This is a genomic window from Halomonas shengliensis (assembly GCF_900104135.1).
Lineage (GTDB): Bacteria > Pseudomonadota > Gammaproteobacteria > Pseudomonadales > Halomonadaceae > Halomonas > Halomonas shengliensis.
The window spans coordinates 340014-451101 of record NZ_FNIV01000002.1; the positions used below are offsets into that span (position 1 = coordinate 340014).

The 111088-nt window shown below is 69.8% G+C and carries 107 protein-coding genes, 1 pseudogene and 1 riboswitch (2 of these 109 only partly in view); of the genes and pseudogenes, 48 read left to right on the forward strand and 60 right to left on the reverse strand.

The annotated features are described in order from the left end of the window. The 3 genes from BLP95_RS04145 to BLP95_RS04150 all read left to right on the forward strand — a co-directional run. A protein-coding gene (locus BLP95_RS04145; RefSeq protein ID WP_089677159.1) for a DUF501 domain-containing protein crosses the window boundary here: on the forward strand, positions 1–224 show its 3' end. Its footprint begins 298 nt before the window's first position; the window shows 224 of its 522 coding nt (coding positions 299–522); its start codon lies off the left edge, out of view; the stop codon is at positions 222–224. Positions 225–269: 45 nt separating this feature from the next. After that, positions 270–392: a hypothetical protein gene (locus BLP95_RS17175; RefSeq protein WP_023005121.1), complete on the forward strand. Its 123-nt coding sequence runs from the start codon at positions 270–272 to the stop codon at positions 390–392. 130 nt (positions 393–522) lie between these two features. Then, the gene (locus tag BLP95_RS04150; RefSeq protein WP_089677160.1) at positions 523–1074 is read left to right on the forward strand and encodes an LOG family protein; all 552 of its coding nucleotides are present in this window, start codon (positions 523–525) and stop codon (positions 1072–1074) included. 19 nt (positions 1075–1093) lie between these two features. Here the strand turns inward: BLP95_RS04150 and BLP95_RS04155 are convergent, their stop codons facing one another. After that, complete coding sequence (locus BLP95_RS04155) at positions 1094–1591, reverse strand: 3'-5' exonuclease (protein ID WP_089677161.1); 498 nt, start codon at positions 1589–1591, stop codon at positions 1094–1096. A gap of 65 nt (positions 1592–1656) precedes the next feature. Next, positions 1657–2172: a tetratricopeptide repeat protein gene (locus BLP95_RS04160; RefSeq protein ID WP_023005118.1), complete on the reverse strand. Its 516-nt coding sequence runs from the start codon at positions 2170–2172 to the stop codon at positions 1657–1659. Positions 2173–2381: 209 nt separating this feature from the next. Between BLP95_RS04160 and BLP95_RS04165 the strand changes: the two genes are divergently transcribed. Together BLP95_RS04165 and yaaA are read left to right on the forward strand one after the other, a co-directional pair. Further along, positions 2382–3413 (forward strand): NADP(H)-dependent aldo-keto reductase, encoded by a 1032-nt coding sequence (locus BLP95_RS04165; RefSeq protein WP_089677162.1) that lies wholly within the window; start codon positions 2382–2384, stop codon positions 3411–3413. A gap of 98 nt (positions 3414–3511) precedes the next feature. Beyond that, positions 3512–4291, forward strand: a complete 780-nt coding sequence (yaaA, locus tag BLP95_RS04170; protein ID WP_089677163.1) for a peroxide stress protein YaaA — start codon at positions 3512–3514, stop codon at positions 4289–4291. A 198-nt stretch (positions 4292–4489) separates the two neighbouring features. Here yaaA and BLP95_RS04175 read toward each other — a convergent pair whose 3' ends face one another. Then, positions 4490–5065, reverse strand: coding sequence for an isochorismatase family protein (locus BLP95_RS04175; protein ID WP_089677164.1), 576 nt, complete (start codon positions 5063–5065; stop codon positions 4490–4492). A 106-nt stretch (positions 5066–5171) separates the two neighbouring features. Here BLP95_RS04175 and BLP95_RS04180 point away from each other — a divergent pair, with 106 nt between their 5' ends. Beyond that, positions 5172–6014 (forward strand): Tim44 domain-containing protein, encoded by an 843-nt coding sequence (locus tag BLP95_RS04180; protein WP_089677165.1) that lies wholly within the window; start codon positions 5172–5174, stop codon positions 6012–6014. On the opposite strand, the gene BLP95_RS04185 is transcribed toward BLP95_RS04180, so the two are convergent. Further along, positions 6015–6914 (reverse strand): LysR family transcriptional regulator, encoded by a 900-nt coding sequence (locus BLP95_RS04185; protein WP_089677166.1) that lies wholly within the window; start codon positions 6912–6914, stop codon positions 6015–6017. Between the two features lie 127 nt (positions 6915–7041). On the opposite strand from BLP95_RS04185, the gene BLP95_RS04190 reads away from it, so the two are divergent. Next, positions 7042–8652 (forward strand): NADH-quinone oxidoreductase subunit L, encoded by a 1611-nt coding sequence (locus BLP95_RS04190; protein ID WP_089677167.1) that lies wholly within the window; start codon positions 7042–7044, stop codon positions 8650–8652. Next, positions 8649–11015, forward strand: coding sequence for a putative inorganic carbon transporter subunit DabA (locus BLP95_RS04195; RefSeq protein WP_089677168.1), 2367 nt, complete (start codon positions 8649–8651; stop codon positions 11013–11015). The genes BLP95_RS04190 and BLP95_RS04195 overlap by 4 nt, the downstream gene beginning before the upstream one ends. A gap of 164 nt (positions 11016–11179) precedes the next feature. Here the strand turns inward: BLP95_RS04195 and BLP95_RS04200 are convergent, their stop codons facing one another. After that, a complete protein-coding gene (locus tag BLP95_RS04200) occupies positions 11180–11650 on the reverse strand; it encodes a TspO/MBR family protein (RefSeq protein ID WP_089677169.1) in 471 nt (156 codons plus the stop codon). Between the two features lie 114 nt (positions 11651–11764). Here BLP95_RS04200 and BLP95_RS04205 point away from each other — a divergent pair, with 114 nt between their 5' ends. Further along, positions 11765–12943, forward strand: a complete 1179-nt coding sequence (locus BLP95_RS04205) for an FAD-dependent monooxygenase (RefSeq protein WP_089677170.1) — start codon at positions 11765–11767, stop codon at positions 12941–12943. A gap of 7 nt (positions 12944–12950) precedes the next feature. Here the strand turns inward: BLP95_RS04205 and BLP95_RS04210 are convergent, their stop codons facing one another. Beyond that, positions 12951–13799 (reverse strand): alpha/beta hydrolase, encoded by an 849-nt coding sequence (locus BLP95_RS04210; RefSeq protein ID WP_218118518.1) that lies wholly within the window; start codon positions 13797–13799, stop codon positions 12951–12953. Between the two features lie 198 nt (positions 13800–13997). Here BLP95_RS04210 and BLP95_RS16815 point away from each other — a divergent pair, with 198 nt between their 5' ends. The 8 genes from BLP95_RS16815 (at position 13998) to BLP95_RS04245 (ending at position 22080) form a co-directional block, all read left to right on the forward strand. Further along, positions 13998–14147: a hypothetical protein gene (locus tag BLP95_RS16815; protein ID WP_176760223.1), complete on the forward strand. Its 150-nt coding sequence runs from the start codon at positions 13998–14000 to the stop codon at positions 14145–14147. Continuing rightward, positions 14147–14881, forward strand: coding sequence for a metal ABC transporter ATP-binding protein (locus BLP95_RS04215; RefSeq protein ID WP_089677172.1), 735 nt, complete (start codon positions 14147–14149; stop codon positions 14879–14881). The genes BLP95_RS16815 and BLP95_RS04215 overlap by 1 nt, the downstream gene beginning before the upstream one ends. Further along, positions 14865–15755: a metal ABC transporter permease gene (locus tag BLP95_RS04220; RefSeq protein ID WP_089677173.1), complete on the forward strand. Its 891-nt coding sequence runs from the start codon at positions 14865–14867 to the stop codon at positions 15753–15755. Before BLP95_RS04215 ends, BLP95_RS04220 begins: the two co-directional genes overlap by 17 nt. An 18-nt stretch (positions 15756–15773) precedes the next feature. Next, the gene (locus tag BLP95_RS04225) at positions 15774–16775 is read left to right on the forward strand and encodes a metal ABC transporter solute-binding protein, Zn/Mn family (RefSeq protein WP_089677174.1); all 1002 of its coding nucleotides are present in this window, start codon (positions 15774–15776) and stop codon (positions 16773–16775) included. Between the two features lie 80 nt (positions 16776–16855). Further along, on the forward strand, positions 16856–17536 hold the full coding sequence (locus BLP95_RS04230; protein ID WP_089677175.1) for an ABC transporter ATP-binding protein: 681 nt from the start codon (positions 16856–16858) through the stop codon (positions 17534–17536). Then, entirely contained in the window at positions 17533–20016 is a 2484-nt protein-coding gene (locus BLP95_RS04235; protein WP_089677176.1) for an FtsX-like permease family protein, read from the forward strand. The genes BLP95_RS04230 and BLP95_RS04235 overlap by 4 nt, the downstream gene beginning before the upstream one ends. Continuing rightward, positions 20016–21206 carry a lipocalin-like domain-containing protein gene (locus BLP95_RS04240; protein ID WP_089677177.1) on the forward strand — a complete coding sequence of 397 codons (1191 nt, stop codon included), beginning with the start codon at positions 20016–20018 and terminating at the stop codon, positions 21204–21206. The genes BLP95_RS04235 and BLP95_RS04240 overlap by 1 nt, the downstream gene beginning before the upstream one ends. Positions 21207–21342: 136 nt before the next feature. Beyond that, positions 21343–22080, forward strand: a complete 738-nt coding sequence (locus BLP95_RS04245) for a DODA-type extradiol aromatic ring-opening family dioxygenase (RefSeq protein WP_089677178.1) — start codon at positions 21343–21345, stop codon at positions 22078–22080. 81 nt (positions 22081–22161) lie between these two features. On the opposite strand, the gene BLP95_RS04250 is transcribed toward BLP95_RS04245, so the two are convergent. Continuing rightward, positions 22162–23130 (reverse strand): ABC transporter substrate-binding protein, encoded by a 969-nt coding sequence (locus tag BLP95_RS04250; RefSeq protein WP_089677179.1) that lies wholly within the window; start codon positions 23128–23130, stop codon positions 22162–22164. Positions 23131–23241: 111 nt separating this feature from the next. Then, positions 23242–23775 carry a lactoylglutathione lyase gene (gloA, locus tag BLP95_RS04255; RefSeq protein WP_089677180.1) on the reverse strand — a complete coding sequence of 178 codons (534 nt, stop codon included), beginning with the start codon at positions 23773–23775 and terminating at the stop codon, positions 23242–23244. Between the two features lie 214 nt (positions 23776–23989). Here gloA and BLP95_RS04260 point away from each other — a divergent pair, with 214 nt between their 5' ends. The 11 genes from BLP95_RS04260 to BLP95_RS04310 all read left to right on the forward strand — a co-directional run bounded on the left by BLP95_RS04260 (position 23990) and on the right by BLP95_RS04310 (position 33853). Continuing rightward, on the forward strand, positions 23990–24334 hold the full coding sequence (locus BLP95_RS04260; protein WP_089677181.1) for a hypothetical protein: 345 nt from the start codon (positions 23990–23992) through the stop codon (positions 24332–24334). A gap of 52 nt (positions 24335–24386) precedes the next feature. Continuing rightward, positions 24387–24890 carry a C40 family peptidase gene (locus tag BLP95_RS04265; RefSeq protein ID WP_425402537.1) on the forward strand — a complete coding sequence of 168 codons (504 nt, stop codon included), beginning with the start codon at positions 24387–24389 and terminating at the stop codon, positions 24888–24890. A gap of 85 nt (positions 24891–24975) precedes the next feature. Continuing rightward, positions 24976–25635 carry a thermostable hemolysin gene (locus BLP95_RS04270; RefSeq protein ID WP_089677182.1) on the forward strand — a complete coding sequence of 220 codons (660 nt, stop codon included), beginning with the start codon at positions 24976–24978 and terminating at the stop codon, positions 25633–25635. Further along, a complete protein-coding gene (locus BLP95_RS04275) occupies positions 25619–27088 on the forward strand; it encodes an AMP-binding protein (protein WP_089677183.1) in 1470 nt (489 codons plus the stop codon). The genes BLP95_RS04270 and BLP95_RS04275 overlap by 17 nt, the downstream gene beginning before the upstream one ends. Before the next feature lie 4 nt (positions 27089–27092). Continuing rightward, complete coding sequence (locus tag BLP95_RS04280; protein WP_089677184.1) at positions 27093–27785, forward strand: iron-containing redox enzyme family protein; 693 nt, start codon at positions 27093–27095, stop codon at positions 27783–27785. Continuing rightward, the gene (locus BLP95_RS04285; RefSeq protein ID WP_089677185.1) at positions 27772–28614 is read left to right on the forward strand and encodes an SDR family oxidoreductase; all 843 of its coding nucleotides are present in this window, start codon (positions 27772–27774) and stop codon (positions 28612–28614) included. The genes BLP95_RS04280 and BLP95_RS04285 overlap by 14 nt, the downstream gene beginning before the upstream one ends. After that, positions 28611–29285, forward strand: coding sequence for a tetratricopeptide repeat protein (locus BLP95_RS04290; protein WP_218118519.1), 675 nt, complete (start codon positions 28611–28613; stop codon positions 29283–29285). The genes BLP95_RS04285 and BLP95_RS04290 overlap by 4 nt, the downstream gene beginning before the upstream one ends. Before the next feature lie 6 nt (positions 29286–29291). Beyond that, positions 29292–29972, forward strand: coding sequence for a response regulator (locus BLP95_RS04295; RefSeq protein WP_089677186.1), 681 nt, complete (start codon positions 29292–29294; stop codon positions 29970–29972). Continuing rightward, positions 29969–31375, forward strand: a complete 1407-nt coding sequence (locus BLP95_RS04300; RefSeq protein ID WP_089677187.1) for an ATP-binding protein — start codon at positions 29969–29971, stop codon at positions 31373–31375. Before BLP95_RS04295 ends, BLP95_RS04300 begins: the two co-directional genes overlap by 4 nt. Positions 31376–31434: 59 nt before the next feature. Further along, the gene (locus BLP95_RS04305) at positions 31435–32199 is read left to right on the forward strand and encodes a phosphatase PAP2 family protein (protein WP_089677188.1); all 765 of its coding nucleotides are present in this window, start codon (positions 31435–31437) and stop codon (positions 32197–32199) included. Then, on the forward strand, positions 32192–33853 hold the full coding sequence (locus BLP95_RS04310) for a phosphoethanolamine transferase (protein WP_089677189.1): 1662 nt from the start codon (positions 32192–32194) through the stop codon (positions 33851–33853). Before BLP95_RS04305 ends, BLP95_RS04310 begins: the two co-directional genes overlap by 8 nt. A 48-nt stretch (positions 33854–33901) precedes the next feature. Here the strand turns inward: BLP95_RS04310 and BLP95_RS04315 are convergent, their stop codons facing one another. Continuing rightward, positions 33902–34510: a CBS domain-containing protein gene (locus BLP95_RS04315; protein WP_089677190.1), complete on the reverse strand. Its 609-nt coding sequence runs from the start codon at positions 34508–34510 to the stop codon at positions 33902–33904. A gap of 137 nt (positions 34511–34647) precedes the next feature. Here BLP95_RS04315 and nhaD point away from each other — a divergent pair. After that, positions 34648–36114: pseudogene (nhaD, locus tag BLP95_RS04320) on the forward strand (sodium:proton antiporter NhaD). Between the two features lie 57 nt (positions 36115–36171). On the opposite strand, the gene BLP95_RS04325 reads toward nhaD, so the two are convergent. Beyond that, on the reverse strand, positions 36172–36690 hold the full coding sequence (locus tag BLP95_RS04325; RefSeq protein ID WP_089677191.1) for a cytochrome b: 519 nt from the start codon (positions 36688–36690) through the stop codon (positions 36172–36174). A 103-nt stretch (positions 36691–36793) separates the two neighbouring features. Beyond that, positions 36794–38635 (reverse strand): DUF3413 domain-containing protein, encoded by a 1842-nt coding sequence (locus BLP95_RS04330; RefSeq protein ID WP_089677192.1) that lies wholly within the window; start codon positions 38633–38635, stop codon positions 36794–36796. A 175-nt stretch (positions 38636–38810) separates the two neighbouring features. Between BLP95_RS04330 and BLP95_RS04335 the strand changes: the two genes are divergently transcribed. The 3 genes from BLP95_RS04335 (at position 38811) to thiE (ending at position 40690) form a co-directional block, all read left to right on the forward strand. After that, the gene (locus BLP95_RS04335; protein ID WP_089677193.1) at positions 38811–39089 is read left to right on the forward strand and encodes a hypothetical protein; all 279 of its coding nucleotides are present in this window, start codon (positions 38811–38813) and stop codon (positions 39087–39089) included. 40 nt (positions 39090–39129) lie between these two features. Next, positions 39130–39228: riboswitch (TPP riboswitch) on the forward strand. A 33-nt stretch (positions 39229–39261) separates the two neighbouring features. Further along, the gene (gene thiM / locus BLP95_RS04340; protein WP_089677194.1) at positions 39262–40083 is read left to right on the forward strand and encodes a hydroxyethylthiazole kinase; all 822 of its coding nucleotides are present in this window, start codon (positions 39262–39264) and stop codon (positions 40081–40083) included. Continuing rightward, a complete protein-coding gene (thiE, locus tag BLP95_RS04345; protein WP_089677195.1) occupies positions 40073–40690 on the forward strand; it encodes a thiamine phosphate synthase in 618 nt (205 codons plus the stop codon). Before thiM ends, thiE begins: the two co-directional genes overlap by 11 nt. Before the next feature lie 7 nt (positions 40691–40697). Here the strand turns inward: thiE and BLP95_RS04350 are convergent, their stop codons facing one another. The 11 genes from BLP95_RS04350 to BLP95_RS04400 form a co-directional block, all read right to left on the reverse strand. Then, a complete protein-coding gene (locus tag BLP95_RS04350; RefSeq protein WP_089677196.1) occupies positions 40698–41573 on the reverse strand; it encodes a DMT family transporter in 876 nt (291 codons plus the stop codon). Between the two features lie 107 nt (positions 41574–41680). Beyond that, positions 41681–43087, reverse strand: coding sequence for a D-alanyl-D-alanine carboxypeptidase (locus tag BLP95_RS04355; protein WP_089677197.1), 1407 nt, complete (start codon positions 43085–43087; stop codon positions 41681–41683). Positions 43088–43221: 134 nt separating this feature from the next. Then, positions 43222–43983, reverse strand: coding sequence for a sulfite exporter TauE/SafE family protein (locus BLP95_RS04360; protein WP_089677198.1), 762 nt, complete (start codon positions 43981–43983; stop codon positions 43222–43224). 175 nt (positions 43984–44158) lie between these two features. Next, on the reverse strand, positions 44159–45538 hold the full coding sequence (locus BLP95_RS04365; RefSeq protein ID WP_089677199.1) for an L-serine ammonia-lyase: 1380 nt from the start codon (positions 45536–45538) through the stop codon (positions 44159–44161). A gap of 99 nt (positions 45539–45637) precedes the next feature. Then, positions 45638–46504 (reverse strand): formyltetrahydrofolate deformylase, encoded by an 867-nt coding sequence (gene purU, locus BLP95_RS04370; RefSeq protein ID WP_089677200.1) that lies wholly within the window; start codon positions 46502–46504, stop codon positions 45638–45640. A 63-nt stretch (positions 46505–46567) separates the two neighbouring features. After that, entirely contained in the window at positions 46568–47218 is a 651-nt protein-coding gene (locus tag BLP95_RS04375) for a sarcosine oxidase subunit gamma (protein ID WP_089677201.1), read from the reverse strand. Further along, positions 47211–50261 carry a sarcosine oxidase subunit alpha family protein gene (locus BLP95_RS04380; RefSeq protein WP_089677202.1) on the reverse strand — a complete coding sequence of 1017 codons (3051 nt, stop codon included), beginning with the start codon at positions 50259–50261 and terminating at the stop codon, positions 47211–47213. Before BLP95_RS04380 ends, BLP95_RS04375 begins: the two co-directional genes overlap by 8 nt. Then, positions 50258–50617 (reverse strand): sarcosine oxidase subunit delta, encoded by a 360-nt coding sequence (locus BLP95_RS04385; protein WP_089677203.1) that lies wholly within the window; start codon positions 50615–50617, stop codon positions 50258–50260. Before BLP95_RS04385 ends, BLP95_RS04380 begins: the two co-directional genes overlap by 4 nt. 12 nt (positions 50618–50629) lie before the next feature. Continuing rightward, on the reverse strand, positions 50630–51880 hold the full coding sequence (locus BLP95_RS04390; RefSeq protein ID WP_089677204.1) for a sarcosine oxidase subunit beta family protein: 1251 nt from the start codon (positions 51878–51880) through the stop codon (positions 50630–50632). A 50-nt stretch (positions 51881–51930) separates the two neighbouring features. Continuing rightward, entirely contained in the window at positions 51931–53232 is a 1302-nt protein-coding gene (gene glyA / locus BLP95_RS04395) for a serine hydroxymethyltransferase (protein WP_089677205.1), read from the reverse strand. 194 nt (positions 53233–53426) lie between these two features. Beyond that, positions 53427–54881: a sodium:solute symporter family protein gene (locus BLP95_RS04400; protein WP_089677336.1), complete on the reverse strand. Its 1455-nt coding sequence runs from the start codon at positions 54879–54881 to the stop codon at positions 53427–53429. A 268-nt stretch (positions 54882–55149) separates the two neighbouring features. On the opposite strand from BLP95_RS04400, the gene BLP95_RS04405 reads away from it, so the two are divergent. Then, the gene (locus tag BLP95_RS04405) at positions 55150–56013 is read left to right on the forward strand and encodes a LysR family transcriptional regulator (protein ID WP_089677206.1); all 864 of its coding nucleotides are present in this window, start codon (positions 55150–55152) and stop codon (positions 56011–56013) included. Between the two features lie 127 nt (positions 56014–56140). On the opposite strand, the gene BLP95_RS04410 is transcribed toward BLP95_RS04405, so the two are convergent. The 3 genes from BLP95_RS04410 to BLP95_RS04420 form a co-directional block, all read right to left on the reverse strand. Continuing rightward, positions 56141–57829, reverse strand: a complete 1689-nt coding sequence (locus BLP95_RS04410) for a BCCT family transporter (RefSeq protein ID WP_089677207.1) — start codon at positions 57827–57829, stop codon at positions 56141–56143. Between the two features lie 83 nt (positions 57830–57912). Next, entirely contained in the window at positions 57913–58671 is a 759-nt protein-coding gene (locus tag BLP95_RS04415; protein ID WP_245678678.1) for a creatininase, read from the reverse strand. A 68-nt stretch (positions 58672–58739) separates the two neighbouring features. Continuing rightward, positions 58740–59948: a M24 family metallopeptidase gene (locus BLP95_RS04420; protein ID WP_089677208.1), complete on the reverse strand. Its 1209-nt coding sequence runs from the start codon at positions 59946–59948 to the stop codon at positions 58740–58742. 349 nt (positions 59949–60297) lie between these two features. On the opposite strand from BLP95_RS04420, the gene BLP95_RS04425 reads away from it, so the two are divergent. The 4 genes from BLP95_RS04425 to BLP95_RS04440 are packed head-to-tail and all read left to right on the forward strand — an operon-like array spanning position 60298 to position 63483. Next, positions 60298–61230: a beta-keto acid cleavage family enzyme gene (locus BLP95_RS04425; protein WP_089677209.1), complete on the forward strand. Its 933-nt coding sequence runs from the start codon at positions 60298–60300 to the stop codon at positions 61228–61230. Next, positions 61227–62183, forward strand: coding sequence for an L-carnitine dehydrogenase (locus BLP95_RS04430; protein WP_089677210.1), 957 nt, complete (start codon positions 61227–61229; stop codon positions 62181–62183). The genes BLP95_RS04425 and BLP95_RS04430 overlap by 4 nt, the downstream gene beginning before the upstream one ends. Then, complete coding sequence (locus tag BLP95_RS04435) at positions 62183–62647, forward strand: thioesterase family protein (protein WP_089677211.1); 465 nt, start codon at positions 62183–62185, stop codon at positions 62645–62647. The genes BLP95_RS04430 and BLP95_RS04435 overlap by 1 nt, the downstream gene beginning before the upstream one ends. A gap of 2 nt (positions 62648–62649) precedes the next feature. Beyond that, positions 62650–63483, forward strand: a complete 834-nt coding sequence (locus BLP95_RS04440) for an alpha/beta hydrolase (RefSeq protein WP_089677212.1) — start codon at positions 62650–62652, stop codon at positions 63481–63483. Here the strand turns inward: BLP95_RS04440 and BLP95_RS04445 are convergent. The 11 genes from BLP95_RS04445 to BLP95_RS04495 all read right to left on the reverse strand — a co-directional run bounded on the left by BLP95_RS04445 (position 63474) and on the right by BLP95_RS04495 (position 77570). Continuing rightward, positions 63474–64406, reverse strand: coding sequence for an ABC transporter substrate-binding protein (locus BLP95_RS04445; protein ID WP_089677213.1), 933 nt, complete (start codon positions 64404–64406; stop codon positions 63474–63476). The genes BLP95_RS04440 and BLP95_RS04445 overlap by 10 nt on opposite strands. A 196-nt stretch (positions 64407–64602) precedes the next feature. Further along, entirely contained in the window at positions 64603–65565 is a 963-nt protein-coding gene (locus BLP95_RS04450; protein ID WP_089677214.1) for a GlxA family transcriptional regulator, read from the reverse strand. A gap of 64 nt (positions 65566–65629) precedes the next feature. Then, positions 65630–66373, reverse strand: a complete 744-nt coding sequence (locus BLP95_RS04455) for a Crp/Fnr family transcriptional regulator (protein WP_089677215.1) — start codon at positions 66371–66373, stop codon at positions 65630–65632. Beyond that, positions 66333–67583: a molybdopterin molybdotransferase MoeA gene (locus BLP95_RS04460; protein ID WP_089677216.1), complete on the reverse strand. Its 1251-nt coding sequence runs from the start codon at positions 67581–67583 to the stop codon at positions 66333–66335. Before BLP95_RS04460 ends, BLP95_RS04455 begins: the two co-directional genes overlap by 41 nt. Continuing rightward, positions 67580–68173, reverse strand: coding sequence for a molybdenum cofactor biosynthesis protein B (gene moaB, locus BLP95_RS04465; RefSeq protein WP_089677217.1), 594 nt, complete (start codon positions 68171–68173; stop codon positions 67580–67582). The genes BLP95_RS04460 and moaB overlap by 4 nt, the downstream gene beginning before the upstream one ends. Before the next feature lie 113 nt (positions 68174–68286). Beyond that, positions 68287–69105 carry a peptidylprolyl isomerase gene (locus tag BLP95_RS04470; RefSeq protein WP_089677218.1) on the reverse strand — a complete coding sequence of 273 codons (819 nt, stop codon included), beginning with the start codon at positions 69103–69105 and terminating at the stop codon, positions 68287–68289. Positions 69106–69283: 178 nt separating this feature from the next. Continuing rightward, complete coding sequence (gene narI, locus BLP95_RS04475) at positions 69284–69967, reverse strand: respiratory nitrate reductase subunit gamma (protein WP_023007072.1); 684 nt, start codon at positions 69965–69967, stop codon at positions 69284–69286. A gap of 12 nt (positions 69968–69979) precedes the next feature. Next, a complete protein-coding gene (gene narJ, locus BLP95_RS04480; RefSeq protein ID WP_089677219.1) occupies positions 69980–70762 on the reverse strand; it encodes a nitrate reductase molybdenum cofactor assembly chaperone in 783 nt (260 codons plus the stop codon). After that, complete coding sequence (gene narH, locus BLP95_RS04485) at positions 70755–72317, reverse strand: nitrate reductase subunit beta (protein WP_089677220.1); 1563 nt, start codon at positions 72315–72317, stop codon at positions 70755–70757. Before narH ends, narJ begins: the two co-directional genes overlap by 8 nt. Then, complete coding sequence (locus tag BLP95_RS04490) at positions 72314–76081, reverse strand: nitrate reductase subunit alpha (RefSeq protein ID WP_089677221.1); 3768 nt, start codon at positions 76079–76081, stop codon at positions 72314–72316. Before BLP95_RS04490 ends, narH begins: the two co-directional genes overlap by 4 nt. 217 nt (positions 76082–76298) lie before the next feature. Next, entirely contained in the window at positions 76299–77570 is a 1272-nt protein-coding gene (locus BLP95_RS04495) for an MFS transporter (RefSeq protein ID WP_089677222.1), read from the reverse strand. Positions 77571–77739: 169 nt separating this feature from the next. Here BLP95_RS04495 and BLP95_RS04500 point away from each other — a divergent pair, with 169 nt between their 5' ends. The 7 genes from BLP95_RS04500 (at position 77740) to BLP95_RS04530 (ending at position 85083) form a co-directional block, all read left to right on the forward strand. After that, positions 77740–79671: a type IV pili methyl-accepting chemotaxis transducer N-terminal domain-containing protein gene (locus BLP95_RS04500; RefSeq protein ID WP_089677223.1), complete on the forward strand. Its 1932-nt coding sequence runs from the start codon at positions 77740–77742 to the stop codon at positions 79669–79671. After that, entirely contained in the window at positions 79668–80333 is a 666-nt protein-coding gene (gene narL, locus BLP95_RS04505; RefSeq protein ID WP_089677224.1) for a two-component system response regulator NarL, read from the forward strand. Before BLP95_RS04500 ends, narL begins: the two co-directional genes overlap by 4 nt. A 280-nt stretch (positions 80334–80613) precedes the next feature. After that, positions 80614–82206: an MFS transporter gene (locus BLP95_RS04510; RefSeq protein ID WP_089677225.1), complete on the forward strand. Its 1593-nt coding sequence runs from the start codon at positions 80614–80616 to the stop codon at positions 82204–82206. A gap of 133 nt (positions 82207–82339) precedes the next feature. Then, positions 82340–83638, forward strand: a complete 1299-nt coding sequence (locus tag BLP95_RS04515; protein WP_089677226.1) for an MFS transporter — start codon at positions 82340–82342, stop codon at positions 83636–83638. A 103-nt stretch (positions 83639–83741) separates the two neighbouring features. Further along, complete coding sequence (locus tag BLP95_RS04520; protein WP_089677227.1) at positions 83742–84194, forward strand: DUF4870 family protein; 453 nt, start codon at positions 83742–83744, stop codon at positions 84192–84194. Further along, entirely contained in the window at positions 84191–84760 is a 570-nt protein-coding gene (locus tag BLP95_RS04525) for a cytochrome c oxidase subunit 3 (RefSeq protein WP_089677228.1), read from the forward strand. The genes BLP95_RS04520 and BLP95_RS04525 overlap by 4 nt, the downstream gene beginning before the upstream one ends. A gap of 32 nt (positions 84761–84792) precedes the next feature. Continuing rightward, positions 84793–85083, forward strand: a complete 291-nt coding sequence (locus BLP95_RS04530) for a hypothetical protein (protein WP_089677229.1) — start codon at positions 84793–84795, stop codon at positions 85081–85083. A 98-nt stretch (positions 85084–85181) separates the two neighbouring features. On the opposite strand, the gene BLP95_RS04535 is transcribed toward BLP95_RS04530, so the two are convergent. From BLP95_RS04535 to BLP95_RS04630, 20 genes are all read right to left on the reverse strand, one after another. Further along, positions 85182–85400 (reverse strand): hypothetical protein, encoded by a 219-nt coding sequence (locus BLP95_RS04535; RefSeq protein ID WP_089677230.1) that lies wholly within the window; start codon positions 85398–85400, stop codon positions 85182–85184. A 30-nt stretch (positions 85401–85430) separates the two neighbouring features. Beyond that, entirely contained in the window at positions 85431–87377 is a 1947-nt protein-coding gene (locus BLP95_RS04540) for a nitric oxide reductase activation protein NorD (RefSeq protein ID WP_089677231.1), read from the reverse strand. 9 nt (positions 87378–87386) lie between these two features. Continuing rightward, positions 87387–88199, reverse strand: coding sequence for a CbbQ/NirQ/NorQ/GpvN family protein (locus BLP95_RS04545; protein WP_089677232.1), 813 nt, complete (start codon positions 88197–88199; stop codon positions 87387–87389). Between the two features lie 56 nt (positions 88200–88255). Beyond that, a complete protein-coding gene (locus BLP95_RS04550) occupies positions 88256–89611 on the reverse strand; it encodes a cbb3-type cytochrome c oxidase subunit I (RefSeq protein WP_089677233.1) in 1356 nt (451 codons plus the stop codon). Between the two features lie 69 nt (positions 89612–89680). Then, entirely contained in the window at positions 89681–90133 is a 453-nt protein-coding gene (locus tag BLP95_RS04555) for a c-type cytochrome (RefSeq protein ID WP_089677234.1), read from the reverse strand. Positions 90134–90362: 229 nt separating this feature from the next. Continuing rightward, positions 90363–91091: an amino acid ABC transporter ATP-binding protein gene (locus BLP95_RS04560; RefSeq protein WP_089677338.1), complete on the reverse strand. Its 729-nt coding sequence runs from the start codon at positions 91089–91091 to the stop codon at positions 90363–90365. A 58-nt stretch (positions 91092–91149) separates the two neighbouring features. Next, positions 91150–92253, reverse strand: coding sequence for an amino acid ABC transporter permease (locus tag BLP95_RS04565; RefSeq protein ID WP_089677235.1), 1104 nt, complete (start codon positions 92251–92253; stop codon positions 91150–91152). 1 nt (position 92254) lies between these two features. Beyond that, the gene (locus BLP95_RS04570; protein WP_089677236.1) at positions 92255–93433 is read right to left on the reverse strand and encodes an amino acid ABC transporter permease; all 1179 of its coding nucleotides are present in this window, start codon (positions 93431–93433) and stop codon (positions 92255–92257) included. Between the two features lie 83 nt (positions 93434–93516). After that, entirely contained in the window at positions 93517–94545 is a 1029-nt protein-coding gene (locus tag BLP95_RS04575) for an amino acid ABC transporter substrate-binding protein (protein ID WP_089677237.1), read from the reverse strand. Positions 94546–94675: 130 nt separating this feature from the next. Beyond that, positions 94676–94993 carry a carboxymuconolactone decarboxylase family protein gene (locus tag BLP95_RS04580; RefSeq protein WP_023007093.1) on the reverse strand — a complete coding sequence of 106 codons (318 nt, stop codon included), beginning with the start codon at positions 94991–94993 and terminating at the stop codon, positions 94676–94678. A gap of 59 nt (positions 94994–95052) precedes the next feature. Continuing rightward, the gene (locus tag BLP95_RS04585; RefSeq protein ID WP_089677238.1) at positions 95053–95439 is read right to left on the reverse strand and encodes a SirB2 family protein; all 387 of its coding nucleotides are present in this window, start codon (positions 95437–95439) and stop codon (positions 95053–95055) included. 22 nt (positions 95440–95461) lie between these two features. After that, positions 95462–96673, reverse strand: a complete 1212-nt coding sequence (locus BLP95_RS04590; RefSeq protein ID WP_089677239.1) for an NnrS family protein — start codon at positions 96671–96673, stop codon at positions 95462–95464. A 254-nt stretch (positions 96674–96927) separates the two neighbouring features. Next, positions 96928–98508, reverse strand: coding sequence for a nitrite reductase (locus BLP95_RS04595; RefSeq protein WP_089677240.1), 1581 nt, complete (start codon positions 98506–98508; stop codon positions 96928–96930). Then, positions 98508–99344: a uroporphyrinogen-III C-methyltransferase gene (cobA, locus tag BLP95_RS04600; RefSeq protein WP_089677241.1), complete on the reverse strand. Its 837-nt coding sequence runs from the start codon at positions 99342–99344 to the stop codon at positions 98508–98510. The genes BLP95_RS04595 and cobA overlap by 1 nt, the downstream gene beginning before the upstream one ends. Positions 99345–99364: 20 nt before the next feature. After that, positions 99365–100597 carry a heme d1 biosynthesis radical SAM protein NirJ gene (nirJ, locus tag BLP95_RS04605; RefSeq protein ID WP_089677242.1) on the reverse strand — a complete coding sequence of 411 codons (1233 nt, stop codon included), beginning with the start codon at positions 100595–100597 and terminating at the stop codon, positions 99365–99367. A gap of 18 nt (positions 100598–100615) precedes the next feature. Beyond that, positions 100616–101185, reverse strand: a complete 570-nt coding sequence (gene ahbB, locus BLP95_RS04610) for a siroheme decarboxylase subunit beta (protein WP_176760225.1) — start codon at positions 101183–101185, stop codon at positions 100616–100618. Beyond that, complete coding sequence (locus BLP95_RS04615) at positions 101160–101618, reverse strand: Lrp/AsnC family transcriptional regulator (protein ID WP_089677243.1); 459 nt, start codon at positions 101616–101618, stop codon at positions 101160–101162. The genes ahbB (BLP95_RS04610) and BLP95_RS04615 overlap by 26 nt, the downstream gene beginning before the upstream one ends. After that, positions 101615–102154, reverse strand: a complete 540-nt coding sequence (gene ahbB, locus BLP95_RS04620) for a siroheme decarboxylase subunit beta (protein ID WP_176760226.1) — start codon at positions 102152–102154, stop codon at positions 101615–101617. The genes BLP95_RS04615 and ahbB (BLP95_RS04620) overlap by 4 nt, the downstream gene beginning before the upstream one ends. Then, complete coding sequence (locus BLP95_RS04625) at positions 102151–102645, reverse strand: Lrp/AsnC family transcriptional regulator (RefSeq protein ID WP_089677244.1); 495 nt, start codon at positions 102643–102645, stop codon at positions 102151–102153. The genes ahbB (BLP95_RS04620) and BLP95_RS04625 overlap by 4 nt, the downstream gene beginning before the upstream one ends. A gap of 58 nt (positions 102646–102703) precedes the next feature. Then, positions 102704–104434 carry a nitrite reductase gene (locus BLP95_RS04630; protein ID WP_281187369.1) on the reverse strand — a complete coding sequence of 577 codons (1731 nt, stop codon included), beginning with the start codon at positions 104432–104434 and terminating at the stop codon, positions 102704–102706. Between the two features lie 341 nt (positions 104435–104775). On the opposite strand from BLP95_RS04630, the gene BLP95_RS04635 reads away from it, so the two are divergent. Together BLP95_RS04635 and BLP95_RS04640 are read left to right on the forward strand one after the other, a co-directional pair. Further along, positions 104776–105117 carry a c-type cytochrome gene (locus BLP95_RS04635; protein ID WP_089677245.1) on the forward strand — a complete coding sequence of 114 codons (342 nt, stop codon included), beginning with the start codon at positions 104776–104778 and terminating at the stop codon, positions 105115–105117. Between the two features lie 27 nt (positions 105118–105144). Further along, positions 105145–106347: a cytochrome D1 domain-containing protein gene (locus BLP95_RS04640; protein WP_089677246.1), complete on the forward strand. Its 1203-nt coding sequence runs from the start codon at positions 105145–105147 to the stop codon at positions 106345–106347. 65 nt (positions 106348–106412) lie between these two features. Here the strand turns inward: BLP95_RS04640 and BLP95_RS04645 are convergent, their stop codons facing one another. Together BLP95_RS04645 and BLP95_RS04650 are read right to left on the reverse strand one after the other, a co-directional pair. Further along, complete coding sequence (locus BLP95_RS04645) at positions 106413–107570, reverse strand: cytochrome P450 (protein ID WP_089677247.1); 1158 nt, start codon at positions 107568–107570, stop codon at positions 106413–106415. A 93-nt stretch (positions 107571–107663) separates the two neighbouring features. After that, positions 107664–108077 (reverse strand): MarR family transcriptional regulator, encoded by a 414-nt coding sequence (locus BLP95_RS04650; RefSeq protein WP_089677248.1) that lies wholly within the window; start codon positions 108075–108077, stop codon positions 107664–107666. Positions 108078–108216: 139 nt separating this feature from the next. Here BLP95_RS04650 and BLP95_RS04655 point away from each other — a divergent pair, with 139 nt between their 5' ends. Both BLP95_RS04655 and hmpA read left to right on the forward strand, forming a co-directional pair. Continuing rightward, a complete protein-coding gene (locus BLP95_RS04655) occupies positions 108217–108783 on the forward strand; it encodes a YIP1 family protein (protein WP_089677249.1) in 567 nt (188 codons plus the stop codon). A 104-nt stretch (positions 108784–108887) separates the two neighbouring features. Further along, on the forward strand, positions 108888–110057 hold the full coding sequence (gene hmpA / locus BLP95_RS04660; RefSeq protein WP_089677250.1) for an NO-inducible flavohemoprotein: 1170 nt from the start codon (positions 108888–108890) through the stop codon (positions 110055–110057). 79 nt (positions 110058–110136) lie between these two features. On the opposite strand, the gene BLP95_RS04665 is transcribed toward hmpA, so the two are convergent. Then, positions 110137–110841, reverse strand: a complete 705-nt coding sequence (locus BLP95_RS04665; RefSeq protein ID WP_089677251.1) for a succinate dehydrogenase iron-sulfur subunit — start codon at positions 110839–110841, stop codon at positions 110137–110139. 78 nt (positions 110842–110919) lie between these two features. Beyond that, positions 110920–111088 carry the end of an efflux RND transporter permease subunit gene (locus BLP95_RS04670; protein WP_089677252.1) on the reverse strand. Its footprint extends 2963 nt past the window's final position, so only the last 169 of its 3132 coding nucleotides appear in the window; the start codon falls outside the window, past its right edge; it ends in the stop codon at positions 110920–110922.

Below are 111088 nucleotides of genomic sequence, written 5' to 3' on the forward strand. Positions count from 1 at the left end.
GCGACTACGTGGCGGCGCGCTGGCGCTACATGAGCGCGGCACAAAAGGCGGAGGTAATCCGGCTGGGCTATGATGGCGTGCTCACGGAGCGCGGCGTCGGCGGCATCGCCAACTGGGACCAGGTGCGCTGCCTGCATACCCAGTATGCCCACCACCTGTGCGGCGACAACGCCATCGGCCGCTGGATGGACGCCGAGTACGGCGTGGCCGACTGCCTGCCGTGAGGCGCACCGACACCCTGACCCGAAACGTCCCACGAGGAGCCCCCGATGTACGTCGATACCCATGTCCTTGCCAGCCTTGCCCTGATCGCCAGCCTGATCGGCATCTCCGTGGTCGGCGTCAAGCTGCTGCGCGAAGCCATGAAGCGCGACGCCGACGCCGCCCGCTGAGGCAGGCGACGGCACGCCGCGGGGGCGCCTTCGGGCGCCCCCGGTCGTTGTGGGGGGTGAGAAGGCGCGGAGCCCTTGCGGTGCCCGCCGCCGCGGGCCAGGATGTGGGCCTGTTCACGAGGAGACGAGCATGGCGAGATTCTGCGTCTTTCTGGGTTCCCGGGAGGGGCGCGACCCGCGCTTCCTGGCCGATGCCCGTGCCCTGGGCGAGGCGCTGGCGCGCCGTGGCCACAGCCTGGTCTACGGCGGTGCCCGCATCGGCATGATGGGGGCCCTGGCCGACGCCGCCCTGGCCGCCGGCGGCGAGGTGGTCGGGGTAATGCCGGACCACCTGGTGGAGCGCGAGCAGGCCCACCACGGCCTCACCCGGCTGATCCGGGTGCGCAACATGCACGAGCGCAAGGCCAGCATGGCCGCCCATGCCGACGCCTTCCTGATGCTGCCCGGGGGCATCGGCACCCTGGAGGAGTTCTTCGAGGCGTGGACCTGGCACTACCTGGGGCTGCACGACAAGCCCATCGGCGTGCTCGACAGCGAGGGCTTCTACGCACCGCTGCTGGCCTTCCTGGACAGCACCGTCGAGCAGGGCTTCCTCAACGCCCGCACCCGCGCCGAGCTGCTCGACGCCGCCGAGCCGCTGGAACTGATCGAACGGGTGGAGGCGCGGCTGGCCGAGGGCTGAGCCGATCAGGGCTGCCGGGTCAGGCCTCGCCGGCCAGCTCCCGGGTGCGCCGGTAGGTGAGCTGCAGCAGCCGGGCGTCCTCGCCGGCGCGATGGCGGTGGATGCCCAGCTCCTCGATCAGCGTCTCCTTGGTGCGCGTCCACAGCGCCACCTGCCGCTCGCTGAGCAGCCGGCGCAGCGCCTCCAGGCGGAAGGCCGGCAGCATGCCGGCGTGATGGAAGAGCAGCGACAGCCAGGTGTTGTCGTAGCCCCAGCTGTCGCTGTAGCAGATCCCCGCCTCGCTCAACTCGTCGTTGAGCCACTGCGCCACCTGGCGCACCGGATACCCCTCGCGGCGCAGTCGCGCCCGACTGATGCCGTGGAGCAGCTCGGCCTTGGGGTCCCAGTGGGTCCACTCGGGGAGGGGCTGGATCAGGAAGGCACAGCTGCTGCCGTCCGGGCGGGCCAGGCCCACCTCGATGGGGTAGCTGCCACGCCCGAAGCCGGACGCCTCGATATCGAGCAGGGTCGGTAACATCACGGCGGGCGGGGTCCTCGAGGCAGCCACGGAAGGAGGAGCGCCGACGGGGCGACGCCTCGGGACTAGTGTCGCGTCTGGTCTTCGACGCTGTCCAGCGCCTCGTCGAAGCCGGCGGCGCGATCGGCCAGCGCCTGCCACTGGGCGGCGCGCTCGGCGTCCACCGGCAGCCCCAGCTGCCCCTCGCGGTAGGCGCGCGCCAGGCGCTGGGCGGCCAGGGGGTGGCCCGCCTCGCCGGCCCGGGCGTACCAGGTCACGGCGTGGTCATCGCGGCGCGGGTAGAGCAGACAGCCGTGCTCATGGATCTGCGCGGCCTGGTACTGGGCCCGAGGGTCACCGGCATGGGCCGCCTCGAGCACGTAGCGGGCGCCGCGCGCCTTGTCCTGGGGCGTCAGCCCGCGATGGAACAGCATGTGCCCATAGGTGGAGAGCGCGGCCGGGTGGCCGGCGTCGGCGCAGCGCTGGAAGAGGCGCATCGTCAATCGCTGGGTGCGCGGCGAGCGGGGCAGCCAGCGGGTATGGAAGAGCTGCTCCGCCAGGCGGTACTCGAGCCGGGTAAACAGAGAGGATGCCTGTGTCATGGCCTTCTGCCGGATCCTGTAACGCAAAGAGAGACACCCGGCACCATCCTGTGCGCGGCGTCCGTGATCGGTGTCGCCCCGGATCCCCCGGGGCGCAACGGGCGGCCAGCATACGCCCGCCCCCGCGGGGACTCAACCCCCGGCATTTGCCGCCCTGGCGGCGCCTGGCTACCATGCCGACTCCATTCCCGAACCGCGAGGACGCCAGGATGCAGACGCGACCGCTGGGCGATACCGGCATCGAGGTCAGCCGCCTCTGCCTGGGCACCATGACCTTCGGCGAGCAGAACAGCGAGGCCGAGGCCCACGAACAGCTCGACCGTGCGGTGGCCTTCGGCATCAACTTCATCGACACCGCCGAGATGTACCCGGTGCCGCCGAAGGCCGAGACCCAGGGGCGCACCGAGGCCTATATCGGCAGCTGGCTCGAGCGCCGCGGCAGCCGCGACGACGTGATCATCGCCACCAAGGCCACCGGCCCCGGCCTCGGGCATATCCGTGGCGGCCCGCGGCTGACCCGCGAGCACCTCCACCGGGCCATCGACGCGAGCCTTGAGCGCCTCAGGACCGACTACGTCGACCTCTACCAGCTGCACTGGCCGGAGCGGAAGGCCAACTTCTTCGGCAAGCTCGGCTATGTGCACGACGAGGAGGAGGACGCCACCCCGCTGGAGGAGACCCTGGCCGCCCTCAAGGAGCTTGTGGACGCCGGCAAGGTGCGCGCCATCGGGCTCTCCAACGACACCCCCTGGGGGGTGATGCGCGCGTTGCAGCTGGCCGATGCCCAGGGCCTGCCGCGGGTCGCCTCGGTGCAGAACCCCTACAACCTGCTCAACCGCAGCTTCGAGGTGGGCCTGGCCGAGATCGCCCATCGCGAGCGGGTGGGGCTGCTGGCCTACTCGCCGCTGGCCTTCGGCATGCTCTCCGGCAAGTACCTGGACGGCGCCCGCCCCGAGGGGGCGCGGCTGACCCTGTTCGAGCGCTTCCAGCGCTACACCAACCCCCAGGCCCAGGCCGCCACCGCCGAGTACGTGCGGATCGCCCGGGAGGCCGACCTGGACCCCGCGCAGATGGCACTCGCCTTCGTCAACTCGCGCCCCTTCCTGACCAGCAACATCATCGGCGCCACCAGCATGGCGCAGCTGGAGAGCAACCTGGCCAGCGAGTCCCTGCGCCTGGACGGCGAGGTGCTCGAGGCCATCGAGGAGGTCCACCGCCGCTACCCCAACCCGGCCCCCTGAGGCCGCCCGCCCCGCCCGGCGGCTATCACCGCGATAGCCCCTCGGGCGGGGTGCCCTTGGTATACTCGCCGCGACCCCACCGGATTCAGGAGCGCCCCATGCTGAGCGTGATCTCGCCCGCCAAGACGCTGGACTTCGAGACCCCGGCGACCACGGCCCGCCATACCCAGCCGGACTTCCTCGAGCAGAGCCGCGAGCTGATCGAGATCCTGCGCGACTATTCGCCCCAGCAACTCGGCGAGCTGATGGGCATCAGCGACAAGCTCGCCGCCCTCAACACCGCGCGCTTCGGCGACTGGCACACGCCCTTCACGCCGGAGAACGCCAAGCCCGCCGCCCAGGCCTTCCAGGGCGACGTCTACGTGGGGCTCGAGGCCGATACCTTCGACGACGACGACAACGCCTTCGCCCAGGAGCACCTGCGCATCCTCTCCGGCCTCTACGGCCTGCTGCGCCCGCTGGACCTGATCCAGCCCTACCGCCTGGAGATGGGCACCCGGCTGCAGAACCCGGCGGGCAAGGACCTCTACGCCTTCTGGAAGGCGACCCTCACCGCCGAACTCGATCGCGCCGTGGCACAGAGCGGCAGCCCGGTGCTGGTCAACCTGGCCTCCAACGAGTACTTCAAGGCGATCGATACCAGGACGCTCGAGGCGCGGGTGATCACCCCGGTGTTCAAGGACGAGAAGAACGGCAAGCTCAAGATCATCAGCTTCTACGCCAAGAAGGCCCGCGGCCTGATGGCCGCCTGGATGATCCGCCAGCGCCTCGATGACCCGGAGGGTCTCAAGGACTTCGACGTGGCCGGCTACGCCTATAACGCCGCCATGAGCGAGGGCGACACCCTGGTCTTCACCCGCCCCGAAGGCGCCGCCTAAGCCTATATGGGAGACATCATCCGGGGAGGCCTCCGGCCTCCAATCGCCCGGGGGACCCGGCCTCCTGCAGGGTGGTGAAACCGCCTTTGAGTGCCAAACCTTGCAGGAAGGAGGCTCCGCCTCGCGACTGGCGCCGCCAGACGCGCCGGGGGTATTGCCGGACCTCGCCACCTCTGCCGGGAGGCCATTTCGTGCTCCCTACACAAACACCAGCGGCCGCGAGGCACGAGCCTTGAGGAAGCGGCGATGGGCCTGCTTGAAGCGCTCGTCGTCGCAGCGGTGCAGCCACTCATAGGCCACCATGTCGGCGCTCACCGCCACCGCACCCGCCTGCACCATGCGCTCCCGGGCCAGGCGTGCCTCCGCCGCGCGGCGGCTGGCGCAGGCCTCGGTAAGCCAGTAGACCTCGTAACCCGCCTCGAGCAGGCCGAGCCCGGTCTGCATCACGCAGATATGCGCCTCGGTCCCGCACAGCACCACCTGCCGCCGGCCGCTCTCCGCCAGGGCCGCGCTGAACTCCGGGTTGGCGCAGGCGTCGAAGGTGAGCTTCTGCCAGCGACGATGCCCCGGCAGCGCCTCGAGCAGCCGCGGCTCGCTGCCGCCGAGCCCCTCGGGGTACTGCTCGGTGAGCCATACCGGCACCTCGAGTGACTCGGCCAGGCCGCCCAGCCAGGCGGCCTCGTTGACCGCCTGGTCGCCGTGCTCAATGACCGGCAGCAGCCCCGCCTGCAGGTCGACGATCAGCAGCAGGCTCTCTTCTCGCGTCAGGCGCATGGTGTTCGCTCCCCTGTGGTGCCTTTGTCGTGGAAGCTCCCAGAATAGCCGCTAGAATGGCCTGACTCGACTCTTCCTCCCTCCCCTCACCGAAGACGACACCCCCATGACCACACGATTCGCCCACACCTCGCTCTTCCGTCACCTGCTGATCATGCTGGTGGCGGGCCTCTTCACCCTGGGCCCGGCCCTGCAGGACGCCGAGGCGCGCCGCCTGGGCGGCGGCAAGAGCTTCGGCACCCAGTCGCGCAGCGTGCAGCAGCAGCCGGCCGCCACCCAGAACCAGGCCGCCGGCACCCGCGCCACCCAGGGGCGCGCCGGTTCGCGCATGCCGGGTATGCTCGGCGGACTGCTCGCCGGCGGCCTGCTCGCCGCGCTGTTCTTCGGCGGCGCCTTCGACGAGCTGCGGCTGATGGATATCCTGGTGGTGGCCGGCATCGCCTTCCTGCTCTTCCGGCTGCTGGCCCGGCGCCGGCCGGCGGTGGCGGGCGGCCCCGCGCCGAGCGCCGAGGAGGCTCGTGGCGGCGCCACCGCCCAGCCCTTCCAGGCCAGCGGCGCCCCGCTCGGCGGCGCCTTCGCCGGCGAGCCCACGTGGTTCGACCGCGAGCGCTTCCTGGGTGGCGCCAAGGAGCACTTCATGACTCTGCAACGCGCCTGGGACAACAACGACCTCGCCGGCATCCAGGAGTACGTCACCCCGGAGCTCTACAACCTGCTGCGCGAGGAGCGCGCCAACCAGCCGGCCAACAACCGCACCGAGGTGGTGCGCCTGTTCGCCGAGCTCGGCATGGTGCAGGAGGTGGGCAGCCAAGCCGAGGCCACGGTGATCTTCCACGGCATCCTCGACGAGAACGGCGAGCACAACGAGTTCAACGAGACCTGGCACCTGGTGCGTGAGCTGCGCGACGGCGCCCCCTGGTACGTGCAGGGCATCGAGCAGAACGCCTGATCACTCCCGCCTGCCGGGCAGCAGCGCCTCGCTGGACTGGTTCAGCAGGCGCTTGAGCAGCGGCGACTCGAAGCGCCGGCGGATGGTGATGGCGTAGAACTCCTCGAACACCCCGGGCAGGGCGCCGAAGTCGCTCAGGCTCCCGACACGCAGCTCGTCGCGCACCACCACCGGCGGCATCACCGCCAGGTGGCCGGTGTCGCGGGCCAGCAGGCGCATCAGGGCCATGTCGTCCACCTCGGCGATGATCGTCGGCGACAGCCGGTGCAGCTCGCAGAGTCCGTCGAAGGCCTGGCGCACGCTGCTCTCCGGCCCGGGCACGATCAGGCCGCGGCCGGCGAGCCCCTCGGGGAAGGGCGCCAGCGGGCCCAGGCGCGTCGCCCCGATGATGCTCACCGGCTGGCGCGCCAGGCGCTGGGAGCGCCAGGGGTGCTGGTCGTCGCCGCGCACCGACTGGTTGGCCAGCACCACGTCCAGGCGGTGGGCCGAGAGACGCCGCAGCAGGTCGTCGAGCCCGCCGCTCTGCAGGCTCAGCTCCAGGTCCTCGCGGTCGAGCAGCGGGCGCAGGAACTCCTCCTGGAAGTTGCGCGACAGCGTCGCCACCGCCCCCACCCGGATCACCTCGCGATGGGCATGGCCGCCCTCGGCGAACAGCGCGGTGAGCTCCTCCCCCTGGCGGAAGATGGCCTCGGCATAGTCGAAGGCCAGCCGCCCCGCCTCGGTGAGGCGCAGCGTGCGCCCCTCGCGCAGGAACAGCTTCTGACCCAGGCGCTCCTCCAGCTGGCGGATCTGGTGGGAGAGCGCCGACTGCGAGACGTGCAACGCCTCGGCGGTGCGGGTCAGGTGCCCCGACCGGGCGACCTGCCAGAAGTAGTAGAGATGGTGGTAGTTGAGCTTCATGGCCGCGCTCCGGGCGATGGCGTGATTCGTTCTTTTTAAACGAACGATACCTTCTCGATAAACCATTTTTTGCAACATGGTGCAGGCGGCATAGTACGGGCAACCCGTTCTCCACAGGAGCCCTACCATGACGACCCTGCTCGATGCGGCGATCCATGCGTCGCTGGCGGTATGGCTGGCGCTGCCGGTCGCGCTGCTGCTGCTCGCCGGCTGGTCCGGCCGCGCCACCACCCCCGCCCGCCAGCGGCGCGCCTGGCGCCTGGGCCAGGCGCTGATGGCCGGCAGCTTCCTGGCCAGCGCGGCGATCGGCGCCCTGCTGGTCGCCGATGCCGCCGGCCTTGCCACCGGCCTGCCGGCGGTCGCCGCCCCCCTGGGCCTCTACCCCGATGGCCTGGCGGTATGGATGGCGCTGCTGATCAGCTTCCTCGGCGTGGTGCTGCTGCGCTTCGCCGACGGCTACCTCGAGGGTGACCGCGGGCGCGCGCGCTTCCTGCCCTGGTGCCTGGTGGTGCTGGCCAGCGTGCTGCTGCTGGTGTTCACCCACCACCTGCTGGTGATGCTGGTGGCCTGGGTCGGCGTCAGCCTGGCCCTCCACCACCTGCTGACCCTCTACCCGGAGCGCCGCGAGGCGCGCCGCGCCGCCTGGCAGAAGTTCGCCGTCAGCCGCCTGGGGGACCTCGCCCTGCTCGCCGCGGTGGGCCTGCTCTTCCACCACTACGGCAGCTTCGAGCTGCCGGTGCTGCTGGCCGCCGCCGAGGCCACCACCGGCGAGGGCTGGGCACTGCCGGCGGCCTCCGTGGCGCTGGCCCTGGCCGCACTCTGCAAGTGCGCCCAGCTGCCGCTGCACGGCTGGCTGATGAAGGTGATGGAGGCCCCCACCCCGGTCTCGGCGCTGCTCCACGCCGGGGTGATCAACCTCGGCGGCTACGTCTGGCTGCGCCTCTATCCGCTGTTCGACGGCCTCACCCCGGGCCACCTGCTGCTGGTCGCCATCGGCGGCACCACCGCCATCGTCGCGGTGCTGACCATGCTCACCCAGGCCTCGGTCAAGCACGCCCTGGCCTGGTCCACCTGCGCCCAGATGGGCTTCATGCTGCTGGAGATCGGCCTGGGTGCCTACACCCTGGCGCTGGTCCACCTGCTCGCCCACTCCCTCTACAAGGCCCACTCCTTCCTGGCCAGCGGCCGCACGGTGCGCGCGGCGCGCTGCTCGCGGCTGCCGCTGGCCCCGCTGCAGGAACGCCTGGCGACGGCGGGCCTCGCCGCCGCGGCGGCGGGGGCCGTGCTGCTGGCCTGGCCCGCCCTGGTCAGCCACAACCCGCTGCTCGGCGCACTGCTGACCCTGGCGGTGGGTGGGGCGCTGCTGGGCCTGCCCGCCGGGCTGGATCGCCCGCGCCGCCTGCTCCTCGCGGCCATGGCGCTGGCCCTGGTGCCGCTCTATGCGCTGCTCCACGCCCTGGTGGCGCCGGCCCTGCCGCGGGCCGCCGACCCGCTGACCCTGGCCGCCGGCCTGCTTGGTGCCGCGCTGCTGATGACGCTGGTCGGCCTGGCCCTGGCGGTCACGCTGCGGCCCCGGCATCCCGCGGTGGCACGCTGGCGCACCCATTTCCGCCAGGGCCTCTACGCCCACCTGCCGCTGGAGCGCGCCACCGATCGCCTGATGCGCCACCGCCTGCCCGAACCCACCCGGCTTAGCCGCCCGTCCCGGACCGTCACCGCCAGAGGAGAGGTGTCATGACCGCCGTCGCCGCCACCGCCGTCCCGAGCGTCACCGCCGAGCATCAACTGGCCCTCTCGCGTGCCGCCGAGCGCATCGCCCCCACCTGGCCGCTCGACCGCTGGATCGCCGTCAACCCCTGGTGGGGGCTGCGCGACCTGCCCATCGATCGGGCCGAGGCGCTGCTCGCCCGGCGCGGCGGGGGCCGCCTGACCCTCGCCCCCGAGGCCTATCGCCAGGCTTGGGAGCGCGGACGCATCCGCCCCGAGGAGCTGCGCGCGGCGATCGCCCTGAGCAACGCCTCGCTGGACGAGGCCGCCCTGCTGGCGAGCCTGGAACGCCATCAGGCGGCCCCCCGAGTATTGGCGAGCGCCTGGGAACTGGCCGGCGAGGACACCGCCCCGACGACCGACGACGCCTTCGAGGCGGTGGCGGAGTGCTGCGCCGGCTACTTCGACCACCACCAGCAGCGCTGGGAGCGCGACACCACGACCCCGCTCTACGCCTGGTGGCAAGACCAGAGCCGTCACGACCGGCGCCTGAGCACCACCCAGCGCCGGCGGGTGGCCATGCTGCCTGACGACGCCTCGGCCGCCCGCGAGCTATTGCTTGCCGAGCTCGCGCTGCCACCCGAGGCACTGGAGGCGCTGGCCCACATCCTGCTGCTGCGGGTCAATGGCTGGGCCTCCTGGTGCCAGGGGCTGGCCTGGCACACCCCCCATGCCGCCACCCACGCCGGCATCGATCAGCTGCTGGTGATCCTGCTGGCCTGGGAGTGGCTGGGGCTGGCCGAGCTGGAGGCGGCGCGGCGTGCCCGCTGGGCGGCGCAGTGGGAGGCGACGCCGGCGCCCGCCGACCGCGACCACGAGGCCCTGTGGTGCTGGCAGGCCGCCCTGGAGCTGGGCTACCAGCGACGCCTGGCGGCGACCCTGGCCACGCCCACCGCACCGCACCCGGCACCCAGCGTGCAGGCGGCCTTCTGCATCGACGTGCGCTCCGAGCCGCTGCGGCGCCACCTGGAGGCCGCCTGGGAGGAGGTCACCACCCAGGGCGTGGCGGGCTTCTTCGGCATGCCCATCACCCACTCGAGCGCGGGGCCGGAACGCGACCTGCCGCGGCTCCCCGGCCTTCTCGCCCCGCGCTACCGCACCGCCGAGGCGCCGCCGCTGGCCCCCCTGCACCGCCGCCGTCACCGCCGGGAAGCCAGCCGCCAGGGGGTCCGCCACGCCAAGTACCATGCGCTCTCCACCTTCACCCTGGTGGAGACCACCGGCCTCGCCTGGGCCTGGAAGCTGATCCGGGACAGCCGCCGGCGCCCGGCAACCACCCCCTCGCCGACGCCCCTGGAGGGCCCCTTCCACGCCGTCGGCGGCGAGCCGCTGACCACGGCGGAAAGGGTCGAGCTCGCCCGGGGTCTGCTCGACGCCCTGGCGCCGGGCGGCGACGCCGCCCCGCTGCTGGTGCTGGTGGGTCACGACTCGGCAAGCGACAACAACCCGCACCACGCCGGGCTGACCTGCGGCGCCTGCGGCGGCCAGGGCGGCGGGCTCAACGCCCGCCTGGCCGCGCGGCTGCTCAACGACCCCGAGGTGCGCCATGGCCTGGCCGCGCGCGGTGCCGGCCTGCCGGAGGGCACCCATGTGCTCGCCGCCACCCACTGCACCCTCACCGACCGCGTCACCCTGCACGACACCGACGCGGTGCCGGCGGCGCTCACCCCCCTGCTCGCGCGCTTCGCACAGGCGCTGGAAGAGGCTGGGCAGGCTAACCGCGAGGCCCGCGCGGCGGCGCTGGACGTCGCGGCCGAGGACGACGAGACACGTCTGGCCGCCCTGGCCCGGCGCGGTGGCGACTGGTCCCAGCCGCGCCCGGAGTGGGGGCTGGCCAACAACGCCGCCCTGCTGCTGGCCCCGCGGGCGGCGAGCCGCGGCCGCGACCTGGAGGGACGGGTCTTCCTCCACGAGTACCACCCCGAACGCGACCCCGACGGCCACACCCTGGAGGCGCTGATGAGCGCCCCCATGCTGGTGGCCAACTGGATCAACCTGCAGTACTACGCCTCCACCGCCGATCACCAGCGCCACGGGGCGGGCAACAAGCTGCTGCACTCGGTGGTGGGGGGCCATCTGGGGGTGATCGAGGGCAACTCGCCCCAGTTGCGCATCGGCCTGCCGATGCAGTCGCTGCACGACGGCAACGACTGGCGCCACGAGCCGCTGCGCCTGACGGTGGTGGTGGACGCGCCACGCGAACGCATCGAGGGGGTGCTGGCCCGCCAGCCCGACGTGGCCCGACTGGTCGACCACCGCTGGCTGTGGCTCTGCCGCCTCACCGAGGCGGGGCTTGAGCGCTACACGGCGGGCGGCTGGCGCCCCCTCGACTGAGCAGGGGCGCCCCGGTTCACTCAGCCGTTGAGCCACCAGATGGCCGCGTTGAGGCATTGCGGGGCGTAGCCGACGACGCTGACTCTGGCTCTTCAGCCGTTCAGCCACCAGGTGGCGGCGTTGAGGCATTGCGGGGCGTAGCCGACGACGCGGATTCTGGCTCTTCAGCCGTTCAGCCACCAGGTGGCGGCGTTGAGATAGGCGGCGTAGCTGACCCAGGCCAGGTAGGGCACCAGCAGCCAGGCGGCCGGTCGCGATACCGCGGCGAAGCGGCGCAGGGTGAGCAGGATCAGCGCCCACAGCAGCAACAGGACCGCCAGCGCCGCGCCCATCCAGTGCAGCCCGAAGAACAGCGGCGACCACAGGGCGTTGGCGGCGAGCTGGGCGACGAAGGGCCACAGGGTGTGCCAGCGCATCGCCGGCGACGCCGCCAGGGTCGCCCGCCAGGCCGCCAGCGCCATCAGCAGGTAGAGCAGCGTCCAGGCGATGGGGAAGGCCAGGTTCGGCGGGGTGAAGGGGGGCTTGGAAAGCCCCGCGTACCATGCACCGGGCGGGGTAGCGATGCCGGTCAGAGCGGCCAGCATCACCAGCGCCAGCCAGCCCAGCAGGATCGGCGCGGATCGTGTCGGGGTCATGGTGCCTCCTTGCGTCTCGGTTCCGGTATCCTAGGCGGTAGCGACCGCGGCCCGAAAGGGGTTTCCCGCGGCGCTCGACAATCGGCAGCGGGAGGTGGCCACGTGGAGGACGGCATGGACGAGACCCTGGACGCGATCATCGTCGGCGGCGGCATGGTGGGGGCGGCGGTCGCCGCGGCGCTGGGCCAGGCCGGCCTGCGCGTGGCCGTGGTGGAGGGCGGCCCGCCCCCCGCGGCGATCCCCATCGAGGCTCCCTTCGACCTGCGGGTGTCGTCGCTAAACCTGGCCTCGCAGCGGCTGCTGGAGGAGGTCGGCGCCTGGGACCATATCCCCGAGGCGAGGCGCTGCCCCTTCCGCCATATCGAGGCCAGCGACGCCGCCGACAAGCGCCACATCCGCTTCAGCGCCGAGGCCCTGGAGCTGCCGGACTTCGGCCACTTCGTCGAGAACCGGGTGATCCGTCAGGCGTTATGGCGGCGCCTCGAGGAGATTCCCGAGGTGACCACGCTCTGCCACGCCCGGCCGGTGGCCTGGCTGCCCGGCGGGCACCACAGCCTGATGGAGCTCGACGACGGCCGGATGCTGGCGGCGCGGCTGGTGGTGGGCGCCGACGGCGCCGGCTCCCAGACCCGGGAGCTGGCCGGCATCGCCACCCGCGACGAGGAGTACGGCCAGCGCGCGCTGATCATCAACGTGCGCACCCGGCTGCCACAGCAGGACGTCAGCTGGCAGCGCTTCACCCCCGCCGGCCCCCAGGCGATGCTGCCGCTGCCCGGTCACCACGCCTCGCTGGTGTGGTACGACGGAGCCGAGGCCACCCTGGCCCGCGAGGCGCTGGACGACGAGGCGCTGCGCCTCGCCATCGAGCATGACTTCCCCGCCCGGCTGGGCGGCGTGGAGGCCGTGCTCGGGCGCGCCAGCTTCCCGATCCGCCGTCGCCACGCCGAGCGCTACGTGCGCTCACGCCTGGCGCTGGTGGGGGATGCCGCACATGTGATCCATCCGCTAGCCGGCCAGGGGCTCAACCTGGGGCTGCAGGATGCCGAGGCGTTGAGCCGGCGGGTGATCGCCGCCTTCCACGCCGGCCGCGACCCGGGCGGCTACCCGGTCCTCGCCGGCTATGCCCGCGAGCGGCGCCCCCAGACCCTGGCGATGATCGCCGCCATGGAGACCTTCCACCGCGTCTTCACCGGGGCCGCGCCGCTGCGCCACGCCGGCGCCGCCGGGTTGGCGCTCGCCGAGCGCCTGGAGGGTGCCAAGCGAGTGGTGATGCGCCACGCCCTGGGGGTGTGACCCCGCCTCAGGCCGGCTCGCCGGCCCTCTCGGCCAGGGCCGCCTCAAGGAACGCCAGCAGCTCGGGCAGCTCGGCCTCGATATGCCGGCTGAGGTCGTGGTCGCCGGGCAGCAGGTGCAGCCGCGCCGGCGTCTCGCCGCGGCTGGCGAAGAGCCGCTCGGCATCCTCCGGCAGGATCACCCGGTCGTCGCGGCCGTGCACCAGCAACACCGGACAGCGCACCCGCGGCAGGGTAGTCACCGGGGCGATGGCGTCGAAGCGGTGGCCGATCACCCGCTCCACGTAGCGCAGCACGTACCAGCCCAGGGGGAAGAAGGGCAGCCCCTTGCCGGCCAGCCAGCGACGCATCATGCCGTCGGGGTGGGCGAAGGCGGAAAGGCTGACCACCGCGCCGATATCGTCGCGCCGCGAGGCGGCCAGCAGCACCGCGGCGGCCCCCACCGAATGGCCGAGCAGCACCGCCGGTGCCTCCGCCATGCCGGGGCGGGCACGCAGCCAGGCCAGCGCCGCCTCGGTGTCCTCGGCGAAGCGCGGCATGGAGGAGAAGGTGTCGGCATCGCTGTCGCCGTGGTTGCGCGCATCGAACAGCAGCACGTTCCAGCCCGCCGCCTGCAGCGGCCTGGCCAGGGGCAGCATCAGCTCGCGGTTGGCGCCCCAGCCATGGGTGATCACCACCGTGCCGCGCCCCTCTCCAGGCAGCCACCAGCCGGTCAGCGTCCGGCCTCGCCGCGTGGGGAAGGTCACCGTCTCCCCCACCACGCCGTGCGCCTCGAGGCTGGCCGTCACCGCCACCCGGGGCGCGGCCAGGCTGACCCTGAGGCGCCGGTGGAAGAGGGTCAGCAGCCCAGCGCCCATACCTACGACCCCAAGGGGTAATGCCCACCACCATGCTGCTGCCATCCGTCTCTCCCGGTTCACCACCTCGCGACCATTCTCCGCGTTGGCGGCCGCGGCGTCAGCCGACGCGATGTCGCGGGCACCTGGCGGCACTGGCCAGCGCCACTTTTGTTATGTTATAACCTCGCCACGTTTTGCCAGCGCCCAGAGGAACCCATGGCACACCGCAGACACCGGCACCGCCCGGAAGGGCCCTGCCACTTCTCGCTGATGTCGCTCTCGGCGACGCGACGCCTGCTGCTGGCGGCGCTGCCGCTGGCCGCGCTGTGGCTGGCGGTGGCCTGGGCCATCGGCTGGGGGGCGTGATGTCGCGCCTGCAGCTGGAGGACCTCACCCTGGCCCGCGGCGGGCGCACCGTGCTCGAGCACCTCGAGGGGCGCTTCCAAGACGGCGCCGTGACCGCCCTGGTGGGCGCCAACGGCGCCGGCAAGAGCACCCTGATCAGCGCCATCATGGGCATGCTGCGCCCGGTGGCCGGCCGCGTGGCCTGCCAGGTGCCGAAGGAACGCCGTGCCTGGCTGCCCCAGCAGCTTGCCCTGGACCTCACCTTCCCGATGAGCGTGGAAGAGCTGATCATGACCGGCACCTGGCCCAGCCACGGCGCCCTCAAGGGTTACTGCGCGGCCCACTACCGCCGGGGCCGCGAGATCATGGCGCGGCTGGGCATCTCCCACCTGGCCCACCGCCAGCTCGGCGAGCTCTCCGGCGGCCAGCGCCAGCGCGCCCTGATCGGCCGCACCCTGATGCAGGAGGCGGAGCTGCTGCTGCTCGACGAGCCCTTCGCCAACGTCGACGTCGAGACGGTGGACGTGCTGATGGAGGTGCTGCGCGACATGGCCCGGGACGGCGCCACCCTGGTGGTGGTGCTCCACGACCTGGAGCAGCTCTCGCGGCTGGCCGACGACATGCTGGTGCTGGCCGGCGGCCACGGCCGCTGGGCCAGCCCCGAATCGCTGCTCGAGCGCTACGCCGGGCAGCCGCCCCGGGCGCCGCGCCTGCCCCTCACCTTCCCGGATACCCTCGATGCTGGAACTGCTTGACGCCTGGCTGCTCGCCCCCCTCGACTACGGCTTCATGCAGCGCGCCCTGGTGGCCGGCCTGGCGCTGTCGCTGGCCGCCCCGCCGCTGGGCGTCTTCCTGATGCTGCGCGGCATGAGCCTGATCGGCGACGCCATGGCCCACGCCATCCTCCCCGGCGTGGCGCTGGGCTTCCTGTTCGCCGGCTTCTCGCTGCCGATCATGAGCCTGGGCGGCATCCTCTCGGGGCTGCTGGTGGCGGTGCTCGCCGGCAGCGTGTCGCAGATGACCGGCCATCGCGAGGACTCCGCCATGGCCAGCTTCTTCCTGATCTCGCTCGCCGCCGGGGTGATGCTGGTGTCGCTGGGCGGCAGCAGCGTGGACCTGACCCATGTGCTGTTCGGCTCGATCCTCGCGGTGAATACCACCGCCCTGCTGCTGATCGCCGCCATCAGCAGCCTGATCGTGGTGGCCCTGGCGGTGATCTTCCGCGCCCTGGTGGTGGAGTGCCTGGACCCGCTCTTCCTGCGCGGCCAGGGGGTCCGGGGCGGCCTGGTCCACGGCACCTTCCTGGGCCTGGTGGTGCTCAACCTCACCGCCGGCTTCCAGACCCTGGGCACCCTGATGGCGGTGGGGCTGATGATGCTGCCGGCCACCACCGCACGCTTCTGGAGCCAGCGCCTGGAGGGACTGATCGGCATCGCCATCCTGGTGGCCCTGGTGGCCAGCAGCGGCGGGCTGCTGCTCTCCTACCACCTCAACCTGCCCTCGGGCCCGGCGATCATCCTGCTGGCCGGAGCCGGCTACCTGCTCTCGGCCCTGCTGGGCCGCCACCACAGCCTGCTCGCCCGCTACCGCCGCCGCGCCGCCCCGCTGGGCGCCCCGGAACCCGACTGATCCCACGGAGACCCCGCCATGAAAGCCTTCCGCCCCGCCGCCGCCCTGGGCCTCGCCGCCCTGCTCGCCCTGCCCGCCAACGCCGCGGAGCGCATCCAGGTGCTGGCCAGCTTCAGCCTCCTCGCCGACATGGTGGAGAACGTCGGCGGCGAGCATGTCGCGGTCACCGCCCTGGTGGGCCCCGACAGCGACGCCCACGTCTACTCGCCGCGCCCCAGCGACGCCCGCGCCCTGGCCGAGGCCGACCTGGTGGTCTTCAACGGCCTACGCTTCGAGGGCTGGATGGAGCGCCTGGTGGACGCCAGCGGCTACCCCGGCCCCCTGGTGGTCGCCGCCGAGGGCATCAAGGCGGTGGCGGCGGCCGAGGAGGTAGATGGCCACGACGATCACGGCCATGCCGCCGAGGACGAGTCTGACCATGAAGGCCACGACCACGGCGATATCGACCCCCACGGCTGGCAGGACCTGGGGCTCGGCAGCGTCTACGTGGCCAACATCCGCGACGGCCTGATCGCGGCCGACCCCGACAACGCCGAGGCCTACCGGGCCGACGCGGCGCGCTACCTCGACGAGATCGGTGCCACCGATGCCGAGCTGCGCGCACTGCTCGCCGAGATCCCCGCCGGCACCAGCGTGATCACCGGCCATGACTCCTTCGGCCACTTCGCCCGCGCCTACGGGCTGCGCTTTATCTCGCCCCAGGGGCTCTCCACCGAGGCCGACCCCAGCGCCGCGGACATGGCCGCGCTGATCGAGGTGATCCGCGAGCAAGAGGTGCGCGCCCTGTTCCACGAGAACATGACCAGTCCCGCCCTGCTCGAGCAGCTCGCCGAGGAGACCGGCCTGCCCATCGCCGGCACCCTCTATGCCGACGCCCTGGCCGCCGAGGGCGAGGCCAGCACCTGGCTCGGCATGATGCGCCACAACGCCACCACCCTGCACGACGCCCTGGCCGAGCCCGGCCATGAGGCGCACGACGACGTGGGGCATGAGCACGACGATCACGGCCACGACCACTGAGCGACAGCCAGAACGGCACCACCTTCGAGTGGCGCGGCTTTTGTGGGAAGATCGAGCGCATCGTTGCCAGGGAGGCCGCCATGCTCGAGTTCCGCCAGGTACACAAGGCCTATGCCACGCCCCAGGGCCCCCTCGAGGTGCTCGCCGGGGTCGACTTGAGCCTGGCGGCGGGCGAGAGCCTGGCGCTGATGGGCGAGTCGGGCAGCGGCAAGTCCACCCTGCTTCACCTGGCCGCAGGGCTCGACCTGCCGGATGCCGGCGAGGTGCGTCTGGGCGGCCGGGCGATCTCCGGCCTCGCCGAGGCCGAGCGGGCACGCCTGCGCCGTGAGTCGCTGGGCCTGGTGTTCCAGCAGTTCCACCTGGTGCCGAGCCTGTCGGTGCTCGACAACCTGCGCCTGCAGGCGCGCCTGGCCGGCCGCGAGGACCCGGACTGGTCGACCGAGCTGGTCGCGCGCCTGGGGCTTGCCGGGCTGGAGCGGCGCTACCCGGAGCAGCTCTCCGGCGGGCAGCAGCAGCGCCTGGCCATCGGACGCGCCCTGGCACCGCGCCCGGCGCTGCTGCTGGCCGACGAGCCCACCGGCAACCTGGACGAGGCCACCGCAGGCGAAGTGCTGGCGCTGCTGCTCTCGCTGGTGGCGGAGACCGGCTGCGCCCTGCTGATGGTGACCCACAGCCCGCGCATCGCCGCCCCGCTGGACCGCCGCCTGCGGCTCTCCCGCGGCACCCTGGCGCCGCTGGCCGCCGCGGAGGCGAGTCGATGACGACGCTGCTGGCCACCCTGCTCTCCCACTACCGCCGCCATCCCGCCCAGCTGGCCATGCTGCTGCTGGGGCTGTGGGTGGCCAGCGCCCTGTGGAGCGGTGTCCAGGCGATCAACGCCTCGGCGAAGGAGAGCTACGCCCGCGCAGAGGCGCTGTTCACCACCGGGCTAGACCGCCTGGAGCGCCTCGACGGCGGCCCCCTGACCCGCGACGACTTCCTCGCCCTGCGCCGCCAGGGGCTGCCGGTCTCCCCGCTGCTGGAGGGCGAACTCACCGCCCCCGACGGTACCCGGCTGACGCTGATCGGCATCGACCCCCTCACCCTGCCCGGCGACAGCGCCTTCGCCACCGCCGGCGATACCACGGAGCTGACCGGCTTCCTGACACCGCCCTGGCAGACCCGCCTCGCCCCAGACACCCTGCCCGCCCTGGGCCTCGACGCCGGCTCCGCCCCGGGGGCCACCCCGGAGCTGGCGGCGGGCCGGTTGCCACCCTTGAGCCTCGCCCCCTCGCTGCCGCCGCACACCCTGGTGATGGATATCGCCGCGGCCGCGGCGCTGCTCGATGCCGGCGAGCGCGTCAGCCGACTGGTCACCGCGTCCGGGGCCCTGGCGGGCGCACCGCCGGGGCTGGCGCTGACCCGCGCCACCACCCTGGTCTCCCCGGGCCAGCTGACCCAGAGCTTCCACCTCAACCTGACGGCGCTGGCGCTGCTGGCGCTGATCGTCGGGTTATTCATCGTCCAGGCGTCGCTGGGCCTGGCCCTGGAGCAGCGCCTGGGGATGCTGCGCACCCTGCGCGCCATCGGGGTCTCGGGACGCGCCCTGGTGGCCGGCCTGGCCCTGGAGCTGGTGCTGCTCGGCATCGTCGGCGCCCTGGCCGGGATCGCCGGTGGCGTCTGGCTGGCCAGGGCGCTGCTGCCCGACGTGGCCGCCACCCTGGGTAGCCTCTACGGCGCCGGGGTCGGCGTGGAGCTGCGCCTGCCCTGGCACTACTGGGTGGGTGGCCTGGCCGTGACCCTGGGCGGGCTTCTGCTGGCCGGTGCCGGGGTGCTGTGGCGGGCCGCACGGCTCTCGGTGCTCGACCTGGGCCGCGCCCAGGCGTGGCGCGCCGGGCATCTCCGCCAGCTCCGCCGCATGGCGCTGACCGGTGCAGGAGTCGCCGCCCTGGGCCTGGCGCTATGGGCGTGGCTTGCGCGCCAGCCCGCCGGCGAGGGGCTGGCGGCGGGCTTCGCGCTGATGGCGGCGCTGCTGCTGATGGGGGCACTATGGCTGCCGCCGCTGCTGGCGGTCAGCCTGGCGGGCCTTGGCCGGCTCGCCCGGCGCCGCCCGCTGGCCCAGTGGGCCCTGGCCGACCTCGAGCTGCAGCTGCCACGCCTGTCGCTGGCGCTGATGGCGCTGTTGATCGCGCTCTCGGCGAGTCTCGGGGTCAACAGCATGGTGGGAGGCTTCCGCCTGACCTTCTTGGAGTGGCTCGACCAGCGGCTGGTGGCCGACCTCTACCTGGATCCCCCCGCGGAGCGCTTCGCGGCGGTGCACGCCTGGCTGGGCGAGCGCCCGGAGGTGGCCGAGCGCCTGGTCACCCGCCATGGCGAGAGCACCCTGCTGGCGGTGGACGCCGAGGCGACCTCGCGCCCGGTGTCGCTGTTCGGCCTGACCCCGGGCGAACGGCTGACGCCGACCTGGCCGCTGCTGGCGACCCGCGCCGGGCGGGAGGCGGCATGGGCCGCGCTGCGGGAGGGTGACGCCTTCATCAACGAGCAGCTGGCCGTCGCCGAGGAGATCGCCCCCGGAGATCGCCTGACCCTGGCCACGCCCGACGGCCGAGCGACGCTAGCCGTGGCGGCGGTCTATCCCGACTACGGCAACCCCCGGGGCGAGGTGCTGCTGGCCGCGCCGGCGCTGGGCGCACGCTTCGCCGCCCCGGCGGATTCCGTCGGCATCGTGCTGGCCCCGGGGGCCGACGCCGAGGCCCTGGGCGCGGCGCTGGCCGACGAGTTCGCCCTGGGCCGCGACGCCCTGCGCGACCAGGGCGAGGTCAAGCGCATCGCCACCGGCATCTTCGAGCGCACCTTCACCATCACCCGGGCGCTCAACGCCCTGACCCTGGCGGTGGCGGCCCTGGCGCTGCTGGCCAGCCTGCTGGCACAGGCGGCAGAGCGCCGCCGGCACCTGGCGCCGCTGTGGGCCCTGGGAGTACCGAGACGCCGGCTGCTGGGCATCCAGCTCGCCCAGCTGGGCGGGACGGCGCTGGCGGTGGGCCTGGTCGCCGTGCCGCTGGGCATCGCCATCACCTGGGGCCTGGTGGCGGTGATCAACGTGGCGGCCTTCGGCTGGCGCCTGCCGCTACACCTCTTCCCGGGAGAGGTCGCCCTGACCCTGGCCACCGCCATGGCGGTGGCGCTCGCCGCCGCGGCGCTGCCGACCCTGCGCCTGTGGCGCACCCCACCCCGGGCGCTGCTCGCCGAGGAGGCAGGATAATGCCAGGACCGCTCCATCATGCCGCCCCGTCTCCATGGCAAGCCCTGCTGCTGGCCGTGCTGCTGGGTGCCTTCGTGACCCTCGCCGGCTGCGAGAAGGCCCCGCCCGAGCGTGCGGGTACCGGCTTCGCCGGACTCGGCGAGTCCACCGCCGGCTTCGTGCAGGCCGATGCGGACACCCCGCTGCGCTTCCCCGAGGATCATGGCGCCCATCCCGACACCCGCATCGAGTGGTGGTACCTCACCGCCAACCTGGAGGACGAGGCCGGCGAGCCCATGGGGCTGCAGTGGACCCTGTTCCGCCAGGCGCTGGTGCCACCGGCGGAGCGTCCCGCGCCTACCCCCTGGGCCGCCGACCAGCTGTGGATGGGGCATATGGCAGTCTCGCGCGGCGAGCGGCACGCCGTGGCCGAGCGCTTCGCCCGCAGCCATTCAGCGGCACCTTCTCGGGGAAACACGAGCCAGGCCGGCGCGGAGGCGTCCCCCTTCCGCGCCTGGCTCGACGACTGGGAGCTGGCAAGCGCCGTGACGGAGGCGGCGGGCGACACCTTCGAGCACCTCACCCTCACCGCCTTCGAGGGCGAAGGAGAAGCGCGCCTCGGCTACCGCCTCACCCTCACCGCCGAGGGGCCGCTGGTGCGGCACGGCGACAACGGCTTCAGCCAGAAGGCCGCCGACGGCCAAGGCTCCCACTACTACAGCCAGCCCTTCTATCGGGTCGAGGGCGAGGTCACCCTGGCCGGCGAGACCCACAGGGTGAGCGGCCGGGGCTGGCTCGACCGCGAGTGGAGCAGCCAGCTGCTGAGCCCCGACCAGGCGGGCTGGGACTGGTTCTCGCTGCACCTGGACGATGGCCGCCGGCTGATGGCCTTCCGGCTGCGCGGCGGCGGGGCCGACGACGGCGACTACCGCTCCGGCAGCTGGATCGCACCGGACGGCACCACCCGCCCGCTGGGCCCGCAGGCGCTGACGATGACCCCGCTGGCCACCTCTCCGGTGGCGGGGCGCGAGGTGCCTACCCGCTGGCGGCTGGCGGTGCCCGGGGAGGGCCTCGAGCTGGTCGTCGAGGCGCCCCACGCCGAGCGCTGGATGACCACCACGGTGCCCTACTGGGAGGGCGAGGTGGTCGCCCGGGACCCGCGGAGCGGTGAGCGGCTGGGGGGCGGCTACCTGGAGATGACCGGCTATTGAGCCGCTCGCGGGATGGGGGACACAGGATTATCGCTGAGTGAGCGATAATGTTTCTCGCTAAGCCCCGATTATCTCCTCCCGGGACGCTGTTAGAGTGATCGGCATCACCGACGCCATCCACCCAAGGAGAACCAAGATGCTGCCCAGCCTGTTCATCTCCCACGGTTCGCCGATGCTGGCCCTGACCGAGACCCCGGCCCACGCCTTCCTGCGCGACCTGGGACGCGACTATCGCCCCCGTGCCGTGGTGGTGGTCTCGGCCCACTGGGCCAGCCGCCAGCTGCTGGTCAGCACCAGCGCAACCCCCGAGACCATCCACGACTTCGGCGGCTTCCCCCGCGAGCTCTTCGCGGTCCAGTACCCGGCCCCCGGCGAGCCCGAGCTGGCCAGGCGCCTGGCCCGGGAGCTCAACGCCGTACCCACCGAGCGCGGCCTGGACCACGGCGCCTGGGTGCCGCTGTCGCTGATGTTCCCCGCAGCCGAGGTGCCGGTGGTCTCGCTGTCCCTGCCGATGCTGTGGCCCAACGCCGAGCTGGTCGCCCTGGGCGAGAAGCTCGCCGCGTTGCGCGAGGAGGATATCCTGGTCATCGGCTCCGGCAGCCTGACCCACAACCTCTACGAGATGCTGCCGCTGAATGCCGAGATGCCGCCCTGGGTCGGCGAGTTCGCCGACTGGGTCGAGGCGCGCCTGGCGGCGGACGACCGCGAGGCGCTACTGGCCTGGGAGCAGGGGCCGAAGGCCCGGGAGAACCACCCCACCCCGGAGCACTTCCAGCCGCTGCTGGTGGCGCTGGGTGCCGGCGGGCCGGGCCGGCGCCTGCACCACAGCGTGGAGCACGGCGTGCTGGCCATGGACATCTACGCCTTCGACTGACGCCGCCGACGCTCCCTTGAAAAGGCGAGGCCGCCCCGTTGCCGGGGCGGCCTCGTCGCGTCGCGCACCGTTATCGACGCATCAGGCGTCGGGAATCTCTAGCGCCTGCTGCACCACCGGCCAGGCCGGCTCACCGTCGCGGGTGGTCACCCCCTCCAGGAAGGCCGCGACCCGCTCGGGATTGTCGCGCAGCCACTGCAGGGCGACCTCCTCGGGCTCGCGCTCCTCGTAGCTGAAGCCGCGGATCATGGCGCTCTGGTCGTCGGCGGAGAACACCAACTGGTCCAGCAGCCGGGTGGCATTGGGGTTGGACTCGGAGAAGTCCGTGGTCACCAGCGTCTTGACGTCGCTTCGCCCGCCGTCGGGGCCCCACATGTCCTGGGTGTCATCGAGGTAGCGGATATCGTATTCGATGTTCATCCAGTGCGGCGTCCAGCCGGCGAAGACGATCCACTCCTCGCGGTTGATGGCGGCGTCCGCCGCGCTGAGCATGCCCGGGGTGGAGGTCTCGGAGAGGTCCCAGTCAGCGAGGCCGTAGGTGTCGTTCTCGACCGCCTCGTTGAGGGTGTCACTCATGCCGGAGCCCACCTCGATGGAGTAGACGGTGCGCCCCAGCTTCTCGGCGATCTCCTCGTCGGCCAGGTCCTCGGCGGAGGTCACGCCGGCCTCGTACACATAGGTGGGCACCGCGAAGCCCAGGCGGGCGCCGTCGACGTTGTTGCCCAGGTCGACGATCAGCCCCTTCTCCAGGGTGGTCTCGTACATGCCGTTCTGGGCGGGCAGCCAGGCGGCGAGGAAGGCGTCCAGCTCACCCTGGGTGAGGGCCTCGTAGGTGATGGTGGAGCCGAGCTCCTGCTGGCGCACCTCGTAGCCCAGGGTCTCGAGCAGCTGGGACGCCAGGGCGGTCTTGACGGTGACCCCCGGCCAGGCGGGCACGGAGAAGCGCACCTGGGCCGGCTCCTCAGCGAGGGCCGCGCTGCTCCAGGTCAGCGGGGCGGCCAGCAGGGCACCGGCCAGCGCCAGGGTAAGGGGACGACGGGACAGGTTCATCGGGTCTCCTTGGCAGGTCATGCCATGAATGGATACGGGCATGACCTTAGCGCCCGCCGGACTAGATGGCAAAACCGCCGCCCGCGGACGGCCCCCTTCGGCCGCGCGGTCTCAGTCGCCCATGGCGGCGAGACGGTCGGCCTGGACCACCTCGATCCAGTAGCCGTCGGCGTCCTTCACGAACACCACGTCCTTCATCTTGCCCTGGTCGGAGCGCTTGACGAAGGTGACGTCGTTGGCGTCGAACCACGCCTCGGCGGCGTCGAGGTCCGGCACGCTGAAGCAGATATGGCCGAAGCCCTGGGGCTCGGCATTGCCGTCGTGGTAGGCGAAGTCGGCCTGCGCCTCGGTGCCCCAGTTGTGGGTCAGCTCCAGCAGGCCCTGCTGGCTGAAGGTCCACACGGTGCGCTGGGCGGCGTCCTCCGGCACGGCGTCGTCCTGCTCCAGCCGGGCCAGGAAGTAGAGCGAGAACCCCATCTCCTCGAAGTCGAGGCGGCGCACCACGGACATGCCGAATATCCGCGAGTAGAAGGCCAGGGCCTTCTCGGGGTCCTTGACCCGCAGCATGGTGTGGTTGAGGCGGAAGCCCCGGGTCTCGGCGGAGGGGGCCTGTACGCCGGGGTGGTGTTCGCCGGTAAAGCTCATGTCGGCTCCTTGCATCCTGATGGGTGTCCCGGGGAGATGGGGGCGGTGACGCCCGCTTTCCACCCCCACCCAGCATGGACAATAGTGTTACATGAAAATACACAGAATAAAGAAAGGAGTATCTTCCACCGGAATTGCTGCGAAATCGCTGGCAAGGGACGCCAAAGGCTCTACACTTCTTGTACAATCCCTGACGACACGCCGGAGACCTGCCATGAGCGCCCACGCCTACGACCTGAAGGACCATATCACCCTGAAGCAGCTGGCCGATGCCGTCGCCCACGGCTTCTCCCCCATGGTGGAGATCGAGTCCATGGACGGCATCTATACCGTGCGCCTGCACCACGGCGAGGGGGTCTCGGCCCTCTCGGACGCCACGGGGCGAACCCGCACCTTCCTCGGCACCGGCGAGATCCGCGACCTGCTGGGCGGCCTGGGGCTGACCCACGGCGTGCTGACCTGGGCCGACCAATGCGGCGACGAGATGATCGGCGTGCCCGGGCACGCCCTGACCCCGGACGAGATGCTGGCCTACGGCACGCGCATCGCCTTCCGCTGAGCCTTCGCCGCGTCTAGTGTAGGGGTCAGGACCGCCTCGCCAGGACCCGACGATGCCCGTGATGCCCTACCGCGCTAGACTCTCCTTGCCGCGCCTGATCACCCTGACGCTATTGATGCTGATGCTCGCCGGCTGTGCCGGCAAGGAGCTGGCGGTGGAGGATCCGCCGCCCCAGGAAGGGCTCTCCATCGACCGGGTACTGATCCTGGCGGAGGCCGAGCGCGCCCTGGGCACCCCCTACCGCTTCGGCGGTAACACCCCCGCCGGCGTCGACTGCTCGGGCCTGGTGCAGCTGGCCTACCGGGCCGCCGGCATCTCCGTGCCGCGCACCGCCCATGCCCAGTTCCGGGCCCTGCCGGAGGTGGGGCGTGCCCGCCCCGGGGACCTGCTGTTCTTCGACACCTCGGGCGGCGGCAAGGCCAACCACGTGGGCATCTACCGCGGCGACGGCCAGATGATCCACGCCCCGGGCCGCGGCCGCCGGGTGGAGACCACCCCGGTAGAACTCGCCTACTGGCAGGAGCGCTTCCTCGGCGCCGCGGCGCCGGCGCCCTAAGGCCGAAACAGGCCCCTTCCGGGGCTTAAGCCTGCGTTAAGTTGTCGGGACCAGAGTATCGGTGACACGTCATGGAGACGACCCGATGCCTGACCCGAGACACCTGCCCTGCCTGCCGGAGAGCGCCGCCTCGTCGCTTGCGTGGCGCGAGGCCCGCCACTGGACCCAGCGCCGCCGCCTGGAGCACCTGATCCGCCGTCGTTTCGCCGAGGAGCATGGCGCCGATCTCCGCCAGCTGCTGCCGCGCCTGTTCGGCCTGTGGCAGGGAGACCGGGCCCAGGCGGCGGTCGGCGTGCGCGGCGCGGCGAGCGGCCCGCTGTTCCAGGAACGCTACCTGGACGTCAGCGCCGAATGCCTGCTCGCCGAGCGCTTCGCCCGCCCCGTGGCCCGCCACCAGGTCGCCGAGATCGGCAACCTGGCCAGCCGCCGCCCGGGCATGCAGCGCATGCTCTTCCTGCGCCTGGTGGACCAACTCGGCCGCGAGGGCATCGGCTGGCTGCTGTTCACCGCCACCCCCGAGGTGGCCAACGGCATCCGTCGCCTGGGCCTTGCCCTGGAGCCGGTGATGGCTGCCGACCCGGCACGCCTCGGCGACGACCAGGCCGACTGGGGACGCTACTACGAGCGCCGGCCCTGGGTGATGGCCGGGGACCTGGCCCGCGCCCATCGCGAGCTTGCCGAACGGGGGCTGCTGCCCTCGACCCCTCCCTGCGCGACGGAGGTGGGCCATGCGCACCTCGCCTGAGGCCTTCCTGGCGCGACTGGCCCGCCACGCCGAGGCGCAGCCGACCGGCATCGCGCTGGACGATGGGCACCGCCGCGTCAGCTTCGCCGAACTGCCGGGCGAGATCGAGGCGCGCCGGCGCCGGCTGGCCGACGCCGGGGCCGTGAGGGTCGCCCTGGCCCTGGACAACGGCATCGACTGGGCGCTGTGGGACCTGGCGCTACTTCTGGACGGTCGCGTGGCGGTGCCGGTACCCGCCTTCTTCAGCGACGCCCAGCACCGCCACCTGGTGGCGAGCGCCGGGCTCGACGCCTGGATCGGTCCCGCCGGCGAGGCCCACGGCTTCGCCGCCACACGGGACCCGGCCATCGCCACCCGGCGCGTCGCCGACCTCCCTCCCCTGCATGCCGGCACCACTCGCATCACCTTCACCTCCGGCACCAGCGGCGCCCCCAAGGGGGTCTGCCTGGACGCCACCGCCCCGCTCACCGTAGCCGAGAGCCTCGCCGCGGTGGTCCAGCCGCTCGGTATCGAGCGCCACCTGGCGATGCTGCCGCTTTCCACCCTGCTGGAGAACATCGGCGGCCTCTACGTGCCGCTGTGGCTGGGGGCCGGCGTCCACCTTCCCGGGGTGGCGGCGCTGGGCTGGCGAGGCGCCAGCGGCTTCGACCCACGGCGGGCACTGGCCACCCTCGACGCCAGCCGTCCCCACAGCCTGATCCTGGTACCCCAGCTGCTGCAGGCGCTGGTCGAGGCCTCCCCGAGGGCCCCCGAGAGCCTGCGCTTCGTGGCGGTGGGCGGGGCGCGGGTCGCCGACACGCTGCTCGCCAAAGCGCAGGCCGGCGGCTGGCCGGTGTTCGAGGGCTACGGGCTCTCGGAGTGCGCCTCGGTGGTCTGCCTCAATCGCCCCGGCGAGCCCGCCCATGGCGTCGGCCGGCCGCTGCCCCATGCCGAGGTGCGCCTCGACGACGGCGGCGAGGTGCGGGTGCGCGGGGCCACCATGCTGGGCTATCTGGGCGAGCCGGCCGCCGGCGATTGGCACGCCAGCGGCGACCTGGGCCGCTGGGACGGGGAGGCCCTGGTGCTGGCGGGGCGTCGTCGCGAGGTCTTCATCACCGCCTACGGCCGCAACGTCGACCCCCAGTGGGTGGAGGGCGAGCTCTGCGCCCGCCCCGCCGTCGCCCAGGCCCTGATCCATGGCGAGGCCCTGCCCGCCAATCGCGCCCTATTGGTGCCCGCCTCGGCCCAAGTCGACGACGCCATGCTGGCCGCCGCGGTGGCCGAGGCCAATGCCGGCCTGCCGGACTATGCCCGGGTCCGCGAATGGCGACGTAGCGCCCCCTTCACCCCCGAGAACCACCAGCTGACGGCCAACGGCCGCCTGCGCCGCGACGCCATCCTCGCCGTCCATGGCGACTGGTTGCGCGGCGCGTCGAACCTGCCTGTCCCCTGCTCCACACCCACCAAGGAGTGACCCCATGACCCCCTACCAGCAACTGCAGCAGGCCACCCGCGACGAGCGCGACTGGCTGCTGGCCACCCCGCTGCTGACCCGCGCCCTGGAGGGCCGCGTGAGCCGCGACGAGTACCTCGCCTTCCTCGGCCAGGCCTACCACCATGTGCGCTTCACGGTGCCGCTGATGATGGCCTGCGGCGCGCGCCTGCCCGACCGGCTGGAGTGGCTGCGCACGGCTCTGGTGGAGTACATCGAGGAGGAGCATGGCCACGAGCAGTGGATCCTCGACGACATCCGCGCCGCCGGCGGCGACGCCGAGGCGGCCGCGGCGCGACCGGCGGACCCCGCCACCCGGCTGATGGTGGCCGCGGTGCGCGACACCATCGAGCACGGCAACCCGGTGGGCTTCTTCGGCATGGTGCAGGTGCTCGAGGGCACCAGCACGGCGCTGGCCACCCAGGCCGCCGAGCGGCTGCAGGCGAGCCTCGCGCTGCCCGATGACGCCGTGCGTTACCTGACCTCCCACGGCAGCCTGGACATCGGCCACCTGGCCTTCTTCGAGGGGCTGGTGAACCGCTTGGAGGCCGACGACCTGGCGGCGGTGATCGACACCGCCAGGCTGGTCTACCGCCTCTACGGCGCCATGTTCCGCGGCGTCGAGGCGCGCTGCACCGGCGGCAGCGCCGCCCGGGAGCTCTCCGATGCGCTGGCCTGATCGCCTCCCCCGGCGCCGGCGACTGCCGCAGGGCGGCTGGCCCGCCCAGCGGGTGCTGATCACCGGGGCCAGCGGCGGCATCGGCCAGGCGCTGGTGGATGAGCTGGCCGCCGCCGGGGCCCGGCTGCTGATCACCGGCCGCCGGGCAGATTGCCTGGAGGTCGCAGCGGCCCGCCACCCCGACCGGGTCACCGCGCTGCCCGCCGACCTGACCCGCGCCGAGGAGCGCGCCAGGCTCGTCGCCGCGGCCGGGGAGGTGGGCGTCACCATGCTGATCAACGCCGCCGGCGTGAACCGGGTGGCGCTGTTCACCGAGGGCTCGGATGCCGAGCTCGAACGGCTGGTCGCCGTCAACCTCACCGCCACCCTGCAGCTGACCCGCGCCCTGCTGCCCCGGCTGATGGCGGCACGCCAGGGCTGGGTGATCACCCTGGGCTCCACCTTCGGCACCCTGGGCTATCCCGGGCAGGTCGGCTACTGCGCCACCAAGTTCGCGCTGCGCGGCTTCAGCCAGGCGTTGCGCCGGGAGCTCGCCGACACCCGGGTGCGGGTGCTGCACGTCTCCCCACGGGCCACCCGCACCGCCATGAACGCCCCCGAGGTGGAGGCCATGAACGAAGCCCTGGGCAACGCCATGGACACGCCCGAACGGGTCGCCCAGGCGGTGCGCCGCGCCGTGGAACGCGGCCGCCAGGAGGCCCAGCTGGGCGGGCCCGAACGCCTCTTCGTGCGCCTCAACGCCCTGCTGCCCGGCGTGGTCGACCACGCCCTGGCGCGCCAGCTTCCCGTCATCCGCCGCTTCCTCGAATCCCCGGAGACCACGCCATGAACGCTCGACGCCTCCCTCGCCTCACCCTCCCGCGACGGCTGATCACCCTGCTGCTCGCCGGCCTCGGTGGCCTGTTCGCCCTCAGCGCCCAGGCCGCGGATGTCGGCGACCCGGCGGTGGCCCGGCTCCAGGCGCGCTGGGCCGAGATCCGCTACGAACTGCCCGAGGACCGACAGGCCAAGGCCCTGGCCGAGCTGGGCGACGAGGCGGAGCGCCTGCTGGCCGAGCGGCCCGAGTCCGCCGAGCGGCTGATCTGGGCCGGCATCGTGCGCTCCAGTCAGGCCGGCGCCGAGGGCGGACTGGGGGCGCTGGGCCTGGTCAAGCAGGCGCGGGGCTACCTGGAGGACGCCCTGGAGCAGGATCCCATGGCGCTCGACGGCTCGGCCTACACCAGCCTGGGGGCGCTCTACTACCAGGTGCCGGGCTGGCCGATCGGCTTCGGCGACGACGACAAGGCGGAGTGGCACCTGAAGCGGGCGCTGGCCATCGACCCCGACGGGCTCGACAGCCTCTACTTCTGGGGCGACTATCTGCACCAGCAGGGCCGCGACGCCGAGGCGCGCCGTGCCCTGGAGAAGGCCCTGCAGGCGCCACCCCGGCCCGGTCGCGAGCTCGCCGATGCCGGCCGCCGCGAGGAGATCCACCGCCTGCTGTCGCAACTGGAGAAGTAAGCCCCGATGCGTATCCTGCTGGTCGAGGATGACCCGAGCCTGGCCTCGGGCATCCGCCTGGCCCTCAAGCCCGAGCACTACACCGTGGACCACCTCGCCGATGGCGCCACGGCGCTGGCCGCCCTGCAGGGCGGCGAGCCCTTCGACGCGGTGATCCTCGACCTGGGCCTGCCGGGGCTCGATGGCATGCGCGTGCTGGAGCGCGCCCGCCACGGCGGCAACCGGGTGCCGGTGCTGGTCCTCACCGCCCGGGACGCCGTGGACGACCGCATCGCCGGGCTGGATGCCGGCGCCGACGACTACCTGGTCAAGCCCTTCGAGGTGGCCGAGCTCAAGGCGCGGCTGCGCGCCCTGCTGCGCCGCAGCCAGGGCCAGGCCAGCCCGCTGCTGGAGTGCCGCGGCATCCGCCTCGACCCCGCCAGCCGGGAGGTAAGCTACCGCGGCGAGGCGGTCACGCTTTCGCGCCGCGAGTTCACTCTGCTCCAGGAGTTCATGGGCCACCCGGGGCGGGTCTTCACCCGCGACACCCTGACCCGGCTGGTCTACGGCTGGGAGGAGGACGTGGAGAGCAACGCCATCGAGGTGCATGTCCACCACCTGCGCCGCAAGTTCTTTCCGGGGCTGATCCGCACCGTGCGCGGCATCGGCTACGTGCTGGACCGCGCGCCCCAGGAGGCCGAGGCGTGACCTCGATCCGCCGCCGCACCCTGGGCCTGGTGCTGCTGGTGTTCGGGATCAGCATGCTGGCCATCGGCCTGGTCAGCTACCGCTACGCCGCCCACGAGATCGAGGAGCTCTACGACGCCAGCCTGGCCCAGAACGCCCGCCTGCTGGAGGGGCTGGTCCAGGTGCCGCTGCCGGACGACCGGCGAGAGGCGCTGCTGGCCAGCCTGGAGAGTGCCCTCGAGCGTGCCGAGCAGTCGGACAAGGGGCTGCCCGGCCACCGCTACGAGAGCAAGCTGGCCTTCCAGCTATGGGAGGACGACCGGCTGCTGCTGCGCTCGGCCAGCGCCCCTGCCGAGCCCTTCACCGCGGCGCCACCCGGCTACGTCAGCAGCCGGGTGGCCGGCCACGACTGGCGGGTCTATGTGCTCGACCTGCCCGCCTCGTCGCGGCGGGTGATGGTCGCCGAGCGCGACGACGTGCGCGGCGAGCTGACCCGCGCCGTGGCCCTGCGCACCCTGCTGCCGGACCTGATCGGCCTGCCGCTGCTGGCGCTGCTGCTGTGGTGGGCCACCGGCCATGGCCTGCGCCCGCTGTCGCGGCTGGCCGCGGCGATCCGCCAGCGCGACCCCCACAACCTGCAGCCGCTGGTGATGCGCCCGCTGCCCCGGGAGCTGGACACCATCGTCGGCGCCCTCAACCGGCTGCTGGAGCGTATCCGGCGGCTGCGGGTGCGCGAGAAGCGCTTCATCGCCGACGCCGCCCATGAGCTGCGCACCCCCCTGGCGGTACTCGACCTGCACGCCCAGAACGCCCTGGCCGCCGAGGACCCCGCCGACCGGCGCGAGGCGCTGGAGGAGCTGCGCAGCGGGGTGGCCCGGGCCACCCGGCTGGTCACCCAACTGCTGACCCTGGCGCGCCTGGAGCCCGAGGAGGAGGAGCAGGAGACGAGTGCCCGGGTCGAGGGCGACCTGCTGGCCGAGGTACGCGAGGCGCTGGCCGAGCTCTCGCCGCTGGCGGTGGAACGCGGCCAGGAGCTCGACCTCGTCGCCGACGAGGGGCTCGACTGGCGGCTGGCGGCCGAGCCGGGCGCCATCACCACCCTGGTGCAGAACCTGGTGGGCAACGCCCTGCGCTACACCCCGGATGGCGGCCGGGTGACAGTGGCCCTGGCGGCCGATAACGCCCGCCTGACGCTGCGGGTGGATGACCAGGGCCCAGGGATTCCCGCCGCGGAGCGCGAACGCGTCACCGAACGCTTCCATCGCGTCGGCCCCGGCGCCGGGGCCGGCCTGGGGCTCTCCATCGTCGAGCGCCTGCTGGCCCGCCATGGCGGCACCCTGCGCCTGGAGGAGGCGCCCAGCGGCGGCCTGCGCGCCGTGGCGACGCTGCCGCGGGGCAGCCGAGCCGTCGCACCCGCGCCGTGATAAGGCTTCGTTAAGACACCACGGCCAGCATGGCGGCATGACCTCTTCCGGATGCCGCCATGCCGCCCACCACCCCCGCTTCCCGGCTTGTCGACCCGTCGAGCGCGTCACGGCCACTGCACCGCCTGGTCCTGGCCTGGGCCGCCTTCCTGCTGCTGATGCTGGTGATCGACCGGATGGGGCTCGACTTCCGCCTCGCCGACGCCCTCTATGACCTGCAGGGCGATGCCTGGTCGCTGAGGACACACCCGCTGCTGGAGACCTGGCTGCACCGTGGCGGGCGCACCCTCAGCCAGTGGCTGGGGGGCGGCGTGATCCTGCTGCTGCTGGCCAGCCTCCTGCTTCGCCCGCTGCGCCACTGGCGCCGCCCCCTGCGCTACCTTTTCCTGGCGGTGGCCGGGGGCGCGCTCGCCGTCTCCGTCATCAAGCAGCTGGTGCCCATGGAGTGCCCCTGGGACCTGGCCCGCTATGGCGGCGACTGGCCCTTCGTCGGCCTGCTCACCCCGCGCCCCACCGGGATGCCGGACAGCGCCTGCTTCCCCGCCGGCCATGCCAGCGCCGGCTACGCCTGGATCGCCCTCTACTTCTTCCTGCGCCGCGTGCGTCCCCGCCTGCGCTGGCTGGGGCTGGCCACGGGGCTGGGCCTGGGGCTCGCCTTCGGCGTCACGCAGCAGCTGCGCGGTGCCCACTTCCTCTCCCACGACCTCTGGACCCTGATGCTCTGCTGGACGATCAGCTTCGGCCTGGCGCAGCGGCTGCTGCCGCCGGCCACCCAGCCCACCGACACCACTCAACCCGCCCGCGAGGCCACCGCCCATGCCTGAGCTCACTCGCCTCCCCCTGGACAGCCTGCGGCACCTGCGCACACGGCTGCCGGCCCTCTCCCCCCAGGCCCTGACCCTGCTGGCATGCCTCGGCTTCACGCTGCTCTACAACCGGCGCTTCTGGGCGGCGGTGATCGAGGCGGAGCCGCCCGCGGGACTCGGCGACTGGGGCCAGCTTCTGGGTTATGGCGTGGTGATGACCGCCCTGCACCTGGTGGTGTTCCTGCCGCTGGTCGGCCGCCTGACCGTGAAGCCGCTGTTGACCATCCTTGTGCTGGTGGCCGCCTCGGTGAGCTACTTCACCGGCCACTACGGCACCTACTTCGATACCCACATGATCGACAACGTGCTGCAGACCGATACCCGCGAGGCCGGCGAGCTGCTCACCCCGGGGCTGGCGCTCTACCTGCTGCTGTTCGCCCTGCTGCCGGTGGTCGCGGTGTGGGCCTGGCCGCTGCGGCGGCGAGGCTGGCGACGGGCCCTGGCGAGCGGCACGCTCTGGTGGCTGGGCAGCCTGGCGACGCTGGCGGTGGCGCTGCTGCTCTCCTTCCAGAGCCTCTCCTCGCTGATGCGCAACCATCACGAGCTGCGCTACCTGGTGACCCCGGGCAACGCCATCGTCTCCACCGGCCAGGTCATGGCGGCGCCGCCGCCCCTGCCCGAGGAGCGCCTGCCCATCGGCGAGGATGCCCGCCGCCGGCCGAACGCCGACGCCACCCCTCGGCTGCTGGTGCTGGTGGTCGGCGAGACGGTGCGCGCCGCCAACTGGGGCCTTTCCGGCTATGACCGGCAGACCACCCCGCGACTGGCCGAGCGTGATGTCGTCAACTTCCGTGACGTGGCCAGCTGCGGCACCAGCACCGCCGTCTCGCTGCCCTGCCTGTTCTCCCCCCAGGGGCGGGGCGACTACGACGAGCGCTTCACCCGCAGCCACGAGTCGCTGCTGGACGTGCTGCAGCGCGCCGGCTATCGCGTGGAGTGGATCGACAACCAGTCGGGCTGCAAGGGGGTCTGCGACGGCGTGGAGCGGGCCTCCCCCGCCCCCGATGACTACCCCGGGCGGTGCGGGGAGGAGGGCTGCCTCGACGGCGTGCTGGTCGAGGAGCTCGCCCGTCGCCTCGGCGAGATACGCGAGGATACGGTGGTCGTCCTGCATATGCTGGGCAACCATGGTCCCAGCTACTTCCAGCGCTACCCGGAGGCGTTCCGGGCCTTCACCCCCACCTGCGAGACGGCCGACCTGGCCCAGTGCGACCGGCAAGCGATCGTCAACAGCTACGACAACGCCATCCTCTATACCGACAGCGTGCTGGACGGGATCATCGGCGTGCTGGAGGAGAACCGCTCGCTATCCAGCGCCATGCTGTATGTCTCCGACCATGGGGAGTCGCTGGGCGAGAAGGGGATCTACCTGCACGGGCTGCCCTATGCCATCGCCCCCCAGGAGCAGACCCGCGTGCCCCTGGTGTGGTGGGCCTCCGACGGCTTCCTGGGCGGCCAGGGGTTGGATGAGAACTGCCTCGCCGCGCAGCGCGACGCCTCGTTGCGCCATGCCCACCTGTTCCACTCGCTGCTGGGGCTGCTAGGCGTGGAGAGCGAGGTCCGCCAGGATGCCCTGGACCTGACGTCGGGTTGTCGCCTGCCACCGGCCTGAACCCCGGGGAGGGGGCCCCGGGGCGGCGAGGCGACCAGGCTGCCGGGCCTACAGCTCGTGGCCGGTCACCACCCGGCAGATGTCGGCGAAGCTGTGCGCCAGCGGCATGCCCTGGGAGGCACTGTCACCGGCGCCCACCGCCCGGCGGATGTCGGCCGCCGAGACCAGGCCACGGATCCAGTCGCCCCCCTGGTCGTCACGCTCGGTCACCAGCAGGTGCTGGTCGGTCATCGCCTCCAGCGACAGCAGCAGGTCCTCGATGGTCAGCGAGGCCAGCTGCTCCAGCGACATGGCCGCCAGCTTGTGCCAGGGCGTCATGATCATGCCCACGGTGATCTCGCCGCGCGGCAGGTCATGCTGCTGCATCGCCAGGGTGATGCGTCGTCCGCCGATCACCTCGCGCGCCGCCAGCACGCCGATGCAGCGCTGCCGGTCATCGACCACCAGCAGCAGGCGGATGCCGCCATGGCGCATCATCAGGTGCGCCTCGTCGACCCCCATCTCGGGGGGAATGGTGCGCGGGGCGTGCCGCGAGAAGTCGGTGAGCACCTCGAGGGCGGGACTCGCGGCGGTAAGCCGCGGGCGCGGTGGCGTGACCAGCCTCGGCGGCATGGCGAGCTGGGCGAGAGGCTTGGGGGAGAGATTGAGGGTATGCATGGGATGAACTCCTCGTCAGGGTCGTGGGGTGCCTGCGGCACCTCTCACCCTCACGGTTTCAGGGCTCCCTTAAGGCAGGCTTAAGACTCCTGCCGCTATCCTGCGCCTCTCCTTCTCCCCGACGAATCCCTGCCCCCATGAGCGCTTCTCCTTCCCGTCCTGCCACCTCCCGTCATCGCCTCGGCGCTGCCCTGCTGCTGGGGGCCTGCTGGCTCGCCTGCCCGCCGCTGGCCCTGGCCGGCGCCGGCTCACTCGATCTCACCGGCAGCGGCGCCGGCACGCTGTCGGTCGCCCTCTTCGTGCTCGCCTATGCCCTGGTGATGGCCGAGGAGCTGCTGCACATGCGCAAGTCGAAGCCGGTGCTGGTGGCCGCCGGCCTGATCTGGGCGCTGGTGGCCTGGGCCTATACCGGCGCCGGCATGCCCGCGCTTGCCGAGACGGCCTTCCGCGAGACGCTGCTGGAATACAGCGAGCTGCTGCTGTTCCTGCTGGTGGCGATGACCTACATCAACGCCATGGAGGAGCGGCGGGTGTTCGACGCGCTGCGCGCCTGGCTGGTGCGCAAGGGCTTCAGCTACCGCAGCCTGTTCTGGATCACCGGCTTCCTGGCCTTCGGGATCTCGGCGATCGCCAACAACATGACCACCGCCATGCTGATGTGCGCGGTGGTGCTCAAGGTGGCCGAGGGCGACGACCGCTTCATCCGGCTGTGCTGCATCAACACGGTGGTGGCCGCCAACGCGGGCGGTGCCTTCAGCCCCTTCGGCGACATCACCACCCTGATGGTATGGCAGGCGGGCCAGCTGCCCTTCGCGGCCTTCTTCCAGCTGCTGGTCCCCTCGCTGGTCAACTTCCTGGTGCCGGCGCTGCTGATGAACCTCTTCATCCGCAACCGCAAGCCCCCCGGCCTCACCGAGGAGGTCTGGCTCAAGCGAGGCGCCCGGCGCATCATCCTGCTGTTCCTGGTCACCGTGGCGATCTCGGTGCTGTGCCACTCGGTGCTGGGCCTGCCGCCGGCCATGGGCATGATGTTCGGCCTGGGGCTGCTGCAGTTCTTCGGCTACTTCCTGCGCCGCAGCCTGCCGCGCTCGCTGGCGCGCAAGCACACCCGCTATGCTCGGCGCGGCGACTGGAAGAAGCTCGAGCAGCTCGGCAGCGTGGTCCCCTTCGACATCTTCAGCCGCATCGCCCGCGCCGAGTGGGACACCCTGCTGTTCTTCTACGGCGTGGTGATGTGCGTGGGCGGCCTGGGCTTCATGGGCTACCTGGCGCTGCTCTCGCAGAGCCTCTATGGCGGTTGGGACCCGATGTGGGCCAATGTCATGCTGGGGCTCATCTCGGCAGTGGTGGACAACATCCCGGTGATGTTCGCGGTGCTCTCCATGGCGCCGGACATGTCCAGCGGCAACTGGCTGCTGATCACCCTGACCGCCGGCGTCGGCGGCAGCCTGCTGGCCATGGGCTCCGCCGCCGGCGTGGCGCTGATGGGCCAGGCGCGTGGCATCTACACCTTCGCCGGCCACCTGCGCTGAGCCCCGGCCATCGCCCTGGGCTACGCGGCCAGCGTGGCGACCCACCTGCTGATCAATCGCGCCCTGTTCTGAGGCGTCGCCGCGGCGCCACCCGGCCTGAGCCCCTGCCGGGTGCCGCCGTCGCCAGGCTTACGCCATGCGCTTCAATGCGTGGTCGCGCAGCCAGAACTGGTGCGCCAGGCTGGCCGCCACGTGCCCGCCGATCAGCAACCACAGCAGGTTGGCCAGCACCTCGTGGGTCTCCTCGGCGGCCTCCTCCAGCCATTCGATCTCGGCCCCGGGGGCGATCATCGCCATGCCGAAGACCTCCACCCCGTGGCCGCTGCCCAGGGCGGTGAGCAGGCCACTCACCGGGATCAGCAGCATCGCCGCATAGAGCGCCAGATGGCCCAGCCGGGCCGCCCACTGCCAGTGGGCATGGGCCTCCAGCCGGCCGTGGTTCACGCCACGCCACAGCAGCCGGGTCACCAGCAGCCCCAGCAGCAGCACCCCGACGCTCTTGTGCAGCGCCATCGCCTCACGCTCGCTCATGCCGACGAGCTCGGCCAGCCACTCGGTGCCCAGCATCAGGATCAGCAGCGTGGCCATGCTCCAGTGAAGCGCCCGCGAGACGGCGCCGTAACGGTGTTGGGAATCCAGCCAGTTCATGTCGTCATCCTCCTCGGTCGATGGACGACGACCGTTTTACCCCGGCGCGGCTTTCCGCAACCTTAACGCCGCGTTCATGGGGCGTTCATCTTCGCGCGCTTGCTCACCGGTAGAAACGTGACAGCGCCTGCAGGACCTCGCCGGCCACCTCGGGAGAGGGGAGCACCGCCTCGAGCTCGTTCATGCGGTAGTCATAGGCCTCGAAGGCGCCGGTCGGGTGCACGGCGATCTGGTACTCCGGCAGCAGGATGCCATAGCCCATGTAGCTACCGGAGAGCAGCCAGTCTCGACTCCCTGCGGCGGCGAGCAGGTTGTGGCCCAGCGTATAGCGCTCGGCGGCGGCCTCGCAGCCGAGCAGCGTCTCCAGCAGCGTCGGGGCGATATCGGCATGGTGGGTGCGCCCCTCGAGCACGCCGCCAGGGCGTCCGGGCAGATGCATCACCAGCGGCACCTGCACCTGCTCCGGGGTGTAGTTGCTGCCGTGGCCCCAGTAGTTGTGGCCATGCTCGTTGAAGGACTCGCCGTGGTCCGAGGTGATCACCACCGCGGTATCGTCGAGCCGCCCGCGCCGCTCGAGGTCGTCGAGCACCCTCCCGAGCTGCGCATCCACGTAGCGTGCCGCGGTGCGGTAGCGGTTCCAGTAGGGTTCGGGGTCGAAGTCGGGCCCCAGCGCCATGTGGTTGATCTGCTCCCAGTAGGGGGTGAAGCGCGGGAAGTCGGGCGGACTGCTGTAGCCATGGATGGCGTCGTAGAACAGGAAACCGAAGAAGGGCGCGGCGTCGGGCGACTCCGCCGAGGCCTCCATCCAGGCCAGCCAGTCCTCGGTGATCTGGCGGTCACGCTGCCAGGGCTCGCCCCGGACCGGGGTCAGCGAGACATCCTCCAGGCCGGCGAAGACGTTGCGATCGAAGGCGGGGCTCACCAGGGTCGCCGAGGAGAGCACCTGGAAGCGATAGTCGGCGGCCTCGAGCGTCTCCATCAGCACCGGCGGCGTCTGGCCGGCGGTGAAGGCATCCCAGTAGGTGACCGGCAGGCCGTAGAAGAGGCTGAACACCCCCGCCTTGGTGGAGTTGCCGCCGCTGAAATGCGCCTCGGCGCGATACCAGCCGGGGCGCTCGGCATGGCGGCTGAGGTTCGGCATCACCTCGGGGTCGAGCAGGTCATGGCGCGCGGTGTCCAGCACCACCAGCAGCAGGTTGGCCGGGGTGGCAGGCGGCGAGCAGCTCAGCGGCGCCGAGGGGTAGGCCAGGTCGTGGGCCTTGCCCTCGGCCGCCTCCAGCTCCACCCGGTCACGCACCGCCTGGGGGTCGACCCAGCCCCGCTCGACGAAGAAGCGCTTGGCGGTGGCTGGGTAGAAGAGCGGCACATGGCGGGTCATGCCGGTGATGTCGCGGTCGTAGTGGGCGTCGGCCCAGGCATGCCAGCCATGCACCCCGAACAGGGCCAGCACGCCGATGCCCAGCACCGGCAATACCGGCCGCGAGGGTGGACGCCGCCGGAGCCAGGCCCCCAGGGCCCCCTGCAGGCCCAGCATCGCCAGCACGCCGCCGATGGCCAGGCTCCAGGCGAGCCAGGAGAAGCTGAAGACATCGCCGCCGGCGTTGACCAGCAGGTCGAGGATGAAGCCGCTCAGGTGGAAGCGGTACTGGGCGTAGACGAAGGTGTCGAGCAGCAGCACCAGCTGCAGCAGCCCGGCCCACAGGGTGGTGACCAGCCAGAGCCAGGGGGCGCGCAGCAGCGGCGCCAGCAGCAACGGCGGCAGTGCCCCCAGCCACACCAGCAGCGCGATATGGCCGAGGAACACCAGCAGCAGGTAGCCCCACTGCTCGGCGCCCTTGGGGGCCACATGGGGCAGATAGCGCAGGCTGATCAGCCAGGCGAGCAGCAGGTTGGCCAGGGTCCAGGCGCCCAGCCAGCGCCAGCGATGGAGAAGGGTTGCGAGCATGCGAAGGTCACGATCCTGATCGGGCCGACGCGACACCGCGACGGGCAGCCTGTGGGACGATGGAAAGTTGCCGGAAGCGGCGCCGTCACACTCTGGTCATTCCACCTTAAGCAATCCTTAAGGAAGGGGCGACACAGTCGGGTGTTGCTCACAGGACCCGACAAGAGGCGACACCATGACCCGGAGCGCGACGATAGCACTCGATTCCACGCCCGCCACCGAGAACCGCGCCCTCCTGCCGCTGCTGCTTGCTGGCCTGGCGCTGCTGGCGGTGGGCGTGCTGGCCGCCGGCTGGGAGCCCATCGAGCTGCCGCTGGGGCTGGCCGCCCTGGGCCTGGCGGCCCTGGCCCTGCTGCGCCCCGAGCGCTGGCGGCAGAAGGAGGCCCGCGAGAGCCTCGACAGCGTGCTGCTGGCCAGCCTGACCCTCCTCGGCGGCTTCCATGTGATGGGCTGAGCCACGCTTTACAGCCCGCCGGCAGGCGTGGATAGTGAGGCACTGACGACAGGGGCGCCGCGGCACTCGCCGTGGCTGAGACGCACCCTTGGAACCTGACCCGGATCATGCCGGCGTAGGGAGTCGTGCAGCCGCACCCACGCCTGCACACCTCCCACGCCCGGGAGGAACGATGACCACCGCCAGCCGCGGCCCGATCGACCCCGCCGCCCATCTGGCGCGCCTGCGCGAGCGCGCGCCGCTGATTCACAACATCACCAACCTGGTGGCCATGAACCCCATGGCCAACGTGCTGCTGGCCCTCGGTGCCTCGCCGGCCATGGTGCACGCCCGCGAGGAGGCCGCCGAGTTCGCCACCCTCGCCGATGCACTGACGGTGAACATCGGCACCCTCTCCCCGCAGTGGGTCGCGGCCATGGAGGAGGCCGCCGAGGCCGCCCGGCTGGCCGGCAAACCCTGGGTGCTGGACCCGGTGGCCGTGGGGGCCACCGCCTATCGCCGCGCGGCGGGCCAGCGCCTGCTGGAGCGGCGCCCCACGGTGATCCGCGGCAACGCCTCGGAGATCCTCGCCCTGGAGGCCGGCGGCGCCGGCGGGCGCGGCGTGGACAGCAGCGACCCCGTCGAGGCCGCCGAGCAGGCCGCCGTGGCCCTGGCCCGCCGCCTCGACGCCGTGGTGGCGGTGACCGGCGAGGTCGACCGGGTCACCGACGGTCGTCGTCTCGCCCACATCCCGGGGGGCCATGCGCTGATGCCCCGGGTCACCACCCTGGGCTGCGCGCTCACCGGGGTGGTGGCCGCCTTCCTGGTGGGGGCCGAGGATCCCTTCGCCGCCACGGTGGCGGCGCTCGCCTGCTACGGCGAGGCGGGACGCCAGGCCGGCGCGGTGGCCGCCGGCCCCGGCAGCTTCGCCGTGGCCTTCCTTGACGCACTCCACGCCCTCGATAGCCAGCAACTCTCCGACCTGCCGCCCCTGGAGGTGACCGATGCGCCTTGACCTCTCCCTCTACCTGGTCACCGACCCCGCCCTGTGCGCCGGCCACGGCCTGGTGGAGACCGTGGTGGCCGCGGTGCGCGGCGGCGCCAGCGTGGTCCAGCTGCGCGACAAGCACGCCGCGGACGGCGAGCTGATCGACCAGGCACGCAGGCTCAAGGCGGCCCTGGCCGGCAGCGGCGTGCCGCTGATCATCAATGACCGCCTGGCGGTGGCGGTGGAGAGCGGCGCCGACGGCCTGCATATCGGCCAGGACGACGGCGAGGTGGCCGAGGCCCGGGCGGCACTGGGGGAGCAGGCGATCCTGGGTCTCTCGGTGCAGACCCTGGAGCAGCTGGCGCGCATCGATGCCAAGCGCCTCGACTACCTGGGGCTCGGCCCGGTGTTCGCCACCCCCAGCAAGCACGACCACGCCGAGCCGCTGGGCTTTGCGGGGCTGGCCACCCTGGCGGCGGCGAGCCCCCTGCCCGGCGTGGCCATCGGTGGCCTCAAGGCGGAGCACGTGGCGGCGACGCGCCAGGCCGGCGCCCAGGGCCTGGCGGTGATCTCGGCGATCTGCGGTATGCCGGACCCCGAGGCGGCGGCGCGCGCCTTCGGTCCGTGGGGCTGAAGGGGGCTCAGGCGGTGGGGCGTCGCTTGAGCGAGGTGCGTCCCTCGCGATAGGCGATGGCCAGGCCGCTGCCGATGATCAGCGCGCTGCCCACGAACACCCAGAGGTCCGGCATCTCGCCCCAGAACCACCAGCCGAGCACCACCGCCCAGAGCATGGCGGTGTAGTCGAAGGGGGCGGCGATGGCCGCCGGGGCATGGCGGAAGGCCAGGGTGATGAAGGCGGTGGCCCCCACCCCGAACAGCCCCGAGCCGAGGAAGCCCAGCCAGTGCCACGGCAGCGGCGCCTGCCACACCCAGGGCAGCAGCAGCCCGGTGATCACGAAGGGCACCAGGGTCATGTGGAAGATCATGGCCCAGAGATGCTCGGTGGCGCCCCAACGCCGTGCGGTGATCAGCATCAGCGCATAGAAGAGCGCCGCCCCCACCAGCACCAGGGAGCCCGGATGGAAGGCCTCGCCACCGGGGCGTACCACGATCAGCACGCCGACGAAGCCTACCAGCGAGGCGGCCAGCACCGGCCCCTCGATGCGCTCGCCGAGGAGCGGCACCGAGAGCAGGGTCACGAACAGCGGCGCCACGAAGGCGATGGCCGTGGCCTCGGCCAGCGGCAGCAGGGTCAGGCCCAGCACGAAGCAGCCCATGGTGCCGGTGTAGATCAGCCCGCGCAGCAGGTGCACCCCGGGGCGCCGGGTGCGCAGCTTGCGCAGGCCACCGGCAAAGTGGGCCAGCAACGCGATCAGCGGCAGCGACACCAGGGTGCGGAAGAAGATGATCTGAAGCGGCGAGTGCACCTCGCCGAGCCACTTGGAGATGGCGTCGCCGACGGCCAGGCAGAGCACCCCCAGGCACATGAACCCGATCCCCTTGATCGACGCCGACATCCCGCCTCCTCGTGCAGCTCGCCACCAAAAGCGCCACCCCGCCGGCAGGGAGCCAACGGGGTGGGCAGGAGGGTCAGACTAGAAGCTTCGCAGGCGAACGGCAACCGCTACATGCCGGCGCCCACCACCATGCAGTCGATGCCGTCACGAGCCAGGCTGCGGCAGGCGCGGTAGGCCTGGTTCTCGTCGAGGTTGACCAGCCGGGCCCGGAACAGCGGCTGGGGCCCGGGCGCCTCGTGGATGTCGACCCGGGCGTTGGCCAGGTCGCTGGCCAGGCGGTCGGCGGCGCGGCCGGCCAGGCTGCGGGCGTTGTCGGGGTTGCTGAAGGCGCCCACCTGAACGCCCCAGCCACCGCTGCGCCCCAGCGGCTCGAGGCGCTGGGTGGTGCGGCTCGCGGGCTCGTCGGCCTGGGCGATCAGCTCACGGATCGGATCGTTGGCCGAGCCCTGAGCGGTCTCCGGCAGCGCCGAGCTCGCGCGGGGCAACGGCTCGGGGGCCTCGAGGCTGGCCAGCCGGGGCTCGGGCTCCAGGCGTGCGACGACGCGCTCGGCCGGCGCCTGGCGCGCGGCCAGCTGCACCTCGGGCGGCGAGGAGGGCGCCACCGGACGCGCGGCGGGCAGGGTCGGCTCGAGGTTCATGCGCTCGCCGGAGAAGTCCGCCGAGGCGACCCAGTCGCCGCGCCCGAACAGCGAGGCGCGCACGAAGCCGCGATCCAGCAGGTCCGCCATATGGGCATCGCGGGAGGCGGCGGTGAAGCCCCCCATCACCACCGACACCAGACGACGGCCGTCACGCACCGCCGAGGTGGCCACGTTGAAGCCCGAGGCACGGATGAACCCGGTCTTGAGGCCGTCGGCGCCGGGATAGTTGTCGAGCAGGCGGTTGTGGCCGGTGATGGTCTTGCCCTTCCAGGCGAAGCGGGTGCGCGAGAAGTAGTGGTAGTACTGGGGGAAATCCTGCATCAGGCGCAGCGACAGGACGGCCATGTCGCGGGCGGTGGTGGTCTGGCCGGCGTCGGGCAGGCCATGGGGATTGCGGAAGGTGGTGTCGTGCATGCCCAGCTCGCGGGCCTTGGCGGTCATCATGCCGGCGAAGTGGCTCTCGCTGCCGCCCAGGGCCTCCGCCACCACCACCGCCACGTCGTTGGCCGACTTGATGATCAGCGCCTGGATGGCGGTCTCCACCGGGATCGTCGAGCCGGCCTTCACGTAGAGCTTGGAGGCGGGCTTGGAAGCGGCATAGGAGGAGACCGGAAGCGGCTGGTCGAGGCTCATGCTGCGCCCTTCCAGCGCCTCGAACAGCAGGTAGAGGGTCATCATCTTGGTCAGCGAGGCCGGATAGCGGGTCTCCTCGGCGTTGGCGGCGTGGAGGATCTCGCCGCTCTCCACGTCGACGACGATGGCCGCATACTTGGGGTTGGCCTGCGCCGCCGTGGCCAGCAGCACCGCCAGGCTCACCAGCAGCCCGAACGCCAACAGCCGTGAGCGGCCCAGGGCCTGGATCGCGGTCACCATACGCTTGCTCCCTCGAATGTCCCGATAGTGCTGTGCTCGATAACGCTTTTGTTGGGGCGTCTTCCCGCATTATGGCCCGCATAGCGCCGCTGTACAGGGCGTGGCGGCAAAAAATCCACGACTCGCCTGCCCTTCTAGCCCGCCAGGCGCGAGGCCCCCAGCCACACCAGGCGTAGCGCCAGCAGGGTCAGGGCCCACTTGAACAGGGCATCGAAGCGGTGCTCCGAGAGGCGTCGCAGCAGGCGCAGGCCGAGCCAGGTGCCGACGAAGCCCGAGGCGACCATGGCCAGCATTAGCCCCAGCCAGTCACGGAACACGAAACCGGCCATGCCGAACACGAAGGCCTTGGTGAGGTGCTGGGCGCTCATGCAGGCCGAGAAGGTGGCGACCTTGGCCAGGCGGTCGCTCTGCCCCTGCTTGATAAAGGCCGCCACCATGGGCCCGCTGGCGCCCACCAGGCTGGAGAGCAATGTGGTCAGGGCGCCGGCCAGCAGCACCCCGACGCGCCCCAGGGCACGCCGGGGCAGCCCCGGCCCCCAGCAGCTGTAGAGCACGAAGGCGGCGATGCACAGCTCCAGCACCCCGGCGGGCAGGCGCACCAGCAGCCAGCTCGCCGCCAGGGCACCCAGCACCACGCCGGGCAGGAAGGCGGCGATCACCGTGCGGTCGACGTGGCGCCAGGTGAGCACGACCCGCCCCACGTTGGAGCCGGTCTGCACCATGCCGTGCACCGGGATCAGCGCCGCCGCCGGCATCACCTGGGCCAGCGCCATGATCAGCAGCAGGCCACCCCCGACCCCCACCGCCGCGGTGAAGGCGGAGGTGAACACCGAGATCAGGACCAGCAGCAGGTTGATGCCGGCGGAGAGCGGGGAGAGCAGGTCGAGCAGCGTCATCGGGAGGGCCCTGCAGGAGCGAATGGCAGCGCCCTAGGGTAGCGAGGGGTGAGCGAGAAATCTCGCTTCCCCCTGCTCGACCCGAGGCGGCCATACCTCCCGGGTGTTCCACCGCCCGGACACCGGGCCTGTTCTCTCCCCCCGTGGATGGAAGGGGTGACCGGTCCAGGGGCGCTCAGCACTCGATGGCGCTGACCGCGAGCCCGCCCTTGGAGGTCTCCTTGTACTTCTCCTGCATGTCGGCGCCGGTGTCGCGCATGGTGCGGATCACCTTGTCCAGCGAGATGAAGTGCTGGCCGTCGCCACGCAGGGCCATCTGGGCGGCGTTGATGGCCTTCACCGAGGCGATGGCGTTGCGCTCGATGCAGGGTACCTGGACGAGGCCGCCCACCGGGTCGCAGGTCAGCCCCAGGTTGTGCTCCAGGCCGATCTCGGCGGCGTTCTCGACCTGGTCGATGGTGCCGCCCATCACCTCGGTGAGGCCGGCGGCGGCCATGGCGCAGGCCGAGCCCACCTCGCCCTGGCAGCCCACCTCGGCGCCGGAGATGGAGGCGTTCTTCTTGCACAGGATGCCCACGGCGCCGGCGGCCAGCAGGAAGTCCACCACGTCGCGATCGCAGGCCCCCTTCCGGAACTGCATGTAGTAGTGCAGCACCGCCGGGATGATGCCCGCCGCGCCGTTGGTGGGGGCGGTGACCATGCGCCCGCCGGCGGCGTTCTCCTCGTTGACCGCCAGGGCGTAGAGGTTGACCCAGTCCATGGCCGACATGGTGGTGGCGATCAGCGAGTCGTCGTCGCGGCTGTCCAGCAGCCGCAGGTGCAGGGAGCGGGCGCGGCGCCGGACGTTGAGCCCCCCGGGCAGTACCCCCTCGGCCTCGAGCCCCTTCTCCACGCAGGCCTTCATGGCCTGCCAGATCTCGCAGAGTCCCTTGCGGATCTCTTCCTCGCCGCGCCACGCCTTCTCGTTCTCCAGCATCAGCTCGCTGATCCGCAGGCCGCTCTCGCGGCACATGCGCAGCAGGTCATCGGCGGTCTGGAAGTCGTAGGGGATCTCGGTGTGGTCGGTGTCCAGCACCCCGTCGGCGGCCTGGGCCTCATCGATGACGAAGCCGCCCCCCACCGAGTAGTAGGTGTTGCGGTAGAGCTCGCCGGCCTCGCCGTAGGCCAGCAGGCGCATGGCGTTGGGATGGCGCGGCAGACTCTCCTCGAGCAGGCGCATGTCGCGCGCCCAGTCGAAGGCGACCGCATGCCGATTGGCCAGACGCAGCGTGGCCGACGCCTGGAGTTCCTCGATGCGTGGGGCGATGACATCGGGGTCGATGCGGTCGGGGCGCTCGCCCATCAGGCCCATGATCACCGCACGGTCGGTGCCGTGGCCAATGCCGGTGGCGGAGAGCGAGCCGTAGAGTTCGACCTCGAGGCGCGTGACGTGCCCGGTCAGCTCCCTGGCATCGAGCTCGGCGACGAAGTTGCAGGCGGCCTGCATCGGGCCCACGGTGTGGGAACTGGACGGCCCGACGCCGACCTTGAACAGATCGAAGACGCTGATTGGCATGATGCGATGACCTTGTTATTGGATGGATCGATAGGCGCCTGACGGCGCCGCTCGCCCGGCAGAGCCGGCCTCCTACGCGCTACGCGTCCACTGACGCGCCTAACGATCGAAGACCACGGTGCGGTTGGCATGCAGGAAGACGCGGCGCTCCACGTGCAGGGCCACGGCGCGGGCCAGGGTCAGGCACTCGACGTCGCGCCCCTTGGCCACCAGGTCCTCCGGGTAGTCGGCGTGGCTCACCGGCTCCACGCCCTGGGTGATGATCGGCCCCTCGTCCAGGTCGTCGTTGATGTAGTGGGCGGTGGCACCGACCAGCTTGACGCCCTTCTCGTAGGCCTGGTGGTAGGGCCTGGCGCCCTTGAAGCCGGGCAGCAGCGAGTGGTGGATGTTGATGGCGCGGCCGCTGAGCCTCGCGCACATCTCGCTTGAGAGCACCTGCATGTAGCGCGCCAGGATCACCAGCTCGGCGCCGCTCTCCTGCACCACCTGCCACACCTGGGCCTCCTGCTGGGGCTTGGTCTCGGGGGTGATCGGGAAGTGGTGATAGGGAATGCCGTGCCACTCCGCCAGGTCGGAAAGGTCCGGGTGGTTGGAGACGATGGCGCGTATCTCGATGGGCAGCTGGCCGATGCGGTAGCGATACAGCAGGTCGTTGAGGCAGTGATCCGCCTTGGAGACCATGATCACCACCGGCATTCGCGTGCCGGGGGCGGTGAGCTCGAAGGTCATCTCGAACTCGGCGGCACGGGCGGCGAACTCGGCCTGGAAGGCCTCGGCATCGAAGCCCTCGGCCTCCGGCTTGAATTCCGTGCGGATAAAGAAGCGCCCGCTCAGGCGATCGTCGAAGGAGTGCTGCTCGGTGATGTAGCAGCGGCTCTCCTTGAGGAAGCGGGTGACCACGTCCACGGTACCCAGGCGACTCGGGCACTGGGCGGCCAGGATCCAGCGATTGTTGTTGTCCTGCATGGTTGTCTCTCCCGAAAGGGGCCGGCGGATGCCGGCCCTCTCTCTTCTGTCAGGCGACAGCCGTCACCCTTCCACGCCGATGGCGTACTCGGCGCCGGCGTCCAGGATCCAGCGATAGAGGTAGTCGGCGAAGCTTCTGCGCAGCACCAGCTCCCAGCGCTCCTCGGTGGGGCGGCGCAGGATCAGGTTGGCCTTGGCGAACACCGTGGTCACCCCCTTGCCCACCGGGAAGGCCTCCGGGTGGACGTCATAGGGCGTCGACTTCATCAAGAGCTCCCGGGCCTTCTCGCCCGAGAGCTCGATCAGGGTCTGGCCGCCGCTGACGTTGACGATGGCGGTGTGGGCATCGCCCAGCGCCTCGCGCAGGCGCTTCTCCAGGGCGAACTCCTCGCCGCCGGGCACGATCACCAGCCACTCGTCGGGCGAGAGCCACTGGACCGAGCGCTCGCCGCTTTCGTCTCGGGTCAGGGTGTTGGGGCGTCCCGGCAGGCCGAACCCCAGTACCTGGCGCACCGCCTCGTCGAGGACGATGGCGCCGCCGCGCAGGATCAGGTGACCCGCCATGTCGCGCTCACGCAGCACCACGCGGCTCTTCTCGCCGACCGCGGGACGGCCGCTGTGATGGTAGGACCAGGCCAGCGGCGATTCCGCCGGCACCTCGACCTGGGGACGGGCGTCGTAGAGGTTGTACCAGGTGGCGGTTTGCTCAGACATTCTGGCGCTCTCCCTTGGGATCAACAAAGATCGTGCCGACGATTTCCGCGGCGTGGGTCTTGCCGTCGACCATGGGCAGGTAGACGGTCTCGCCCATGCGCTGATGGCCGCCCTTGACCACGGCCAGCGCGAAGCCGCTCTTGAGGGTCGGGCTGTAGTAGCTGGAGGTGACGTGGCCCACCATGGGCATGGGGATAGCGTGATCCGGATCGAAGACGATCTGGGCGCCCTCCTCCAGCACCACCGATGGGTCCTTGGGCCTGAGCCCGACCAGCTGCTTGCGGTCGGTGCGCCGGGTATCGGGGCGCGACAGGGCGCGCTTGCCCACCCAGGAGTTGGGCTTGTCGTAGCCGATGGCCCACTGCATGCCGAGGTCCTCCGGGGTCACCGAGCCATCGGTATCCTGCCCGGCGATGATGAAGCCCTTCTCGGCGCGCAGGACGTGCATCGTCTCGGTGCCGTAGGGCGTCAGGCCGTACTTCTCGCCGTGCTCGAACAGCGTCTTCCAGACATGCATGGCATAGTTGGCCTGAACGTTGATCTCGTAGGCTAGCTCGCCGGTGAAGGAGATGCGGAAGACCCGCGCGGGCACGTCCGCCACCTTGCCCTCGCGCCAGTCCATGAACTTGAAGGCATCACGGTCGAGGTCGATATCGGTGATCTCACCCAGCAGCTTGCGCGCCTCGGGCCCGGTCACCGTCATGGTCGCCCACTGGTCGGTCACCGAGGTGAAGGTGACATCCAGCTCCGGCCACTCGGTCTGGTGCCACAGCTCCAGCCACTCCATCACGCCGGCGGCGCCGCCGGTGGTGGTGGTCATCAGGAAGTGGTTCTCGGCCAGGCAGCTGGTGGTGCCGTCGTCCATCAGCATGCCGTCGTCCTTGCACATCAGCCCGTAGCGGGCGCGGCCGGGCGCCAGCTTGGCCCACTTGTTGGTGTAGATGCGCCCCAGGAACTCGCGGGCATCCGGGCCCTGGATGTCGATCTTGCCCAGCGTCGAGGCATCGAGGATGCCGACCTTCTCGCGCACGGCGAGGCACTCCCGGGCGACCGCCTCGTCCATGCTCTCCTTCTTGCCGTCGACGGTCCTCGGGAAGTACCAAGGGCGCTTCCACTGGCCCACGTCCTCGAATTCGGCGCCGTGCTCCACGTGCCACTGGTGCAGGGCGGTGTAGCGCTCGGGATCGAAGAGGTCACGGCAGTGGCGGCCGACGATGGCACCGAAGGTGACCGGGGTGTAGTTGGGGCGGAACACCGTGGTGCCCACCTCGGGGATCGACTTGCCCAGGCAGCGGGCGGCGATGGCCATGCCGTTGATGTTGCCCAGCTTGCCCTGGTCGGTGCCGAAGCCCATGGCGGTGTAGCGCTTGACGTGCTCGATGGACTCGAAGCCCTCGCGGGTGGCCAGTTCGATGGCCGCCGCGGTGACGTCGTTCTGCAGGTCGACGAACTGCTTGGGAGCGCGCAGGGTGGGCTTCTCGTGGGGTACCTGATAGAGCGCGCAGGCCTGGCCTTCGCGGATGACATCGGCCCGGGGCAGCTCGATGGCATCGGCGGACCGGCCCAGCGCGGTGAGTGCCTCGCGCGCCTTGGCCATGCCGTCGGCAAGGCCACCGGCCAGGTCATGCACGCCACGGGCACTGCCGGCGGCATGCACGCCCTTCACCAGGCTGGGCACGAAGCCGAGGATCTCCTCGTTCCAGGTCGGCCGGGCGCCGGTGTGGGAGGCCAGGTGGATCACCGGGCTGTAGCCGCCGGAGCTGGCGATGGTGTCGCAGGCCAGGGTCTCGGCCTGGCCGGTGACCGTGAATGCCTCGGCATCGATGGTGGCGACGCGGGCACCGCTGACGCGCTTGTCTCCCTTGGCCTCGATCACCGCCGAGCCCTCGATGATGCGGATGCCACGGGCGCGGGCCTGCTCGACCAGCTCGCCGTCCGGGTGGCGGCGTGCATCGACGATGGCCACCACCTCGCGGCCGGCCTCATCCCAGTCCAGGGCGGCGCGGTAGGCGTGGTCATTGCTGACGGAGAGCACCAGCCTGTTGCCCGGCACCACCCCGTAGCGGCGGATATAGGTGGAGACGGCACCAGCCACCAGGTTGCCCGGCACGTCGTTGCCGGCGTAGACCAGCGGCCGCTCGTGGGCGCCGGTGGCCAGCAGCACCTGGCCGGCGCGCACGCGGTGCATGCGCGAGCGGGTAGAACGGACGCCGTCGACCGTCGGCGCGGTCTCGCCGAGGTGCTCGGTGCGCCGCTCGTGCAGGGTCACGAAGTGGTGATCGTGGTAGCCGTTGGCGGTGGTGCGGGGCAGCAGGGTGACGTTGGCGCACTCGGCGAGCTCGGCGACGGCCTGCTCTGCCCACTGGGCTGCGGGACGGTCGTCGAGCAGCTCGCGGCTGTCGAGCAGCGAGCCGCCCAGCTCCTCCTGCTCGTCGCAGAGGATCACTCGGGCACCGGCACGTGCCGCGGTGAGCGCGGCGGCGAGGCCCGCGGGGCCGGCGCCGATCACCAGCAGGTCGCAGTGCTGGTTGAGATGATCGTAACTGTCGGGATCGCGTTCCATGGGACTGCGGCCCAGTCCCGCCCCCTTGCGGATGAACTTCTCGTAGGTCATCCACATGGAGGCCGGTGCCATGAAGGTCTTATAGTAGAAGCCCGGCGGCATGAAGCGCCCGCCCAGCTTGCCCACCAGGCTCATGGCGTCACGCTGGACATTGGGCCAGCCGTTGGTGCTGCGCGCCACCAGGCCATCGAAGAGCGCCTGCTGGGTGGCGCGCACGTTGGGTACCTGGGCCGCCTCGTTGCTGCCCAGCTGGACCAGCGCATTGGGCTCCTCGGCGCCGGCGGCGACGATGCCGCGGGGCCGCGAGTACTTGAAGCTGCGGTTGACGACATCCACCCCGTTGGCCAGCAGTGCCGAGGCCAGGGTATCGCCGGCATGGCCCTGGTAGGTCTTGCCGTTGTAGGTGAAGCTCAGCCGGCGGGCACGATCGATGCGTCCGCCCTCTTTAAGACGATTCGGCTGTTTCAAGGACTGGCTCATGCCTTGACTCCTTCCTGCTGCGCCACCTCTTTCGCTGCGGCGGACTTTTTCTCGGCGGGCTTGCCTTCGGGATACTCGGCGGTGAAGCGCGGCTGCTCGCCCATCCGGTAGGTCTCGAGGATCTCGTAGCTCACGGTGTTGCGGGTGATGTTGAAGAACTTGCGGCAGCCGACGGCGTGCACCCACAGCTCGTGATGGATGCCACGGGGGTTGTCGCGGAAGAACAGGTAGTCGCCCCACTCTTCATCCGAGCAGGCCTCGGGGTCCGCCGGGCGGGCGATATGCGCCTGGCCCTTGGGGTGGAACTCCTCTTCCTCGCGGTGCTCCTCGCAGTAGGGGCAGTAGATGAGAAACATGGTGATGCCTCCTTAGTGGGCGACGCCGGCCGCGCCGTGCTCGTCGACCAGAGCCCCGGTGTGGAAACGGTCGATGGAGAACGGGGCCGCGAGGGGATGGGCCTGGTTCTTGGCCAGGGTCCAGGCGAAGACGTTCCCGGAGCCCGGGGTGGCCTTGAAGCCGCCGGTACCCCAGCCGCAGTTGAAGAAGAGTCCCTTCACCGGCGTGGCGGAGAGGATCGGACAGGCGTCCGGGCAGGTGTCGACGATGCCGCCCCACTGCCGGTTCATGCGCACCCGCGAGAAGATCGGGAACATCTCGACGATGGCCTGCAGGGTGTGCTCCACGGTGGGGTAACTGCCGCGCTGGCCGTAGCCGTTGTAGCCGTCGATGCCGGCGCCGATCACCAGGTCACCCTTGTCGGTCTGGCTGATGTAGCCGTGCACGTGGTTCGACATCACCACGGTATCCAGCACCGGTTTGAGCGGCTCGGAGACCAGCGCCTGCAGCGGATGGGACTCCAGCGGCAGCTTGAAGCCGGCCATCTTCGCCAGCACCCCGGAGTTGCCCGCCGCCACGCAGCCCACGGTCTTGGCCTCGATGTCGCCGCGGTTGGTGTGCACTCCGTAGACGCGGCCGTCGCGGATCTTGAAGCCGGTGACCTCGGTGTTCTGCAGGATATCCACGCCCAGGGCATCGGCGGCGCGGGCGAAGCCCCAGGCCACGGCGTCGTGGCGTGCCACGCCGGCCCGCGGCTGCCAGGAGGCGCCGAGGATCGGGTAGCGGGCGTTCTTCGAGCAGTCCATGACCGGCACGATCTCCTGGATCTCCTCGGGGGTGAGCACCACGCTGTCGATGCCGTTCAGGCGGTTGGCGTTGACCCGACGCTGGACGTCGCGCATGTCCTGCAGGGTGTGGGCCAGGTTCATCACGCCGCGCTGGGAGAACATCACGTTGTAGTTGAGGTCCTGGGAGAGCCCCTCCCACAGCTTCATCGAGTGCTCGTAGAGCGCCGCGGCCTCGTCCCACAGGTAGTTGGAGCGCACGATCGTCGTATTACGCGCGGTGTTGCCGCCGCCCAGCCAGCCCTTCTCCACCACGGCGACGTTCTTCACGCCGTGCTCCTTGGCCAGGTAGTAGGCGGTGGCCAGGCCGTGGCCGCCGCCACCGACGATGATCACGTCGTACTGCTTCTTCGGCGTGGGATTGCGCCACTGGCGCTCCCAGTTCTCGTGGTGGCTCAGCGCATGCTTGGCCAGCCCGAAGCCTGAATAGCGTTGCATCTTCTTCCTCCTCGGCCGGCCCCGCGCGGCGGGGCCGATCCTTTGCGGGTTCAGGCGGTAGCGGCTTCGCGTACCGCGGCCGGAGTGGCGTCGCCATAGACCGGATGGCGCTCGCAGAGGGCGGTGACCTTCTCGCGCACCTCGTCCTCCACGGCATCGGTGTTGCCCTGCTCGGCCAGCACATCGAGGATGTCGCAGATCCAGCCCGCCAGCTCGGCGCATTCGCCCTCGTCGAAGCCGCGGGTGGTGACCGCCGGGGTGCCGATGCGTAGCCCGGAGGTGACGAAGGGGCTCTGCGGGTCGTTGGGCACGGCGTTCTTGTTGACGGTGATATGGGCACGGCCGAGTGCTGCATCGGCATCCTTGCCGGTGACCCCCTGCTTGATCAGCGAGACAAGGAAGAGGTGGTCGTCGGTGCCACCGGAGACGACGTCATAGCCGCGCTCCAGGAAGACCCCTGCCATGGCGCGAGCGTTGTCGATGACGCGCCGCTGGTACTGCACGAACTCCTGGCTCATGGCCTCCTTGAAGGCCACCGCCTTGGCGGCGATGACGTGCATCAGCGGGCCGCCCTGCTGGCCCGGGAAGACCGCGCCGTTGAGCTTCTTGTAGAGGTCGGCGTCGCCGGCGGCGGAGAGGATCAAGCCGCCACGCGGTCCACGCAGGGTCTTGTGGGTGGTGGTGGTCACCACGTGGGCGTGAGGCAGCGGGCTCGGGTAGTGCCCGGCGGCTACCAGGCCAGCCACGTGGGCCATGTCAACCATCAGCCAGGCGCCTACCTCATCGGCGATGGTACGAAAGCGGCGCCAGTCGACGACGCGGGCATAGGCGGAGAAGCCGGCGATGATCAGCTTGGGCTTGTGGCTCCTGGCCAGGCGCTCGACCTCGGCGTAGTCGATCTCGCCGGTCTCCGGATTCAGGCCGTACTGCACGGCGTGGTAGTGCTTGCCGGAGAAGTTCGGCGCCGCGCCGTGGGTCAGGTGGCCGCCGTGGGCCAGGCTCATGCCCAGCACGGTGTCGCCCGGCTTGACCAGCGCCATGAAGGCCGCGGCGTTGGCCTGGGCGCCGGAGTGGGGCTGGACGTTGGCGTAGTCGGCGCCGAACAGGTCGCAGGCGCGGTCGATGGCCAGCTGCTCGACCACGTCGACGTGCTCGCAGCCGCCGTAGTAGCGCTTGCCCGGGTAGCCCTCGGCGTACTTGTTGGTGAGCTGGGTGCCCTGGGCCTCCATCACCGCACGGCTGGCGTAGTTCTCGGAGGCGATCAGCTCGACGTGGGCCTCCTGGCGGGCCACCTCGTCGGCGATGGCGGCGGCGATCTGGGCATCGTAGCGGGTGAGAGAGGCGTGGTTCATGGAGGACTCCTGTCTTTGTTGGTTGTCGATAAACACCCCATGCCTGCAATCTATTTTCGATGGCGGCCAAGGACCAATTAGAAGGGCAAATGCCGGGATTTGATGGGAGCCAGGGTGAGTTAAGGATGAGAAAGCCCCATAACGACCACGCCCGCAGTCTCCTGCGGGCGTGGTCCTGGTTGAGGTGGTCGTCATCAACGAGCCAGTCGTGGCTGGTAGGATCGCCGCCGGGTCATCAGCGACACCCCCACGTAGCAGGCCGACGACATAGCACAACCGGTCAAAGGCCCGATCAGCCAGCCCACATCGGCGAACAGCATCATGTAGCCGCTGGTAAAGAAGCCCACCAGCATCGCGGAAAGTGCGCCCCAGCCGCTGCCCTGCCAGAAGGTGGAGATGAACACCGGCCCGATCATGCTGGCCAGCAGGGTGCCGGAACCCAGGATGCCCAGCCAGGAGAGCATGAAGGGCGGGGCGTAGAGCATCATCAACAGGGCCACCACGCCCAGCACCACCACCGCCAGACGGTTGATCATCAGTGCGGTGCGCTCCCTGGCCACCGGGCCAAACAGCGACAGTCGCAGGTCATGGGAGGTCGCCGACGCCACCGTGTGCAGCAGCGAGTTGGCCGTGGACTTCATGGCGAAGATGATGAACAGCGTGATGACGCCCTGGATGGCCGGGTGCATGAACCGCTCCAGATAGACCGGCATCGCCATGTCGGGGTCGGCCAGGTCCGGCACCTGCATCCGCACGTAGAGGCCGACGATAGGAATCAGGCTCAGCAGTGCCCCGAGGATCGCCACATAGACGCCGACCTTGTGCAACTTGACGTCGGGCTTCATGGCCAGGAATCGGATCGCCATATAGGGGAGTACCGCGGCGAACAGGAAGGCGTAGGGCAGCACCAGGAAGACGGTGCCGATGGAGTCGCCGTAGTGGGCCCCTGTGCTCGGGTTGAGCAGTTCCGGGTCGATGGCGTTGAGAGAGGTCTCCCAGGTCCCCAGATCCACCGAGGTGAAGATCTGGATCATGATGATCACCGCGGCCAGGGCCATGCCGCAGACCATCACCGTGTCGGTCCAGGCCACCGCGGCCAGGCCACCCAGCATGGTATAGATGATGATCACCGACACCATCAGGAAGGCGCTCTGGTTGAGCTCGATGCCCAGCCAGCTGGCACCCAGCAGGCCCACCGCCTTGATCTGGCTGGTCAGGAAGACCAGCAGCAGCAGAATGGTGATGAATCCCGCAACCCCCTGCAGCACACGCCCCATGGCACCACCGCCATGGCTCTGGGCGATATACTCGGGGATGGTGTTGCTGCCCATCTCGACCGCCCGGCGCTGCAGGAAGCGCGCGAAGTAGAGCACGGCGATCATCATCGCCGGGGCGAAGAAGAAGTTGCCCAGCACCTCGATGGCACCGAACTGATAGGTCACCCCAGGGGAGCCCATGAAGCCCCAGCCGCTGAAGCCGGTGGCGACGATGGTACCGGCGGCCACAAAGGCGCCAAGGGAGCGCCCGGCCACTAGAAATCCTCCCTCGTCGTTCTTGTTCATGTATTTTGAGGAGAGGAAACCGAGGTAGATCAACAGGCCGAAGGTGAGGATCAAGAGCCCCCAGTTGAACATCCGATAGGCATCCATGATCATTTCCTCTCCCGGTGGCCCGTTGCCTTGCTCTTCAGCTCCCTGCGGAGATAGGCGGCACCAGAGTGAATTAGCATATAGCAAGTCAATATTAGAAAAGTGGTCAATACCCAGGAATCCATCCGCTTATCCTCTTGTTGTTGATTTGTCGTTATTGGAGTGAATCGCTGCTTCTATGGAGCAGCATTTCCAAGGTATTTTCCGATCCTCAGGGGCGCCAATTTGTATGGCTGATGCCCTGATCAAATAATGAAATGGCCCCACGATGACCAACATCCCTACCGATCTGCTGAGGACCTTCGTCACCATCAAGGACCTGGGTGGCTTCACCAGCGCCGGCGAGCTGCTGGGGCGCTCGCAGCCGGCCATCAGCCTGCAGGTCAAGAAGCTGGAGGAGATCCTCGGCACCAAGATCTTCCTCAGGGGCTCCAGCCTGGAGCTGACCGAGGATGGCGAGTACCTCTATCGGGCCGCCCGGCAGATGCTGGAGATCAATGACCAGATCATCGCCAAGGTGAGGGGCGACAATATTTCCGGGAAGGTGCGCCTGGGCATCCCCAACGACTTCGAGCTGGCCTTCCTGGCCAAGGCGTTGAGGAACCTGTCGCGGGTCTACCCCAACATCATCGTCGAGGTGGAGTGCGAGATCAGCAAGGTGATCCTCCAGCGCTACCAAAAGGGGCATTACGACATCGCCCTGGCCATGGAGCGTGCCAAGGAAAACGAGGAGAGGGACTCCCGGGACTACCGGCTCGAGAGCCTCGAGTGGGTCTTCAAGGAAGGCCACCAGACGAGCTGCGACGACGAGCCGATCCCGCTGATCGCCTACCCCCAGGGGTGCGTCTATCGCTCGATCATGGAGGAGGCACTGCAGGCCCAGCAGCACCCCTACCGCTTCATGTACACCAGCACCAGCCTGCTGGGCATCTTCTCCGCCGTGGAGGAGGGGCTCGGCATCACCGCCATGGCCAGCTCCGTGATCCCCGACCATCTCCGTCATGCCGTGAGCACGGCCACCTTGCCCGCCCTGGAGCGGGTCTGCATCGGCCTCTACTACAAGGAGCCCGAGCTCAACATCGCTTCGCGCCATGTGCTGGACTTCCTGAGGTCCGGAATCGCCAACCTGTAGCGGCGTCCCGCACGACGCAAGCGGGCCTGCCGGTCAGGGAGATGACCGGCAGGCCCGCTTACGTTGGGGGCTCGCGCTCGATGCACCAGTATCGAACGCGGCCCCTGGTGTTTGACGGCCTTGGCAGTCAGGTGCCCGACACGCTGGGCTTCAGGTTGTCGCCGTAGACCGTCTGGACCTCGCCCTCGCCGTCGACCTCGAGCTTCACGTTGGGGTCGGGGTCGTTGACCGCCTTCTCGAGCTCCCTGACCGCCCGGTCCCGGTTGAGGAGGCGGCGGATGGTGTTGACGATCATCAGCAGGATCACGATCGAGAAGGGGAAGGCGCCGATGATGGTGCCGGTCTGGACCGTGTCGACCACCCCGCTACCGCCGAGGGTCAGCAGCACCGTGGCCACCGCGCCGATGCTGAGCACCAGCACCACCCGAAACCAGGCACCGGCGCGCTTGGGCGCCGAGACGAAGTCCGCCAGGGCGTAGGTGCCGGCATCCAGGGAGGTCACGTAGTAGGTGGCCACCAGCACCGTCGCCACCACCAGCAGCAGGCTACCCACCATCGGGATGGATTCCAGCATGGCGAAGAGACCGCTGGCGACATCCGCGTTCACCGCATCGGTGATGCCGCGCCCGCTCTTGTCGTCGTAGTAGATCGCCGCGGAACCCAGCACGCCGATCCACAGCATGACGATTAGCGAGGGAATGACGGTAACGCCGATGACGAACTCGCGCAGGGTGCGGCCCCGGGAGATGCGGGCGATGAAGCCCGCCACGAAGGGCGAGAAGGCGATCACCCAGCACCAGATGAACACCGTCCACCAGCCGTTCCAGCTCTGCTGCCAGGAGACCAGCGGCTCGGCGGTGCTGGGCGCGTCCGTCCAGAAGCTCATCGGCACGAAGTTGGCGAAGTAGGAGCCGAACGTCTGGGTGATGTTGGAGATGATGAACAGCGTGGGGCCGAAGATGAAGGCGGCCACCACCAGCACCACGCTCAGTATGGAGTTGGTCTCGCTGATCAGGCGCATCCCCTTGCTGATGCCGAAGAAGGCCGAGATCGCCGCGGCGGTGCCGAGGCCCACGATAACGAACAGCCAGATGGTGGGTCCGGAGCTCACCCCGGTGAAGGACGTCAGGCCCGCGGTGAACTGCATGGCGGCGAAGGCGAAGGAGGTGGAGAGCCCCAGGATGGTGGCCATGATCGCCAGCAGCTCCACCACCACGCCGGCACCGCCCCGCGCCCAGCGCGGCAGTAGGTCCACCGTCGCCTCGCGGAAGGTCAGGGTCTTGCCCAGGTTGTGGTGGGAGTAGGCGAGACACACCGCGACCACGCAGTACATGGCCCAGGCGGTAAAGCCCCAGTGGAAATAGGCCCAGACGATGCCACCGCCCGCCACGTTGCCTTCCATCGCCTCGAAGACCGGGCTCTGGTCACGCAGCATGATCGGCTCGGCCACCGACCAGAAGATCAGGCCGATGCCCTGGCCGCAGGCGAATAGCATCGAGTACCAGGCGAAGTTGCTGTATTCGGCCTTCGCCTTGGGGCCGCCCAGCCGGACGCGGCTGCCCACCTTGCTGAACACCAACCAGCCGCAGACCGCCACGGCGAACAGCGAGTAGAGGATGAACAGCCAAGTGAAGCCGCCGGTGACGTAGGTGCGCAGGTCGAAGATGACCGAGGCGACGCCATCGGGATTGCGGAGCACCATCACGATCAGCGCGATGATGGCGATGGGCGGGGCAAACTGGATGACCAGTCGCCCGAAGGGAGGCAGGTCTCGCCCCGTGAATCGGGGGACCGCTACCGGTTCTTTTCTAGGCATCGTGACACCTCACTATTGTTGTACTTGGCATCATCCCTGACATCTCGGACCCCGAGGGCCTCTCGGGGCGTCTGGCCAGCGACTCAATTCAAGTGCGCTACGATTCCCGATATGCACTCTTCCAGGATCATCTCTCCCTTCTCGGCGGTGGCCTTCACGGGAGAGGAGAGGGTGCCGGAGGGCGCCACCCAGCTTGGATCGGGCGGGAAGACGTCGTAGGGCGGGAAGCTGGCGGGCTCGACGTCCACGGCCTTGGACATGTCGACGAGCTCGGGATGAATCTTCAGCATGATCGAGGTCTCCAGCACCCCGCCATGCTCCACGGCCCAGCCGGTGAAGCCGTCCGGGAACACCTTGGCGATGGTCTCCTCGCTGATGAAATCCCAGTAGGAGAGCAGGTAGATCCGGATCGAGATCCCCTCCGCCCGGCACTTGTTGACCAGCCTGTCGGCGGCCTCGCAGAGATGCATGGAGTTCTCGAAGTGGCCGTTGATCAGGATGAATTCACGGTTGCCGTGATTCACGTAGGCCTGCAGCACATCGAAGACGTAGTTCTCCAGCGAGGCCCCCGACACGCAGGTCGTTCCCGGGAAGAAGTTGCCGCCGCCGGACTTCACCTGTGACTTGTAGCCGTAGCTGATGGGTGGGGCGACCAGCATGTTGTCGCCGCGCGACGCCACCTGTTCACCGATATGGCTGGGAATCAGCACATCAGGATTGAGCGACATGTGCGGGCCATGCTGCTCGATGGCACCGACCGGCAGGATGATCCGGCAGCGCCCCTGCTCGGTAAGCGCCTGGTAGGTCATCCAGTCCAGGTTCTCTATCTTGACACTGTTCATCTCGTTGCTCCCGGCACGCTATCGTCAAGAAAGGGGGGAGCCAAGCTCCCCCCTTTATATTCAATGCTTTACTTGATGATATTGTGCTCCGGACCGTACGGGAAGCCGGTGATGTTCTCGGCCCCATGCTCGTTGACCACCAGGATGTCGTGCTCCCGGTAGCCGCCAGCGCCCGGCTGGCCTTCCGGCACCATGATCATCGGCTCCATGGAGACCACCATGTTGGGCTCGAGAACGGTCTCGATATCCTCGCGCAGCTCGAGGCCCGCCTCGCGGCCGTAGTAGTGGCTCAGGGTGCCGAAGGAGTGGCCGTAGCCGAAGGTGCGGTACTTGAGCAGGTCATGCTTGGCGAAGATCTCGTTGAGCTCGTGGGCGATGTCGCAGCAGCGCACGCCGGGCTTGATCAGCTCCTGGCCACGGCGGTGGACCTCGCAGTTAACCTCCCACAGCCGCAGGTGCTCCTCGGAGGCGTGGCCGAGGAACAGGGTACGCTCCAGGGCGGTGTAGTAGCCGGAGATCATCGGGAAGGTGTTGAGGCTCAGGATATCGCCGGGCTGCACGCGGCGGCTGGTCACCGGGTTGTGGGCACCGTCGGTGTTGATGCCGGACTGGAACCATACCCAGGTGTCCATCAGCTCGCTGTTGGGGTAGGTCTTGGCGATCTCGCGCACCATGGCGGCCTGACCGGCCAGCGACACCTCGTACTCCGGCACCCCGGCATGGATGGCATCGCGCACGGCCACGCCGCCCACGTCGGCGATGCGGGCGCCCTGGCGGATCAGCGCGATCTCCTCGTCGGACTTGCTCATGCGCATTTTCATGGTGGGCGCGCCGGCGTCGACCAGCTCCACGTCGCCCAGCACATCGACCAGCTTCTGCTTGTTCTGCAGCGTCATGTGGTCGAACTCGACCCCGACGCGCCGCTTGCCTTCGCACAGCTGCTTGACGGCCTTGAAGAAGTTGTCCTTCTGCCAGTCGGTGTAGACGATGTTGTCGCCCAGGCGGTTGCGGCGATAGGGCTGGCCGCCGTCGATGTTGGCGGTCACCGTGGTGAAGCGATCCTGAGTCACCACCAGGCCGTAGTCGCGGCCGAACTTGCAGTAGACGAAGTCACTGAAGTAATTGATGTTGTGGTAGGAGGTCAGCACCACCGCATCGACGTCGTTCTGCGCCATGTAGTCGCGCAGGCGCGCCAGGCGGCCCTGCATCTCGGCGTCGGAGAAGGTCGGCGTGACCTTGTCGCCATTGGGAATCTCGATCAGTGACGGCAGTTTCATGTTGTTGTCTCCTCTGGGTCCGTGGGATCGACTCACCAGCCGGGTGCCTGCGGCCCTCTCGGTGTCGGCCGCCGTTCCCCTTCGCGTGTCTGTCTTGTGTCGACTGCTGGTGATTCGACTATGGCCAGAGGCACCCTGCGCGACCAATGACTAGTGCAAATGCCGCCATTGGTGGTCGAAATAGCCAATATATACAATAAGTTGAAAGAATCTTTCCAAGGCAGTGAAGTTCCGGTAACGGTGCCCTGATGCCGCTTCTTGCACACAAGGCGTCGCTTTATGCCAGACACTCCCTGCGCTTCTTCCCCACACTGCTCCTGACATACGCCACCCGTCCTCAGGAGCCGACATGAACCACAACGTCATCCTAACCTGCGCCGTCACCGGCGCCGGCGATACCACCGCCAAGAGCCCCCACGTGCCGGTCACCCCCAAGCAGATCGCCGACGACTGCATCGCAGCCGCCAGGGCGGGCGCCAGCGTGGCGCATATCCACGTGCGCGACCCCGAGACCGGCACCATCAGCCACTCCGTCGAGCACTTCCGCGAGGTGATGCAGCGGGTGCGCGAGGCGGACGTCGACATCGTGATGAACATCACCGCCGGCGGCGGCGGCGACTGGATCCCCGACGCCGCGGATCCCACCCGCGGCGGCCCGGGCAGCGACATCCAGACACCGCGCCAGCGCCACGAGCCGGTAGGCGAGCTGCTCCCGGAGCTCTGCACCCTGGACTGCGGCAGCCTCAACTTCGGCGACATGGTCTACGTGAACCCCGCCGACTGGCTGCGCGAGCACGCCCGCCTGGTGCAGGCCGCCGGCGTCAAGCCGGAGCTCGAGTGCTTCGACCTGGGCCACGTCTGGTTCGCCCGCCAGCTGCAGCAGGAGGGGCTGATCGACGGCGACCCGCTCTACCAGCTCTGCCTGGGCATCCCCTGGGGTGCCGAGGCGGACACCGAGACCCTGCTGGCGATGCGCAACAGGCTGCCGCATGACGCCCACTGGGCGGCCTTCGGCATCGGTCGCCACCAGATGCCCATGGCGGCCCAGGCGGTGCTGCTGGGCGGCCACGCCCGGGTCGGCCTGGAGGACAACCTCTACCTGGAGAAGGGGGTACTGGCCACCAACGCCCAGCTGGTGGAGAAGGCCGCGAGCCTGTTCGAGAACCTCGGCGCCCGGGTCATGACCCCGGCCGAGACCCGCGCCCATCTGGCGCTGCGCGATCCGAACACCGGCCATGTTGTCGAGAAGGCGATCGAGACCACCGCAGGGGGTGCAGCATGAGCCAGCAGCTCTCCGTGATCGGCACCGGGGTGATCGGCAACGGCTGGATCGCCCGCGCCCTGGCCCGCGGCTGGGACGTGGTGGCCTTCGACCCCGACCCCGAGGCCCCGGCGCGCACCCGCGCCTTCGTCGCGGGCGCCTGGGCCTCCCTCGAGCGCCTGGGCCTGGCCGCGGGTGCCAGCCCGGAGCGGCTGACCTTCGTGGATAGCCTGGAGACGGCCGTGGCGGGTGCCGACCTGATTCAGGAGAACGTGCCGGAGCGCCTGCCGCTCAAGCAGGAGATCCTCGCCGCCATCGATGGCGTGGCGGAGGAGCAGGTGGTGATCGGCTCGTCGACATCCGGCTTCAAGCCCAGCGACCTGCAGCAGGATTGCCCCCGGGCGCCGGGGCGGGTGATCGTCGCCCACCCCTTCAACCCGGTCTACCTGCTGCCGCTGGTGGAGCTGGTCGGCGGCGCGACCACCGAGCCCGCGCAGATCGAGCGTGCCCGAGAGCTCTACCAGGCACTCGAGATGCGCCCGCTGGTGGTACGCCGGGAGATCGAGGGGCATATCGCCGACCGCCTGATGGAGGCGCTGTGGCGCGAGGCGCTGCACCTGGTCAACGACGGCGTGGCCACCACCGAGGAGGTCGACGCCGCCGTGGTCTACGGCTGCGGCCTGCGCTGGTCGCTGATGGGCACCTTCCTCACCTTCCACCTGGCCGGCGGCGAGCAGGGCATGCGCCATATGCTCGAGCAGTTCGGCCCGGCGCTGAAGCTGCCCTGGACGAAACTGGAAGCCCCCGAGCTCACCGACACCCTGATCGACCGGGTGGTCGAGGGCTGCGAGCACCAGGCCGCCGGCCGCCCGGTGGCCGAGCTCGACCGTCGCCGCGACGACTTCCTGGTGGAGCTGCTCGACCTGGTGCAGAAGTACTGGCCCGAGGCCGAGGGCCTGGAGGGACGCATCTGATGGTGATCCACAAGAGCCGCGTCGCCCCCGAGTGGGTCGACTACAACGGCCATATGAACGACGCCGAGTACGCCCGGGTCTTCTCTCTGGCACTCGAGGCGCTGATGGAGCGCATCGGGCTGGATGCCGCCGGTCGCGCGCGCCACGGCGTTACGATCTACACCCTGGAGACCCACCTCTGCTATCGCCGCGAGGCCCACGAGGGGCAGCCGCTGCGCGTCGCCCTGACCCTGCTGGATCGTGACGCCAAGCGGCTGCACGTCTTCCTCGAACTGCACGATGAGGAGGACAACCTGCTCGCCACCAGCGAGCAGATGCTGATGGGCATGGGCCAGGAGAGCGGCCGTCCGGCGCCCTTCCCCCCCGAGGTCGAGGCCGCCATCGCCACGCTGCCCCACGCCGCGCCGGAGGCCTGGCCGGCACTCGCCGGGCGCACCATCGGCATTCGACGGACAGGCAAGTAGCCATGGAGCTCGGCGACTTCATCGCCCGCTTCGAGGCCGGCCTGGCCAGCCTGGACGGCCTCGACTGGCCCGAGGCGCGTCGACGCTACGATGCGCTCTGCCACTCGTTCGCCCCGCCCGATCCCACCGGCATGCGGATCACCGATGGGCGGGTGAACGGGGTCGCGGTGCGCCGCTTCCTGCCGAGGGGTGCCCGCCCAGGCCGGGTGCTCTTCCTGCATGGAGGCGGCTTCACCATCGGCTCGGTGCGCAGCCATCACGGCGTGGCGGCGAGCCTCGCCGGGCACCTGGGGCGCGAGGTGGTCGGCGTCGACTACCGCCTGGCACCGGAGGCCGGCTATGCCGAGATGCTGACCGAGTGTCTCGCCGTGGCCGCGGGTATCGACCCGCTCGCCGTGGTGGGCGACAGCGCCGGCGGGCACCTGGCACTCGACCTGGCCGCCGAACTGTCCACACCTCCGATGCTGGGGCTGATCTATCCCCCTGTGGATGGAATCGATGCCGCGACCCTGGGGCCCTCCGCCCCGCTGCTCTCCCGGGACGAGGTGCTGGGCATCGCCGAGCACTGCCCCGGGGCACTCCCTGCCGGGGTGAGGGCAGGCATGCCTGCCGAGCGGCTGGAGGTGCTGGCGGTGGCCCAGGACCCGCTCACCCCGCCGCTGGAGGCGGCGGTGGGGCGCTGGCGCCAGGCCGGGGCCAGCGTCGGCTATCGCTGCGCGCCTGGCATGGTGCACGGTGCCCTGCACGCCCAGGCATGGATCTCCGAGATGCGCCACGCCTGGCAGGATTTCTGCCAGGCGTTGAAGGGGCGCCTCGAGGGGAAGGATTACCGATAGGCGGCGCGCACCGCCTCGATGGCCGACGTGCCGTCGCGCGCCTCGACACCCTCGAGCCAGCCGGCCACGGTATCCAGATTCTCGCCGATCCACTCGCCGGCCACCTCGTCCGCCGGGCGCTCCTCGTAGCTGTAGGCGTGGACCCAGGCGTTCTGGTCCTCGATCTCCACCACGTACTGCGACAGGAAGCGGTGCAGCTGCGGGTCCTCGTCGGCCAGGCTGGCCGGCACCACCGTCCACACCGTGCTCTCGATCTCGGCGATGCCGGCGTCCTCGGCATCCTCCAGGTAGGCCAGATCGAAGCTGACGTTCATCCAGTGCGGCTCCCAGCCGACGAAGGTGACCCACTCGCCGTCGGCCATCTTGCGCTCGGCCTGGGCCAGCATGGCCGCCGTGGAGCTCTCGCGCAGGTCCCAGTCGCCTAACCCCGCCAGGTCCGCATCGATGGCCTCGAGGATGGCGGTATTGATGCCGGTGCCCGCCTCGATGCCCTGGATCTCGCCGTCGAACCGCTCGCGATGGGCGTCGAGGTCCGCCACCGAGGTCACGCCGGCATCGAAGACATACCGCGGCACCACCAGGCCGGAGTTGGCGCCGCGGATATTGGAGACCAGCTTCTCGACCTGGCCCGCCTCGACCAGCGGCTCGACCATGTCGACCTGCACCGGGTACCAGCCTCCCAGATAGACCTCCAGGTCGTCGCGGGTCAGCCCCTCGAGGATGACGCTCACCGCCAGGTCGTTCTGGCGCGTCTCGTAGCCCATCGCCTCCATCAGCTGGGCCGCCACCTCCGACTTCACCGTCACGCCGGGCCAGGGCGGCACGCCGAAGCGCACCTCGTCGAGCTCGGCCATCGCCGGCCCTGCCAGCAGCAGCGGCATCAGGGCGGTGGAACGGATCAGGGTTCGGGGAAGTACACGCATCGGGCAGTCCTTCTGCAGGGAATGGACTTCCAGTCTGCCCGACAGCGGGCGAGCGGCTCGACGAGGAGCGACCTTTACCTGCCTTCAGGCGACAATCCCGTTCCCCGCCTGGGCGACGACAGACGTGATAGCCCGGCGCCACCGGCGGTCGAGGAACCGGGTATGGCTGGCCTGCAGGTAGAGGCAGGAGCCACCGCTACTGCCGCCGCGCCTCCCGCGGCGGGTGGCCGTAACGCTCGCGGAAGGCGCGGGAGAAGCTGGTGCCGGAGGCGAAGCCGCAGGCCAGGCCGATGGCGAGCACCTCCATGTCGGTCTCGGTAAGCAGGTGGTGGGCACGCTCCAGGCGCAGGCCGAGGTACCAGCGGCGCGGGGTGGTGGCGAGGTGCCGCTCGAAGAGGCGCTGCAGCTGGCGGGGCGAGACCCCGCAGCGCGCGGCGATCTCGGCCAGCGGCAGCGGCGTCTCCAGGTGGCGCTCCATCAGCGCCACCGCCTGCACCAGGCGGCGGTTGTGGGTGCCCAGGCGGCGGGCCAGAGTCATGCGCTGCTGGTCGCTGCGGCTGCGCAGGCGCTCATGGATCAGCTGCTCGGAGACGTCCACTGCCAGCCGAGTACCGTGGCGGCGAGCGATCACCTCCAGCGCCATGTCCATGGCAGCGGCCCCGCCGGCGCAGGAGAAGCGCCGCGGGCCGAGCTCGAACAGCTCGTCGCTGGTGGGAATCGCGGGGAAACGCTCGTGAAAGGCGGGCAGGCTCTCCCAGTGCAGGGTGACCCGTTCCCCCTCCAGCAGGCCGGCGGCGGCGAGCAGGAAGCAGCCGGTGTCGAGCCCGCCCAGGGTACAGCCGGCCTGGTCCAGGCGGTGCAGCCAGGCCATCAGCGGCCGGGTGAGCAGCGCCTCGGGAGCGAAGCCGCTGCACACCGCCAGGGAGGGCAGCTGGTGCACCTGGTCGATGCCAGCGTCGGCGAGCAGGGTCATGCCGTTGCTGGCGGTGACGGGCTCGCCGTCGACGCTGATCAGGCGCCATTCGAAGAGCGGCCTGCCGCTGATGCGGTTGGCGATGCGCAGCGGCTCTACCGCGGCGAAGAAGGCCATCATCGAGAACTGCGGCAGCAGCAGGAAGCCCACCACCTCGGGCAGCGGCCCCGTGTAGTCCAGTCGCACGCCGTCCGCTCTCCTCGCTCAGTCGTCGATCAGCTCGTCGATGCTCCCCGCGGCGCGACCCGCCTCAGTCGTCGGCCATCATCAGGTCGCGCAGCTTCTGCTCGTCGAGCACGGTGAGCCGTTGGCGGTCGATGTTGATGGCGCCGGTATCGCGCAGCTTGGCCAGCAGCCGCGAGAGGGTCTCCGGGGTCATCGCCAGCTGGGCGGCCAGCCAGCGCTTGGGAATGGTGAGGCGCACCACCCGGGGCTCCTTGCCGCGCCCGGCGGGCAGCTGGCGCAGGATGTAGCTGACCAGTCGCGACATGGCATCCCCCTGGGTGAGCAGGGCGAGGTCCTCGAGACGGTCGGTGAGCTCTAGGGCCAGGCGGCTCATGAACTCGGCGCGGCACTCGGGATGGCGGTCCATGGCGTCGCGGCAGCGCTCGGCGGGGATCGACAGCACATGGGTGCGGCGCAGCGCCTCGGAGGAGTAGAGGTAGATGCCCTCCCGGGAGACCATACTCAGCTCGCCCAGGGTGCCGCCGCGCTCCACGCAGCGGATGGTGGCCAGGCGGCCGTCACCGGCGCTGCGCACCAGGCGCACCGCGCCGCTGATGACGATATGCAGCCAGCGCGCCGGGGTATCCTGGCGGAACAGCCACTCGCGGCTGGCCAGGGTGCGCGGCTCGCAGTCCTCCAGCAGCGCCTCGACCTCGTCGTCGGAGAGCGCGCCCAGCCAAGGCACCCCGCGCACCAGCTCGCGCAGCTGGCGGGGCTTGAACAGCAGGTCAGCGGCCGAACTGGGCGGCTGGGCAGTATCCATAGGCATGGCCTTCCTCCACATCGGTATCGGCGTCCACCAGCAGGTAGCCATGGGCCTGGCTGGCGGCGCTCAGCATGTGCGATCCCTGGCCGCCGGCCAGCCGTGCCACCGGCTCGCCCGTGGCCCAGTCGATCACCACCCGCAGCAGCTCGCGGCGCCCGCGTGGCCCGCGCCGGGAGAAGCCGGCGGTGACCGAAAAGCGCTGCAGTGCCGAAGGCGCCATGCCCTGGCGCCCCTGCAGCAACGGCAGGGCCAGGAACTGCCAGCCCACCAGCGAGGCCACCGGGTTGCCCGGCAGGGCGATCAGCGGGATGCCGGTGGCGAGCGACGCGCCCAGGTAGCCCAGCGCGAAGGGCTTGCCGGGCTTGATGCCCACGCCATGGAAGGCGATGCCGCCCAGCCGCTCGATGGCGGGACGCACGTGATCCTCCTCGCCCACCGACACGCCGCCGCTACAGACTACCAGATCGGCCTCGTCGCGGGCCCGGGTCAGGGCCTGATGCAGGTCAAGGGGGTCGTCGAGAACCACCCCCAGGTCGAGCACCTCGACGCCCGGCTGGCCCATCAGCGCCTTGAGCATCGCGCGGTTGCTGTCGAAGACCTGCCCGGGGACCCGGCTCGCGCCCGGCTCGATCAGCTCGTCGCCGGTGGAGAACAGCGCCACCCGGACCCGGCGGTGCACCGTCACCTCGGCGATGCCGTGGCTGGCCAGCAGGGCGATGGCGGCGGCCTCGAGGCGCGTGCCGGCGGGCAGCAGCGGCGCGCCGGCACGGCTCTCCTCGCCCCGGCGGCGGATATTGGCGCCCCCCGCCGGTTTCCCCTCGACATGCACCCGCCCCGCGGCGTCGAGGCGCACCTTCTCCTGGGGCACCACGGCATCGGCGCCCAGCGGCACCGGGGCGCCGGTGAAGATGCGCGCACAGCCGCCTTCCGGCAGGTGCAGCACGCCGGCCCCGGCGGGGATGCGCTGCACCACCGGCAGCCCCTCGGGGCCGAGCTCGGCGACGCGCAGGGCGTAGCCGTCCATGGCGCTGTTGTCGACGCCGGGCAGGTCCAGGGCGGCCTCGGCCGCCTCCGCCAGCACCCGCCCCTCGGCGTCGCCCAGCGCCACCCGCTCGCGCCCTTGCACCGGCCGGCAGGAGGCGATTATGCGCTCGCGCGCCGCGAACAGGTCGAGCAGGCCGGGGGTGACGACCTCCGCACAGCCGCAGTTCATGCGTCGACCTCCTCGACGATCAGCGCCTCGCTCGGCGTGGTCTTGGGCTGGCGGCTGGCGCAGCTCGCGCCCTGGGGCAGGACCATGGCCACGAAGTTGCAGGGGCGGGTGCGGGCGTCGAGCTGCTCGGCCAGGATGCCGTCCCAGGCGGTGGCACAGGCCTTGGGCGAGCCGGGCATGGCGAACACCAGGGTGCGGTCGATTACCCCGGCCACCGCACGGGACTGCACGGTGGAGGTGCCGATGCTCTGGTAGGAGAGCTGGCGGAACAGCTCGCCATAGCCGTCGACGGCCTTGTCGAACAGCGGGGTCAACGCCTCCGGGGTGGTGTCGCGCAAGGTGAAGCCGGTGCCGCCGTTGACCAGCACCACCTGGATGTCATCACGGATCACCCATTTCGAGACCACCGCGCGGATGCGGTAGATGTCGTCGGGGACGATGCGCCGCTCCACCAGGGCGTGGCCGGCATCGGTGAGGCGCGCGGAGAGCAGGTCGCCGCTGCCGTCCTCGTCGAAGCCGCGGGTGTCGGAGACGGTGAGCACGGCGATGCCCAGGGGCTGGAAGGGCGTGTTGGCGGAAACATGGGACATGGGGGCCTCCTTTTGGGCCATGGTGCGGCAGCGCGAGCGGGAGGGGGGTGACGCGCATCAAGAAAGCGCAAGATCCCACCGCCGGGCGAGGCGGCAGGATCTCGGGGAAGGGCTTACTGCATCAGGGCGCTGCTGCCCTCGTCATCGAGGGACACTCCCTCGACGCCGATCTCGGCCTGCAGCGCCAGCAGGTAGTGGCGCAGGGAGCGGCGGGTCGACTGCTCGCGCAGGCTGTGGCGGACGTGCTCGGCGACCTGCTCATAGGGAAGCTCGCGCCCCTCCTGGCGGGCGTCGATGCTGACCATATGCCAGCCGTAGCGCGAGGCGAGCGGGCGGTCGTGTAGCCCCTCGGGGAGGTGCTGCAGGGCGCCGTCGAGCTCGGCCACGGTCTGCCCCGGGGCCAGCCAGCCGAGCTCGCCACCCTCCTCCCTGGAGGGACAGGCGGAGTGGCGCTGGGCGAACTCGGTGAAGCGCTCGGGGTGTTCCCCCAGCTGCTTGATGAGCTTCTCGCCCAGGCGGTAACCGGCGTCCCGGGCCTCGGCGTCGTCCGGCGCCGCGGCCAGCAGGATATGGCGCACTTTGAGGCGCGTCGGCTCGCTGAAGCGCTCGGCATGGGCGGCGTGGAAGCGCCGGCAGTCCTCCTCGGAGGGCTCGGGCACGTCCAGCTCCTGCTCCAGCAGGGTAGCGATGGCGGCGTCATCCTCGTCGAGGTCGGCGCCCTCTTCCGCCAGGCCAAGGGCCGCGGCGCGCTGGCGCAGCAGCTCGCGCACCACCAGGGCACGGGCGGCCTTGAGCTGGGCGCTGCCGGCGCTGTCCGCCGGGTGGTACTGCATCTCCTGGGCGATGTCGGCCTCGGGGATCGTGGCCTCGCCGACCCGGATGGGAGGGGGGCTCGCGCCCCCCGGGATCATCTCGATATCGATCTTCTGCATGACTCTGTCCTTGGAACTCTTCTCAATCGCCGGCGGGCGGCGAGGGGCTTCTCCGGCGGCAGGGCTGCGAGGAGGCGCTGTGAACCCTTCCCTGGGCGCTACCGACGCCATCCCTGGCGTAGGACCTCCTCTTCGCCCTGCCCCCGGCGCCCCTGCCGAGCGGATCAGGTGGCTGGGTTCAGCCCCGCTTGCGGACGACCTGGTAGCGCCGCGTGATGTAGCCGAAGGGCACGCTCCACACGTGGACCAGGCGCGAGAAGGGGAACAGCAGGATGATGGTCAGACCGACGAAGATATGGATCTTGTAGATCCAGGAGACCTCCGCCATGTAGTCCGCCGCCCCGCCGCTGAAGAACACGATGGACTGCGCCCAGCTGGAGAGCGTCAGCATCATCTCGCCGTCCAGGTGGCCCAGGGAGAAGATAACGGTGACCAGGCCCAGCGCCGCCTGGAAGACGATCAACCCGAGGATCACGGTGTCCATCAGGCTGGAGGAGGCGCGTACCCGCGGGTTGGTGATGCGGCGATGCAGCAGCATGGCGCCACCGATCACGCACAGGACGCCGGCGATGCCGCCCACCACGATCGCCAGCAGCTGCTTGGTGCCGGCATGCAGGAAGGGCGCGTAGACCCAGTGCGGCGTGAGCATGCCGAATAGGTGGCCGAAGAAGATCACCAGGATGCCGATATGGAAGAGGTTACTGGCCAGGCGCATGTTCTTCGAGGAGAGCATCTGGCTCGAGCCGGTCTTCCAGGTGTACTGGCCGTGGTCGTAGCGCAGCAGGCTGCCGACCAGGAACACCGTGCCGGCAAGATACGGGTAGTAGCCGTAGATCAGGTGTTGCAGGTATTCGCTAAACATGACGGGTCTCCTTTAGCGATCGGTCACGGTGCGGTCGGTCGGGCCGCTGCCGGGCATGATCTTGACGGGGTCGCTGGGCACGGCCTGCTTGCGCTCGGCCAGCCGCCGCCCCTCGGCGGACTGCAGGGCGCAGTCCTGGTCGGACTCGGCGGTGAAGCGCACCGCCTCCTCTTCCCACACCTCGTCCAGGGCCTCGGCGGTGTAGTCGGGCGCCTCCTCCTTCGCCGTCTGGCGATGGGGGGCGACGTCCGCCTCGGCGCCGATCAGCGCCAGCAGCGCCAGCGGCACCAGGGCGTGGTCCGCCTCGCGCTCCTCGAGGCGCGCGGTGAGCAGCGCCAGGATGTGGCGGATCTCGCCCAGCCAGCGGCCGATGTCGGCCTCGTCGCGGGTGGAGAGGTACTCCAGGAACAGCGGCAGGTAGTCCGGCAGCTCGTGGGCATCCAGCTCGAAGCCCGCGGCGCGATACTCGGCCATCAGGTCGACCATCGCCTGGCCGCGGTCGCGGGACTCCCCGTGGACATGCTCGAAGAGCAGCAGCGAGGTGTTGCGGCCGCGGTCGAAGAGCGCCACGTACTCCGCCTGCAGGTCCATGATGTCGGCCTCCAGGATGCGCTGGCACCACTCCATCAGGGCGCCGCGCACCGCCGCCGAGAGGCGGCGCTCCGCGTCGAGGATCTCGATCATCTCCGGGGCGGCGGCCTGGAGCGCCTCGGTCGGGTAGTCCAGCAGCCGGGCCAGCACGCGCAGGCTGCGCATGCCGACGAGCGGTTCCAGCTGTTGTGCGGCATCAGCCATGACGAGCCTCCTCGCTCTGAGCGTGCGGGTCGAAGGTCTCCACCGGCTTGACCAGGGTAGTGGTGGTCTTGCGACCGCCGAACAGGCTCTGGCTGCTGTCGCCGTGGCAGCCGTCGCCGAAGCTGAAGCCGCAGCCGCCGCGCTCGGGGAAGGCCTCGGTGGCCATCTCGCGGTGGCTGGTGGGGATCACGAAGCGATCCTCGTAGTTGGCGATGGCGAGATAGCGGTACATGTCCTCCACCTGCTGCTCGGTGAGCTCCACGCCCTCCAGCACCGAGGCGTCGGCCTGGCCTTCCACATGCTTGCCGCGCATGTAGAGGCGCATCGCCATCAGGCGCTTGAGCGCCAGCACCACGGGCGCCTCCTCACCGGCGGTGAGCATGTTGGCCAGGTACTTCACCGGGATGCGCAGCGACTCGATCTTGGGCATCACGCCGTCGAACTCGACCTTGCCGGCCTCGGCGGCGGACTGGATCGGCGACAGCGGCGGCACGTACCAGACCATCGGCAGGGTGCGGTACTCGGGGTGCAGCGGCAGCGCCAGCCCCCAGTCCATGGCCAGCTTGTAGACCGGGCTCTCCTGGGCGGCCTTGAGCACGTTGTCGGTGATGCCGTCCTTCCTCGCCTGGGCGATCACTTCCGGATCGTGGGGATCCAGGAAGATCTCGCGCTGGCGGTGGTAGAGGTCGCGCACGTCCGGGGAGCTGGCCACCTCCTCGATGCGGTCGGCGTCGTACAGCAGCACGCCGAGATAGCGGATGCGGCCCACGCAGGTCTCGGAGCAGACGGTGGGCTGGCCGGCCTCGATGCGCGGATAGCAGAAGATGCACTTCTCGGACTTACCGGTCTTCCAGTTGTAGTAGATCTTCTTGTAGGGGCAGCCGGAGATGCACATCCGCCAGCCGCGGCACTTGTCCTGGTCGATCAGGACGATGCCGTCCTCCTCGCGCTTGTAGATGGCGCCGGAGGGGCAGCTCGCCACGCAGGTCGGGTTGAGGCAGTGCTCGCACAGCCGCGGCAGGTACATCATGAAGGTGTTCTCGAACTGGCCGTAGATATCGGCCTGCACCTTCTCGAAGTTCATGTCCTTGCGGCGCTTGGCGAACTCGGTGCCGAGGATCTCTTCCCAGTTCGGGCCCCACTCGATCTTTTTCATGCGCTCGCCGGAGATCAGAGAACGCGGCCGCGCGGTGGGCTGGTGCTCGCCCTGCTTGGCGCTGTGCAGGTGCTCGTAGTCGAAGGTGAACGGCTCGTAGTAGTCGTCGATCTCCGGCAGGTCGGGGTTGGCGAAGATGTTCGCCAGCACTCGCCACTTGCCGCCGATGCGCGGCTCGATCTTGCCATCCTTGCGACGCATCCAGCCGCCCTTCCACTTGGACTGGTTCTCCCACTCCTTGGGATAGCCGATGCCGGGCTTGGTCTCGACGTTGTTGAACCAGGCGTACTCGACGCCCTCGCGGCTGGTCCAGACGTTCTTGCAGGTCACCGAGCAGGTGTGGCAGCCGATGCACTTGTCGAGGTTGAGGACCATGCCTACCTGGGAACGAATCTTCATTTCACGGCCTCCTGCTCGTAGTCGTTGCCTTCGCCATCCAGCCAGTCGATCTTCTTCATCTTGCGCACGATGACGAACTCATCGCGGTTGGAGCCGACGGTGCCGTAGTAGTTGAAGCTGTAGGAGAGCTGCGCGTAGCCGCCGATCATGTGGGTCGGCTTGGGGCAGACGCGCGTCACCGAGTTGTGGATGCCGCCGCGGGTCCCGGTCATCTCGGAGCCCGGCATGTTCAGGATGCGCTCCTGGGCGTGGTACATCATCGCCATGCCGTTCTTGACCCGCTGGCTGACCACCGCCCGCGCCGCGATGGCGCCGTTGGCGTTGTAGAGCTCGATCCAGTCGTTGTCCTCGACGCCGATGGACTTGGCGTCATCCTCGGACATCCACACGATCGGGCCGCCACGAGACAGGGTCTGCATCAGCAGGTTGTCCGAGTAGGTGGAGTGGATGCCCCACTTCTGGTGCGGGGTGATCCAGTTCAGGGCGATCTCCGGGTTGCCGTTGCCCTTCGGCTCGGCCACGCTCACCGCCGCCTTGGTGTCGATGGGCGGACGGTAGACCAGCAGGCTCTCGCCGAAGGCGCGCATCCAGGGGTGGTCCTGGTAGAACTGCTGGCGGCCGCTGACGGTGCGCCACGGGATCAGCTCATGCACGTTGGTGTAGCCGGCGTTGTAGGAGACATGCTCGTCCTCGAGGCCGGACCAGGTGGGGCTGGAGATGATCTTGCGCGGCTGGGCGACGATGTCGCGGAAGCGGATCTTCTCCTCCTCCTTGGGGTGCGCCAGGTGGGTATGGTCGCGCCCGGTGATCTTGGAGAGCGCGCCCCACGCCTTCACCGCCACCTGGCCGTTGGTCTCCGGCGCCAGGGTCAGGATCATCTCGGCGGCGTCGATGGCGCTGTCGAGCTGCGGGCGGCCCTTGTGCGGTCCCTCGGTCTTGCGATGGTTCAGGTCGCCCAGCAGCTTGACCTCCTTCTCGGTCTTCCAGGCGATGCCCTTGCCGCCGTTGCCGATCTCCTCCAGCAGCGGGCCGATGGAGGTGAAGCGCTCATAGGTCTCGGGATAGTTGCGCTTGACCTCGATCAGCGCCGGCATGGTCTTGCCGGGGATCGGGTCGCACTCGCCCTTCTTCCAGTCCTTGACCTCGGGCTGGGCCAGCTCGGCCGGGGAGTCGTGCTGGTGCGGCAGGGTGACCAGGTCGGTCTCCTCGCCCAGGTGCCCCTCGGTAGCCTCGGAGAAGGCCTTGGCGATGCCCTTGAAGATCTCCCAGTCGCTGCGCGACTCCCACGCCGGGTCGGTGGCCGCGGTGAGCGGGTGGATGAAGGGGTGCATGTCGGAGGTATTGAGGTCGTCCTTCTCGTACCAGGTCGCCGTGGGCAGCACGACGTCCGAGTAGAGGCAGGTGGTGGACATGCGGAAGTCCAGGGTCACCAGCAGGTCGAGCTTGCCCTCGGGCGCCTCGTCATGCCATTTCACCTCTTCCGGCTTCTGGCCACCGAACTCGCCCAGGTCCTTGCCCTGGATGCCGTGGCGGGTGCCCAGCAGGTACTTGAGCATGTACTCGTGGCCCTTGCCCGAGCTGCCCAGCAGGTTGGAGCGCCAGATGAAGAGGTTGCGCGGGAAGTTCTGGGGGTTGTCCGGATCCTCCGCGGCGAAGGCGAGCTTGCCCTCCTTGAGCTGCTGCACGGCGTAGTCCTTGGTGGACATGCCGGCGGCCTCGGCGGCGGCGGCCAGGCGCAGCGGGTTGGTGCCGAGCTGCGGCGCGGAGGGCAGCCAGCCCATGCGCTCGGAGCGCACGTTGAAGTCGATCAGGCTGCCGGAGTAGTCCTCGGCCTTGGCCAGCGGCGACAGGATCTCCTTGACCTCGAGCTTCTCGTAGCGCCACTGGGAGGAGTGGTTGTAGAAGAAGGAGGTGGAGTTCATGTGGCGCGGCGGACGGTGCCAGTCGAGGCCGAAGGCCAGCGGGGTCCAGCCGGTCTGCGGGCGCAGCTTCTCCTGGCCCACGTAGTGGGACCAGCCACCGCCGCTCTGGCCGATGCAGCCGCACATGACCAGCATGTTGATCAGGCCGCGGTAGTTCATGTCCATGTGGTACCAGTGGTTCATCCCGGCACCGACGATGATCATGGAGCGACCCTGGGTCTTGTCGGCGTTCTGGGCGAACTCACGGGCGATGCGGGTGGCCTGCTCGGCGGGCACGCCGGTGATCTTCTCCTGCCAGGCCGGGGTGTAGGGCTTGACCTGGTCATAGGAGGTGGCACCGTCGTCTTCTCCGAAGCCGCGGTCGATGCCGTAGTTGGCACACATCAGGTCGAACACGGTGACCGCCAGCACGTCACTGCCGTCGGCCTTCTTCATGCGCTTGGCGGGCAGGCTGTGGAACAGCAGCTCGTCGCTGGCGCCGCCGCTCTTGACGTGCTCGAAGTGCTCGTGGGCGATGCCGCCGAAGTAGGGGAAGGCGACCTTGGCCACCTCGTCATGCGTGTCGGCCAGGGTCAGCAGCGGCTTGATCTCGGCGCCGTCGGCGTCCAGCGGCTCGAGGTTCCACTTGCCTTCTTCTCCACTCTCTTGACCCCAACGGAAACCGATGGAGCCCCGCGGCACGACGAGACGGTCGGAGGTCTCGTCCCAGGCCACGGTCTTCCACTCGGGGTTGTTGTCCTGGCCCATGTTGCCGTCGAAGTCGCTGGCGCGCAGCTGGCGGCCGGGCGCGTAGCTGCCGTCCTCGCGGGCCTCCAGCTCGACCAGGAAGGGCATGTCGGAGTAGCGCCGCACGTAGTCGGTGAAGTAGGCGCTGGAGTTCTCGAGGTGGAACTCCTTGAGGATGACGTGGCCCATGGCCATGGCCAGGGCGGCGTCGGTGCCCTGCTTGGCGGAGAGCCACTCGTCGGTGAGCTTGGAGACCTCGGCATAGTCCGGGGTCACCGAGACGGTCTTGGTGCCCTTGTAGCGCACCTCGGTGAAGAAGTGGGCGTCCGGGGTGCGGGTCTGGGGCACGTTGGAGCCCCAGGCGATGATGTAGCCGGAGTTGTACCAGTCGGCGGACTCGGGCACGTCGGTCTGCTCGCCCCAGGTCATCGGCGAGGCCGGCGGCAGGTCGCAGTACCAGTCGTAGAAGCTCATGCAGACGCCGCCGATCAGCGACATGTAGCGGCTGCCCGCTGCGTAGCTGACCATGGACATGGCGGGGATCGGCGAGAAGCCGATGATGCGGTCCGGGCCGTACTGCTTGGCGGTGTAGACGTTGGAGGCACCGATCAGCTGGTTGACCTCGTTCCAGTCGGCGCGCACGAAGCCACCCATGCCGCGGGCGCGCTTGTACTGCTTGGCCTTGGCCGGGTCCTCGACGATGGAGGCCCAGGCCTCCACCGGATCCTTCTTCGCCTGGAGCGCCTCGCGCCACAGCTTGAGCAGCGGCTTGCGGATCATCGGGTGCTTGAGGCGGTTGGCGCTGTAGAGGTACCAGGAGTAGCTGGCGCCGCGCGGGCAGCCCCGCGGCTCGTGGTTGGGCAGGTCGGGCCGGGTGCGCGGGTAGTCGGTCTGCTGGGTCTCCCAGGTGACCAGGCCGTTCTTGACGTAGATCTTCCAGCTGCACGACCCGGTGCAGTTCACCCCATGGGTGGAACGCACGACCTTGTCATGCTGCCAGCGCTGCCGGTAGCCGTTCTCCCAGCCGCGGGACTCGTCGCGAAGCTCGCCGTGGTCGTTGGCGAAGGGCTCGCGGGCCTTGCGGAAGAAGTTCAGCCGATCGATGAAGTGACTCATGGTCGCTCTCCAGGCTCCTGAAAAGATGCGTGGCCTCGTCGGGCCACCCGGTCAGCCGTGGTCGAGAGCGCACTCGGCGCGGGACCAGGGCCGGTTCCTTGCCAGCAATTCTGGGCGATGGCGGCGGCGAATACTGCCTGGTTACCTCCATATACCCCTCGTCTACCCCCAAGGGGATAGGCGCCGCCATCGCCGGGGAGATAGCCCCCGCGGCGCGTCAGGCGCGGTGCCCCCGGCCGCTGGCGTGGTCCCACACCATCACCAGCATGCACACCACCAGGGAGGCGTAGAGGAACATGAACCCTGCGGTGCGGATGCCAACCCAGCTGTTGCCCAGGGCGAACACAAGCGGCAGCAGGGCGCCGAACAGGCCGCCCAGGGCCAGCGAGAGGCCACCCACCAGCGCCATCTGGTCGCCGTGGTCGCGATGGATCATGCGCATCAGGCTGCCCTGGCCGAGCCCCATGGCGAGGCCCATGGCCACCAGCAGCGTCAGGAAGCCCCATAGCGGGGCGGTGTAGCGCACGGTGAGCACTCGCTCCACCCCCTCGATCCGCATCGTGAAGGGGGGGTAGGAGAGCAGGAAGAGGCAGACCAGCACGAAGGCGCTGACCCACCAACGCAGGGCGCGGAAGTCGCGCACATCGCCCCAGGCCCCGCCCGCCACCTGCCCCAGGCCCACCGCCAGCGGGAAGGGCAGCGCCAGCAGCGCCGCCTCGCGCAACCCCAGCTGGTACTGGGCGCCTAGATAGCCCGGCAGCCACAGCGACAGCGCCACGAAGGCGCCGTAGAAGAAGCTGTAGACCACCGCCAGGCGCCACGGATGCCAGTGGCGCAGCAGCGACGGCCACTCCCGGGTTGCACCCAGCGCCCGGGCCGGCGGCGCCTCGTCACCGGCCGGGCCCGACGCCTCGGGGTCGTCGGCGAACAGCCACAGCAGCGCGGCCACCGCCAGCACCGGCAGCAGCAGGAGCAGCGGGGCACTGCGCCAGCCATAGGCCTGGCTGACCAGCGGCAGCAGCAGGTAGCAGAGACCGGCGCCGATCATGCCGGCGCCGTAGAGGCCCAGCGCCAGGCCGACGTGGCGGCGCGGGCAGAGCTCGGCGACGTAGACCAGCCCGGCCGAAAGCGACCCCGCCCCCAGCCCCAGGCCGGCGCCGGCCAGCAGGAAGTGCGGGAAGAGCCGGGAGTGGGCCACCGCCCACAGGAAGGGGCAGATCAGCAGCAGGCTGGCGACCATCACCCGACGCCCGCCGAAGCGCCGCGCCAGGGCCGCCATGGGCAGCGCCGCCAGGGCGCCGGCGGCCATGGGCGTGGCCAGCAGCAGGGCGAAGCCGAGCTCGTCCAGCTCAAGCAGGGCGCGCAGCTCCAGCCCCAGCACGGCGAACAGGGTCCAGCTGGCGAACACCAGGGCGAAGGCCAGCGGCGACAGCAGCATCACCACGAGCGGTCGGTAGCCGACGGCGGCGGGTTCCGGGGGGACGGTCATCACGGGCCATGAAACGATGGAGGTGAGGAGAAGTCTCAGTAGCCGCCCCCGCGGGGTCAAAGGGGCATCGGTGGTATCTGTTCTACCCCCTTGGGTGTAGTAGACTGCCCCCAGTTGCCTGACATGGGGCCCCTACGCCCCGAGCCACTCCCCTGACGGCCGTGACTCGATGAAACTGCTGCAACACTCCCTGGTGGCGCGCATCGTCGCCTCGCTGCTCGCCATCAGCGCCATGGCGCTGGTCAGCATCGTGGTCACCATGACGGTGGCCAGCGACAGCCGTGGCGACGCCGCCGCCATCAACATGGCCGGCTCGCTGCGCATGAACACCTATCAGATCGTCGCCGCGCTGCAGCGCCACGAACAGCACCCGACGGCGGAGCAGCGTCAGCGGGTCGAGGCGCTGATGGCCCGCTTCGAGGCCCGCCTGGAAAGCCCCGAGCTGACCGACGCCCTGCCAGGGGCCGGCGACCATGCCCTGTGGGAGCAGTACCGGCTGCTGCAGACCCGCTGGGAGGAGGCGCTGGCCCCCGAGGTCAACCGCACGCTCGACGACGGCGGGCTGCGGGTCGACACCCTGCGCCAGACGCTGGATGGCCTGGTGGATGACATCGACCGCCTGGTCACCCTGCTCGAGCAGAACAGCGAGTCGAAGATCCAGCTGCTCAGCGCCCTGCAGATCCTCTTCCTGGCACTGACCGCGGTGGTCGTGGCCATCGCCCTCTACGATATCCGCCACAACCTGGTAGCGCCGCTGCGCCAGCTGGTGGTGCTGGCCCGGGAGGCCGCCCGACGCAACTTCGCCTATCGCACGCAGCTCGAGGGCCGCGACGAGCTCGCCCTGCTGGGGCGCACCTTCGACGGCATGGCCGAGGAGCTGGCGGCGAGCTACGCCGAGCTGGAGGCGCGCGCCTCCCGCAAGAAGGTGGAGCTGGAGCGCAGCAACCGCGCCATGCAGGTGATGCACGAGGGCAGCCGTGCCCTCTACGGCGGCGGCAACGACCTCTGCGCCAGCGCCGCCCCCATGCTGCGCCACCTCGAGCAGCTGCTCGAGGTGGGACCCATCCGGCTGTCGCTCAACGACCCCCACGACGACCGCCAGATCCCGATACTCGCCACCCACTCGGCGCGGCGCCCGGAGTACTGCCGCGACCACGACTGCCACGCCTGCCTGATCGACCCCCAGCCGCTGCGCCTGGAGGCGACCCGGCAGGGCGAGTGCCTGCTGCTGCCGGTGAGCGTCGGCGAGCTGATGCTCGGCACCCTGGAGGTGTGGCACCCCCGTGAGCGGCCGCTCTCCGACAGCGTGCGCCGCCTGCTCAACGCCCTGGCCGACCAGCTGGCCACCGCGGTCTACCTGCAGCGGCGCATCGAGGAACAGCAGCAGGTGACGCTGATGAACGAGCGCACCATCATCGCCCGGGAGCTCCACGACTCCCTGGCCCAGTCGCTCTCCTACCTCAAGATGCAGGTGGCACGCCTGGAGCGCATGCAGCAGAAGGAGGCCCCGCGGGAGACCCAGGCGGCAGTCTTCGACGAGCTGCGCACCGGGCTCGACAGCGCCTACCGCCAGCTGCGCGAGCTGCTCACCACCTTCCGCCTCAAGCTCGAGGGGCCGGGACTGGCCAGCGCCCTGCGCCAGACCGCCGGGGAGTTCGGCGAGCGCCTGGGCTTCCCGGTGTCGCTCTCCGTGGACGTGCCGCCCCACCTGCTCAATCCCAACGAGGAGATCCACGTGCTGCAGGTGGTGCGCGAGGCACTGGCCAACGTGCACAAGCACGCCAACGCCCACTGGGCCGCGGTGACCATCGGCTTCCAGGCGGCGCGGCTGCAAGTCGCCATCGAGGATGACGGCGTGGGCCTGGAGGACGACACCTCGCCGCCGATGCACTACGGCCTGGTGATCATGCGCGACCGCGCCGACACCCTCGGCGGCCGCATGACGGTAAGCAACCGCCCTCAGGGCGGCACCCGGGTCGAGCTGATCTTCACGCCCCAGACCGCGCGCCTGATCCACCAGCAGGCCAGCGCCGAGGCGAGCCACGTGGACCCGCGCACCGCCATCACCACCGATTCACCCGACGACAGGACCCCAGGATGACCGACACCGCCGCCGACAGCCCTGCCACCATCCTGATCATCGACGACCACCCGCTGCTGCGCCGCGGGGTCTCCCAGCTGCTGGAGCTGGAGGATGACCTGGTGCTTGCCGGCGAGGCGGGCGAACCCGAGGAGGGCATCCGCCTGGCTTCCGAGCTGGATCCCGACATGGTGCTGCTCGACCTCAACATGCCGGGGCTCGACGGCATCGAGACGCTGCGCCGCCTGCGCGACGCGGGCTACGCCGGGCGCATCGTGATGTTCACCGTCTCTGACCACGAGGAGGACGTGGTCAATGCCCTGCGCAGCGGCGCCGACGGCTACCTGCTCAAGGACATGGACCCCGACGAGATGGTGCGCCAGCTGCGCCAGGCCTCCCTGGGGCGCATGGTGATCAGCGAGAGCCTCACCGCGCTGCTCGCCGAGGCGCTGCGCAGCCAGCGCAACCAACCGGCGGCGCCGGATATCCACAGCCTCACCCAGCGCGAACGCGAGATCCTGCGCGAACTCGCCGCCGGGCTCTCCAACAAGATGATCGCCCGCAAGCTGGAGATCACCGAGGGCACCGTCAAGGTGCACGTCAAGCACCTGCTCAAGAAGCTCAACCTGCGCTCGCGGGTCGAGGCGGCGGTATGGGCGGTGCAGGAGGGGATCGACAGGTAGCGATCATCCCCACGGTTCTGTGTGGATACCTCCAAATACCCCGGAGCCCGCCGGCGCCCCCTCCGCCTCGCCTCACCGGCGAGGTTAATCCAATAAAAACAATAAATTAAAACACGCTTCCTTCTACCCCTCTGGAGGTAGTCCTCCCCTGTCCGCGCCGTGACGGCACGTTTCGCGCCCGCGGGCTCAGGCGTATCTTTCCCCCAACAGTTCCAGCGCCTTGACATCGATCAATCGATGTCCGGGCCACCGGGATACCGCAGACCTGAGGGGAAACGCCATGACCAGGAAGAATGCCGACATCGAACACTGGGATGTCGAGAACGAGGAGTTCTGGGAGTCGGAGGGCAAGAAGGTTGCCAACCGCAACCTGTGGATCTCCATCCCCAGCCTGCTGCTCGGCTTCGCCGTGTGGCTGATGTGGGGGATGATCACCACCCAGATGCAGAACCTGGGTTTCCCGTTCACGGTGAACCAGCTCTTCACCCTGACCGCCATCGCCGGCCTCGCCGGGGCCACCCTGCGCATCCCCGCCTCCTTCATGATCCGCATCGCCGGCGGGCGCAACACCATCTTCCTGACCACCGCCCTGCTGATGATCCCGGCCATGGGCACCGGCATCGCGCTGATGAACCCGGACACCCCCTTCTGGGTGTTCCAGGCCCTGGCGCTGCTCTCCGGCATCGGCGGCGGCAACTTCGCCAACTCGATGAGCAACATCTCCAACTTCTTCCCCAAGAAGCAGCAGGGCTACGCCCTGGGGATGAACGCCGGCCTCGGCAACTTCGGCGTCACCACCATGCAGATCCTGATCCCGCTGGTGATGACCGTGGGCCTGTTCGGCGCCCTGGGTGGCGAGCCGATGGCGCTCGAGAAGGCCAGCGGTACCCTGATCGGGCGCATCGAGGCGGGCACCGACACCTGGATCCAGAACGCCGGCTTCGTGTGGATGCTGTTCCTGATCCCGCTGGCCTTCGCCGGCTGGTTCGGCATGAACAACCTGCGCACCATCACCCCCAACCCCGGCACGCCGCTGCAGGCCTTCGGCAAGATCCTGGGCCTCTACGGGGTGGGCGTGGTGACCTCCATCGTCGGCGTGGTGGCGCTGGGCTTCCTCAACATGTGGCTCGCCCTGCCGCTGACCATCGTGCTCACCGTGGTGCTGCTGCGCCTGATCCCCGGCGACATAAAGCCCGGCATCAAGAAGCAGTTCGAGATCTTCTCCAACAAGCACACCTGGTCGATGACGGTGCTCTACATCGCCACCTTCGGCTCCTTCATCGGCTTCTCCGCCGCCCTGCCGCTCTCCATCTCGGTGATCTTCGGCAACATGATGGAGGTCGCCGCCGACGGCACCGTGACCCGGGTCGCCAACCCCGACGCCCCCAGCGCCCTCACCTGGGCCTGGATGGGACCCTTCGTGGGCGCCCTGATCCGTCCGGTGGGCGGCTGGATCTCCGACAAGCTGGGCGGCTCCATCGTCACCCAGGTGATCACCGCCATCATGGTGGTAGGTTCGGTGGGTGCCGGCTACGTGATGATGCTGGCCTACAACGCCGCCGACCCCAACCAGTACTTCTGGATGTTCCTGCTGCTGTTCATCGTGCTGTTCGCCGCCAGCGGCATCGGCAACGGCTCCACCTTCCGCAGCATCGGCTTCATCTTCGACCCTCAGCAGAAGGGCCCCGCGCTGGGCTGGAGCTCCGCCATCGCCGCCTACGGCTCCTTCATCGCCCCGCGGGTGATGGGCGAGCAGATCAAGGCCGGCACCCCGGAGCTGGCCATGTACGGCTTCGCGGTCTTCTACGCCATCTGCCTGGTGGTCAACTGGTGGTTCTACCTGCGCAAGAACGCCTACGTGAAGAACCCCTGACCGTCGCTGAAGGAGACTCCAAAAGCCGATCTTTCAAAATGATAGGTCGGCTTTCTTGATACTTATCAAGGAAATATCCACATCCTCGGATATCCTGACACCATCCATTCAACCGGCAGACTCGGAGGGTCCCATGGCCTCTGAACGCTTCAAGCAATACTCGGTGCTGGTGGCCAACACCTTCGCATTCACCATGTGCTTCATGGTCTGGACGATGTTCGGCGAGATCGGTGTGCCGATCGCCGAGCAGCTCGACCTCAACGGCACCCAGTTCGGCATCCTCACCGCGGTGCCCATCCTCACCGGCGCGCTCTCGCGGCTGCCGCTGGGCTCGCTGACCGACCGCTATGGCGGTCGCCCGGTGTTCTTCATCATCCTGCTGGTGATCGTGCCGGCCATCTGGCTGGTGCAGTTCGCCACCGCGTACTGGCAACTGCTGGTGCTGGGCGCCTTCGTCGGCCTCGCCGGCGGCTCCTTCTCGGTGGGCATCACCTACACCGCCAAGTGGTTCGAAAAGGATCGCCAGGGCCTGGCCATGGGCATCTTCGGCGCCGGCAACGCCGGGGCCGCGGTGACCAAGTTCATCGCCCCCACCGTGATCGTGGTACTGGGCTGGCAGGCCGTGCCCAACATCTACGCCGGCATCATGCTGGTCACCGCGGTGCTGTTCTGGTTCTTCACCTACTCCAACCCCGCCCACCGCAGTGCCAGCAGCGTCTCGCTGCGCGACCAGCTCAGGGTGCTCAACGACCCCAAGGTGTGGAAGTACTGCCAGTACTACTCGGTGGTGTTCGGCGGCTACGTGGGGGTCTCGCTGTGGCTGACCCGCTACTACATGGGCGAGTACGGCTTCGGCATCCAGGTCGCGGCGCTGATCGCCACCATCTTCGTGCTGCCCTCCGGGGTGATCCGCGCCTTCGGCGGCTGGCTCTCCGACCGCTTCGGCGCCCACACCGTCACCTGGGCCTGCATGTGGGCCAGCCTGATCGCGCTGTTCATCATGTCCTACCCCGAGACCCAGTACCGCGTGGCCGGTGCCGGCGGCGAAGGGGTGGTGGAGTTCGGCTTCGGCATCCCGGTATGGCTGTTCACCGCGGCGCTGTTCGTGGTGGGTATCGCCTGGGGCATCGGCAAGGCCTCGGTGTTCAAGTACCTCTCCAACGAGTACCACGAGAACCTCGGCCTGGTCTCCGGCATCGTCGGCCTGGCCGGCGGCGTCGGCGGCTTCCTGCTGCCGATCATGTTCGGCGCCCTGGTGGACATCACCGGCGTGGCCACCACCGTGTGGATGCTCTGCTTCGGCGTAACCCTGGTGTCGATCATCTGGATGTGGTGGACCGAGCGCCGCGTGCCGATGCTGACCCGCGACGAGACGCATCCGGGCAAGGCCGAGGAGGCCTACGCCACCACGACCAAGCCGGCCGAGAGTTGATCCAGGCCAAGGCATTTCGTGTCCCCTCGCCCTATAGTAGCATCTGAAATGCACCATTAGACCGGCCCGCCAGGGCCGGTCGCCCATCACGCGAGGACCCGCCATGTCCGCCTCTCACGCCCTGCCCTCCCACACCATCGGCGCCGACAGTCCCGGCAAGCAGTCCCGCGGTCGCGGCGCCGCCATCATCGTCTACATGCTCTTCCTGGGCAGCGTGCTGGCGGTGGTCACCGCGCCCATCGGCGTGCTGCTCGCCCACCTCAAGCAGCGCGGCGCCGAGCCCTGGGTGCAGAGCCACCTGCGGTTCCAGATCCGCACCTTCTGGCTGGGGGTGCTGGGCGGCGCGCTCTTCATCGCTGCCTGGCAGCTGCTCGGCCTGCTGGGGGTGCCGCCCATGGCGCCCTGGGCACTCGGCTACCTCTACTTCACCGCTTGCCTGATCTGGATGCTGGGGCGCTGCGCGGTGGGTATCGCCCGGCTGACCGCCAACCGGCCGGTGGCCAACCCGAAGAGCCTGGCCTTCGGCGGGGCCCGGGTGACGCTGGCCGACGCATGAGGGAACACCGGCTGCCCAACCCTGGCTGGGGGCCACTTTCCGCCCTGCCCGGCAACCCGCTGATGTGGGTGCTGATCTTGAGCGAGCTGCTGGTGTTCATGGCGTTCTTCGCCCTCTACGCCGCCGAGCGCGCCGCCCAGGTGGCGCTGTTCGACGCCTCCCAGCAGGAGCTCGACCCGCTGATGGGCGGGCTCAATACCCTGGTGCTGCTGACCAGCGGCCTGTGCGTGGCGCTGGCGGTGGAGGCCAGCGCCGCGTCGCGCCTGCGCCGCGCCCGCCGGTGGCTGGCGGCCGCCATGGGGCTGGGGGCGCTGTTCGGGGTGATCAAGGTGCTGGAGTACGCCAGCAAGTTCGCCGTGGGGATCACCCCGGACACCAACACCTTCTTCGGCTTCTACTACGGCCTGACCGCCTTCCACTTCGCCCATGTGCTGTTCGGCCTGGCGCTGCTGGGGCTGGTGACCTGGCGCACCAGCCTCGAGAACGTGGAGACCGCCGCCGCCTTCTGGCACATGGTCGACCTGATCTGGATCCTGCTCTACCCGCTGCTCTATCTATTGCGCTGAGGGCTCCCTAGTGCGCTCACCCGGAGGATGGCATGACATCGCTACCCGGCACCCGCCGCCTGCTCGCCACCTGGGCGATCCTGATGGGCCTGACCCTGGTCTCCATGGTCTCGGCACGCCTCGACGCCGACGCCTGGCAGGCGCTGCCGCTGTGGTCGGCGGCACTGGTGCTGCTGGCCACCGGCTTCAAGGCCCAGCGCCTGCTGATGGTCTACCTCAACCTGCGCATGGCCACCCCGGCCTGGAAGGGCGCCTTCGTGGGCCTGGTGACCCTGACCCTGGCACTGATCGGCGCCGGCTACCTGGTGGCGCGGCTCGCCTGAGCCCCCTGCCGATCTCCGCCTGAACGCTCGCCTGAATGCCACAGGGCCTGCCGATATGGCAGGCCCTGTGGCGGTTAGTCCGCTTGTCGGCCCTCGGCTCAGGAGCGCCCGGGGGGCTCCGGCGGCGCACTCGCCCGGGCCCAGGCCTCCAGCCCTCGGGCGAGTCGCATCAGGCCATAGACCACCAGCGGCGCCAGCAGCATCAGACCGATGCCCCAGTCGCGGTTGTTGATCAGCCACACCAGCGGCAGAACGACCGCGACGGCGGCCAGGCACCAGAGGATGACGGCGAGGATCAGTCGATGGCGTCGAGGCATGGCGTCTCTCTCTACGATGGGATGGCGGGCTCAGGTGGCGATGATCTGGCGGTAGATACCGGGCAGGGCCTGGGAGAGGTGCTCGGGGCGCTGCACGATGGCGTAGCCGCCACGGCCGAACAGCCGCGGGATATACTGCCCCGCCTCGCGGTCGATGGTCACGCCGAACACCCTGACCTCCTGGCGCCGCGCCTCGAGTACCGCCTTGCGGGTGTCCTCGATGCCGTAGCGCCCCTCGTAGTAGTCGTTGTCGTTGGGCTTGCCGTCGGTCAGCATCAGCAGCAGGCGGTGACGGTTGGGGCGCTCGGCAAGCTCCCGGGTAAGGTGGCGGATGGCCGGCCCCATGCGCGTGTAGCTGCCGGGGCGCAGCGCCGAGATGCGCCGGGTGACTCGCTCTCCCATGGGCTCGTCGAAGCCCTTGAGGGTGTTGACCCACACCTTGTGGCGGCGCTGGGAGGTGAAGCTGTGGATCGAGTAGTCGTCGCCGCAGCCGGCCAGGCCATGGCCCAGCACCAGCAGCGCCTCCTTGGCCACGTCGAGCACCCGGCGGTCCTGCAGCCACGCCTCGGTGGAGAGCGAGACGTCCACCAGGATCGAGACCGCCAGGTCACGGGCCTGGGTGCGGCTGGCCATGTAGAGGCGGTCGCTGGCCTCGCCGGTGGCGGCCAGGTCACAGCGCGAGCGGATCACCGCGTCCATGTCGAGCTCGGCGCCGTCCAGCTGGCCACGCAGGATCTCGCGGCGCGGGCGCAGCGCCTCGAACTCCCGGCGCACCCGGCGGATGCGCCGGCGGGTCGGCTCGTCGGGCTCCCAGTCCTCGCCCTCCTCGCTCTGCACGTCGCTAAGCACCACGCAGTGGTCGGGCAGGTAGGCCTGCTTGCGATGGTTCCACTCGGGGTAGAGGTGCCTGCCCCTGAGGCGGCCGCCGCCGGCCTCGTCGGGGGCCAGGTCGAGGTCGAGCTTGAGCCGCGAGGCGGCCTTCTTGCGGTTGGAGGAGAGCACGATCTCGTCCATCTGGTCCGCCGCCTGGCGCGCCTCCTCCTCTTCCTCGTCGTCCACGTGGCGGTTGAGGTTCACCATCTCCGCCCAGGAGAGCATCTTCTCCATGTTGTTGAGCATCAGCGGGTCGTCGCGGTCAGCCTGGTCCTGCTCACGACGGTCGGCCTGGCGCTTGCCGTGGTCATCCTCCCGGGAGGGGCTGGCACCGGCCGACGCCTCGTCGTCCTCCACGCTCTCGTCCCGGGCGGCGTCGCGGGTGCCCAGAGTGACCGCCTGGCCCCACAGCGGCACCGGCAGCGGCGGACGATAACCGCGCGGGGCGCGGAACTCCTCCAGCGGGAAGTCGCTCTCGCGGATGGCGCACTGCATGGCGACGGCCCAGGGCGCCTCGGGGTCGGGGGCGCCCAGCTCGGCACACAGCGCCGCCTCCAGGGCCGCCTCCATGGGCGGCAGCCCCTTGCGCCGGGGACGCAGGGCGAGCAGCTCGCCGCCCAGACGCACGTAGCGCTCGGCGAGGCCGGGGAAGCGCGCCAGGGCGGCCCGGGCGGTGCGCCGCGCCTCGCGCAGGCGGGCCAGGTCGGCCTGCAGGGGGTCGGCCGGCAGCTCGACGGGGCGCGCCTCGGCCAGGTAGGCGGTCAGCCACAGGTAGAGGTCGCGGTTGAGTGCGGCGTCCGGGTACAGGGCCAGGCGCGGGGGCAGCAGCAGGTGTTCCTCGTCGCGACGGGCCTGGTCCAGCGCCTCCTCGTCGAGGCCCAGGCGCTGGCGCAGGCTGAGGCGGTGCCGCGAGGCACGCCGGGCGATGGCGGCCACCTCGAGGCCGGGTTCGCCGCCGCCGGCGCGGAAGAAGACGCCGAGCATGGGGCGCAGGCTCTCCAGGCTGACCGCCGCCTCGGGGTGGTCGGGGTAGCTCGCCGCCCCGGAGGCCCAGCGGTGCCAAAAGCGGCCGACGGTCTCCTCGACCTCAAGAAAGTCCAGCATGATCGTTCCTCAACCAAAGGTGGCCTGGATCGCCTCCATCAGCCCCTCCTGGACGTCGGCGTCGTCGGAGAGCGGCTCCACCAGGGTGGCGCGGGCCGCCTCGCGGATCGGCATGCCGGCGGCGATCAGGGTGGCGCAGTAGACCAGCAGGCGAGTGGAGACGCCCTCTTCCAGGTCCTGGCCCTTCATGGCGCGCAGGCTCGCCGCCAGGTTGACCAGGGCGCTGCAGCGCTCGGGGTCGAGGCCGCTCTCGCGGGCCACGATGTCGCGCTCCACCCTGGGCGGCGGGAAGTCGAAGGACATCGCCACGAAGCGCTGGCGGGTGCTCGGCTTCAGGGACTTGAGGATATGCTGGTAGCCGGGGTTGTAGGAGACCACCAGCATGAAGTCGTCGGGCGCCTCGAGCAGCTCGCCGGTGCGCTCCAGGGGCAGCAGGCGGCGGTCGTCGGTGAGCGGGTGCAGCACCACGGTGACGTCCTTGCGGGCCTCCACCACCTCGTCCAGGTAGCAGATGCCCCCCTCGCGCACGGCACGGGTCAGCGGGCCATCCACCCAGCGCGTCTCGCCGCCCTGCAGCAGGTAGCGCCCGGTGAGGTCGGCGGCGGTGAGGTCGTCGTGGCAGGAGACGGTGAACAGCGGCTTGCCGAGCTTCGCCGCCATATGGCTGACGAAGCGGGTCTTGCCGCAGCCGGTGGGCCCCTTGAGCAGCAGCGGTAGGCGCTGGGTGTAGGCGTGCTCGAACATCGCGCACTCGTTGCCCACGCTCTCGTAGTAGGGAATCTCCTGGTCGGCCGACTGGGCGGCCACGGTGGCTAGGGACATGGGGAGTCTCCCGTCAGGGTCAATCGAGGAGGGCCCCGTACGGGGCCCTCGGCAGGTCAGGCGCGCTCGGGGCCTGCGGTCAGCTGGGTACCGCCCGCGGGAACCTGCTCACGGGCAGGGCCGAAGAAGGCGTAGAGCAGCAGGACGGCGCCGATGGCCACGGCCACGCCGGAGCCCAGGCGCATGCCGTAGAACAGCAGCAGCTGGTCCTGCACCTCCATGAAGTTCATGCCCAGCACGCGCTGCAGGTGGGTCTGGACGACGCCGGCGAAGGTCAGGGTGAAGGTCATGAAGGCCATGGCGCCGGTCATGATCCAGAAGCCCCACATGTTCATCACCTGGTTGTAGGGCTGCACACGGCGCAGCTGCGGCATGGCGAAGGTGATGATGCCCAGCAGCAGCATCACGTAGGCGCCATAGAAGGCCAGGTGGCCGTGGGCCGCGGTGACCTGGGTGCCGTGGCTGTAGTAGTTGACCCAGTGCAGGGTGTGCAGGAAGCCCCATACGCCGGCCCCGAAGAAGGCCATGGTCGGGCACCCCAGGGACCACAGCATGGCGGCCTTGTTGGGGTGGTTGCGGCTGCCCTTCCAGAACATGGTGAAGGCGAACACCACCATGGCGAAGAAGGGGATCACCTCCAGGGTGGAGAAGATGCTGCCGATGGGCTGCCAGTAGCTCGGTGCGCCGATCCAGTAGTAGTGGTGGCCGGTCCCCAGCAGGCCGGAGAACAGCGACAGGCCGACGATGACGTAGAGCCACTTCTCGATCACCTCGCGGTCGACGCCGGTCATCTTGATCAGCAGGTAGCCGAGCAGGGAGGCCATGATCAGCTCCCATACGCCCTCGACCCAGAGGTGCACCACCCACCACCAGTAGAGCTTGTCCACGGCGAGGTTGGAGGGGTTGTAGAAGGCGAACAGCCAGAACACGGCGGCCAGCCACAGGCCCAGCATCAGCACCAGGTTGATGGCGGTCTTGCGCCCCTTGAGCAGGGTCATGCTTGCGTTGAACAGGAACATCAGGAAGGAGATGGTGATCAGCACCTTGACCCAGAAGGGCTGCTCGAGGAACTCGCGGCCCTCGTGGATCCCGAACTGGTAGCCGACCAGCGCCGCGGCGCCGGCAAAGGCGAAGATCGCCAGCTGGATGTAGGCGATGGTGGGGCTGTGGATCTCCTGCTCGGCCTCTTCCGGCATCAGGTAGTAGGTGGCACCCATGAAGCCGAGCAGCAGCCACACGATCAGCAAGTTGGTGTGGCTCACCCGCATGATGTTGAAGGGCATCAGCTCGGCCATGAAGTTCGGCCAGACGTAGACGGAGGCGGCCAGCAGTCCGAAGACGATCTGCAGGGCGAAGAGCGCCATGGCCACCATGAAGAATGGCAGGGCCACCTTCTGGGTTTCGTATTTCATCGGTGTCGTTCTCCTTGATTCATCCCGGTCCGGCGATCCGGCGTTCCGGCGAAACGGCGTTCAGGCGGCTCAGCCCGCGGGTGTCGGCGGCCAGTCCTGGTCGTCGATGCCGTCGGTCCACTCGAGGAAGTCGATCAGCGCGTTCATCTCCTCGTCGCTGAAGTCGTAGGCTGGCATCTGGCGACGCCCCTGGGTGCCCAGCGGCTGGGCGCGGATCCAGGCGGCGAGGCCGGCGCGTGCCGCCTCGGGGTTCTGGTGGCCGCCATAGCGCTCCCAGACGTTGCCCAGCTCCGGCGCGAAGTAGGCGCCCTCACCCATGATGCTGTGGCAGTTGATGCACATGTTCTTTTCCCAGATGTGCTTGCCCTGCACGACCGACTCGGTGAGTCCCTCCTTGTCGGTGGACTTATTGACCATGTACCAGTGGCTGTGCGCCGTCAGGGCGGTGAACAGCAGAAAGAAGAACAGCGACCCGCCATAGAAGATATTGCGGGCCGCCGACTTGGTGAGACCGTCGGCCATGAACCTTTCCCCCTTGCTCGTCTGGCAGGCGCGTCGCCGTAAGGGCGGATGGCGCCTGGCGTTTCCTTAATATGCATTGCTGATGCATGTTAAGCGTAGCAGAAGAGGGTGGCTCGGGGCTTTGACGCCGGTCAAAGAGTGCAGGAAGGAAGGAAGAGTGGGGCGATGATTCGTCGGGAATCACCGCCCGCATGCCGGCGTCCTGCCGGGAAGGCTAGCACAGGGCGGCTCAGTGGCCGAGGATCTGGCTCAGGAAGAGCTGGGTGCGCTCCGACTCGGGGTGGTTGAAGAAGCGCTCGGGCGGGGCCTGTTCGATGATCTGCCCCTGGTCCATGAAGATCACCCGATCGGCGACGGTCTTGGCGAAGCCCATCTCGTGGGTGACGCAGAGCATGGTCATGCCCTCGCGGGCCAGCTCGATCATCACGTCCAGCACCTCCTTGATCATCTCCGGGTCCAGCGCCGAGGTCGGCTCGTCGAAGAGCATTACCTCGGGCTGCATGCACAGCGCCCGGGCGATGGCCACCCGCTGCTGCTGGCCGCCGGAGAGCTGCCCCGGGTACTTGTGCACCTGGTCGGCGATCTGCACCCGCTCGAGGAACTCCATGGCGGTGGCCTCGGCCCCGCGGCGCGGCTTCTTCTGCACCCAGGTCTGGGCGATGCAGCAGTTGTCGAGCACCGTCAGGTGGGGGAAGAGGTTGAAGTGCTGGAACACCATGCCGACGTTGCGGCGGATCTGCTCGATGCGCTTGACGTCCTGGGTCATGGCCACGCCGTTGACCACGATGCGCCCCTCCTGATGCGCCTCGAGGTGGTTGATGCAGCGGATCAGGGTCGACTTGCCCGACCCCGAGGGGCCGCAGATCACGATCCGCTCCCCCTGCGCGACCGTCAGATCGATGTCGCGCAGCACGTGGAAGTCGCCGTACCACTTGTTGAGCCCGGTGATCTCGATCATCGGCGAGTCGGCCCGGGCGGCGGTTGCCTGGTTCATGTGGAAGTCCCGTGATGGTTGGTCAGTTGCGATGGCCGGTGTGCAGGCGCCGCTCGATGTACTGGCTGTAGCGCGACATGCTGAAGCAGAACACCCAGAACACCAGGGCGGCGAAGACGTAGCCCTCGGTGGCGAAGCCCAGCCAGTTGCTGTCGGTGAGGCCCGCGCGGATGATCGCCAGCAGGTCGAACAGGCCGATGATCAGCACCAGGGAGGTGTCCTTGAACAGCGCGATGAAGGTGTTGACGATGCCGGGAATCACCAGCTTGAGCGCCTGGGGCAGCACGATCAGCGCCATGCGCTGCCAGTAGCCCATGCCCAGCGCCTTGGCGGCCTCCTCCTGGCCGCGGGGGATCGCCTGCAGGCCGCCACGCACCACCTCGGCCATGTAGGCGCTCCAGAACAGCATGATGCCCACCAGGGCACGCAGCAGCTTGTCGAACTCCACCTGGGTGGGCACGAACAGCGGCAGCATCACCGAGGCCATGAACAGCACGGTGATCAGCGGCACGCCGCGCCAGAACTCGATGAACACCACGCTGAAGCCGCGCACCAGCGGCATCTGGGAGCGCCGCCCCAGGGCCAGCACCACCCCGATGGGCAGCGAGCCGACGATGCCCACGGTGGCGATGGTCAGGGTCAGCATCACCCCGCCCCAGTCGCGGGTGGGCACGTGGGCAAGGCCGAAGCTGCCGCCCACCAGCAGGAAGAAGGCCACCACGGGGAAGATCACCAGGGCGACCAGCACCGCCCAGCGCTTGGCGGGCAGCCGCGGGATGGCCAACCAGGCCACCAGCGCGGCCATCAGCAGGAACACCAGGTCCACCCGCCAGCGCTCGGCCTCGGGGTAGAAGCCATAGACGATGGACTCGAAGCGGGCGCCGATGAACACCCAGCAGGCCCCCTCGCCGCTGCACGCCTCGCGGGAGTCGCCCAGCCAGTCGGCCTGGAACACCGCCCACTGCAGCGCCGGCCACAGCAGCCAGGCCAGCAGCCCCAGGGTGACCAGGGTGACCGCCCCGTTGAGCGGGGTATCGAAGAGGTTGGCGCGCAGCCAGCCCATGGCGCCCCGCCTCAGGTCGGGCGGGCGCCGCTGGGCAATCATCTCGGTTCGGGTCGATGCCATGTCACCGCTCCTTGAGCAGGGTGCGCGCGTTGTAGAGGTTCATCAGCGCGGACACCACCAGGTTGATCAGCAGGTAGACGGCCATGGTCATGGCCACGATCTCGATCGCCTGGCCGGTCTGGTTCAACGCCGTGCCGGAGAACACCGCCACCAGGTCGGGGTAGCCGATGGCCGTGGCCAGCGACGAGTTCTTGATCAGGTTGAGGTGCTGGCTGGTGAGCTGCGGCACGATCACCCGCATCGCCTGGGGGATCACCACCTTGCGCAGGATGATGCCGGCGGGCAGGCTCAGCGCCTTGGCCGCCTCCACCTGCCCCTGGGGCACCGACTGGATGCCCGAGCGCACGATCTCGGCGATGAAGGAGGCGGTATAGATGGAGAGCGCCAGCCACAGCGCCATCAGCTCGGGGATCACGGTGATCCCGCCCTGGAAGTTGAAGCCCTTGAGCGCCGGGATGGACCAGTCGAGCGGCATCCCGGTGACCAGGAAGGCCGCCGCCGGCAGGCCGATCAGCAGCAGGGCCCCCAGCTTGAACACCGGCAGCGCCTGCCCGGTCGCCGCCTGGCGGCGCCTGGCGAAGCGCACCAGCCACCAGGTGGCGGCGATGGCCACCAGCAGCGCCAGGGGCGTGGCGGCGAAGCCCGGCTGCGCCTGGGGGTCGGGCAGCACCAGGCCGCGCACGTTGAGAAACACCACCTCCATCAGGGAGAGGCTCTCGCGCGGGCTGGGCAGTGCCTGGAGCACGGCGAAGTACCAGAACAGGATCTGCACCAGCAGCGGGATGTTGCGGAAGATCTCCACATAGGCGGTGGCCAGCCGGGCCAGCAGCCAGTTGGGCGACAGCCGGGCGATGCCCACCAGGAAGCCGATCAGGGTGGCCGCCACGATGCCCATGGCGGAGACCAGCAGGGTATTGAGCAACCCCACCAGGAAGGTGCGGCCGTAGGTGCTGTCGCCGGAGTAGGCGATCAGCGTCTGGGGAATGGAGAAGCCGGCGCGCTCGTTGAGGAAGCCGAAGCCGGTGGTGATGCCCCGGGCCTCCAGGTTGGCCAGGGTGTTGGCGACGATCATGACGATGAAGGCCACCAGCGCCAGCAGCAGGATGCCCTGCACCAGCAGGGCACGGAAGGCGGGGTCGCGCCACAGCGGCCCCCGCTCCCGTGAGGAAGAACGCAGCATGTCGAAACCTCGTGGACCTACCCAGGGAGGCACCGCGCGGCCAGGCCGCGCGGTACCGTCTCGCGTTCAGGAGTCGGGAGGCCTCAGCGCACCGGCGGCGCGTAGAGGATGCCGCCCTCGTTCCACAGGGCGTTCATGCCGCGGCTGATCTGCATCGGCGAGTCCTCGCCCACGGTGGCGGCGAACACCTCGCCGTAGTTGCCCACGTGGTTGATGATGTTGTAGGCCCAGTCATTGCCGATGCCCAGCTGCTCGCCATAGTTGCCGTCCACGCCCAGCAGGCGAGCCACCTGGGGGTTGGGGGCGTCCTCGCGCATCTCATCGACGTTCCCGGAGGTCACGCCCAGCTCCTCGGCGTTGACCATGGCGAAGATCGACCACTGCACGATATCGAACCACTGGTCGTCACCCTGGCGCACCACGGGGCCCAGCGGCTCCTTGGAGATCAGCGTCTCGAGGATCTCGACGCTGTCCGGCTCCGGCAGCTGCAGGCGCAGGGCGCTGAGCTGGGAGGTATCGGAGGTCAGGATGTCGCAGCGGCCGCTGGCGAAGCCCTGGGCGGTCTGGTCGGGGGTATCGAAGGTGACGGTCCGGATCTCGATGCCCCGGGAGGGGAAGTAGTCGGCCAGGTTGAGCTCATGGGTGGTGCCGGACTGGATGCAGATGGAGGCGCCGTCGAACTGGTCGGGGCTCTCCACGCCCAGGTCCTTGGCCACCATGAAGCCCTGGCCGTCGTAGAAGGTGGTGGCGGTGAAGTTGAGCCCCAGCGAGTTGTCGCGGGTGGCGGTCCAGGTGGTGTTACGCGACAGCACGTCGATCTCGCCGGACTGCAGGGCGGTGAAGCGCTCCTTGGCGGTCAGCGGGGTGAAGGAGACCGCCTCCGGGTCGCCCAGCACGGCGGCGGCGATGCCGCGACAGGTCTCCACGTCCAGCCCCTGCCAGGTGCCGTTCTCGTCGGGAGAGGAGAAGCCGGAGAGGCCGACGTTGACCCCGCAGCGCAGCTCGCCCCGCTCCTTGACCTCGTCCAGGGTGGCGGCGGAGGCCTGGGCGGAGAGCCCCAGGCCGAGGGCCAGGGCAGGAAGGGACCACAGCATCTTGTTGTTGTAACGCATGAAAGACTCCCGGTCTGTTGGATCATCAGCTGCCGATGCAGCAGCCTCGAACCTAGCAGAGCCGGGAGTCCCGTCGCCAACAAGGCAATTAAACGCTTGTCCTACATCCTGCGCCATCCAGGCGCCACGATCACTTCTCGGTGATGTCCTCGATCCAGGTCAGCGCCGCGACGCCGCGGGGCAGGCCCAGGGTGGGGATGGAGAGCATGGCGACCTGCTTCAGGGCCTCGGCGGACTCCCCCTCCTCCAGGGCGCGGCGGGCATGGGAGTGAACCGCGCCCTCGGAGCGCGCCCCCACCGCCAGGGCCAGCTTGACCAAGCGCCGGGTGCGGGCGTCCAGCGGACCACTCTCGGCCACGGCGCGGCCAAGCTCGGCATAGGCGTCCCACACCTCGGGATAGTGCTCGGCCACCTGGCCAGCGCCGGAAGGGAGATCCTGTTTCGACATGCCATGTTCCTTCTGAGAATGAGTGTGGCCACAGTATAGGCCAGACCCCCGGCCCGTCGTCACGCCAGCCAGGAGAGCGCGCTCTTGGTGATAGCCGCCCCCAGCATGTAGAGGAACACCAGCACCGCCGCCACCGCGGCCGCACCCCGCACCGCCGGGGTGCGCCCGCGCTTGATGGCCAGGGTGCCCAGGCCGATGTAGGCGAGCAGGGCGATCAGCTTGGCGGCGAGCCAGGGGTGCTGGTGGGGCCACAGCGAGAGCATCACCATCAGCACCACGCCCAGGGTCAGCAGCAGGGTATCGATGACATGGGGGGCGATCCTCACCCAGCGCGCCTTCAGCACCTCGGCATCGCACACCGACCAGATGGCACGCAGGATGAAGAACAGCAGGCTCAGGGTCGCGGCGGTGATGTGCAGGTGCTTGATCAGCAGGTAGTGTTCCATGGGCGAGGCTCCGGGTACGTGGCTATCCGTCCTTGCCGTCGGCACGGGGCGACAGCAGCGGCCCCGTATAGTGGAACAGGAAGACGCCGTAGGCCAGGCACCAGAAGATGATCCCCAGATTGTAGGTCCAGTGGGTGATCTGCGGGAAGAGCGCCAGCACCGGCGAGCGCAGCAGGGCCGCGGCCACCATCAGCGCGAGGGCCACGCCGATCCCCGGCAGGGTGCGGATGGGACGCGCGGTGTGGCCCAGCGACACCCGCGCCATCATCGACAGCATCATGGTGCCCATGCCGCCGATGGTCAGGGCGTGCAGGGCGGCGTCCGCACGGCTGCCGGCGAGCAGCGCCAGGGCCCACATCACCAGGCCCACCGGGATGAAGGCATAGCTCAGGTGCAGGCCCCACAGCAGCGGCTCGCGCCAGCTGTGCTGCCCGCCCCAGCGCGCGAAGCGCACCAGGTTGGCCAGCGCGGCGAGCCCCATCAGGCCGGCCAGCAGCGCGGGAGGCAGCGCCACGCCCAGGGCGACGAGCAGCTGGCCCAGCACCACCGCCATCACGCTGCCCAGGCTCGCATACTCGAGGGCCGCGATCGCCGGCTTGCGGGTCAGCCCCAGGCGTTTGGCGGTGAACATGGCGATCACCCGGCCGCCCACCACCACCATCAGCAGGGTGATCAGCAGCACCGCCAGGTGCGCGGCCGGGCGGATCAGCTCGGCCTTGCCGGTGAGCACCCCCAGGTGCATCAGCAGGTTGGCCAGGGTCAGCAGCCCCAGGGCCGGCAGGAAGACCAGGTTGCGCCAGCGCTTGGCGCGGATCACCAGGCTCGCCATCACCGCCGCCACCAGCGGTAGGAAGGCGAGGTCGATGGCCGCCACCAGAGCGCCCGGCAGCCCCAGAGGGAATGCCATCAGCACGCGTGCCGCCAGCCACAGGGCGACCAGACCCAGCAGCGGCCCGCCCTTGAGGCTGGCAAGCCCGGTCCAGTTCTGCACCGCGGTGAGCAGGAAGCCCGCCACCACGGCGGTGGCGAAGCCGAACAGCATCTCGTGCTGGTGCCAGAACATCAGCCCGCCCTGGGGACGCAGCAGGATATCGCCGTGCCAGAAGGCGAACCACACCATCAGGGAGAGGATGCTGAACAGCGCGGCGAGCAGGAAGAAGGGGCGAAAGGCCAGGCGCGCCACCGCGAGCTGGGTCGGCGCGAAGGCGGTCTGGCTGGTGCGGGAGGAGGACATGTCGCGATACCCGTATGAGACGCTTGGATGATGTCATTGTGCGCCTGCGAGCCCGCGACTTCCATGACAGGTATCAAGAATGCTTCTTATGACAAGAGCCGTTCAATCCTGTCGCGAGCGAAGAGAGGCTGACCGCCGCCGGAGCGGAGCAACCGGAGTTGACTGGCAGCTCAATGAGGATTTGACCGGGCCGGCGTTCCGGCACCGCCGGTGGCCAGGATATCGAGCGCAGCAAGGAATGACGGCTTTTCGACTCAGTGGCTGGTGCCCTCCTCGTACCGCGTCTTGTTCCAGACGTTGTACTTGCCGGAAGGCTTGCTCATCGGGATGCGCTTCTCCTCCTCGAGGGTCTCGGCGTCGTAGACGATCACCGCGCCGTCGTCTTCCCACAGGCTGAGCAGCAGCTTCTCGCCGTAGCGGTCGAACTCCACGTGGGCGGCGGTCCTGCCGGGCTCGGGAATCAGCGTCTCGACGATCTCGAGGCTCTGCTTGTCGATGACGTGCACCCGGTCGCGGTTGGGGCCGAAGAAGACGTCGGCCCAGACGTAGGGCGAGTTGGCGTGGCTGCGCATGAAGAAGCCCGGGCCGTCGGTCTCAAGCGTCTTGATCACCTCCCAGCTGGTCATGTCGATGATCGACACCGCCGCCCGGGTGAGGTGGGGCGTGGCCATCACCCGGCGCCCCTGATACTCCCAGGTGATGCCGGAGCCCAGGTGGGGCATCCCCTCCAGGGGCAGGTCGGCCACCTTCTCGCCACTGTCCAGGTCGACCACCATGCCGCCCTCTCCGCCCCGCGAGGCGCCGATGACGTGCTGGTAGTCGAGGTCGAAGAAGAAGTCGTCGAGGTAGTCCGGCACCGGGATGCGCCGCACCCGGAAGTTGGGCGTGTCATGGCTGCGCCTCGGCGCCAGCGGGGTGGCCATGTGGCCGGTGGAAACCACCGGTTCGGTGGGCAGCGGCCAGGGGATCTCCCACACCTCCTCGATATCCTTGAGGGCGGCGATGAAGCTGCCCCGCGGCGGGGCGGCGTAGACGGCACTGACCCGCGAGCTCTGGCCATTCTCCCCCACCGCCGGATAGACCTTCATCAGGTCGAGATTGTGGGCATCGAACAGCACCAGGCTGTGCGGCAGGTAGTTGGCGGCCATCACGTAGCGGCCATCGGCGGAGACGGCGATGTTGCGCATGTTGATGCCGGCGCGCACCTCGGCCACCACCTCCATGTTGTAGATGTCGTACTTGGTGATCCAGCCATCCCGGGAGCCGAAGAAGACATGGCGCCCGTCGGGGGTGTACTTGGGCCCGCCGTGCAGGGCGTAGCGGGTGGCGAAGCGGCGGATCGGCGTGAAGGTGTCGCCGTCGAGCAGGGTCGCGTGGTGGTCGCCGGTCTCCACCACGATGAAGAGGTTGAGCGGGTCGGCGTCGAAGCGCGGCGCGTCGGGCAGCGTTCCGTCGGGATGGTGCACCACCTGGCTGGCCAGGATCTCGTCTTGCCCCCAGCGGGGCTCCACCTCGGGCTCGCGGTAGATCCACTCGGCCAGGGAGGCGATCTGGTCATCCTCCAGCTGTGCGGCGAAGCCCGGCATCTGGCTGGCCGCGCGGCCGTCACGGATCACCGCCTCGGCGGCGGCCGGCTTGAGGCGCGACAGGTTGCCCGGCAGCAGCGCCGGGCCGAGGCCTCCCAGGCGATCCTCGCCGTGACAAGCGGCGCAGTGGGTCCGGTAGAGCGCCTCGGTCTCCGTCTCGGCCGAGACGGCGACGGGCAGCAGCGCCAGGGCGGCGGTCAACAGCAGGGGCAGAAGGCGCAATGAGATGGCAAGTCTCGTGTCAGCCATCACAGGGCCACCCGCGCCAGGGCCTCGCCCTCGATAAAGGCCGCCTCCTCCGCCACCGGCTGGGCCAGGGTGTCGGCCAGGCGCACCACCTCGCCCACCACGATCAGGGTGGGCGGACGCAGCTCCTCTCTTTCGATGGTCTCGACCAGCTCCCCCAGGCAGGTGATGACGCGGCGCTGCTCGGGGGTGGTGCCACGCTCCACCAGCGCCACCGGATGGTCCGCGGGCAGCCCGTGGCGCTGCAGCTCGCGGCGGATCCGCTCGGCGTTGGCCAGGCCCATGTAGAACACCGTGGTCTGGTGCGGGGCCGCCAGCGAGGCCCAGTTGAGGGCCAGGTCGCCATCCCCCTTGCAGTGGCCGGTGACGAAGGTGACGCTCTGGGCATGGTCGCGATGGGTCAGCGGGAAGCCGCCGTAGGCGGCGCACCCCTGGGCGGAGGTGATGCCCGGCACCACGCGGAAGCCCACGCCATGCTCGATCAGCACCTCGGCCTCCTCGCCGCCGCGACCAAAGATGTAGGGATCACCGCCCTTGAGGCGCACCACGCGGCGGCCCTCGCGGGCAAGGCGCACGAGCAGGGCGTTGGTCTCGTCCTGGGTCAGGGCGTGGCAGCGTGAGGCCTTGCCCACGTAGAAGCGCCGGGCCCGGGGGCTGGCCAGGGCCAGCACCTCGCGAGAGACCAGCCGGTCGTAGACCAGGCAGTCGGCCTGCTCGATCAGCGACAGGGCACGCAGGGTCAGAAGGCCCGGGTCGCCGGGGCCGGCGCCGATGATGGCCACCTCGCCGCGGGCCAGGGGGGCCTCGGCCAGGTCATAGGAAACGCGGTGTGACGGCATGGTGATACTCCTCGCAGGCCTCAGCGGATCTCGACGGCCTGGATGGCCTCATGGGGTGGGGAGGAATAGGGGGCGGAGAGTCGGCGCTCGCCACCCTCGGTGACGCCGATCTCGGCATTGGTCAGGTAGCAGCCGGGATCCTCCTCCCAGGGATCGCCGGAGACCTTCCAGGCGCGCACCCGGGTGTTGCCGTTGCAGATCGGCAGGTAGCGACACTCGGCGCAGCGCCCCTTGAGGGGCCGCGGGCGCTGGCGGAAGCCGACCATCAGCGGGTCGGTGGTATCGCGCCAGATCGCCGAGAAGGGACGTTCGCGCACGCTGCCCAGGTCGTGGTCCCACCAGAAGGTGTCCGGGTGCACGTGACCCAGGTTGTCGATGTTGGCGATATGCTCGCCGGAGGCGTTGCCCCCCCAGTGGCACAGGCGCCGCTCCAGGGCCTCGGCCTGGTCGGGGAAGTGCTCCCTCGCCCACATCAGCAGGAAGGGGCCGTCGGCGTCGTTGTTGCCGGTGACGTACTCGCGCTCCACGCCACGCGAGAGCTCGTCGCGGCAGTGGTCGAAGAGCCGGGTCATGGCATCGCGGGTCATCTGGTGCCAGGCGTCCTGCTTGCTGTGGCGCCGGCCGCGGCCACCGTAGTTGAGGTGCGAGAGGTAGAACTTGTCGACGTCGTGCTCGTCGAGCAGGGCCAGGATGTCGCCGAGCTGCTCGTAGTTCTCGCGGGTCAGGGTGAAGCGCAGGCCCACCTTGATGCCGCGCTCCTTGCACAGCTTTACCGCATGCATGGACTCGCGGAAGGCGCCCTTCCGCTGGCGGATGACGTCGTGGGTGGCCTCGAGGCCATCGATGCTGATGCCCACGTAGTCGTAGCCGACGTCGGCGATCTCATCGATGTTGTCCTCGGTGATCAGGGTGCCGTTGGTGGAGAGCCCGGTGTAGATCCCCAGCCCCCGGGAGCGACGCGACAGCTCGAAGATGTCGGCGCGCATCAGCGGCTCGCCCCCGGAGAGGATCAGCGCCGGCACCCGGAAGGCGGCAAGGTCGTCGAGCACCGCGTGGGCCTCGGCGTTGGAGAGCTCGCCGGCGAAGTCGATGTCCGCGGAAGTGGTATAGCAGTGCTTGCAGGTCAGGTTGCAGCGGCGGATCAGGTTCCAGATCACCACCGGTCCGGGTGGCTTACGCGCCTGCACTCTTGTTTCCTGACCCGGGGGGCCCGGCTCCATGAGGGTCTTGATGTAGCGGGTGACACGGAACATGGCGTTCTCCTGACGTGGTTACGCCTGGGCGCGGCGCGCCAGGCGCAGCCCGGTCTTCTTGAGGATGCGCGTGCTGTAGAGGATGCGGTGGTCGCGGCACGCCTCGCCCAGGCGCTCGCGCAGCACCGCGGCCTGGCGCTCGACCTCCTCGCGGCTATGGCCGTGGAGCATGGCGAACAGGTTGTAGGGCCAGTGGGGCAGGTGCCGGGGGCGGCGATAGCAGTGGCTGACGCCCTCGATGGCGGCGACCTCGCGGCCCAGGCGCTCGATCTCGGCGTCGTCGACGTCCCATACCGTCATGCCGTTGGCCACGTAGCCGAGCCGGTAGTGGTTGGGCACCGCGGCGACCCGGCGGATGACGCCGCTCGCCTGCATGGCCCGCATCCGCGCCAGCACCTCGGCGCCGTCGAGGCCCACCTCGCGGCCTACCGTCCCCCAGGGGTCCGGCACCAGCGGCAGGCCCGCCTGGGTGGCCAGCACGATGGCGCGGTCGATGGCATCCAGGCCCTGGGCGTCGCGCTCGGCGCTCGTTCCCGCGGCCGGCGCCGACTGGGTGGCCGGCCTAGACGGGCAGGTGGAGACGGACATGGAACTCCTCCTCCTTGGGCATGTTGTAGACGGGCAGGCCCGTCGCCGCCTCGATGCCGGCGAGGGTCGCCGGGATCGCCTCGGGAGTCTCGGTGGCCAGCACGAACCACATGTTGAGCGCATGCTCGCGGCGGTAGTTGTGGGCCACCTCGGGGAAGGCGTTGACCGCCTCCGTGACCCGCTCATAGTCGGCCTCGGGCACCGCCAGTGCGGCCAGGGTCAGGCCCCCGCCCAGGCGCTCGGCGTGGTACATCGGGCCGAAGCGGCTGAGCACCCCACCCTCGCGCAGGCGCTCCAGGCGATAGAGCAGGTCCCCCTCGGCGATGCCGAGCTCCGCGGCCACCGCCGCATAGGGCCGCGCCACCAGCGGCAGGCCATCCTGCAGGCGGTTGATCAGGCGGCGATCGATGGCGTCGAGTTCCTCCAGGGTCATGTCGCCTCCCCACGCACATAGCGGCCGCCGCACTGGCGATAGGCGTGAGTGCTGAACAGCACGCGGTGCTCCAGGTCGCCCAGGCCCAGGCGCTCGACGATGGCGGCCAGCTCGGCCTCGACCCGCTCGCGGCGGGCGCCATGGATCATGCAGAAGAGGTTGTAGGGCCAATCGGGCAGCCGACGCGGGCGGCGGTAGCAGAGCGTCACCGCGGTCTCGTGGGCCAGGCGGCGGCCCACCTCGACGACGCGGGCGTCGGGCACGTCCCACACCACCATGGCGTTGGCCCGGATGCCCAGGCGGCGATGGCGCACCACCAGCCCCAGGCGCTTGATCATGCCGTCCGCCTGCCAGCGATGCACGCAGGCCATCACCTGGTCCTCGGCCATGCCGGCCTGCTCGGCCAGGGTGCGCCAGGGACGCGGGGTGAGCGGCAGCCCCTGCTCGAGCAGGCCGCGCAGGCGGCGCTCGGCCTTCGGCGAGGGGTCTCGGGCGGCGCCGGTGGCGGCGAACTCCAGGTCGTCGACGGTCTTCATGCGCGCTCCAGCTCGGCCCAGGGAATCGGGAAGGAGAGGTCGATGTGGTAGCCCTCCAGCATCGGCAGGCGCAGGATCGGCACGCCCAGGCGCGCCTCCAGGGCGTCGAGGCGGGCCTCGAGCTCGGCCTCGTCCGGTGCGGTCATCACGAACCACAGGTTGTAGGCGTGTTCGCGGGCATAGTTGTGGTTGACGCCGGGGGCGGCGTTGATGAGCTCTGCGAAGGCATCGCGCTCGGCCTCGGGCACGGCCACGGCGGCCAGCAGGCTGGCCCCGGCCCGGGCATGGTCGAACACCGGTCCCACGCGGCTCAGCACGCCCATCTCCTGCAGGCGCTCGAGGCGCTCGATCACCTCGGCCTCGCTGGTGCCCAGGCGCTCGGCCACGGTGTGGAAGGGGCGGGTGCAGACCGGCAGGCCGCGCTGGTAGCTGTCGATCAGGCGACGGTCCAGCGCATCGAGGGCTTGGTGAATCGGGGCTTGGCAATGCATCGGCACAGCTCACTTGCGGCGGGGTGGCGGCGGGCGCGTGCCCGCCGCCGGGTCCCGATCAGTAGATGTCTTTCTGGGTGTTGATCACGTTGAACTTGCCGGTCGGGGTGACCAGCCGCTCGTCCTTGATCACGTGCTTGAGCTCGCGGGTCTCGTCGTCAACCACCACGATGGCGGAGGTGTCATCCATGGTGTTCCAGACGGAGAACCACACCTCGTCGCCGGCCTGGTTGTACTCCGGCTGCACGACGCGCTTGGGCCCTTCGCCCACATCCGCCCACTCGGCGATGGGCAGCACCTCGTAGCCCGCCTCCAGGTCATTGATGTCGTAGACCGCCACGCTCTGGCTGATCGCCTCGTTGGGGTTGAGCGCGGTGTCGACATAGAGGTTGTCGGACTCCGGGTGGGTCTTGATGAACAGCGAGCCGCCGCCCTGGCCCTGCAGGGTGCGCACCACCTGCCAGGCGTTGTCGGGATGCCCTTCCGGGTCGGTGCCGATCAGCTGGATGGTGGCGTCGCCTAGGTGGCTGGTGGCCCATACCGGCCCGAACTCGGGGTCGACGAAGTTGGCGCCACGGCCCGGGTGCGGAATCTTGCCCACGTCGACGATCGCCTCGAGCTCACGCTCCTGGGCGTCGATGACCACGATCTGGTTGGACTCGTTGGCCGCGGTGAGGAAGTAGCGACCCGAGGCGTCCCAGCCGCCGTCGTGCAGGAAGCGTGAGGTGTCGATCTCCACGGTGGAGAGGGCGTCCAGGTTCTCGTAGTTCACCAGGCGGACCTTGCCGGTCTCCTTGATGTTGACGATGAACTCGGGGTGCTGGTGGGAGGCCACGATGGCCGCCACGCGGGGCTCCGGATGGTACTCCTGCTCGCCGACGGTCATCCCGCGGGTGGCCACGATCTTCTTGGGCTCCAGGGTCTGGCCGTCCATGATCACGTACTGGGGCGGCCAGTAGGCGCCGGCGATGGCCAGGTCATCCTCGTAGCCCTCGAACTTGGAGGTCTCGACGGAGCGCGCCTCCATGCCGATCTTGATGGTGGCGACGATGCTCGGATCTTCCATCCACAGGTCGATCATGTCGATCTTGGCGTCGCGACCGATGACGAAGAGGTAGCGACCGGAGGCGGACATGCGCGAGATGTGCACCGCATAGCCGGTGTCGAGGACCTTGACGATCTCCTTGGAGGCGCCGTCGATCAGGGCGATCTGGCCGGCGTCACGCAGGGTGACCGAGAACAGGTTCTCGATGTCCAGGTCGTTCATCTTCTCGGTGGGACGATCCTCGGGGGCGACCAGCACCTCCCAGGTCTCCTTCATGTCGGCCATGCCGAACTCGGGGGGCTGCGGCGGCTCGTGCATGATGTACTTGGCCATCAGCTCGACCTCTTCCGCGGTGAGGTCGCCGGAGGTGCCCCAGTTGGGCATGCCGGCCGGGGAGCCGTAATGGATGAAGGTCTTGAGGTACTCGATGCCACGTTCTTGGGTGATGTCGGTGGTCAGCGGCTTGCCGGTGGCGCCCTTGCGCAGCACGCCGTGGCAGCCGGCGCAACGCTGGAAGTAGATCTCCTTGGCCTTCTCGAATTCGGCCTCGGTCAGGTCCGGTGCCCCGGGGGTGCGCACCACCTTGGCGGAGGCCGGGTCGACGGTGGAGGCCGTGCCCTGATAGGCGGCCTGGGTCTCGTCGAGATCCTTCTTGTCCTCCTGGGCGTGGGCCGCGGAGAGCCCCAGCGCGACGGTGGTCACCGCCACGGCCAGGGGCTTGAGGTACCAGTCTTTCTTCATCATCGTTCCACCTCTGTCATGATCCTTGAGTGCGCTGTCGCCAGGACATGGACGTATCGTTGTTATGCGTCGGGACGACCGGCCGGCCTCACCGGGCCGATGGCCTCCTGCGCAGAGAGTGGCCGAATAACGCGCATAATTCATGCTTCTTTAATGAGCGCCGGACGGTTTTTCGGGTGGACGTTGACCTGTATCAAAGCTCGTCCTCCCTACCCCCAAAGGGAAATTGAGCCTCCCAGGCTTTGCTGCTACCAGGCGGGATGGACACGTTTCGTTGACGCCAATCAATGCGCCCGGCGGCACCGGCGGCGACACTCTCGCCAGCCCCCGACAACGGAGTCGCCATGCTGCCGCCTGTCCTTCTTCGCCTGCTGCTGCCCCTTGCGATCGGTGCCCTGCCGCTGGCCGCCGGCGCCGAGCCGTCGCTCCCGGCCGAGCGCGAGTCCGAGCTCGAGACGCTGCTCTACCAGGACTGCGGCTCCTGCCACGGCATGACCCTGCGCGGCGGCCTGGGCCCCGCACTGCCGCAGTCGCGCATGAACGCCTACAGCCGCGATGGCCTGGCCGCGCTGATCCTCCATGGCGTCGAGGGCACGGCCATGCCGGGCTGGGAGGGGCTGCTGACCGAACAGGAGGCCCGCTGGCTCGCCGACCATCTGCAGAACGACACCCCCCTGGATGAGTGACGTCCTTCCCGATCACAAGGAGTGGCCATGATCGCCCCTGCCCTTCGCAAGCCCCTCGCCGCCCTCTCCCTCGCCGCCCTGGTGGCCGGCTGCCAGGCGACCCCGACCACCGAGCTGCGTGGCACCGGCGACCTCGGTGTGGTGGTGGAGCGTGCCACCGGCAGCCTGGCGGTGGTGGACACCAGCGAGCGCCGCATCCTCGACCGGGTGGAGGGGCTGGGGGATCTCTCCCACGCCTCGGTCAAGTTCTCCCGCGACGCCCGCTACGCCTTCGTCTTCGGCCGCGACGGCGGGCTGAGCCGGGTCGACCTGCTCAGCGGCGAGATCACCCATCGGGTGATGCAGTCCGGCAACAGCATCGGCGGCGCCGTCTCCCAGGATGGCGCCCTGGTGGCGGTGGCCAACTACGAGCCGGGCGGCGTGAAGCTCTTCGACAGCGAGACCCTGGAGGAGGTGGCCGACATTCCCGCCACCTACCGGGACGCGGCAGGCGAGACGCGGCGCTCCAAGGTGGTGGGCCTGGTGGATGCCCCCGGCAACCGCTTCGTCTACAGCCTGTTCGAGGCCGGCGAGATCCACCTGGTCGACATGAACGGCGACACCCCCGAGCTGACGCGCTTCACCGATATCGGCGAGGAGCCCTACGACGCCCTGATCGGCCCCAACGGGCGCTACTACATCGCCGGGCTGTTCGGCGAGGATGGGCTGGCGCTGCTCGACCTGTGGCATCCCGAGGCGGGGGTGCAGCGCATCCTCCCCGACTACGGCCGCGGCGAGGAGCGCCTGCCGGTCTACAAGATGCCCCACCTGGAGGGCTGGACCCTGGCCGGCGACGAGGCCTGGCTGCCGGCGGTGGGCCGCCACGAGGTGCTGATCGCCGACGCCGACGACTGGTCGCTGAAGGATCGCCTCCCGGTCCACGGCCAGCCGATCTTCGTGATGCGCCGCCCCGACGAACGCCAGGTGTGGGTCAACTTCGCCCACCCGGACAACGACGTGGTGCAGGTGATCGACACCGAGTCCCGCGAGATCGTCGCCACCCTGGAGCCGGGCGAGGCGGTGCTGCACATGGAGTTCACCCCCAAGGGGGAGCAGGCCTGGGTCTCGGCCCGGGACAGCGACCGGGTGGTGGTCTATGACACCCGCACCCTGGAGGAGGTCGCCCGGCTCGACAGCGAGTCGCCCAGCGGCATCTTCTTTACCGACCGGGCCCACCGTATCGGGCTGTGAGTGAGGGGGCTCGGCCCCCTCTACGACCTGTCACTGACGCCCTCACTGATGCGAGTCATTAGCGACTAGCGCCGCACGTGCAGCGGCACCGCGGAGTAGCCGCCGGCGGGGTAGAGGGCGCGCACCGCGGGGCGCCCCGGCAGCAGCGCGATATCGACGCTGGCGTCGAGCAGCGCGTCCATGAAATCGTGAAGCTCCATGCGCGCCAGGGGCGCCCCGGGGCAGACGTGGATGCCGGCCCCGTAGAGCAGGTTGTCCTTGGGGTCGCGATCCAGGCGCACCTCGTCGGGGTCGCCGAACACCGCCTCGTCGCGGTTGGCCGAGCCCCACAGCAGCGTCAGGCGTTCGCCCGCAGCGAGGCGGCGGCCACCGATCTCCACCGGCCGGGTAACGACGCGCCGGTTGGACATCAGCGGCGCATCGAGGCGCAGGATCTCGTCGATGGCCGCGGGCAGCAGGCGGCGATCGGCACGCAGCCGCCCCTGCAGCTCCGGGTTCGCCGCCAGGTAGCGCGCCAGGATGCCGATGCTCGCCGAGATGGTGCCGAGCTCCCCCACCGTCCAGTTGCGCAGGATGCTGACGATCTCCTCGTCGGCGAGCGCGCGCCCCTCGACGGTCTCGTTCATGATCCGGGTGGTGACGTCGTCCGGCGCGGCGTCGCCGGCCGCGCGGCGGCTGGCCAATTGCTCGTGGATCACGCCGTCGAACTCCAGCGCCAGCTCGCCCAGCGCCTCGCGGTCCTGGGCCAGGGTGGCGGCCTGCTGGCGCTTCACCCAGGCGCGCAGCGGCTCGTGGAGCGTGGCGGGCCAGCCCATGAAGGCACACTGGATCTCCAGGGCGAAGTCCTGGCCCATCTCGGCCATCGCCTCCACCTCGCCATCGGCGGGCAGCCGATCGACCACGGCCCCGGCGATGGCGCGGCAGCGCGGGGCGAACTCGGCCATGGCGGCAGGACCGAAGTAGGGCTCGATGAGGCGCCGGAAGCGGGTGTGCTCGGGGGGATCCATGGCGTTGGGCACCGAGAGGTGGCGGCTCGCCGCGTTGCTGAAGGTCACGTGATCCTCGAGCACGCGCCTCACGTCCGCGTGGCGCAGCAGCGACCACTGCAGGTAGTCGCTGAAGGCTACCGGGCAGCGGCCACGCATCTCGTCATAGGCGGCGATCTGGTCGTCGAGCACCTCCTCGGCACGCGGGTCCCAGTCCTGCTGGTGCGTATCGCTCATGTCATCTCCTCGCATGGGGTGAGAAACGCGGCAAGCAGACCACGAAGCCGCCCCGCCGCGCATTGACTCAGGTCAGCGCGGCCCGTTGGCGACTCAGGGCAGGTCGGGCCAGCCGGGCAGGTGGAACTCCTCCTGCAGGTGGCGCAGCTCCGGCTGGTGCAGCTCGGCGATGCGCCGGGCCAGCTCCGCCCCGCGCGCCAGCAGGTGCACCTCGATGCGGCGGCGATCGCCGCGACTCGGGCGCCGCTCCACCAACCCCAGCTGCTCGCAGCGATTCACCAGCGCCACGGTGCCGTGGTGCTTGGCCTGGAGCCGCTCGGCCAGCTCGCCGATCGACGCCCACTCGCGTCCCTCGAAGCCCAGCAGGTGCAGCAGCAGCTGGTACTGCAGCGGCGTCAGGCCGTGGTCACGGCAGATATCCTCGCTCTGGCGCAGGAAGACGCGCAGCTGGTAACGGAAGTGGGAGAGGCGCTGGAAGTCGCGCTTGGTGAGGGCGTCGTCGCGCATGGCGGCGTCTCCGAAGGCGAAGGAGCCATGGCCTCCCTTGACAGCCGGGGAGGCGGTGCCTAAAGGTTAAGCAATAACATCACAACATGATACACCTTTCCCGACCGACGACCATCCCTGGCCAACGAGGAGCGCCGCCATGAACCCCCTGACCGTTATCCGTCTCCCTTTCACCCGCCAGGCGGGCTGGAAGACCCTGCAACAGCGCAAGCCGTCGATCCCGACCCTGGCCTGGTGCCTGGTGCTGCCCATGTCGCTGCTGCCCCCGGTGCTGCTCTACTACGCCGGCACCCACTACGGCGACGGTTTCGTCATGGGCTTCGCCGACCGGGAGTGGCGCTTCATCACCACCATCCTGTTCCTGGCCGAGCTGCTCACCTTCTTCGTGATGGGCTGGCTGATCCACGCCGTGGTCAACGGCACCCGTGAACTCGCGATCGGCTACCACGACGCCTACCTACTGGCGGCCCTGGCGCCGCTGCCGCTGTGGTCCTCGGCCATCGTGCTGCTGATCCCGAGCCTTGCGCTCAACGCCCTGGCGGTGCTGGCGGCGCTGGGCATCTCCTGCAGCCTGGTCTACCACGGGCTCCAGGCGCTGTGCGAACGACGCGATAACGACGTCACCACCATGTCGGCCACCTACACCATCATGGCCGGCGGGGTGTTGGCCTGGGGTCTTCTGATGGCGATCGTCTGGGCCTACTGAGCCGAACGCCATGCTGCGGCGCAGCGTCGTGGGGCTGGCACCGACGGGTTTTAACATGTATTTTACATGCACTTTAAAAACATCCCCCGACACGGAGCCCCTCGATGCTGACTCAGGAGCAGGAACAACTCGTCGCCACCACCGCCCCGGTGGTGGCCGAACACCTCGACGCCATCACCCAGCGCTTCTATCCGCTGCTGTTCAGCCGCCATCCCCAGGTGAAGCCGCTGTTCAACCAGGCGCACCAGGCCGATGGCGGCCAGCCGAGGGCGCTGGCCGGCGCCGTGCTCGCCTACGTGCAGCTGCGTCACGACCGAGAGAAGGTGCGCGAGACCCTGGCCACGGTGGTCAGCAAGCATGTCTCCCTGGATATCCAGCCCGAGCACTACCCGCTGGTCGGTGAATGCCTGATGGACGCCATCGGCGAGGTGCTGGGCGATGCCGTGACGCCGGAGATCGCCGCCGCCTGGGAGGGCGTCTACGAGGAGTTGGCCGGCCTACTCATCGAGCTGGAGGCGCACCGCTATCGCGAGTTCGAGCGCCGACCCGGCGGCTGGCGGGGTCCCCGCGAGTTCCGCATCGCGGCGACGCGCCAGGAGAGCGCGGTGATCCGCTCCTTCGTGCTCGAGCCGGTGGACGGCGGCCCCGTCGCCGACCATGCGCCCGGCCAGTACATCGGCGTCAGGCTCACCGTCGATGGCGAGCCGCTCTATCGCCACTACAGCCTCTCTGCCCTGCCCAACGGCAAGAGTTACCGGATCTCGGTGAAGCGCGAGCCCGAGGGGCGCGCCAGCCGTCACCTGCACGATGCCATGGGCGTCGGCGATACCCTGGCGCTGCTGCCGCCGGCCGGGGACCTGACCCTGGCCGAGGGCGACGAGCCGCTGCTGCTCGCCTCCGGCGGCGTCGGCCAGACCCCGCTGCTGCCCATGGCCCACCAGGCGCTGGCCCAGGGTCGCCGGGTGGTCTACCTCCACGCCGCCCTGGACGCCGAGCACCACGCATTCCGCGATGAGGTGGCGGCGCTCGCCGCCGAACATCCCGAGCGGCTGCGTGCCGTCAGCATCCATGAGGCCGGGGATGATGCCGACCATACCGGACGAGTCGACCGCGACCTGCTGGCAAGCTACCTGCCCGAGGGCGGGCGCTGCTACTTCGTCGGCCCCCAGGGCTTCATGACGGCCGTGGACCGCGCACTGGCCGAGCTGGGCGTGCCCGCCGAGCGTCGCCACTACGAGCACTTTGGCCCCTCGCGTCCCCTCGACGCCGCCTGAGCCTCATCCTCCTCCACGACAAGACGACGCCCCGGGCTGGCCGGGACGTCGTCGTCATGTGGATGTTGTTCGATGGGTCTTAGCTGCCACGCGCCAGCAGCATCGCCTTGATATGGCCGATGGCCCGCATCGGATTGAGCCCCTTGGGGACCCAGGTGCAGTTGGCGATCTGTCGGCAACGGAACACGCTGAAGGGGTCATCGAGCTCCGCCAGCCGCTCGTCGGTGGCGGTGTCCCGGCTGTCGATCAGGAAGCGGTAGGCCTGGATCAGGCCGGCCGGACCGATGTACTTGTCGGGGTTCCACCACCAGGAGGGACAGGCCGAGCTGCAGCAGGCGCACAGGATGCATTCGTAGAGGCCGTCGAGCTTCTCGCGATCCGCCGGGCTCTGGCGTCGCTCGATGGTGGTGGCTGGCTCGTCGTTGATCAGCCAGGGGCGGATCTTCTCGAACTGGCGGAAGAACAGCGTCTGGTCGACGACCAGGTCACGGATCACCGGCATGCCCGGCAACGGGCGCAGGGTCAGGGTATCGCCCTTGCCGAGCACCTCCTCCACCGGGGTGATGCAGGCCAGCCCGTTCTTGCCGTTGATGTTCATGCCATCGGAGCCGCACACTCCCTCGCGGCAGGAGCGCCGATAGGCCAGGGTGGGGTCCCGTTGCTTGAGGTGTTCGAGCACGTCGAGCACCATCGCCTTGCGGAAGCGCTCCTCGACCTCCAGGCTGTCCATGCGAGGCAGGTCGTCCTCCTCTGGGTGGTAGCGATAGAGCCGTACCTTGAGCATCGAGCCCCCTTCAGGCCTGGAGCCGGACTTAAAATATATTATGAATACTTCTTAAGGTTAGCCTCGCTGCTTCCGCCGTCAAGAGCACGCCGCCCCCGGGGCATCCTTGCCCGGAGGAATCTCCGGGTGGGTGGTCCAGCCCCAGTCGTCGAACAGCACATAGAGTGCCGGGATCACCAGCAGCACCAGCAGGGTGGCGCTCAGCAAGCCGAACACCACGGCGATGACCAGCGGCTTGATGGCATCC

Excerpts from the sequence above, each read along its gene's own strand:
- thiE (WP_089677195.1), top strand. The coding sequence starts at position 40,073 with ATGCGCCTTGACCTCTCCCTCTACCTGGTCACCGACCCCGCCCTGTGC.
- BLP95_RS04360 (WP_089677198.1), bottom strand. The coding sequence starts at position 43,983 with ATGACGCTGCTCGACCTGCTCTCCCCGCTCTCCGCCGGCATCAACCTG.
- BLP95_RS04410 (WP_089677207.1), bottom strand. The coding sequence starts at position 57,829 with ATGCCTAGAAAAGAACCGGTAGCGGTCCCCCGATTCACGGGGCGAGAC.
- BLP95_RS04470 (WP_089677218.1), bottom strand. The coding sequence starts at position 69,105 with ATGCAGAAGATCGATATCGAGATGATCCCGGGGGGCGCGAGCCCCCCT.
- BLP95_RS04305 (WP_089677188.1), top strand. The coding sequence starts at position 31,435 with ATGCCGCCCACCACCCCCGCTTCCCGGCTTGTCGACCCGTCGAGCGCG.
- BLP95_RS04490 (WP_089677221.1), bottom strand. The coding sequence starts at position 76,081 with ATGAGTCACTTCATCGATCGGCTGAACTTCTTCCGCAAGGCCCGCGAG.
- BLP95_RS04635 (WP_089677245.1), top strand. The coding sequence starts at position 104,776 with ATGCTGCCGCCTGTCCTTCTTCGCCTGCTGCTGCCCCTTGCGATCGGT.
- BLP95_RS04190 (WP_089677167.1), top strand. The coding sequence starts at position 7,042 with ATGACGACCCTGCTCGATGCGGCGATCCATGCGTCGCTGGCGGTATGG.
- BLP95_RS04350 (WP_089677196.1), bottom strand. The coding sequence starts at position 41,573 with ATGTCGGCGTCGATCAAGGGGATCGGGTTCATGTGCCTGGGGGTGCTC.
- BLP95_RS04625 (WP_089677244.1), bottom strand. The coding sequence starts at position 102,645 with ATGCATTGCCAAGCCCCGATTCACCAAGCCCTCGATGCGCTGGACCGT.
- BLP95_RS04175 (WP_089677164.1), bottom strand. The coding sequence starts at position 5,065 with ATGCGCCTGACGCGAGAAGAGAGCCTGCTGCTGATCGTCGACCTGCAG.
- BLP95_RS04380 (WP_089677202.1), bottom strand. The coding sequence starts at position 50,261 with ATGAGCCAGTCCTTGAAACAGCCGAATCGTCTTAAAGAGGGCGGACGC.
- BLP95_RS04240 (WP_089677177.1), top strand. The coding sequence starts at position 20,016 with ATGCCAGGACCGCTCCATCATGCCGCCCCGTCTCCATGGCAAGCCCTG.
- BLP95_RS04325 (WP_089677191.1), bottom strand. The coding sequence starts at position 36,690 with ATGAACTGGCTGGATTCCCAACACCGTTACGGCGCCGTCTCGCGGGCG.
- BLP95_RS04280 (WP_089677184.1), top strand. The coding sequence starts at position 27,093 with ATGACCCCCTACCAGCAACTGCAGCAGGCCACCCGCGACGAGCGCGAC.
- BLP95_RS04580 (WP_023007093.1), bottom strand. The coding sequence starts at position 94,993 with ATGTCGAAACAGGATCTCCCTTCCGGCGCTGGCCAGGTGGCCGAGCAC.
- BLP95_RS04355 (WP_089677197.1), bottom strand. The coding sequence starts at position 43,087 with ATGGTGACCGCGATCCAGGCCCTGGGCCGCTCACGGCTGTTGGCGTTC.
- BLP95_RS04570 (WP_089677236.1), bottom strand. The coding sequence starts at position 93,433 with ATGCTGCGTTCTTCCTCACGGGAGCGGGGGCCGCTGTGGCGCGACCCC.
- ahbB (WP_176760225.1), bottom strand. The coding sequence starts at position 101,185 with ATGTCCGTCTCCACCTGCCCGTCTAGGCCGGCCACCCAGTCGGCGCCG.
- BLP95_RS04385 (WP_089677203.1), bottom strand. The coding sequence starts at position 50,617 with ATGTTTCTCATCTACTGCCCCTACTGCGAGGAGCACCGCGAGGAAGAG.
- BLP95_RS04540 (WP_089677231.1), bottom strand. The coding sequence starts at position 87,377 with ATGCTGGACTTTCTTGAGGTCGAGGAGACCGTCGGCCGCTTTTGGCAC.
- BLP95_RS04495 (WP_089677222.1), bottom strand. The coding sequence starts at position 77,570 with ATGACCGTCCCCCCGGAACCCGCCGCCGTCGGCTACCGACCGCTCGTG.
- BLP95_RS04510 (WP_089677225.1), top strand. The coding sequence starts at position 80,614 with ATGACCAGGAAGAATGCCGACATCGAACACTGGGATGTCGAGAACGAG.
- BLP95_RS04535 (WP_089677230.1), bottom strand. The coding sequence starts at position 85,400 with ATGCCTCGACGCCATCGACTGATCCTCGCCGTCATCCTCTGGTGCCTG.
- BLP95_RS04565 (WP_089677235.1), bottom strand. The coding sequence starts at position 92,253 with ATGGCATCGACCCGAACCGAGATGATTGCCCAGCGGCGCCCGCCCGAC.
- narH (WP_089677220.1), bottom strand. The coding sequence starts at position 72,317 with ATGAAGATTCGTTCCCAGGTAGGCATGGTCCTCAACCTCGACAAGTGC.
- BLP95_RS04575 (WP_089677237.1), bottom strand. The coding sequence starts at position 94,545 with ATGCGTTACAACAACAAGATGCTGTGGTCCCTTCCTGCCCTGGCCCTC.
- BLP95_RS04220 (WP_089677173.1), top strand. The coding sequence starts at position 14,865 with ATGCTGGAACTGCTTGACGCCTGGCTGCTCGCCCCCCTCGACTACGGC.
- BLP95_RS04400 (WP_089677336.1), bottom strand. The coding sequence starts at position 54,881 with ATGGATGCCTATCGGATGTTCAACTGGGGGCTCTTGATCCTCACCTTC.
- BLP95_RS04365 (WP_089677199.1), bottom strand. The coding sequence starts at position 45,538 with ATGCCAATCAGCGTCTTCGATCTGTTCAAGGTCGGCGTCGGGCCGTCC.
- nirJ (WP_089677242.1), bottom strand. The coding sequence starts at position 100,597 with ATGTTCCGTGTCACCCGCTACATCAAGACCCTCATGGAGCCGGGCCCC.
- BLP95_RS16815 (WP_176760223.1), top strand. The coding sequence starts at position 13,998 with ATGGCACACCGCAGACACCGGCACCGCCCGGAAGGGCCCTGCCACTTC.
- BLP95_RS04375 (WP_089677201.1), bottom strand. The coding sequence starts at position 47,218 with ATGTCTGAGCAAACCGCCACCTGGTACAACCTCTACGACGCCCGTCCC.
- BLP95_RS04525 (WP_089677228.1), top strand. The coding sequence starts at position 84,191 with ATGAGGGAACACCGGCTGCCCAACCCTGGCTGGGGGCCACTTTCCGCC.
- BLP95_RS04645 (WP_089677247.1), bottom strand. The coding sequence starts at position 107,570 with ATGAGCGATACGCACCAGCAGGACTGGGACCCGCGTGCCGAGGAGGTG.
- BLP95_RS04515 (WP_089677226.1), top strand. The coding sequence starts at position 82,340 with ATGGCCTCTGAACGCTTCAAGCAATACTCGGTGCTGGTGGCCAACACC.
- BLP95_RS04260 (WP_089677181.1), top strand. The coding sequence starts at position 23,990 with ATGAGCGCCCACGCCTACGACCTGAAGGACCATATCACCCTGAAGCAG.
- cobA (WP_089677241.1), bottom strand. The coding sequence starts at position 99,344 with ATGCCGTCACACCGCGTTTCCTATGACCTGGCCGAGGCCCCCCTGGCC.
- hmpA (WP_089677250.1), top strand. The coding sequence starts at position 108,888 with ATGCTGACTCAGGAGCAGGAACAACTCGTCGCCACCACCGCCCCGGTG.
- BLP95_RS04440 (WP_089677212.1), top strand. The coding sequence starts at position 62,650 with ATGGAGCTCGGCGACTTCATCGCCCGCTTCGAGGCCGGCCTGGCCAGC.
- BLP95_RS04590 (WP_089677239.1), bottom strand. The coding sequence starts at position 96,673 with ATGTCCTCCTCCCGCACCAGCCAGACCGCCTTCGCGCCGACCCAGCTC.
- BLP95_RS04520 (WP_089677227.1), top strand. The coding sequence starts at position 83,742 with ATGTCCGCCTCTCACGCCCTGCCCTCCCACACCATCGGCGCCGACAGT.
- purU (WP_089677200.1), bottom strand. The coding sequence starts at position 46,504 with ATGCAGGACAACAACAATCGCTGGATCCTGGCCGCCCAGTGCCCGAGT.
- BLP95_RS04555 (WP_089677234.1), bottom strand. The coding sequence starts at position 90,133 with ATGGCCGACGGTCTCACCAAGTCGGCGGCCCGCAATATCTTCTATGGC.
- ahbB (WP_176760226.1), bottom strand. The coding sequence starts at position 102,154 with ATGAAGACCGTCGACGACCTGGAGTTCGCCGCCACCGGCGCCGCCCGA.
- BLP95_RS04595 (WP_089677240.1), bottom strand. The coding sequence starts at position 98,508 with ATGGCTGACACGAGACTTGCCATCTCATTGCGCCTTCTGCCCCTGCTG.
- BLP95_RS04430 (WP_089677210.1), top strand. The coding sequence starts at position 61,227 with ATGAGCCAGCAGCTCTCCGTGATCGGCACCGGGGTGATCGGCAACGGC.
- BLP95_RS04230 (WP_089677175.1), top strand. The coding sequence starts at position 16,856 with ATGCTCGAGTTCCGCCAGGTACACAAGGCCTATGCCACGCCCCAGGGC.
- BLP95_RS17175 (WP_023005121.1), top strand. The coding sequence starts at position 270 with ATGTACGTCGATACCCATGTCCTTGCCAGCCTTGCCCTGATCGCCAGC.
- BLP95_RS04615 (WP_089677243.1), bottom strand. The coding sequence starts at position 101,618 with ATGACCCTGGAGGAACTCGACGCCATCGATCGCCGCCTGATCAACCGC.
- BLP95_RS04180 (WP_089677165.1), top strand. The coding sequence starts at position 5,172 with ATGACCACACGATTCGCCCACACCTCGCTCTTCCGTCACCTGCTGATC.
- narL (WP_089677224.1), top strand. The coding sequence starts at position 79,668 with ATGACCGACACCGCCGCCGACAGCCCTGCCACCATCCTGATCATCGAC.
- gloA (WP_089677180.1), bottom strand. The coding sequence starts at position 23,775 with ATGAGCTTTACCGGCGAACACCACCCCGGCGTACAGGCCCCCTCCGCC.
- BLP95_RS04275 (WP_089677183.1), top strand. The coding sequence starts at position 25,619 with ATGCGCACCTCGCCTGAGGCCTTCCTGGCGCGACTGGCCCGCCACGCC.
- BLP95_RS04630 (WP_281187369.1), bottom strand. The coding sequence starts at position 104,434 with ATGATGAAGAAAGACTGGTACCTCAAGCCCCTGGCCGTGGCGGTGACC.
- BLP95_RS04405 (WP_089677206.1), top strand. The coding sequence starts at position 55,150 with ATGACCAACATCCCTACCGATCTGCTGAGGACCTTCGTCACCATCAAG.
- BLP95_RS04265 (WP_425402537.1), top strand. The coding sequence starts at position 24,387 with ATGCCCGTGATGCCCTACCGCGCTAGACTCTCCTTGCCGCGCCTGATC.
- BLP95_RS04530 (WP_089677229.1), top strand. The coding sequence starts at position 84,793 with ATGACATCGCTACCCGGCACCCGCCGCCTGCTCGCCACCTGGGCGATC.
- BLP95_RS04420 (WP_089677208.1), bottom strand. The coding sequence starts at position 59,948 with ATGAAACTGCCGTCACTGATCGAGATTCCCAATGGCGACAAGGTCACG.
- BLP95_RS04460 (WP_089677216.1), bottom strand. The coding sequence starts at position 67,583 with ATGAACTGCGGCTGTGCGGAGGTCGTCACCCCCGGCCTGCTCGACCTG.
- BLP95_RS04285 (WP_089677185.1), top strand. The coding sequence starts at position 27,772 with ATGCGCTGGCCTGATCGCCTCCCCCGGCGCCGGCGACTGCCGCAGGGC.
- BLP95_RS04665 (WP_089677251.1), bottom strand. The coding sequence starts at position 110,841 with ATGCTCAAGGTACGGCTCTATCGCTACCACCCAGAGGAGGACGACCTG.
- narI (WP_023007072.1), bottom strand. The coding sequence starts at position 69,967 with ATGTTTAGCGAATACCTGCAACACCTGATCTACGGCTACTACCCGTAT.
- BLP95_RS04445 (WP_089677213.1), bottom strand. The coding sequence starts at position 64,406 with ATGCGTGTACTTCCCCGAACCCTGATCCGTTCCACCGCCCTGATGCCG.
- BLP95_RS04425 (WP_089677209.1), top strand. The coding sequence starts at position 60,298 with ATGAACCACAACGTCATCCTAACCTGCGCCGTCACCGGCGCCGGCGAT.
- thiM (WP_089677194.1), top strand. The coding sequence starts at position 39,262 with ATGACCACCGCCAGCCGCGGCCCGATCGACCCCGCCGCCCATCTGGCG.
- BLP95_RS04390 (WP_089677204.1), bottom strand. The coding sequence starts at position 51,880 with ATGCAACGCTATTCAGGCTTCGGGCTGGCCAAGCATGCGCTGAGCCAC.
- glyA (WP_089677205.1), bottom strand. The coding sequence starts at position 53,232 with ATGAACCACGCCTCTCTCACCCGCTACGATGCCCAGATCGCCGCCGCC.
- BLP95_RS04150 (WP_089677160.1), top strand. The coding sequence starts at position 523 with ATGGCGAGATTCTGCGTCTTTCTGGGTTCCCGGGAGGGGCGCGACCCG.
- BLP95_RS04235 (WP_089677176.1), top strand. The coding sequence starts at position 17,533 with ATGACGACGCTGCTGGCCACCCTGCTCTCCCACTACCGCCGCCATCCC.
- BLP95_RS04415 (WP_245678678.1), bottom strand. The coding sequence starts at position 58,671 with ATGAACAGTGTCAAGATAGAGAACCTGGACTGGATGACCTACCAGGCG.
- BLP95_RS04560 (WP_089677338.1), bottom strand. The coding sequence starts at position 91,091 with ATGATCGAGATCACCGGGCTCAACAAGTGGTACGGCGACTTCCACGTG.
- BLP95_RS04550 (WP_089677233.1), bottom strand. The coding sequence starts at position 89,611 with ATGAAATACGAAACCCAGAAGGTGGCCCTGCCATTCTTCATGGTGGCC.
- BLP95_RS04165 (WP_089677162.1), top strand. The coding sequence starts at position 2,382 with ATGCAGACGCGACCGCTGGGCGATACCGGCATCGAGGTCAGCCGCCTC.
- BLP95_RS04640 (WP_089677246.1), top strand. The coding sequence starts at position 105,145 with ATGATCGCCCCTGCCCTTCGCAAGCCCCTCGCCGCCCTCTCCCTCGCC.
- BLP95_RS04205 (WP_089677170.1), top strand. The coding sequence starts at position 11,765 with ATGGACGAGACCCTGGACGCGATCATCGTCGGCGGCGGCATGGTGGGG.
- BLP95_RS04155 (WP_089677161.1), bottom strand. The coding sequence starts at position 1,591 with ATGTTACCGACCCTGCTCGATATCGAGGCGTCCGGCTTCGGGCGTGGC.
- BLP95_RS04160 (WP_023005118.1), bottom strand. The coding sequence starts at position 2,172 with ATGACACAGGCATCCTCTCTGTTTACCCGGCTCGAGTACCGCCTGGCG.
- BLP95_RS04270 (WP_089677182.1), top strand. The coding sequence starts at position 24,976 with ATGCCTGACCCGAGACACCTGCCCTGCCTGCCGGAGAGCGCCGCCTCG.
- BLP95_RS04650 (WP_089677248.1), bottom strand. The coding sequence starts at position 108,077 with ATGCGCGACGACGCCCTCACCAAGCGCGACTTCCAGCGCCTCTCCCAC.
- BLP95_RS04215 (WP_089677172.1), top strand. The coding sequence starts at position 14,147 with ATGTCGCGCCTGCAGCTGGAGGACCTCACCCTGGCCCGCGGCGGGCGC.
- BLP95_RS04655 (WP_089677249.1), top strand. The coding sequence starts at position 108,217 with ATGAACCCCCTGACCGTTATCCGTCTCCCTTTCACCCGCCAGGCGGGC.
- BLP95_RS04435 (WP_089677211.1), top strand. The coding sequence starts at position 62,183 with ATGGTGATCCACAAGAGCCGCGTCGCCCCCGAGTGGGTCGACTACAAC.
- BLP95_RS04330 (WP_089677192.1), bottom strand. The coding sequence starts at position 38,635 with ATGCTCGCAACCCTTCTCCATCGCTGGCGCTGGCTGGGCGCCTGGACC.
- BLP95_RS04315 (WP_089677190.1), bottom strand. The coding sequence starts at position 34,510 with ATGCATACCCTCAATCTCTCCCCCAAGCCTCTCGCCCAGCTCGCCATG.
- BLP95_RS04200 (WP_089677169.1), bottom strand. The coding sequence starts at position 11,650 with ATGACCCCGACACGATCCGCGCCGATCCTGCTGGGCTGGCTGGCGCTG.
- BLP95_RS04335 (WP_089677193.1), top strand. The coding sequence starts at position 38,811 with ATGACCCGGAGCGCGACGATAGCACTCGATTCCACGCCCGCCACCGAG.
- BLP95_RS04210 (WP_218118518.1), bottom strand. The coding sequence starts at position 13,799 with ATGGGCGCTGGGCTGCTGACCCTCTTCCACCGGCGCCTCAGGGTCAGC.
- BLP95_RS04250 (WP_089677179.1), bottom strand. The coding sequence starts at position 23,130 with ATGAACCTGTCCCGTCGTCCCCTTACCCTGGCGCTGGCCGGTGCCCTG.
- BLP95_RS04245 (WP_089677178.1), top strand. The coding sequence starts at position 21,343 with ATGCTGCCCAGCCTGTTCATCTCCCACGGTTCGCCGATGCTGGCCCTG.
- narJ (WP_089677219.1), bottom strand. The coding sequence starts at position 70,762 with ATGGCTGATGCCGCACAACAGCTGGAACCGCTCGTCGGCATGCGCAGC.
- BLP95_RS04500 (WP_089677223.1), top strand. The coding sequence starts at position 77,740 with ATGAAACTGCTGCAACACTCCCTGGTGGCGCGCATCGTCGCCTCGCTG.
- BLP95_RS04185 (WP_089677166.1), bottom strand. The coding sequence starts at position 6,914 with ATGAAGCTCAACTACCACCATCTCTACTACTTCTGGCAGGTCGCCCGG.
- BLP95_RS04290 (WP_218118519.1), top strand. The coding sequence starts at position 28,611 with ATGAACGCTCGACGCCTCCCTCGCCTCACCCTCCCGCGACGGCTGATC.
- BLP95_RS04195 (WP_089677168.1), top strand. The coding sequence starts at position 8,649 with ATGACCGCCGTCGCCGCCACCGCCGTCCCGAGCGTCACCGCCGAGCAT.
- BLP95_RS04225 (WP_089677174.1), top strand. The coding sequence starts at position 15,774 with ATGAAAGCCTTCCGCCCCGCCGCCGCCCTGGGCCTCGCCGCCCTGCTC.
- BLP95_RS04310 (WP_089677189.1), top strand. The coding sequence starts at position 32,192 with ATGCCTGAGCTCACTCGCCTCCCCCTGGACAGCCTGCGGCACCTGCGC.
- BLP95_RS04585 (WP_089677238.1), bottom strand. The coding sequence starts at position 95,439 with ATGGAACACTACCTGCTGATCAAGCACCTGCACATCACCGCCGCGACC.
- BLP95_RS04455 (WP_089677215.1), bottom strand. The coding sequence starts at position 66,373 with ATGCCTATGGATACTGCCCAGCCGCCCAGTTCGGCCGCTGACCTGCTG.
- moaB (WP_089677217.1), bottom strand. The coding sequence starts at position 68,173 with ATGTCCCATGTTTCCGCCAACACGCCCTTCCAGCCCCTGGGCATCGCC.
- yaaA (WP_089677163.1), top strand. The coding sequence starts at position 3,512 with ATGCTGAGCGTGATCTCGCCCGCCAAGACGCTGGACTTCGAGACCCCG.
- BLP95_RS04295 (WP_089677186.1), top strand. The coding sequence starts at position 29,292 with ATGCGTATCCTGCTGGTCGAGGATGACCCGAGCCTGGCCTCGGGCATC.
- BLP95_RS04545 (WP_089677232.1), bottom strand. The coding sequence starts at position 88,199 with ATGTCCCTAGCCACCGTGGCCGCCCAGTCGGCCGACCAGGAGATTCCC.